The following is a 115,343-nucleotide window of genomic DNA, read 5'->3' as shown; positions in this document are numbered from 1 at the left end:
CCTGGAGACCGGGAATATTGGACGGAAAACGCATAGTCACCGTGGGTACTTTCCAGGAAATATCACCAATATCGTCAGAACCACCACTTACCGGATCTATAACCGGCAATCCAATGGTGTCTAGTTTTATGGCCAAACCCTCAACTTCTTCAGAGTTTACTTCTGATTGAACGGCTTTGGCCAAAGTCTGATCAGCCTCCGACCACTCGGGCAGCCCCACCTGCTTAATGTTTTCGTACATTGTTTCTGCAATCACTTTATTAAAGTGCCGAGGCCAGGCAGCACCCAATACCTTTGAAGTCATTTTGGTACCGGTCATCAACGCAGCCCCTTTGGCCATATCATTAGCCGTAGCATACATATCCATAATTCCCTTATAGGTAATATCTCTGAAATAAAACCAAATAGAGGCCTTAGAAGGCACTACGTTCGGCTGATCTCCCGCGTCCGTAAATATGGAATGCGACCGTCTTAACGGATGTAAGTGTTCTCGCTTATAATTCCATCCAATATTCATCAGTTCAGCAGCGTCCAGGGCACTTCGGCCTCTCCATGGTGAACCAGCGGAATGTGCCGCTTCACCTTTAAAAGAATATTCAACTGAAATAAGACCTGTGCCACGAGCGGGACCGTAGGAAACACTTAGATTATTGCTCACATGGGTAAAAATGCACATATCGATATTGTCAAAAAGACCATCACGAACATACCATGCTTTGGCAGCTACCAGCTCCTCAGCAATACCCGGCCACACGACTAAAGTGCCGCCAATATTTTCCCGCTCCATAATCTTTTTCACAGCTAAAACCGCAGTAATGTTTAATGGAATTCCGGCATTATGGCCCTCACCATGCCCAGGAGCACCATCTACCATGGGTTTGTGATAGGCCACTCCCGGATATTGTGAAGCTTTGGGAATGCAATCGACGTCACTCCCAATAGCAATCGTAGGTCCCTCTCCGTTACTCCACTCTGCAAACCAGGCAGTTGGAATTCCGGAAATAGAGTTTTCTATCGTAAAGCCATTGTTCTCTAAAATACCAGTAAGATACTTTGAACTTTCTACCTCTTGAAAACCAAGCTCTGCAAAGCTGAATATTTTGTCTACCATTACCTGGGCTTGTTTTTTGTCCGCATCGACCAAGGCAGCGACTTCTGCTTTTAATTCATTGATCTGTTCCTTGGAAAATGATTGCTGCGCTGTAGCACTAGTGCCGATAAGCAATAGAAGTGTTAGGGATAATTTGAAGATGTTCATAGGATAAGGTTTGAATTACTTTTTGAAAGAGAGTAACGAATATAAACTATATATAGAACTTTTCATTGGATGCAGTATGGCCTGCCCGAATAAGCCGCAAGGCATGGGCGGGTTTGCAGTTTGCAGTTTGCAGTTCGCAGTTCGCAGTTCGCGGTTCGCAGTTTACAAAAAAACTGCTTTTCCATATACCCAGAACTTCTATCACCTACACCTACCAGTCCCTTGGTAGCTGTGTAACTTTGTCCCTTTGTCCCCCTGTAACCATACAACACCCGCCCGACTGAACGTCTTTCGGTCAGGTTGTAACTAAACAGACTGCAAGCTTTTTGCATTGAAATCTTTTATCTTGACTCCGGGGCGGGGTTAAGAACCCCGGCCTGAATAGAAGCGCATCTTACTGCATGCTTCCTGCAGGGAACTGCTATAACCTTGAACCGGGGTGGAGCCAGAGGCTTCTGGTTAGCGGTTAGCGGTTAGCGGTTAGCGGTTAGCGGTTAGCGGTTAGCGGTTAGCAAAACAAATCTTTCCATATAAAAAAATTGCAATCCCCTATCCCCTCTTGTCCCTATGTCCCTCCCGCCCGAACGTGCCGTTTGGTACGGGCGGGTTGTACCTATGTACCTGTGTAACTTTGTCCCCCTGTAACCTTGTAACCTTGAAATCGTGTCACTCTCAAATATTCCTCAGATCTTCGCCTGGTAGGTAAACAGGTCGTGGTAGCGACCGCCGGCTGCAATCAGAGTATCATGATTGCCGGTCTCGGCGATCCGCCCGTTCTCTATGACCAGGATCTGGTCTGCCTTCTTAATAGTACTCAGCCTGTGGGCAATGATGATCGTAGTCCGGTCCTTGATCAATTCCTGTAAAGACCGCTGTATGAGACCTTCGCTCTCCGTGTCCAGGTTAGAGGTAGCTTCATCCAGGATGATGATCCGGGGGTCTGCCAGTATCGCCCGGGCGATCGAGATCCGCTGCCGCTGCCCCCCTGATAATTTTACCCCGCGTTCCCCGATCAGGGTATCCAGCCCATCGTCAAACCTATCGGTAAACTCGTTTACATAAGCCGCCTCTACGGCAGCCATCAGCTCTGATTCACTGGCATCGGGCCTTGGAAATAATATATTCTGCCTGATGGTACCTTCAAATAAAAATTCGTCTTGCAGCACTACCCCCAAATTCTTGCGATAACTGCTGAGTTGTACGGTAGTCATATCATGCCCATCGATGAATACGGTTCCTTTGGTCGGAGTTAAAAAACTGGAACAGAGTCCGGCTATGGTCGATTTCCCGGAACCCGAACCGCCTACCAAGGCAATCACTTCTCCCGGCATGACTTCAAAACTGATATCATGAAGCACCTGCTTGCCTTTTTCATAAGAAAAGCTCACCTCATCCAACCTGATCTTGCCCTGTATTCCATCGAGCACCACAGGACGGTCCATCATTTCGTCCTCGGTGGTCATATTCATCAATTCCTCAGTACGATCCAGGCCTGCAAGCGCTTCGGTCAATTGACTTCCTATATTACTCATTTGCACAATAGGAGCAATCATGAACCCAAGGAGCAACGTAAACAAGAGAAAGTCGCCTGTTGTCATGGAGGACTGGATCATATAATAACCCCCGATGCCCATAATTCCCACAGAGGCCAGCCCCAGTAAGAATGTTGACGAACTGGTCATCAGGGCAGTTGCGGTAAGGCTCTTTTTTACATTCTGAAAAAGTCTTTCTACTCCTTCTTCAAAGATCAGGTGTTCCTGTGCCTCGGCATTAAACCCCTTTATCACCCTTACCCCGGCAAGGGTTTCCGTCAGTCTGCCGGTCACTTCCGCATTGATCTTCCCACGCACACGGAATATCGGCCGAATATATTTAAACGCTTTTAAAGCCACGTACCCGAATATCGCCACGGGCAGAAAAACAAATAAGGTCATCCAGGGATTAATATTAATCAATAACAACAGGGAGATTACAGCCGTAATTGTACCACCCACCAACTGCACGAGCCCGGTCCCGATGAGATTCCTTACTCCCTCCACATCAGACATGATACGGGATACCAGGGCTCCTGATTTATTGTTGTCAAAAAAACTGATCGGCAGGGATAACACCTTTTTCTGAACCTCTGCCCTGAGCTCACTGATCAGGTATTGCGCCTGCACACTCAATAACCTGGTAAGTAGAAATGAGGTCACTGCCTGCACCAGCAAGGCAAGCCCCACCATCCATAAAAGCGTATAAAGCCCTTGCATATCCTTGTTGGGCACAATGACATCCAACAACTCTTTGGATTTCAGCGGCAGTACGAAGCCTGCCAACCTACCGATAACAATAAGTATAAGGCCTACAAACAAAAGGTTTCGCCTGGGCCAGACAATACTTCTGAAAGCCGAAGCCAGAGTAACTTTTCCTTTACTTTTATCTTTGTCAATCATAGCTGACAAAGATAGCTTTAAGAGTTAATATATACTCCTGGTAATTAGGGGAAGAGGCTTTCGTTATTGGAAGTCAATTTAGAAATATAGAAAAATGTGAAAATGCAGAGTGAGAAACTTTTCAGACAAGTCAGAATAAAGCATCAACAGTACAAATTAACAGCTTGGTGTAAACTCCAACCGGATACATTAATGCTATTACTTCACATCAAGTAGAACTCTATTGGTAATATATTCCCAGATGGTTGGGTGCGAATACATGGAATCTTCAGTAGTAGCGAGATCGGTATCGTGCGTTTCATTGCCATTGAGCATGTCTTCTATGGCTCTTTTATACAAGGGTAATCCTTTAACTAATTGCAGATAGGGATAGGTATAGTAATTATCCTTGTCAGTAATGGCTATGGTATCCTGGTACAAAATTCTCCCGGTATCAATACCTTCGTCTATCTTGTGCACTGTTACTCCACAATGCGCAAGGTCTTTTCGTACCAAAGCCCAATACGCTCCATGCCAGCCACGGTAGCCCGGAGTAATCCCGGCATGAATATTTATAAAATCAGCCTGGGTCGTCTGTAAGGTTTTGCCGGACAGAATACGCGTATTGACCACCCCGACCACCTCCGGATCAAGTTCTTTTAAGGCTGAAATACACAGGTCCGAATTAACAGAGGGAACTCTCAGTATTTTGCTTTCAGGAATAGGTGTACTGTCAAGATTACCTTCTACTACTATCTCTTCAAAACGCTTTCTGGAGGACCATCGCAAATATGGAACTATAAAAATCCTGTTTAACACCTGCCCTATGACTTTTATCCAACCTATGTTTTTGATCCTCCGTTTTAAAAAGGTCGATGTACTGATAGGTTTCTCAATGATGACCTTGTCAATATTTATTCCATGATGCATTAAATAATTATATACCATGACCGGGTAATCTCCCTCTCCAACCAGCATCACTACCTTTCTGCTAAACTTATACGACATAGCATACCATGAATTATAGCGTTATTCTTCTCGGTCCCAATTTAAAAAGCCCCTGAAAGACAAACGTGCGCTATACATTTAGCTTTTTGCCAGCTTGAAAATTGAATTAGCAGGTCGTGTTTTCCCAAGTTAACCGCCAGGCATAGAAAGCATTTGCTAATCTATCATTGGTTTAAATTATTGTTAAATAGTAGCAATGCTTATTTTTATGATAGTATTACTATTATATTTGCAGGGTTTACTATGAAAAGCCTCTCTTTACATATCGATATAGACCCGGCATTCTACTGTAAGAACCCAGACACCACTGAACTTGGTCGCAAGATCATTACACAGAGCATCGAAATGATCGACACCTTGGGTTTTGAAGCTTTCACCTTTCGTAAACTCGCTAAAACTATCGGTTCCACTGAAAGTTCTATCTATCGTTACTTTATAAATAAGCACGCATTACTCGCTTACCTCTTTAGTTGGTACTGGAGCTGGAAAGAATACCAGTTGGTCTTCGCGACCAACAACATGGATGACCCCCTTGCAAAACTTAAAGAAGCGATCCGTATCTTAACTGATGAAGTAACAGAAGACAGTGCGGTATCCTATATCAACGAGGTGACCTTAGATCGTATCATTATAGCCGAAGCTTCTAAGGTCTACCTGACTAAAGAAGTAGATACTGAGAACGAAAAAGGTTACTTCAGAGTTTATAAACGGGTTGTAGGGAGAGTGGGGTCTTTTGTACTGGAGAACAATCCGGATTACCAATTTCCACATATGCTTGTTTCAACCATAATAGAAGGTTCCCATGCCCAACGCTTTTTTTCTGATCATTTACCTAGCCTCACAGATACTGAAACCGGGAAACAGAATATTGTTCGGTTTTACACTGAAATGACCATTAAAGCCATTAACCGTTGAGATTATTTTATTCTATAACCGATTAACTGAAAGGCTGATGAAAAGTAAAATCATGACTCCCTGGATCCGGTTTGTAAGCTTGTTAAAGCTAGACAGAAAGGATCTTCGCCAATTATTCCTATATGCCATTCTCGCCGGTGTGGTCGCCTTGTCCCTCCCACTGGGAATTCAAGCCATTATAAACCTGATACAAGGAGCACAGATCTCAACTTCATGGATCGTTCTTGTTGTGCTTGTTACCATGGCGGTAGCCTTCCAGGGAATACTGCAGCTGATGCAGCTAAGGATCCTTGAGAATATACAGCAGAAGATCTTTATCCGATCCTCCTTTGAATTCGCCTATCGGTTCCCGAAGATCAGGACCATTGAACTGCGTAAATATTATCCGCCGGAATTAGCCAACAGGTTCTTTGATACGCTTACTGTTCAGAAAGGCCTATCCAAGATCCTGATTGATTTCCCGGCCGCCCTGCTGCAGATCCTATTCGGACTCTTGCTGCTCTCTTTCTACCACCCTTTCTTCATTCTCTATGGCCTGCTGCTGATCGGCCTGGTTTACCTGCTTTTTCAATTCACGGCCGCGAAAGGACTTGCGACCAGCCTTGAGGAGTCTAAGAGCAAATACAAAGTAGCACACTGGATACAGGAAGTTGCCAGGTCCCTGATGAGCTTTAAACTGTCCGGGGTTACTTCCCTGGCCATGAACAGGAATGATAAACTGACCGTTGATTACCTGGATTCCAGGGAAGGTCATTTTAGAATCCTGCTCTTGCAATTCGCACAATTTATAGGGTTCAAGGTACTGGTTACCGCAGGACTGCTTCTTATTGGCGGACTCCTGGTACTGAACCAGCAAATGAATATTGGGCAGTTTGTCGCAGCTGAGATCATTATTCTTCTCGTAATTAACTCGGTGGAAAAAGTGATCACCGGCCTGGACACCTTTTACGACGTTCTTACCTCCCTTGAAAAGATAGGAGAAGTAGTTGACAAAGAATTGGAACCCCAGGAAGGGGAAGATCCTTTTGAAAGAGAAGTCCCATTTCACCTGGAGTTAGACGAGTTACGCTACAGCAGCCCGGAAGGACAGGATATACTGAAAGGAATTTCATTCGAGATCGACGCAGCTGACCGAATACTATTGCAGGGTGCATCCGGTTCCGGTAAAACAACATTACTCAAGATTATTTCCGGGGTACTGGAATACACTGGGGGAGCATTTTACATCAACGATCGCTCCTACAAAGGCGTCTGGCCAAACATATACCGATCTAAACTGGGACAGGTTCTCCCGGACCAGAGCCCCTTTGAAGGCACCATCCTTGAGAATATCACTTTTGGAAGAGAAGATATTTCTAACGAGGAAGTACACCATGTCCTAAGGCAATTGGAATTGCTCGATTTTGTACGAGAGCAACCCAAGGGTCTGAAGACAAAACTATATCCCGAAGGTCAATATATCCCCTACTCGGTGGCTATCAGGATCGTCCTGGCCAGGGCCATCGTTCACAAACCAAAGTTCCTGGTTTTAAAGGATCCCTTAGAATTGGTTGATAGTGCTATCGCCGAAAGGATCATTGAATTCCTCGCGGCACCGGAAAGACCCTGGGCACTGATCGTGGTCAGTCGCAACCCTTTATGGGAAAAGGCCTGTAATAGAATCATCCAGCTGGATGATGGTAAAATATTGACAAAATCCGGAAATCATGCTTAATATTTCACATAACAAGCTCAACCAGAAAGTGAAACTGGATCATTTTAAGTCGCATTCCAGGGTTTTCCACGAAAGGCACTATGCGGTTCTCAATAAATTCATCGCTGCCTTTTCACTGATCGCTATCATAGTTCTCTTCCTCCCATGGACCCAGAATGTTGCCGGGAGGGGGTTTCTCACCACCCTGACTCCGGATCTCAGGCCGCAGACCATTCAATCCCCTATCCCCGGGCGAATTGAGAAATGGTATGTCAGGGAAGGAGACTTTGTCAGCAAAGGGGATACCATACTGTTCATTTCAGAGATCTATACAGAATACCAGGACCCCAAACTTGTAGAACGGACAACCCAGCAGCGTGAGGCTAAACAACGTTCGGTTGGATCTTACCAGGATAAAATCCGTGCCCTGGACCAACAAATAAGCGCCCTGCAGAAAGAGCGTGAGCTGAAACTTTCACAAGCAAGGAACTACCTCAAGCAAGCCAGGCTTAAGGTAAAAAGCGATAGTATTGACCTGGAAGCTGCCAAAACAAATATAGCCATTGCAGAACGGCAATTTGACCGGACACAGACCCTGCAACAGGAAGGTTTTAAGGCGGTAACCGATGTAGAGGAAAAGCGACTTAAACTACAAGAGACCCAGGCTAAACTGATCTCACAGGAGAATAAATACCTGGCCAGTCAGAATGAAGTGCTGAATGCTGAAATGGAGATCGCAAGGATTGATGCCGAATACACCGATAAGATCTCAAAAGCCAGGAGTGAAAAATATTCAGCAGCATCGGGGCAATTTGAGACCGAGGCAGAGGTGAGTAAGCTGGAGAACCAGGAGAGCAATTACCGGATCCGCAGTTCACAGTATTATATCACCGCACCCAATAATGGTTATATCAACAAAGCCATAAAATCCGGGCTTGGTGAGACGATCAAACCCGGGGAGAAACTCGTTCAGATTATGCCAACCGGTTATGACCTGGCGGTTGAAACCTATATAGAACCCATAGACATCCCGCTGATCCAGATTGGTGAACCGGTTCGTGTACAGTTTGATGGATGGCCTTCTATCTTTTTCAGCGGCTGGCCCAATGCATCGTATGGCACTTTCGGCGGACAGGTGGTCGCGATTGAAACCTTTATCAGTGATAATGGTAAATTCCGAGTGCTGATAGCCCCCGATCCGGATGACAGGCCATGGCCCGAAATGGTCAGGGTTGGCTCAGGAGCTTATACCATTGCCTTACTAGAGGATGTCCCGATTTGGTACGAGATCTGGAGGCAGTTAAATGGCTTTCCTCCAAATTATTATACTACCGAAGGCAGTACTGGAACCGAAACTCCGGCAAAGGGAAAATCATGAAACAGTTCTTACCATATTACATAGGCCTGATTTTATTCTGTTCGATAGTCGTCGGGGCTCAGGGCCAATCCTTAGAAAGCACCTCATCGAACGTCTTATCTTTTGAAGAATTCATTGGGCAGGTAAAAAGACATCATCCCCTCATAAAACAGGCGGACCTGCAATTAGGCTTCGGGGAGGCAGAACTATTAAAATCCCGGGGGAGCTTTGATCCCAAAATCGAGGTAGATTACGACCGCAAGGATTTTAAGGGAACAGAATACTACGATGTACTGAATGCCACCTTCAAAATTCCTACCTGGTACGGACTGGAGTTTAAAGCCAATTTTGAAGAAAATACCGGGCAATTCCTGGACCCTTCACTTACGGTTCCCGATGGAGGGCTTTACAGTGCAGGGGTAAGTCTTTCCCTCGCAAGGGGCCTGCTGATGAACGAGAGGATGGCAACCTTGAAACAAGCCAAGCTATTTCGCGAACAAAGCAAGGCAGACCGCGAGTTACTGGTCAACCAGATATTATACGAGGCCAGCCAGGCCTACCTTCGCTGGCTGGAAGCCTATAACGAGCAACAGATCTACCAAAATTTCCTCGAGAATGCTGAACTCCGTTTTCGAGGGGTGAAACGCAGTGTTGAGACCGGTGAAATGGCGGCTATTGATTCGGTAGAGGCCAAGATCATTTTACAGGACAGGCTATTAAACCTTGAAGCGGCGACCTTGAAGACTATAAAAGCATCCTTGAAACTGAGTAATTTTCTCTGGATAGACGATGTCCCCCTGGAATTAAAACAAACTGTGATCCCTATTAGCCCGGAACCGGGGATAATGGCTACTTTTTTAGGCACGGATTCCCTCTGGATTGCCGGTACACCAATAGAAGAACATCCAAAACTGCGGTCGCTAGATCTTAAACTGCAGAGCCTGCGCGTAGACAGGGCCTTAAAACGGAACCAGTTGCTCCCCCAGCTTGATGTACAGTACAATTTTATCACAGAAGACGCATCGACTGTTAACAGCCTGGACACAGACAATTATAAGGCCGGGCTTACGTTCAGTCTCCCATTATTCCTCCGAAAAGAACGGGGAGCCTTAAAACTGGCAAATTTAAAACTCAGGGAGACCAGCTTTGAACGTACCTCTGCTACGGTCAGCATTCAGAACAAGATTGAGGCTGCCAACCGGGAGATCATCTCCCTAGCAACTCAAAATGAACTTGTAGGTGCCATGGTCAACAATTACCGGGAGCTGTTGCGTGCTGAGGAGCGAAAGTTTCAACTTGGAGAGAGCTCCTTGTTCCTGGTGAACAGCCGCGAACAAAAACTGATCGATGCGCGCTTAAAAGCTAATATGCTCAATGTAAAAGCCCTCGAAGCCCAGGCAGGGTTACTCAACGCCATTGGAAGATCGCCCATAGAACCTTTAGAAGACTGAACGCAGTAAATCCGGATGTTACATGGGTTACATAAGACTAGGGAAATACGAGTATATTTGCATCTAAAATTTCACCTATGGATCTCATTCTTGAACCCTGGCCCTGGTATGTCTCCGGACCCCTCATTGCCCTGGTAATGTTTCTCCTTATTTATTTTGGCAAAACCTTTGGTATGTCTTCTAACCTCAGAACCTTTTGTTCTATTGGAGGTGCCGGTAAATATTCTGATTTTTTCCGTTTTGACTGGAAAGCGCAGCGCTGGAACCTCATGGTGGTACTTGGTGCAATAATCGGGGGCTTTATCGCGGTGACCTTTTTGTCTGATGGATCACCAATAGACCTGGACACGGAAACTGTTGCTGATTTGCAGCAATTGGGTTTTAATGGAATTGGTGACACTCTGTTACCTCCCGAGATCTACGACTGGAACGCAGCTATCAGTATTAAAGGGCTGCTGATTCTCTTGGGTGGGGGCTTCCTCGTTGGTTTTGGAGCCCGTTATGCCGGTGGATGCACTTCCGGTCATGCTATCACAGGTTTAAGTAACCTTCAGCTTCCATCATTGATCGCGGTAATCGGGTTCTTCCTGGGCGGTCTGTTAATGACACATTTATTACTCCCTATAATCTTTGGCTCATGAAATACCTGAAATTCTTTTTCGTAGGTATCTTTTTCGGCATTGTCCTGGTTAAATCTGAGGCAGTATCCTGGTACCGGATTTATGAAATGTTCAAATTCCAGTCCTTCCATATGTATGGCATCATATTTTCTGCTGTCATCCTTGGTGCTATTGGCGTTGCCCTGATCAAAAAGTATAAAATGCGCAGTATTGAAGGAAAAGATATCCAACTTCCACCAAAAGATCGGTCTGTTTCCCGTTACCTGATCGGAGGTTCTATCTTCGGACTGGGCTGGGCATTAGCCGGTGCATGTCCCGGACCTATGTATATCCTCCTGGGTACAGGTGTCTCTACCATGCTGGTCGTTATAGCGGGAGCTGTACTAGGTACTTTCGTTTACGGTGTTTTCAGGAGCAGGCTTCCACATTAAGGCTGGTAAACACGGATATAATCGATTACAAATTCCTGGGGAAAAATGCTGTCGTCTATTTCCGGTCCACCAAAATTCCCGCCGACCGCTACATTGAGCAGAAGGTAAAATGGCTGATCAAAGGGCCACACTTCTTGTGTGCGCTCTTTGGGGTTAAAGGAGTAGACGGATTTACCATCCACGAAGAACTCGATTTTTTCCGCACACCAATCTGCTGCATAAATATGAAACCCTTCCTCTATGCCTTCAATTTTCGTTTTACGGGTATTAATGGTGTTTCCATGACTGTCCTGGGTATGCAATGAAGTAAAGACGACCCCGGGTTCTTTACCGATATACTCCAGGATGTCTATTTCCCCGCTTAAGGGCCATCCTACCTCATCAATATTTGAACCGAGCATCCAGAAGGCAGGCCATACACCTTTTCCCCTTGGAATTTTTGCACGCGCTTCTACCCTGCCGTATTGGAAATCAAATTTATCCTTGGTGGTGATCCGGGCAGAAGTATATATACTGTCTTCCTTGCGAACCGTAATGTATAATTTCCCATTTCTCAACTCATGGTTGTTCCGGGTATAGATCTGCGGTTCATTATTCCCCCACCCACAGAGTTCCGGGCAGCCATCACCGAGAGCGAACGTCCACTTGGACTCATCCAGCACTTCACCTTCAAAGTTTTCCTCCCAGACCAGGGTATCATTCTCTCCACCCTTGCAGGCGACGAGAAGGAGTAATAATATCAAGTACCGCATAATTTTTAGTTGTAAGTAAACCCTGCTTCCATAGTAGCATTAGAACTACCCCCGACAAAAACTTTAAAATCTCCGGGTTCTGCCTCCCACTTCTCGTTAGCGGTGTAATAGCTGATCAGTTCTTTATCCACGGTAAAATTTACGGTCTTGGATTCCCCGGGTTCCAGCGTCACCAATTCAAATCCCTTTAGCTCGCGGACCGGCCTGGTTACGCTGCCAAAAAGATCCCTGATATACATCTGGGCTACCTCGGTACCGGCATAGGAGCCGGTATTTTTCAAGTTAAATGTCACGGTAATCGATCCATTCCCTGAGAAAGAGTCATCACTCAGTCTAAGATCACTGTATTCAAAATCCGTATAACTTAGACCATATCCGAATTCGTAGAGAGGATCATTGCTTTCATCGATATAATGTGACCAGAATACCAGGTCCGGAGCCGGGATGGTAGGCCTTCCTGTATTCTTATAATTGTAATAAATAGGAACCTGCCCTACGCTTCGAGGAAAGGTCATCGGCAGTTTACCGCTCGGGTTATGGTCCCCGTACAATACTTCTGCTATGGCATTCCCACTTTGCGTACCCAAATGCCACACCTCCAGGATAGACGGCACATTCTCTGCAGCCCAGTTAATGGTCAGTGGCCTGCCGTTCATTAAGAGCAATACGATATTCGTATTTACTTTATACACCTCTTCTAACAGTTCTTGCTGCAGCCCGGGCAGATCAAGGCTGGCCCTGCTACGACCTTCGCCGGATTGAAATCCATGTCCTCCCAGCACCATAAGCACCACATCTTTTCCTTTAGCGGCTTCTACGGCCTCTTCTATTCCTGTCCGGTCCGAAGTATTGATCTTGGTCTCCTTGATAAAGCTGGCCTCTTCGGTAATCAGGTCCACCCCTTTGGCATAGGTAATCTCGTTCCCTTTGTAAGCCTCTAGTCCTTCGAAAACTGATACCGCTGTATTAGCATCCGCAGCTAAACGCCAGCTGCCCAATGGGCTATCCTTATCCGCCGCCAATGGCCCGATCAGAGCGATTTTCATGCCCGATTTCTTCAGGGGCAGTAGCTCTGTTTCGTTTTTTAGAAGAACGATGGATTTTTTGGCCATATCAAGGACCAGGTCTTGGTTTTTCTGGCTGCCGATCACTTCTTGCTCCCTTTCCGGATCACAATAGCGATAGGGATCGTCCATGAGTCCCAGCTCATACTTTACCCGGAGAATACGCCTTACTGAGTCATCGATCAGAGCTTTATCCACTTTACCTTCCTCAACCAGGTCTTGCAGGTGTTTTACATAGAGATAAGATTCCATATCCATATCAGAACCGGCATTGGCTGCAAGCAGGGCAGCGTGTTTGCCATCTTTGGCATAACCGTGACTGATCATTTCACTCATGGAGCCCCAGTCTGAAACTACAAACCCTTCATAACCCCAATCCTCTTTCAAAACCTCGCGCTGCAGGAACCTATTCCCTGTTGCGGGAATACCATTTAATTCATTAAAGGCATTCATAAAAGTCTTTACATCCGCTTCTATAGTGGCCTTAAATGGGGGAAAAATAACATTGTGCAGGGTAGAGGTTCCGACATCCACGGTATTGTAATCCCGACCTGCTTCTGAAAAACCATAACCTGCAAAATGCTTGGCACAGGCCGCCACCGTATTTACTGCAGAGAGATCGTCTCCCTGGAAACCTTTAACCCGGGCATACCCTATTTTAGCGCCCAGGAAAGGATCTTCCCCGGCACCTTCCATCACCCTGCCCCAGCGTGCATCCCTGGAGATATCTACCATGGGTGCAAAGGTCCAGTTGATACCGCTAGCAGCTGCTTCTTCTGCCGCAACCCCAGCCGATTTCCGGATCGCATCCAGGTCCCAGCTCGCCGCTTCCGCCAATGGGATCGGGCTGATGGTTTTATACCCATGAATAACATCGAAGGCGATTATGAGTGGAATCCCCAGGCGGGTTTCTTCCACCGCGATCTTCTGAACTTTCCGTACTTCTTCCGTACCCTGCACGTTGAGCATAGAGCCTACCATCCCTGAACGCAAGTGTTCGTATTTCTTAGCCGCATCTCCTTCATCCGGGGTCGGACCAGTAACATCCCAGAACCCGTTATATTGATTCATCTGCCCTACCTTCTCTGCAAGGGTCATCAGCCCAAGTAGGGAATCAACCTTTTGTCCAATTTCATCCGATTTGGCGGATACATCCTGCGCGTAGGTGAAGTCGGCTCCCATTAAAACCACTAGGAGCCACAAGTAAACTAAATTTTTCATTTTGAGATGTTTAGACTTTAATTTTCTAAATTAATCATTCCGTCGTAAAATAATCCTTGCGGCTTGGTATTCCCGGATATTAAAAAAGGCCGGTTCGAGGGCCGACCTTTTTATGAACAAATAACCAAATCAAATATATTATTGGTATACCCTGATATAATCCACTTCCATGGTCGATGAAGTGAATGCAGGATCGATGGCTCCTCCAAAGTTACCCCCCATAGCCACGTTCATAATAAAGAAGAAATCTTTATTGAAAGGCAGGGAGCCGTTATTCTCTAGTGTACCATATACAGTTCCGTCTACACTGAATTTAATTGCAGTAGCGTCCCACTCTACCCCATATACATGGAATTCATCGGAGGCGGTAGGGATAGTGGTTGTGACCGTGCGGGCATTACCTGCAAAATTAGCAGGGTCGTGGGTAGAACCATGGATGGTATTCTGCTGATTACCCACATGTTCCATAATATCAATTTCCCCGGCGGCAGGCCAGGTATTGGTCTCGAAATCTGCGCCCAGCATCCAAAGCGCAGGCCAGGTGCCACCGCCGGATGGCAGTTTGGCACTGATCTCTATTCGCCCATACTGAAATTCCTGTTTCTGGTAAGAAAGCAGGCGTGCCGAGGTATAGTCACTTCCCATAAAGCTTTCAGCTTGCGCAGTGATCTTAAGTACCCCGTTTTCCACGATTACGTTTTCCGGGCGATCAGTGTAATACTGGGATTCCCCGTTGCCCCATCCATTATCTCCTGTTCCGATATCATAGCCCCAGTTATCCGGGTTCGGAGCACCATCTACGTCAAATTCATCAGCGAAGACGAGTGTATCAAAGGGGGGGTCTGCACCACCGTTCCCGGCATTGGGATCAAAATCTTCCGGCACAAAGGTGTGGTACCAGTACAAAGGATCGTCCCCGTTGAACGGCTGACTCGTCCCCCTTACACTCAGTTTGTTTTCCGATAGTTCAATGATCTCGTACTGCCCGGGGATCACGGCGAAGTAACTCAGGAAACTGTCTCCTATATCTAAAGTCCTCGTACCATCACCATTATCAATTATCACAAAGCTATTGGTAAAATTAGCCTGGTCCGTGATATCCCTGCATTCATCAACAAATTGTTGCGGGGTGGCATCCGGGAAGAAACGATTAACCTCTGTCCAATTAATGAAAGTCAGGTTGTCTGTGCCCGCCTCCAAACTATACGAATAGTTGTCATTCTCATCGTAACTGAAAACCAATACATCATCATATAAGCATGGGTTTAACTGGTCCGGGCTGGCACTGAAGAACTCGGGGAAATTATTGGTCAAAGGCCCTACTCCAAAATGTCCTGCCTCGCTTTTATTCCACACCCATCGCTTGGTTCCGTCACCAGCGATCATCTGCAGGGTTTCGTCATCGATAAAGAGTCGGACATCTAAATCCACGCGAATTGTAGTACTTGAAGATATACCTCCGGTTCCATAGGCTACTACCGTAATAGGCTGAACATACTGGCCGGATCTGGTATACCTGAAAGATGCACTATCCCCGGGATTCAGGATCACCGGGTCTGCCCCTGGATTAAAGAATACCTGGAAGGTGAGCACGTTTTCAGCGCTGGGGGTTACGGTGACATTCCCAGACTGGTCTTGCGCTACTGCCGCATCCACAGAGAGGTTAGCAGGAGCTTTAATCGCCTGAAGTTCCGGGATGTCTTCCTGGCAGGAGAACAGTATAAAACATATTCCCATCAACCAACTATATTTCTTGAATTTCGCTATCATAGCCTTACTTTTTATTGTTGAGTGATATCATCCATGTAGAATGTTCCTGCTGTTGTACCCGGACCGTCTACAAAAATAACCATAGTGCCATACTGCCCAGTGGGTACAAATGGTTCCCCTACACCTTGATTTCCGTCGATAAAGCTTTTTACAGCATCATTAGCGAAGTCGAAGGTGAGTACTTCCCACCCGGTTCCGCTGTGATTAGCGGTTACCTCGTTCTCACGCTCCCCGTTAATACCTCCTTCAAACTTCAGCAGTACCGGCACGGGAGTATTGGCCCAGAACAGAATGCTGATGGTTTTATTACTACCGCTGAAATCTACCGGGGTATCTAAATTAAATGCTCCACCTTCCCAGTTCACACCGGCATTGGTGATTGCACCCACTTTAGAGGCCACTGCATTTGCACCTGACAGGTCAGGGTTATCCACCACCTCGTAACTGGCGCCATTGAAGGTTCCAAAGTCGTAGTTGACCAGTTCACTGTCAAAACTGATCGGTAATCCCAATGGCTCTGATGGAATTATCTGTGTGATATCGTCCATATAGAAGGTTCCCGCAGTAGTTCCGGGTCCATCGACAAAGATGACCACAGTAGAATACTGCCCTGTAGGTACAAAGGGTTCACCAACTCCCTGCGATCCATCGATAAAACTTTTGGTCGCATCTGTAGCGAAATTGAACCTCAGCACTTCCCAACCGGTACCCCCGTGGGTAGCCACAACTTCATTCTCACGCTCACCATTAACGCCCCCCTCAAATTTGAGAAGTACGGGTACAGGTACATTAGACCAGAAGTTGATAGTGATCATTTTGTCTTCACCACTAAAATCTATCGGGTTACCCAGGTTAAATGCGCCACCTTCCCAGTTGACCCCGGAATTAGTGATCGCACCAACTTTAGAGGCTATCATATTCGTTCCGGACAGGTCCGGGTTATCTACTACTTCGTATGAAGCCCCGTTAAAAGTTCCGAAGGCATAATCCACCATGGGATCATCAAAATTAATAGGTATTTCGAGTGCTGTCATTGCCGGGGCTTCCTGTTCAATATCATCAATATAGAAAGTGCCGGCCGTTGTTCCCGGGCCATCAATAAAGATAACCATGGTTGCATACTGCCCGGTGGGTACAAATGGTTCTCCCACACCTTGCGTTCCGTCTATAAAGCTTTTTACGGCATCATTGGCGAAGTCGAAGGTCAGTACTTCCCAACCGGTACCACCGTGAGTGGCAGTTACTTCGTTCTGCCGTTCATCATTCACCCCGCCTTCAAATTTTAACAGCACCGGGACAGCTACTGTTGACCAGAACTTCATGCTGATCGTCTTATTATCCCCGCTGAAGTCTACCGGGGTACCCAAGTTAAATGCGCCACCTTCCCAGTTAACCCCGGAATTAGTGATAGCACCAACTTTAGAAGGTTCTGTATTGGCTCCGCTTAGGTCAGGGTTCTCTACGACTTCAAAGGAAGCACCATTAAAGGTTCCAAAGGCGTAGTTCACTGCCGGATCGTCAAAAGTTATTGGTAAGGAAATAGGATTAGCAGCCCCTGTGATCTCCACGTCTTCGGTCACCTCCACGGTTGTGGCACTTGCTCCACGGGCGACCACCCTGACTGGATAAGTACCTGCTTCGGCGTATACATATATGGCGGTCTCCCCGGCCATAATAGTGGTTGGCTCTTCATTTTCCACGTCCCCGTAATAAATATCAAATACTGTTGCATTGTCTGCCGTCGGCGCTACACTGATCTCGAATGGATTAGTATCTGATACCGAGATGTTGGCTGCCAGGTTAGACGGAGGGGTAAAGGTAATGTTGACAATCCTGCTCAACTCACTGGTCAACCCGCTTGGACCTACCGCGACTATTCTCAGCGTAAATTCACCTTCGCCATAGACATGGGTAACCGTTTCACCCGGGGCCGCCTCTTCCGGTGTCTCGTTTTCAACATCGCCCCAATAAATTCTGAATACTGAAGCACCGGCCGCAGTTGGAGTTACGGTCACTGCACCTGAATCGTCCTGGGCCACATCAAAACTGGCTTCAACGTTGGACGGGGCAGATATATCCTGTAAAGCATAGGATACCTCTTCTTGTGTACACGCAGTAAACAGGTTCACAACCAGGAATAATGCGATTAATTGCTTTATACTTTTCATCTGTTCAAAATTTATTATCTGTTAATACCCGGGGTTCTGTTCCCAGCGATTTCCTGCTAATTCTATTTCTATGGACGGGATCGGGAAGATCTCGTGTTTACCGGCGGTAAAACCATCTATTGCCTGTGCTGCCCTGCCTGTTCGGACCAGGTCAAAGAAACGATGACCTTCGCCTACCAGTTCTACCCTTCGCTCATTATAGATCGCGGTCGTAAGTTCACTGCCAGAGGGGGTAATACTCGCCAGCCCTGCCCTGTTCCGTACCCGGTTAAGGTATTGCTGGGCCTTGGCCTCATTGATTCCTCCTCGATTATTTGCTTCGGCCGCCATTAATAACACATCGGCGAAACGAATGGCCCTGTAGTTATTAGGGTTGGTAAGGTTGGCATCCCCTGTATTCAGGTCACCCTGCCTGGCGATATACTTGCGGTTGTAGTACCCGGTATGTTCAAAGCCTTCTACATAGGAGACTTCCGGGTTTGCTGCGGCCCAGGCCTCTATATCCAAGATAGCAACATCCCTGCGCTCATCGCCATCTTCAAAGGCATCGTACACCTCTTGTACAGGAACGTTGAAACTGAAGCCCGACTCAAATACTGGTCCGGAATAGTTCCGGATACCGTTAAAACCGACGGCAACATTACCTTCGCTACATTGTAAGCAACCAAAACCGGCTCCTTCTATGTCCGTGTATTGTACTTCGAATACCGACTCTATATTGTTTTCATTATCGTTCTCAAACATGGTCGAGTAGTCCTCTATCAGATCATAGGGACCATTATTAATCAGGTCTTCCAATACTGAAGCGGACTCATTGAACTTATCCTGGTAGAGGTATACTTTTCCTAGCAGTGCCTGGGCCGCACCCTTGGTAACACGGCCTGTTTCCTCCTGTACATAAGGCAGGTTGGCTGCCGCAAATTGCAGGTCGGCCTCGATCTGGGCATAGACCTCAGATTTTGGTGTACGCTCTATGACATCCTGGTCCCCGAATAGAATTCGCTGGTCCACGGCCAAGGGGACATCGCCGAACCATTTCACCAGTTCAAAGTAGTAATAGGCTCTCAGGAAGGTAGCCTGTGCAAGTACTTCATCTTTCCCGGGGAAATCGGTCTTGTCCTTAAATTCGAGTATATAATTGGCCCGGTTCACTCCTGCGAACATCCAGCTCCAAATGTCCCTGAGCTGGGCATTTACGGGGGTATGGGTCATGTTATCTATTTCCTGTATGCCGGGTACATCTGTAGCGGATTCTCCCCCGGCCAAAGTGTTATCCGAAGCGATCTCACCCAGCATGACGTTGATGTAAGTAGATTGCAGAAGATCATATGCGGCTATCAGTGCACTCTGGTAATCCTCCTCCGTATTAAAAAAACTTTCAGAATCCTCATCAAAAGAGGCCACGTCTACAAAATCATCACTACAGGAGAACGGCAACATCGTCAACAGACAGAAGAGCATCGTATTTCTCAAAATGGTATTGCGGATCTTCATAGTTTTAAAATTTAAGATTTACACCTAAAAGATAGGTTCTGGGTACGGGATAAAAACCCTGGTCTATCCCGGCTCCGATAGGAGCTCCGGAAGAAGCACTGGGATCATATCCTTTATATTCTGTCAAGGTAAATACATTGCTTGCAGACAGGTAAAAGCGCAATTTTCTAATGCCCATGTCTTCAACGATCTTTTGGGGCATGGTATATCCCACCTGCACATTCTGAAGACGAACAAAGGAGCCATCTTCCACATAAAAATCAGAGAACAAGGTATTGGAGGTAGCTCCTGTTGTTACCCTTGGGTATGTGTTGGTACTCCCCTCTCCCGTCCATCGGTTCAGGGTATAGACTGACCTGTTTACTCGAGGTTGATTTCTTTCGTAATTCCGAACGATATCATTCCCCACCGACGCAAAGGCATAGGCGGTAAAATCGATGGCCTTATAATTTAAAGACAAGTTGAGCCCCATTGTTGCATCCGGGATTGGATTTCCTATGTCTGTACGGTCGCCGGAATCGATTACTCCATCCCCGTTTATATCCACGAACCTCAGGTCACCAGGGGCGGCGTTAGCCTGGGTGGCGTGAGCGTCTACCTCTGCCTGGTTCTGGAAGATTCCATCCGTCTGTAATCCATAAAAATAACCCAAGGGTTTTCCATCTTCCATCCTGGCCGGTGGATCCTGACCAATTCCAAAGGAACCTCCGGGAATAAAGCCGACACCATTATTGACAGAAATCACCTCGTTCTCCAGGAAGGTCATGTTGTAGTTAATATTGTAATAGAAATCCTTAGAGGCATCACTGTTATAACCTATGGCAAATTCGAATCCTTTGTTCTCTACCGTACCGGCATTTACCGTGGGTGAGCCCGAACCCGGTGCAGCTGCTCCGAGTATCCCTGAAACAGGAGGAGACACAAGCAGATCTTCGGTACGCTTCTTAAAGTAGTCTGCGGTGATATCCACGCGATTATTAAAGAGCTTCATATCTACCCCTATATCCAGGGTCTTTTGTTCTTCCCATTGTATCTCGGGGTTAGAGATAGCTCCCACGGCCTGCCCGAATAATAATTCACCGCCAAGGACATAGGCTCCTTCACCGGATAAGACAGAACGGAAGGCATTCCCTCCAATCCTATCGTTCCCAACGATACCATAACTAGCTCTCCACTTCAGGAAGTTTATGATATCACTATCCTGCATAAAATTTTCTTCAGACATGATATAGCCCACAGATCCTGAAGGGAAATAACCGAACTTATTCCTGGGACCAAAATTGGTAGACCCATCACGCCGGATGATACCTGATAACAGGTATTTACCTTTATAGTTATACTGTAGCCGGGTGAAGTACGAGAGTAGACGCGAATCAAATTTCCCCGCCGTATTAATGAAATTATCCACTACATCAGAAGAGTTGGCGAGGAATGCATTCTGGAAATCATTATCCGGAATATCAAAGCCTGTCCTCCCGGAGAACAGCCCAGTAGTCTTGAAAACAGACATACCAAGGGTTGCTTGTATATTATGATCTTCGGCTATAGTTTTTTCGTAATTAATAAAGTTATCCCAGGTAAAATCCCTGAAAAGGTTTTTTCCTTCAACTACAAAGTTCCGGTCTATATTGAAAACTTTTCCTGAACCATAGAATACCTCCGGGGCAAAGAACCTGTTATACACCTCCGCGTAATTAAACTGGAAATTGCTTTCTACCGTAAAATCATTGAAGAAAGTATAGCTGCCACCAATTTTACCACTGATCCTATCTACGTCGTTCTCATTGTAAGTATTGCTCACCTGCGCTATTGGGTTGATCACCTCATTCCCCAAACCTTCTGCCAACGTAAAACTACCGTTCCGGTCTCGAACATTAAATGTTGGTGCATTATTAAGGGCGTTGAACAGCACTGATCCCAATGCATTTTCCGGCAAGGTCTTCCGGTTAGTCCCCGTATATAGAAGATTGGTCGTCAGCTTAAAATTCTCAAATAGCTCGGTGTTAAAATTGATCCGGGTTGTCCATCGCCTGAAATTAGCTTTGGGTCCACCTACAATTCCGTTTTGTGTAAGGAATGAACTTCCGAAGGAATAGGTCGATTTTTCGCTACCCCCGTTCACGGTAAGATTGTGATTAATAATTGGAGCCTTCTGGAAAACCTCATCCTGCCAGTCTGTACCCTCGCCTAAACGGGATACATCCGGAAAAGGGGCTGCTGAGCCCCCAGCGGTAAATGCCTCATTTAAGATCAGGGCATATTCCGTAGCATTCAACACAGGGATTTTACGCGTAGTTTCCTGGAAACCCGCATAAGCATCATAGTTGAATTGCAGATCTGAATTTCGTTTACCGGTTTTGGTCGTAATCAATACTACCCCGTTTGCCGCTCGTACACCGTATATTCCGGCAGTGGCATCCTTTAAAATATTAATGCTTTCAATGTCGCCCGGGTTGATTACACTCAGGTCTTCAATTACGTTTCCATCAACAAGGATAAGTGGCCTGTTATCACCATTGGTCGAGATTCCACGGATACGTATGTTAGAGCCTGCACCCGGCGAACCGGATTCTGAAGTGATCTGAACCCCTGCAACTTGTCCCTGTAAAGCTTGTTCTACCCGGGTCGGATTGAGTTCCTCTATAGTTTCTGATCCTACAACGGCAACTGCCCCGGTAATCTCTTTTTTGGTCTGCGTTCCGTATCCCACTACAACGACCTCGTCCAGTGCACTGACATCCTCCTGCAGAATTATGGTCATGGCACCCGGACCCTGCACGGTTACTTCCTTACCCAGGAAACCAATGGAAGATAAAACCAATACGTCCCCGGTCTTAATATTATCAATTGTGAAATTCCCATCAAAGTCGGTCGTTGTTCCGCGAGTGGTGTTCTTTATAATAACATTGACACCCGGTAAAGGTTCATTTAATGTAGCATCCCGCACTACACCACTTAGTGTGAATTCCTGACCCCAGGTCATCGAAGTGGCAAAAACCAACAGCAATACGTAAATGTGCTTCATGTGTTGTAGTATTTGAAATCTCAATGTACTGAAAAGAAATACTCAACAAATTAATCTCACCCCTACAAAAAACATACATTATCAATAAAATGACCAGAATAATGCGAACTAATCAATAAAAGCCCAAAAATATTGACATCTAAGCATTGTGCTGTAATACATATATTTGGCATAACTATGATTATTTCCTAAAATGTTGTGGTAATGTTGTGGTGCTACAACAGATTGTTGTGTTTGATCAGACAGAGAGAATGTAGTCAGAAAGGCTATTTTCTCGAGGCAGGCTCATTTTTTTACGCAAACGGTAGCGTTTTACCTCCACACTTCTAACCGATATATTGAGTAAAGGCGCTATTTCCTTAGAGCTTAAATTCAACCTGAGGTAGGCACACAGGCGCAGGTCATTCGAGGTTAATTCCGGGTGAATTTCTTTTATCCTTTTTAGAAAGTCCTTGTCCGCATTGTTAAATGCCTCTTCAAATATTTTCCAGTCATCTTCATTATTAATATTGCGGTTGATGGTTCGGATTACAGATTTGATCTTGGGGTCGTCTCCTACAGCTGTTAATTCGGACTTCAGCTTGTTGAGTAACTCGTTCTTTTTGATCAGGCTCATGGTAGAGGCTGCAAGCTCCCTGTTCTTACTTTCTATTTCCTGCTTAAGTTGCTCGTTCTTTAATTGGACGATCTTTCTTTTGGCTTTGATCTTCTTGCTCTTTTCCCTCTTTGCATTCTCTTGCAGGATCCTAGCTTGTTGTTTCTTGTAATATCCTCGGTAAATCTTATGAATGGCAAATCCGACTAAAAGCAACAGCAAGGCGTAAATAGCAATCGCTAAATTAGATAGGTAGTAGGGTCGCTTTACCGCGAAATCCAGGCTCGCTGTCTCACGAGTTACGTCGGCTCCTACCCTGGCTTTAACCTCAAAGCTATACTTTCCATAAGGGAGGTTATTAAATGTCACCTTGGAATCACGAGACCAGTTGCTCCATTCATCATAGAGTCCTGAAAGACGGTATTGGTACTGGACTTCTGTGTATTTATCATATTCGGGAACCGCAAATTCCAGATGGAGATTGTTATCCGTGTACGGGAATTCCAAGCCGGACTCCAGTGGCTGCCTCTTGTAAGAATTATCGTAATACTCATTTCCCAGGCTTGTCAGGTACACTTCATATTCTGCCGGTCTGATCTTATCCAGGTCCAGTGTAACATAACCGTTAGAAGAACCGATCAGGTAACGATCCGGCCCGATAGGTGAAATGCATTCAAAACCAAGAACCCCTAATCCTCTCCTGAAATCAGCAGGAACAGGGATACGGGTCAGCTGCGGCCGATTATCAAAATTTCCAGGGCTTATGTAACTGATGGTATTCTGGGAAAAACTCCATAGCCGATTATTCTCCTGTTCTGTGATCAGTATACCTATAGGGGGTTCATCGTCGCTATACATCATCCGGGTAAGCAAAGTGTCTGCCTGCAGCATTCCGGACTCGGCATCATATCGAAACACCCCGTTATTGGAAGCGTACAATACCTGGTCATTGAACCGCACAAGACTCGCCCCTATGCCTTTTGGTGGCTGCTGGTCTTTTTGATCCAATGCAGACAGCTCACTATTGATATTTAAAGTATAAAGCCCCTTATATTCATGGTTGACCAGGATAGTTGACGGGTCCAGAAATTCGAAAAAGCGACTGGAAATTTCAAACCCCTTCAACTTGTTGCGTAAAACCCAATTGCCTCCACGTTTTTCCAACACACTAAGGCCATTATAATTACCTTGTAATAAGCTGCCGGGATGCCCGGGAATCTCCTTTATATCCCAGGTTCCCGGCAAATCAGAAATCAGTCGGGCCCTGCCATCTTCTATAAGAAAGCTACCTGAATTATGGCCGCAGAACAACTGATCATCAAAGACACGAAGGCACCATACCTGACCTGTGGTTCCATCGACCAATTCAAATGGGAGGTCTCCCTGAATCGGTCTTCTGAACAATCCCTGGTTGGTTCCCAGGTACAACTGCCCTTTAAATACCTGGGCAGCATAAACAACTCCGAGGCGCCCTATTTTATCACTGAATTCTTTAAAAGGTGAGTCCAGATTCAGAATGCTGATCCCGTTATCCATACCCAGCCAAAGGTTGTGGTCCCGGTCTTCATAAATAGACAATACCGTATTATTAGCAAGGCCTTTTTCTTTGTCTATATTCTGTATAATGCTACCATCTGACGCGATATGATATATCCCGGATGATATGGTTCCGAGTATTACACTTCCATCCTCAAGTTGCGTCGTACTATAGATTTCGATATCCCTTAACTCGCTCAAATTCGCATTCTTCCAGCTATCCAGGCCATCCTCTCTCAAAGCATAGAAGTCGCCCCGGCTGGTAACTAGGATTAGCTTTTCTTCCAAAGTAACCAAGCCGGCTATCTCAGTTTCCAGGATTTCCGGTGCATTGCTAAGCAGTTCTGCTTTACCTTTCACAAGCCTGTATAGCCCTTCCCCGGATCGGTTGAAGTAAACGCTGTCATCAAATAGAAATAATTGAGCCCGCTTAGATTTGGAATCTACAATGGTAACCGTTTCATCACGGGTGTCCAGGATATAGATTCGTTCCAGGGATTGAAACAGCAGGTAATTCTCAATGGCAGCGATATTCCAGAATTGTTCATCTTCTACCAAGGGTTCGGATAGGCTCTTAGACAAGGATTGATATTGCAGGTTGCCGGTTTCATCAGCTTCCCAATAACCGAACTCCATATAAAATCCTGTATATATCCTTTTCCCTACAGTTTGTACTGACCGCATTATTGAGCCATTCGGGGTAGGATATAATTGCCAGGCGGAGCCATTAAACTCCAGCAGACCACTATTATTGGCGATGTATATAAATCCGTTTTCCGCCTGGGTGATGCCCCAATTCTGATTTTCAGCCCCATATATTCCAGGGGTGAAATTTTGTATAGGAGGTAATAATTGTGCCGGGAGGGCGCTGCAGGAAAAAGATAGGAGTAAAAGGACAGAGATCCTGGCTATAAGCATACAATGAAAGTATTACCCCTTAAAGGTAATAAAACTTACAGGATGGAGGATTATTGGGGAAGCAACCGGCTTTTTATACGATTTCGGCATTAAGACCTGCCTGCAGTAATTTACTGCAGCGAGGTTTCAGGTCAGTATATTCACCGGTTTTGACGGTACATTTCCCGTTATAATGAACAATTAGCGAGCATTGCTCAGCTTGTTCAGGCGTATGTTCGCATATACTGATCAGGGTATCAATCACGTAATCAAAAGTATTTACGTCGTCATTGAAGAGGATGATCTCGTTTTGTTTCAGGGTTTCTTCCTCGAGTAATAATTCTTCTAATAATTTTTCTTTTGTACTCATAGCACAGACTTTATTCACTTTCTAAATTACATATTTAGCTGAAACCCAGTTGTTTTTTAAAATATTTTTTTGATGATTTAAACCAAAGGCAGCACAGCGCGAGCTGATATCATCCAGATCTTCTTTGTAAAATCCACTTAATAACAATATGCCTTTTTCCTTAAGACAGGAGGCATAAACCGGGATATCCTGCAGTAGGATATTCTTGTTGATATTGGCAAAAATCAGGTCATATTTTTTCTCTCCCAGAAGATCGGCATCACCGTGAAGAACCCGGATACGATCCTGCCCGTTTCGTTCTGCATTCTCCATGGCATTTTCATAACTCCATGAATCTATATCTATGGCATCAACATCTGAAGCTCCTTTCATAGCAGCTATTATAGCCAAGACACCGGTACCACAACCCATGTCCAAAACAGATAAGCCTTCAAAATCCAGATCCAGGGCCCATTGCAACATCATATGTGTTGTTTCATGATGTCCTGTCCCAAAACTCATCTTAGGGGCAATTTCTATATCGTAACGGACGTCCTTTTTTTCATGGAATGGGGCTCTAACCCGGCAAAGGTCTCCCAGCTCTATAGGATGAAAATCTGCCTCCCACTTAGCATTCCAGTTTTGCTGGGCCACCCTGTTATAACTGTAATTAATACGTGCTTCAGGTGATTTCAGGATATGAACCCCCGACAGTATATCCTTACTCCAGGAATCAGCATCGATATACGCCAAAAGGCCGTCCTCGTTTTCTACAAAACTATCAAACCCTAACTCGGATAGTTCAGCCACTAAAATATCCGAGTATGGCTGAAGCGGGTTAAGGCTAAAGCTGTACTCGATAAAATATTCATCTTCCATTTACTATTCCCAGTTATAGGTTTACAATCATTCCTTCGTCACCCAAAGGGAAAAACTTATATAGCTTTAACGATCTCCATAAAATCATCGGCCACCAATGAAGCTCCGCCGATCAATCCCCCGTCAACATCAGGCTTGGAGAATATTTCCTTGGCATTTCCGGGCTTTACACTACCGCCATAAAGGATAGATATCCTTTCGGCCAGCTCACCATTGTATTTATCGGTGATCACCTTACGTATAAAAGCATGCATTTCCTGTGCTTGTTCAGGGCTTGCCGTTTCCCCGGTACCGATGGCCCAAACCGGTTCATAAGCCAGGACTATCCTGTTCCAGTCATCAGCATCTAAGTTAAAAAGCGCGTTCCTGAGCTGGCTTTCAACCACTTCAAAGTGCTTGCCGGACTTACGATCTTCCAGCTCCTCGCCAAAACAGAAGATCACCCTCATATTTTTTTCCAGGGCTGTAGCCACCTTTTTAGCTAATAATTCGTCGGTTTCTCCAAAATATGCCCTGCGCTCTGAATGTCCGAGGATCACTGTATCAATCCCGATATCCATCAGTATAGGCGCCGAGATCTCCCCGGTATAAGCACCGTTCTCTGCAAAATGCATGTTCTGGGCAATAACCTGTATGGTCGAATTTTCCAGCATGCGTACCGCTTCATGCAGGTTAACAAAAGTTGGGGCCACCATAACTTCGGCCTCCGTATCCGGAAGTTTTGCCGCCAACTCTGCCATCAGAGTTTCGGTTTCCTTCAGGTTCTTATTCATTTTCCAGTTTCCTGCTACTATCTTGTTTCTCATAGGTCTCGTCTTAAAATTATTGTACCTGGTAGACTTAGGTTATCCCGTTGAATTCCTCGGGAGTCTTCCCAGTACTGTTATTCAAAAATCAGTTCATCAATGTCGTTATGATGTTTCTTCTGAACCACTGTTCCTTTATGCAATACCAATATACCCGGGTTAGAGCGGATAATTGTTTTAAGCGTGGTTTGGTCTGTAAAATAAAAATTGAAATTCAACCCGTATTTCTTTTTAACAGCCGCTGCCGCTTCCTCGTCTGAGGCAGACATACCAATTACTTTATAACCGGCGTCAATAGCCTTTTGGGTCATATCCCGCACTTCAGCGAATGCATGCAGGTCGCTTTTACCCAGGTCATAAGCGATCACCATTACCAGGCGATCTTCCTGCAGCATTGCCGAGGCAAAATCCTGCCCGCCCTGCTCTATGGTAAAGTCATGGATAGGTGGTTCATAACCTTCCTGTATCTCGGTAGTTTCCACCCCGATGAATTCTCCGTCCACGGACGGGTATTCACCTTGGGTTACTATGGTCTTTTCCTGCCCGTCTATTTTAAAATTCCAGGCGTATTCATAAATAGGCTTGGGGGCATCTTCGGGTACGTTCATCCCGTCTTCCAGGTTAGCTCCAAGTTTGTATGGCCTGAAGTCCACCACAGGGAGATGATTTAAAACGTAATTGGCATAAATAATTGAGGCCACTAGGGCGACCAGGCACACCAGGCTCCTGAGCTTATAGCTAGCAACAGGGCTGATCAGGTCTCGCTTTATAAATAGTACCAGAATCAGTACCAAAAGGATTACATCCTTAGTAAACGATTCCCATGGGGTTAATTTAATGGCGTCACCAAAACAACCGCAATCGGTAACCTTATTAAAATAAGCTGAATAGAAAGTAAGGAACGTAAAAAAGATGATCATCAGAAGCAGGCTCCAGACCGTAAATTTCACCCGGAAGCCCACTAATAGCATAACTCCGAGTAATACTTCCAGGATGACCACAAATAATGAGATCGCCAGGGCATAAGGTGTTAAAAAATCGAGGTCTAATACGGCAGGACTAAAATATTCTTCAAGCTTAAATGAAAAACCCACCGGGTCGTTCAATTTGATGAGTCCACTGAAAATAAACAGGATTCCAACGATCCATCGGGCTGCGCCAACAAGATACTTCATATCAGACTTATGCTTTTGAGTTTAAATGGATCATGGCGAATACTGCATAATTCACCATATCCTGGTAGTTTGCTTCAATTCCTTCGCTCACTAGGGTCTTCCCCTGGTTATCTTCTATCTGCTTTACCCTGAGCAGCTTCTGGAGGATCAAATCCGTAAGGGAACTTACCCGCATCTCCCGCCAGGCCTCACCGTAGTCGTGGTTCTTGTTTTCCATCAGTTTCTTGGTCTCCTCTAACTGCTTGTTATAATGGGAAAGCGCTTCCTCTTCACTGAGATCGGGTTGTTCTGCGATCCCCAGTTCCAGCTGGATGAGGGCCATAACCGAGTAGTTGATGATCCCGATGAATTCTGAACGTTCGTCCTCATCGATCTTACGCACGGCATTTTGCTGTAAACCCCGGATACGCTGAGCCTTAATAAACACCTGGTCCGTAAGGGATGGTAACCTGAGGATTCGCCATGCACTGCCGTAATCCTTCATTTTCTTTTTAAATAACTCCCGGCAAGTATGGATCACCGCGTCGTATTGTTCCGAAGTCCGCTGCATGTAATTACTGGTAATTTGCGTAAATTTCGCTAAAATAATGAATTGTTCAAAAGTAGGACTTTTAGAGGTCCGAAGAGCAAGAGACCTGCACAAACTTCCATGAATATGACCCTGAATTGCAGAGGCGAACTCTTAGACCTCACCCAACCCAAGGTAATGGGTATACTGAATCTGACTCCAGATTCCTTTTACGACGGGGGAAAATACAACGATCCCGATGCAATTTTACAGCAGACAGAGCGAATGCTGAATGAAGGGGCGAGCATTATAGACCTGGGCGGTTACAGTTCCAGGCCCGGCGCCCGGGAAGTGTCCCTGGAGGAAGAACTGCAGCGCGTGATCCCAGTATTAACCCTGATCCTGGAACATTTCCCCAGCACCATGATCTCTATAGATACTTTCAGGTCTGTAGTCGCCCAGCGCGCCCTGGAACAGGGTGCTGCCATGATCAATGATATTTCGGCCGGCAACGGGGATCCGGAAATGATGCCAACAGTGGGGCGGTATAAGGTTCCCTACATTATGATGCACATGAGGGGTAACCCGCAGAATATGCAGCAACTTACCTCCTATGATCACATATTGACAGATATAGGATATTACTTCTCGGAAAAGATTGCTAAGGCCCGCGAGCATGGAATAAAAGACTGTATCCTGGACCCCGGCTTTGGATTTGCAAAAACCCTGGAGCAGAATTACCAATTACTGGCACAGTTAGAGGTACTTGTTGCCTATGGCTACCCCATCCTTGCAGGGATCAGCAGGAAATCCATGATCTATAAATTACTCGGTAATAATGCAGAGCAATCCCTTAACGGAACTACTGCCCTGAATATGTATTCGCTGCAGAAAGGAGCACACTTGCTCCGGGTTCACGATGTTAAAGAAGCTATGGAATGTATTATTATGCATGAAAAGCTCAAGAACAGCCTAACTACTGAGTATTAATGGCTTGACGGATCCACCGGGTAGCTAGGGCGAAAAAATTTTTAGCGGTAAATTCTCAAAACCCTACTTTTATGCGTGTAATTGCTAAATTTACCAAAAACGGCACGGATTGGATTTTCTGAACTTTCTTGATTTTAAGATCACGGACCTGATAGATATCGTCCTAGTCGCTATCCTACTTTACTACGTGTACAAGCTGGTACGCGGTACTGTTGCCATCAATATTTTTATCGGGATCGTCCTTGTCTGGGCCTTTTGGAAGACCACGGAATTACTGAATATGAAAATGATCAGCAGTATGGTCGGTGGTTTTATGCAAGTAGGTCTTATTGCGCTCATTATCGTTTTCCAGCAAGAGATCAGGAAATTCCTGCTGATGATAGGATCGACCAACTTTGCCAATAAGCGGCAATATCTGCGCCATTTTAAATTTCTCAGGGAAGATTCCGTGAACACCAAGGTAGACTTGGACGCTATCATAACTGCCTGTGAAAAGATGGGTAAAAGCAGAACAGGTGCCATCCTGGTTTTTGAAAGGAGTAATTCCCTTGATTTCGTTAAATCTTCCGGGGATAAAATGTACACCGAAATCAACCAGCCTATATTAGAGAGCATATTTTATAAGAACAGTCCGCTACATGATGGGGCAGCGATTATACAGGATAATTACATAGTGGCAACCCGGGTAATTTTACCCATTTCCAAAGAAAAGAATATTCCGCTCAGGTTCGGGCTACGCCATCGTGCAGCTGTTGGAATTACAGAGAAAACTGATGCCCTGGTATTGGTGGTCAGCGAAGAATCCGGGCAGATCTCCTATATCAAGAACGGTGAATTTGTATTGTATAAAGATCTTCCGGAACTAAAAGAAATGCTGAATAAGGATTTGCGTTAGGCGACTTCTTCTGCCAGGAACTGTGCTTCGTACAGGTTACTGTAATACCCGCCTTTTTTAAGAAGCTCCTTATGTGTCCCGGTCTCTACGATTCGGCCGGCATCCATCACCAGTATCTTATCTGCTTTCTTAACCGTTGCCAGGCGGTGAGCGATAATGATAGAAGTTCGACCCTCGGTCACTTTATCTGTAGCTTTCTGTATCAGGCGTTCCGTATAAGTGTCTACGGAGGATGTGGCCTCGTCAAGAACCAGGATACTGGGATTACTTACGTAAGCCCTCAGGAATGCGATCAATTGGCGTTGCCCACTGGAAAGCATAGTCCCCCTCTCTTTCACATTGTACTGGTAGCCCCCCGGGAGACTACTGATGAACTCGTGTACACCGATCTGCCTGGCCGCTGCTTCAATATCCTCCGGGGTGATATCCGGGTTTTTAAGGGAAATATTGTTAGCAATGGTATCCGCAAAAAGGAATACATCCTGTAATACAATCGCTATATGACTTCTCAGGGAAGCCAGTTTATATTCACGAGCATCGATATTGTCTACACAAATACTTCCGGACTGTATCTCGTAAAACCGGTTAAGCAGGTTTATAATGGTGGATTTCCCGGCACCGGTGGCCCCGACAATAGCCATGGTCTGTCCTGCTTCCACTTCAAAGCTGATCCCCTTGAGCACCGCTTCCTCCGGCAGGTATCCAAAATGAACATCCTTGAAACTGATATCACCTTTAACTGTGTCTTTTTCTAAAGTCCCGGCATCTTCGATATGACTCTTGGTATCCAGGATCTTGAAAACCCTGTTAGCCGCAACCATACCCATTTGCAGGGTGTTGAATTTATCAGCGATCTGCCGTAGCGGACGGAACAATTCACTGGAGAGCATGATGAAAGAAAAAATCATCCCGTATTCTTCCACATTTACGTTGGTGACATTGAGTAACCCCCCGTACCATACAATAAGTCCCACGGTTATCGAGGAAACAATATCAGCAATAGGGAAGAAGAAGGAGTTGTACCATACGGTTTTAAGCCATGCATCCTGGTGTTTCTCATTGATCTCCCTGAAATTCCTGCTCTCTATTTTTTCTCGCGTAAAGAGCTGAACGATCTTCATCCCGGTAATTCGCTCCTGTACAAAAGAATTAAGATTAGAAACCTGGGCTCTTACATCGATAAAGGCCTTCTTCATCGCTTTCTGAAATAACCTGGTCGCATAGATGATCAGCGGCAGCAGGCTGAATACGATGAGGGATAACTTCCAGTTGATCACTAACATAGTAATAGCCACCACTACCATTTTGAGCAGGTCAGCAACGATCACAAAAAATCCCTGGCTGAAGATTTCCCCGATACGCTGAAGGTCGGCAACGGCCCTGGTGACCAAAACCCCGATCGAAGAATTGTCAAAGTATTTCATACGGAAGCCCATCATGTGACGGAACAGCCGGATACGAACGTCGCGTATTACGGATTCACCGAGCCAGTTGGCGTAGTAATTAAAGAGTAATTGACTGATGACTTGCCCGATAAGCACCCCGCCAAGGGCTAGGACCAGGTTAAGAAGTGCCTTGGCATCTTCCTGTTTGATAGCCTCATCAACAATATCACCTACAAGGAGAGGAGTAAGTACAGCAAATCCCGATATCAGGATCGCAGCCAGGGCTACACCGTAAAAGGTAAGTCGATAGGGCTTAGTATGCTCCATCAACCTGTTGAATAACCTTAAATCAAATGCTTTCCCGCCTTCCTGGTCCATAAAAGAATATCGTCAATATGTACTTTAATCCTGGGATCCACCACGCTGTTGACCGCGATATACCATCAATGCTTCCGGGTATTCAACCCGAGTCAAATATAATCCTTTTGCAGCTACGGAGGCTCCTGCCTCTCCCCTATCCTTACTTTTTATAATAGCATTAACATCTTGAATACTGATCTTCCCGAGGCCTACTTGCAGCAGGGTGCCGACCACTGCCCGCACCATATTCCGAAGGAACCTGTCCGCCGTAATTTGAAATATAAGCTTATCCCTATCCTGCACCCAGTTTGCCTTACGCACCTCGCATATAAAAGTTTTCACATCCGAATTTGATCGTGAAAACGACTCAAAATCCGAGTGTTGCAACAGTAGTTCGGCGGCCTTGTTCATAGACGTGATATCGAGCTCCTGCTTTACCCATAAGGCATAATCTCTCAGGAAGGGATCTTTATGATAACTGATCCAATATTCGTAAGATCTTTCAACGGCAGAAAACCGGGCATGCGCCTCCTCGGGTACCGGGAATAAGTCCTTAACCCCTATATCCGCCGGAAGCAATGCATTTAACCGGTATACCAAGTGATCAATATCGTCTAACTTGTCGGTATCAAAGTGCGCAAACATTTGTCGGGCATGCACCCCGGCATCGGTACGACCGGCAGCGGTCAGGGATATTTCTTTACGCATCAAGGTGATCATCGCCCCTTGTAGCACTTCCTGTACCGTCTGAGCATTAGGCTGCATTTGCCATCCATGGTAGGCAGTACCATCATAGGAAAAGTGGATAAAATATCTCAAGGCTTATCGCTATTTTTGTGAGCCACAAAGATACCTGAATCTTTTATTTACAATACCAGCCAGGACCGCCCGTTACCAAAATTGAAATGCGGGCCGAGCAGGCACAAAGAAAGCCCACAATACATGACTAACATACTTCTTCTTTCCGATACTCACGGACATATAGATGAGACCATATTAAAATACGCCAAACAAGCTGATGAGATCTGGCATGCCGGGGACATCGGCAGCCTGGAAGTAACAGATGCTTTGAAAAAGCTTAAACCGCTGAGAGCGGTGTACGGCAATATCGACAACCACCAGATCCAACAAGAATTCCCTTTACATAATCGATTTATGTGCGAGGGAGTCGATGTCTGGCTCACTCATATTGGCGGGTACCCCGGCGCCTATAATTACCGGATCAGGGAGATGTTGCATAAAAATCCTCCCAAATTATTCATTTGTGGTCACTCCCATATTCTCAAGGTTATGAATGATAAGAAGCTGGGACTGTTGCATATGAATCCGGGTGCCTGTGGAAAACAGGGATTTCACCAGGTGCGCACCATGTTGCGCTTCAGCATATCCGGAAAAGATATTTCTAAACTGGAAGTGATAGAGCTGGGCAAAAGGGGGTAAAAGCAAAAAACCCTGACGAGCAATGCTCATCAGGGTCTTACGCACTAATACTACTAAGATGTTAGGTTTAACGTAAGCGATCTACAGATTTTACAAGATCTTCATCCTTCTTTATGGACTTGTTGGCCAAGACCAAGAAAACGATAGAAAATACAGGAATCAACATCCCAATACCCTTCTCTGAAACCGAGGTTTCTCCGGATAAGTTTAGTGATCGGTAAACGAAAAATCCCAGTAAAAAAAGATTCAATATTATATTAAAACGGTTACAAATGAACTGTTTTTTTCGATACTTGAACAGGGAAATGGCCACAATTGCCAAAAGGGCCGATCCAAAAAAGGAGGCAGAGATGAGCACGTCATCTTTGGCGAACATCGCGTTGCCATCTGCATCAGACCACAGATTAAGCCAGAAAGGAAGCACTCCTCCTAAAATGGCAACAATCAGTAAATATAAGCTCTGAATTCTTTGGATCATGGTCTAAATGGTCATTCGAAGTGCAAAAATACAGGTCTTTTTGAATTTTACAGGGCAAATATTGAAAATTATTTGTAATATTGCTTTGTTATTAGATGTAACACTTACCGACTGGGATTTCATTCCCTCGTAACACCCACAATAACACTACTTCATAGACTTTTTTACCAAAGTATAACTTATTCAATACTCGATGTTTGAGATTTCCGATTTAAAAGCAAAGAAGCTTCCCGAGCTTCAAAGCATTGCTAAAGATTTAAATGTTTCTAAATATAAAACCCTGAAAAAATTAGACCTGGTCTACCAGATTCTCGATGTTCAGGCCAGCAACCCTAAGGCTGTAAAGGAAACTGTAGCTACGACAACCGCAGCCCCAACAGAGAACAAGGACTCACAAAACAAGGACGCCCAGTCTAAGGAACCGCAAAACAAGGATTCCAGGAGCAAACCTAAAAGAGCCCGTGTCAGCAAAGACAGCCCCAAGGACAACCGTGGCAGCAACAATGCCCCGCAGCAAAAATCTGAAGCTCCCGCCTCAAAGCCTGAAAGACAGGAAAAACCTGAAGAAAAACAGCAGGACAACAGGCAGCAGGGTAACCGGGACAAAAACAACCCCCAGCAAAAGTCCAGGGATAAAAGGAGCCCTCACCCTAAGAGCAACAGGGATAAAAAAGATAACAACAATTTTGACAAGGATCTGAAAAACAAGTACAAGCAACCCGAGTACGAGTTTGACAGCATCATAGAAAGCGAAGGAGTTCTGGATATCATGCAGGACGGTTACGGCTTTTTAAGATCATCAGATTACAACTACCTCTCATCTCCTGACGATATTTATGTTTCTCAATCCCAGATACGCCTGTTTGGTTTAAAGACCGGCGACACTGTTCTAGGAAACGTAAGACCGCCAAAAGAAGGGGAAAAGTATTTCCCGCTGATCAAGGTAAATAAGATCAATGGCCTAGACCCGCAAGTGGTCAGGGACCGGGTATCCTTTGAGCATTTGACTCCCTTATTCCCCAGGGAAAAATTTAAACTAGCCGAGCGCCAGAGCAACATTTCTACCCGTATCATGGACCTGTTCTGCCCCATTGGTAAAGGACAGCGTGGTATGATCGTATCGCAACCTAAGACGGGTAAAACCATGTTGCTGAAAGATATCGCTAACGCTATTGCGGCTAATCACCCGGAAGTATACCAGATCATCCTACTTATCGATGAAAGACCTGAAGAAGTTACGGACATGCAACGTAACGTACGAGGAGAAGTAGTAGCCTCTACTTTTGATAAGGAAGCTACCGAACACGTAAGGGTCGCGAACATTGTCCTTGAAAAGGCCAAGCGACTTGTAGAGTGCGGTCATGATGTGGTTATCCTGCTCGATTCGATCACCCGGTTGGCCAGAGCATATAATACGGTTCAGCCGGCATCCGGAAAAGTATTATCCGGAGGTGTGGACGCGAATGCTCTGCACAAGCCCAAACGTTTCTTCGGTGCAGCCCGTAATATAGAAAATGGCGGATCACTATCTATCATTGCAACCGCACTGACAGAAACCGGATCTAAGATGGACGAAGTGATCTTTGAAGAATTCAAGGGAACAGGTAACATGGAATTACAGCTAGACAGGCGTATCAGTAACCGTAGGATATTCCCTGCTATAGACCTGATCTCATCTTCTACACGAAGAGACGACCTCTTGCTGGACGAGAATACCATTCAACGTATGTGGATCATGCGCAAGTACCTTGCAGACATGAACCCGGTAGAAGCCATGGAATTCATGGAACAGCGTATTAAGCAAACCAAAAACAACGAAGAATTCCTGATGACCATGAGTCAGTAAAACGGAACTAATTCGAAATATTGATCCCGGTACTTTGCAGTACCGGGATTTTTTTTATCCTTGAATATCAAATAAAAACTTATGAGAATATTAATTATTGGCGGCTACGGAACTATAGGGAAACGAGTCACTGAACATTTTTCAATGGAACACCAGGTAATTCTGGCAGGTCGAAATAATGGGGATATACAAGTAGATATCAGTGATAGTGAAAGCATAGAAAAGATGTACCGAGATGCAGGTGAATTAGACGCGGTGATCTGTATTGCGGGAGAAGCCAAGTGGGCGCCTTTCTACGATATGAGTGAGGCTGATTACCAGGTTGGGCTTCAAAGTAAATTAATGGGACAGGTAAATTTGGTGAGGTTAGGAGCTGAATACCTGCCAAAAGGCGCATCAATAACCCTGACTACAGGTATACTGGCAGATGACCCTGTGCCCATGACCACCAGCGCTGCGATGGTGAATGGCGGCATTCACAGTTTTGTAAAGGCAGTAGACCTGGAAATAAAGAAAGGAATCAGGGTTAACGTGGTATCCTCCGGCCTTGTTGAAGATGCCGTAGAAAAATATTCATCTTATTTCCCGGGCCATCACCCCATACCTATGGACAAGGTGGTGAGGGCTTACATAAGGAGTGTGGAAGGCAGGGGACGCGGAGAAATCATCCGTATCTACGAATAGCTATAAACAAAAAAATCCTGGCCTTGGGCCAGGATAATGCTTTGATGTAATTTCCTTAATTAAAGGGTAGCAACCTGCTTCATCAGCTTGCTCTTAAGGTTTGCAGCCTTATTAGCGTGGATGATATTGCGTTTGGATAATTTATCGATCATACTGACCACTGTTGGCAACAAGGTCTCAGCAGCCTTCTTGTCAGTTTCGCTACGCAATTTTTTGATCGCGTTACGGGTGGTCTTGTGCTGGTACCTGTTACGAAGGCGCACAGACTCGTTTCTTCTTATCCTCTTTAATGCAGATTTGTGATTTGCCATCTTTCTTCCTCTTATAATTTTTTCTGTCGCTGTAAGCGAACTGTAAACTTGTAGCCCGTAGGGGAATCGAACCCCTGTTACCAGGATGAAAACCTGGCGTCCTAACCCCTAGACGAACGGGCCAATAAATAACTCCAAGAACTGAGAGCCGCAGTCCTTGAAAACTGCTAGTAGCCCGTAGGGGAATCGAACCCCTGTTACCAGGATGAAAACCTGGCGTCCTAACCCCTAGACGAACGGGCCAATAAAATACCGCTTAGCGGCGCCTAATTTTTTTCGATTAGGTGGGTGCAAAAATACAATTATTTTTTACTACCGCAAGACCTATAGAATTTTTTTTAGCATCATTAATATGCCTTAGCGAAAAGTACCCTCCCCGAAGAAGGTTTTCCACTGATGATACACTCCCCTGCTTCCTCTTCTGCATCGATAGGAATACAACGGATGGTAGCCTTGGTCTCTTCCTTAATCCGGTCTTCTGTTTCGATTGTTCCGTCCCAATGAGCAGAAATAAATCCGCCTTTATTCTTCAAAACCTCCTTAAACTCCTGGTAGCTGTCTACCCTGGTGATATGATCATCCCGGTAGTCTTTCGCTTTTTCAAAGATATTACGCTGAATATCCTTAAGCAAATACTCTATCTTATCCACTACTTCTGCAGCGGCGATAGTCTCCTTACTAAGGGTATCGCGCCTGGCCACCTCGTAAGTACCATTTTGCAAGTCTCTTTGCCCTATGGCTAACCTAATTGGAATCCCCTTTAATTCGTACTCATTGAATTTAAAACCTGGTTTATGCGTGTCGCGCTTATCGAATTTTACAGAAATCCCTTTAGCTCGTAATTCTTTTACCAGCGGATCAACCGTTTCAGAAATCTCATCCAACTGATCTATCCCCTTATAGATAGGTACTATTACCACCTGTATGGGTGCTAAGGAAGGCGGAAGCACCAGGCCGTTATCATCACTGTGCGTCATGACCAGGGCACCCATTAGGCGAGTAGAAACCCCCCATGAGGTTGCCCACACATGTTCCTGTACCCCTTCTTTATTGGCAAATTTAACATCAAAGGCCTTGGCGAAATTCTGCCCCAGGAAGTGAGAAGTACCCGCTTGTAACGCTTTACCGTCTTGCATCAATGCTTCAATACAATAGGTTTCCACAGCCCCGGCGAATCGCTCGCTCTCGGTCTTAGTTCCCTGAATGACAGGAACGGCCATATATTCCTCTGCAAAGGTGGCATAGATCTTTAATATGGTCTCTGCCTCTTCTATAGCTTCTTGCTTGGTCGCATGGGCCGTATGCCCTTCTTGCCAAAGAAATTCTGACGTACGCAGGAAAAGGCGTGTCCGCATCTCCCATCGAACAACATTTGCCCACTGGTTGATCAGCAAAGGAAGATCCCTGTAAGACTGAATCCACTTTCTATAGGTATCCCATATAATGGTCTCCGAGGTAGGCCTTACAATAAGCTCCTCCTCCAGTTTGGCATCCTCATCTACGATGATCCCGCTACCATCCTCGGCATTTTTAAGGCGATAGTGGGTGACCACGGCGCACTCTTTTGCAAAGCCTTCCACATGACTGGCTTCGCGACTCAGGTATGATTTTGGAATAAATAAGGGGAAATAAGCGTTTTCATGTCCTGTTTCTTTGAACATCTTATCCAACTGTGCCTGCATCTTCTCCCAGATCGCGAATCCATAGGGTTTGATCACCATACAACCCCTAACCCCTGAATTCTCAGCCATATCGGCTTTTACAACGAGTTCATTATACCACTTGGAATAATCTTCGCTGCGTTTTGTTAGATTTTTACCCATTAGCTATACTTTGGCATAAAACTTGTGACTTCCTTAACGGAAATAGTTCGGTAAAACTAACTATTTTTAATTGTTCAACAATATTAAATTTATCACCATGATACAATCTATACCACGCTCCACCTCACAGTTACTGCTTCCGGCGGTCCTGATCGGACTGTTGCTGCAATCCTGTGGCTCTTACCAACAGGCTTCCTATTACGACTCTGACGGCATTTATGCCGACGGGGGAGAAACTGTCCGGGTAGAAAAAGGACAGCGTCAGCAAGAAGTGGTCAGGAACGACGATAATATTTATGGTGATTATTTCGGGCAGAAAGCCGAGGAATACGACGATATCCTGGAAAGCGAAGTCTTTACCGATATCGATTCCTATTATAGCGATACCGAACAAGACAGTCTTGGTGTAGATACCAGCTATTATGCTACAGACAATACCTATAATGGTTATGGTGGCTGGGGAGATAATGCAACCAATGTAAATATCAATATCTACGATGATAACTGGGGCTGGGGCGGCTTCGGATATGGATTCGGATTTGGTCTTGGCTACCCATGGGGCTACAACCGGTTCCGTTGGGGCTGGGGATGGAATAATCCATGGAATTACGGCGGCTTCTACGATCCCTTCTGGGGTGGTGGTTATTACGGCTATGGCTGGGGCTGGGGCGGCGGCTTCTATTCTCCATATGGATGGGGATGGAACCGAAGATTTTACTCGCCCTATTATTACCCTTATTATTATAACAATTATCGGAATAATTATGCCTACAATCGTACAAGACGTGGCATATACCGCGACAGCCGTTCAGCTACTGCGCTACAGGGTCGCTCTAACCTTAACACCCGCACCAACAGCAGGTACAGGACCAACAGCGGAAGATCTAACCAGGACCGATCTGCTGCCATAAACAGGAGTTCCAGGAATTACCGCAATGGTGCTACGGCAAGAAGTCAGAGCAGGTCTGCAGTAGAGCGTAACCGCGCCTACAGGTCTAGTCGCAGTACACGTACTGCTCCCAAATACAACGGGAATACCAGGAGCCAGAACTATCGCAGTACACCCCAGCGTAGTGGATCATACAGGCAGGGTACCAACCAGCGAAGCTACAGGAGTTCTCCGCAAAGGAGTTCTTCAGGCAGAAGCTCGGGCTACAAGAGCTCTACCCGTAGCAGTTCTCGCAGTTCAGGGTACCGCAGCTCTGGCCGCAGCAGCGGAAGCAGGAGCTCCGGAACTATGAGAAGTTCTTCACCCAGCAGGTCTTCCTCTGGTACAAGATCTTCCGGTAGTTCGCGAAGCGGTGGCAGGCGTAATTCATAAGCGGAGTGTTTCATCACCTTAATCAGAAAAAAATGAAAAGAGTAAGTATCTTATTCCTGGCTTTGCTTTGCTTTGCTGCAAACGGCCAGAATATAAATGACGTGCTGCGTTACAGCGGCGAAGATCTTCAGGGAACTGCGAGGTTCCAGGCCATGAGTGGCGCGTTCGGAGCATTGGGCGGAGACCTTTCTGCCCTGAATGTTAACCCTGCAGGATCTGCAGTGTTTAACTTCAGCACCTTTGGTGTTACCGGCAGTAATTATAACCGTGACAACCAGGCTTCTTATTTTAACAGCATCAACTCTAACGAATCAAATTACCTGGAGATCAACCAGGTGGGAGGTGTTTTTGTTTTTAATAACCGTTCCGGTTCATCGGACTGGAAAAAACTTGCCCTGGCGATCAATTACGACCTGGTGCAGAATTTTGACAACGAGGTCTTCGCTGCCGGGAACAGCACTCAGGGAATCGATAACTATTTCCTTGAGGCTGCAGCAGGAGTTCCGTTTGGGCAACTATTGCTCCGGGACGGTGAATTTATCGAGGATGCATACCTGGATATTGGTTCTAGCCTTGGATTTACAGAGCAGCAAGCATTCCTGGGATATTACGGGGGTATCATAGATCCTGCAGACCCGGATGACGATAACAACACCAGCTATATTTCAAATGCATCATACAGTAATGTTAACCAGGAATTCTACCAGAGTACTTCAGGGTATAATGGGAAATTCACGGTAAACATGGCTTCTCAGTACAAGGAGCAGCTTTACCTGGGTGCTTCGCTTAATTTTCATACCATATTGATGGATAAGGTCACCTTTTTCGATGAGCGGGGTTATGATGTCGATTCGGAAATACAATTCACCACTTTTGACAACCTGTTGCATACAGAAGGCTCCGGTTTTTCATTCTCTTTAGGAGCGATTGCAAAACTGACCGACCAGATCAGGGTTGGTGGTAGTTACCAGTCCCCAACCTGGTACAGGCTGACCGATGACACTTCGCAGCGTATTAATTCTGATCTTGCCGATGTGGATATAAGCTTTATCGATTTCAATATTGTTAACCTATTTGAACAATACACTATTAAAACGCCTTCTAAGCTGACCGGTAGTGTAGCTATGATCTTTGGCAAGGACGGATTGCTGAGTTTTGATTATGGCTACCAGGACATGTCCGAAGCAGAATTAAGACCTGCCGCCGATCCATTCTTTAACGCTCAGAATCAGGATATTCAAAATCGCCTAGGAGCGGTAAATACTTACCGATTGGGTGGAGAATACAGGATAGACCAGCTAAGTTTGAGAGCCGGTTATCGATTTGAAGAGAGTCCATTTGAAGATGGCAGTACCATTGGGGACCTTAGCGGTTATTCTGCCGGCCTTGGATACACCTTTGGCCCTAACCGCCTGGACCTGGCCTTCAGCCGCTCTGAAAGAGACAGCAGTCAGCAATTCTTTGACATTGGTTTAACTACCCCCGCCAATATACAGGCAGTCAACACTAATGTATCCCTAGGATATACCTTAAGTTTTTAATAGCATCCCATATCTTAATCAGAAGGAAGCCGGAACCATCCCGGCTTTTTTTTATCGCCTTAGGCTAAAATGAGACTGTAGCACTTGAGGGGTAGGAGTACCATTGAGATCTGCAGTATACTCCAGTCGGAACCAATAATCTGTAGATGGTAACCTTCTTCCATTAAAAGTACCGTCCCAGCCCAGGGTAATATCATCTAACTGCTTCAGCAGTTTACCATAGCGGTCAAAGATAAAAACGACCGGGTTCTCCAGGGTCTCAATCCCGAGGATGTTCCAGAAATCGTGGATTCCATCACCGTTCGGGGTAAAATATTTTGGGTATCCAACGACTAAAAATTGTTCCGGCCCCACTGAGCCGCAACCATCCTTATCGTCTATAAGCACGGTGTTCAGACCCGGGGGAACGTCTTGGAAAATCGGGGAATCCTGGAAATCTCCGCCGTTTACAGCATACTCGTATCTCCCGTTACCCTGCACAAATACCTGTACCGTATTATTATCGGAAAGTTCACTGAGAACTTCTACCCTGTCAAAAACCGGTGGTCCATTAAATTGGATCAGGATGTCATCCGCATAACTTTGGCCAGCGGAATTTTCCACTACAGCAAAATATCGACCGGAATCCGGGCTACTAACGGTATATTCTGTTTCTGCAGGACCACTGGCTACTACGATGGGATTCCCGTCATCATTATCGTCGTAAGACCAGGTGATGTTAGAGATATTAGGACCTGCCGGTGAATTTGCAGCGGTTAAAACTATATCGGGATCGCCTTCACATGCCGTTATATCCTGCCCAAGGTATTCATCACGAAGGCTGCAGTCTAAAGCATTATTCTGGTCCGCATCCACACTACTTCCTGTAAAAGTCAGGGAATAGGGCTCAGGATCCCCGTTAAAATTTGTGTTGAAATTGTTGATTAGGAGGTAGTAAACTTCCCCGGCAGCTACCTGTAACCAGTCGTCATAGGTATTCTGGTTCTGTGTCAGGGGCGGCTCCCCGCGCTGCCCGTTTTCAGGATTTACACCAACCCCGGTGAATCGCGTATTATTGGTTTCATAATTACAACGGATCGGCTGGGCAGTGCCCGAGCTTATTTCCGCGCAACTTACATCGGGACCATAAAGTGCAAAATCCCATTCGGCCGTTATCGTATTCCCACTGGCAGGCAGGGCTTCAATATCAAAACCGATCTGTCCGTCAGTTCCGGCCCGGAACACATACCAGGAAGTGTTGTTTTCAATGTTATCGGAGCTTACACTTCCCTTTTCCAAACATCCGGACTGGGTAATCTGGTTAGGGTCAAAATCATCTATATCCCCGCTACCATCCGCAGCAGCAAAGGTTGGGGCATCTGCGCAAACAGGAATTGCGGACCGGCAATCGGCCGAATTCTGGGCACTAAGGCCGCATATACTACATAATAGAAAGAGTAGGCTTCCAAGGTAGGTGCGCATGGAGATGGGAGCTAAAGTGTTCAAACAATTTTATAGTATAACTAGCCCCCGGGAGGATTTATTATGCGTAAGACGCTTTTTTCGAAGAAGTACCGGACTTTAATTCCGGAAACATAATCTAATCAGCGGGTAAGGGAAAAATGTGCATTCAGATATTTGGCTTCTACTCTTTGTCCCCTGGGATCGATATAGGAAAGCCTGAACCAATAGTCCGCCTCCGGGAGGTCTTGCCCCTCGTAGGTGCCATTCCACCCCAGGCTGCTCTTATCCATTACCCTTAGCACCTTACCATAGCGATCAAAGATATGCAGCAAAGGATCCTCTAAGGCATCGAGCCCGACAATTTCCCACTCGTCGTTTACTCCATCCCCATTAGGAGTAAAAAATTTCACATAGCCCACCACGGTAATGGTTTCAGTGACCTGTCCGCATCCTTTACGATCATTGATGGTCACCGTATGTATGCCGGGAGCAACATTCGTGAACCGTCCATCGGGCTGGAAAGGTCCGTCATCAATCCGGAATTCGAATTCCCCCGTGATATCCGTGATGATTTCTACAGAATTCTCCGGCCTCAGGTCATCAATGATCACCTCGGTAATCTTCGGAGCCAGGGAAACCACCACCTCGACATTCACAGTCTTAGAGCAATTAAGCCCGTCCGCGGTATTAGTTATGATCACACTATAAGTCCCTTCTTCCGTAATCCCGATTGATGGGCTGTCTGCCCCGGTGTTCCAGGCGTAGGAGTAATCAGGGTTTGGCGTTAAATCTCCTATAACTATGGCATCCCTGCTTTCACAGATATAAACGTCAGTTTCAAAGTTCACAAGAGGACTGCTTCCCACCGTCAGTTCAAATTGAGAGGTGGCATCAAAGCAACCCGAGTTTTCCATAGAGGTGGTCCGCGCAAATATGGTCTCTGTTCCGATCATCAGCGGGTATTCCCTCGGCAAGGCATTGATCCCTTCCATGGCCTCGGAAAGACTCCTGTGGTAGCTTACCCTCACCTTTTCGGGATCCTGGGGACCAAGGACCTCCTCATCTTTCTGGGAAAGATCTATATAGCCTTCATCTGAGCAATATGTTTCGTCAGAAGCAAGGTAGGAAGTTGGAGCCTCGGTAAAGGCAACCTGTACATCACTGACTATTGAGCTGCCATCATCCAGGCCGACCACAACGCGGTACATAGCCGATTGGGAAACCTCGTAGGTGGAAGCTGTTTCACCGGACAATAATTGGTAGCCGGCACCGGTGTCTCTATACCAGGAATAGTCATTGGCATCATCCGTATCGGCATCCAGGACAAAAGTTTCGTTATCGCAGGCAACTACCGGCGGGCCTAGCAGGTTATCAATTATTGAACAATCCAGGGCATCATCCGGGTTAGTTTCAAATATCCTTCCCGTAAACTGTATGGAAAAACCAGAGTTGGTATTGCTGAAATTATTGATGAGCAGGTAATAATCTTCACCGGGCTCTACTGACAACCACTTTTCGTACAGGACGGTATCCGTACTCCCGGTAGGATCTTCCCCTACTCCCATATAAGCCTCCTCGTCACTATTATCAAAAAAATTACAGCGTACAGGCTCCCCGAGATCATTACAGTCTGTTGCTTTATACAAGGCAAAATCCCAATCTTCATCGGTGTCAAATCCAATATTAAACCCGAGTTCACCCGATGCACCTGTCCGGAACCTGTACCAGGCAGAATTGGACTCAACAGCCCCACTGCTGGTTTCCTCCAGGCACCCGGTCTCTGAAGCTCCATTAAAATCGTCAACTCCAAAACCCTGGGTCCCCCCGTTCACCGGGGTATCACTACAAATAGGGATAGCACTCGCACAATCGGCAGATACCTGTGCAGACAGGCTATGGATTGCGAGTATGAGGCCCAGTAAAACAAGCGCACATTTCCCCTTCATAAATTGGCAGTAATCATGATCGGGAATAAAAGTAGGCAGGGAGCAGGCTTAACACTAATTTATGTTGTGAAGGCCGTGTTTAGGGCTATAAAGTGCCATATTATGTATATCTTTGACTTTTGAAAAAGTCATTTTGACCAATGAAAATTGAAAGCCATTTGGAAGAGCAGCTGGAAAGCATGGGAGACGATCATGAATCTTCTACCGGGGAGACCCCACTAAGGAAAGACGCCTTTGAACTCAGTGATGAAGAGAAAATCTCTAAAATTCAAGAGAACGTAAGACAGATCATGGATACCCTTGGGTTAGACCTGACGGACGACAGCCTCAGGGGAACACCTTTGAGGGTTGCTAAAATGTATGTACAGGAGGTCTTTGGAGGTCTTCATCCAAAACGCAAGCCTAAAGCATCTACCTTTGAGAATAAATACAAGTATGGCGAGATGCTTGTGGAGAAGAATATCACTGTGTATTCTACCTGTGAACACCACTTACTCCCCATCGTAGGTAAAGCGCATATAGCATATATCTCTAACGGTACCGTAGTTGGTCTTTCTAAGATGAACCGTATCGTGGATTATTATGCCAAGCGCCCCCAGGTGCAGGAACGCATGAATAAGCAGGTTGTAAAAGCGCTGCAGGAAGTCCTTGGAACAGAAGATGTAGCTTGCGTGATCGATGCCAAACACCTTTGTGTAAACTCAAGGGGGATCAGGGATGTGGAGTGCAGCACTGTTACCGCAGAATACGGTGGAAAATTCAAAGAAGATGCCACCAGAAGAGAATTCCTGGACTACATTAACCTGGATACCAACTTTTAACCGCCCACACTCCGGATGCAATTATACAAGACTCAGACCTTAAAGCTCTACAACTCCCTTAGCAGTACAAAAGAAGAATTCAGCCCGCTGAATGAAGGTCATGTGGGCATGTATGTCTGTGGCCCTACGGTTTACAGCAATGTGCATTTAGGGAATTGCAGGACATTCATGTCTTTTGACATGATCTTCCGCTACCTGAAACACCTGGGTTTTAAGGTTCGTTACGTACGTAATATCACGGATGCCGGCCATTTGGAGGATGATGCCGAGCAAGGAGAAGATAAGATCGCCAAGAAAGCACGGCTGGAACAGATAGAACCTATGGAGGTCGTACAACGCTATACCGTTGACTTCCACAATATATTACAACAATTTAATATGCTGCCCCCAAGCATAGAACCGACGGCTACCGGGCATATTATTGAACAGATAGAAATTATCAAGGATATCCTGGAAAAGGGATATGCTTACGAGCGTAACGGGTCTGTATATTTTGATGTACAGAAATTTAACCAGAAGCACGAATACGGTAAACTCAGCGGCAGGAAACTGGAGGATATGATTGCCAATACCAGGGAACTGGCCGCACAGGATGAAAAAAACAGCCCACAGGATTTTGCCCTATGGAAGAAGGCAGAACCACAGCATATTATGCGATGGCCTTCACCCTGGGGTGATGGATTTCCCGGCTGGCACCTGGAATGCACTGCAATGAGCACCAAATACCTCGGCGAAGAATTTGATATTCACGGTGGAGGTATGGATCTCAAATTCCCACACCACGAATGCGAGATCGCCCAGGCAGAAGCCAGTAACGGGGTGAGCCCTGTTCGATACTGGATGCATGCCAATATGCTGACCCTGAACGGGAAAAAAATGGCAAAATCTACCGGGAACAACGTATTACCTACAGAAATTTTTACCGGTCAGAATAAGATCTTCAGTAAACCGTTCAGTCCATCGGTGGTCCGGTTCTTTATGATGCAAGCCCACTATTCCAGTATTTTGGACCTTAGCGATTCTGCCCTGTTAGCCTCTGAGAAGGGCTATAACAGGCTGATGGAGGCTATGGAGGCCATAGAATGGCTACCGGCTTCGGATAAATCAGATTTTGACATCGCATCGTGGAAACAGCAGTGTTACGATGCCATGAACGACGACTTTAATACTCCTGTTCTTATCGCACAGCTCTTTGAGGCGGTTAAGCATATCAACCAGATCAAAGAACGAAAGGAAACGATCAGCCAGGAAGATAAAAATGAGTTGCAGCAAACCATGAAGGGGTTTGTGTTTGAAGTCCTCGGGCTGGAAGCGAAAACAGCCAACCAGGGTGAGTCGGATAAATTACCGGATGTAGTAGAACTACTCATATCTCTCAGAAACGAAGCAAGGGCGAATAAAGATTTTAAAACTTCGGACAAAATCCGGGATGAACTCGCTGCCTTGGGAATACAGTTGAAGGACGGGAAAGAAGGGACTACCTTCAGCATGAGTTAAACCCTTTACAACTTTTAACGCCCACAGAGCTAACCCCATGAAGAAGATCCTGATCGCTCCTTTTGTCTTACTGGTGAGGTTCTACCAGCGCTTTATTTCCCCGCTGACACCTGCCAGCTGCCGCTATGCCCCCACCTGTTCACAGTACACCCTGGAGGCTCTGCAGAAACACGGCCTTTTCAAAGGCGGATGGCTTTCCCTGAAACGCATATTCAGTTGTAATCCCTGGGGCGGACACGGATATGACCCTGTCCCCTAAAAGCCGGTACCTATCACTAATTTTAGTGTAATTTTAATCACTTCGGATAGCAGCAATATATCCCTTTTCGCAACGCCTTTCCCTCTGGCCAATTTTATTATCTTAGGGCCTTAAAACAACCCACATGTACGCATTAGGTTTTACCTGGAACCCGGACGACACCCTGTTTAACTTAGGTTTTCTCCAGATCAAATATTACAACTTGTTATGGATCATCGCTTTCGGATTAGGCTGGTACCTGATGAAACGGATTTTCCAGAACGAGAAGAAGACCATGGAGCAATTGGACTCCCTCTTCATCTATACCGTTGTGGCTACTATGCTTGGTGCCCGCCTGGGACACGTATTCTTTTATGACTGGGCATACTACCAGGACCACCTCCTGGAGATACTACTCCCTATACGAGAAACAGCTGACGGGTATACCTTTTCCGGTTTTGCCGGCTTAGCCAGTCATGGCGCAGCCATAGGAGTAATTATCGGGATGTGGTTATACACCAGGAAATACCCGGATATGAAGTTACTCTGGATCCTGGACCGAATCGTGATCCCTGTATCCATCGGCGCGTTCTGTGTCCGCCTCGGAAATTTCTTTAACTCGGAGATCAATGGAAAAGAAACCGATTCTTCTTTTGCCCTGGCGACCAGGTTTGTCAGGGATTCTGACGATATGCCCGCCTACAGGGTGATGGAAATAACCGGGGAAAGAACGGTAAATGCTGCCTATGCCGCACTGGAGAATAAACCACAATTTTCAGAATACCTGCAGGCCATTCCCTACAGGCATCCCGCACAGCTATACGAAGGTATCTGCTATATCTTTGTCTTCCTGGTCCTGTACTACTTTTACTGGCACACCGATAAGAAAAACAAGGCCGGCTTCCTGTTCGGGACCTTCCTGGTTATGCTCTGGACAGTGCGTTTCTTTGTGGAGTTCGTTAAAAAGAGCCAGGGTGGTTTTGAAGAATCCTTGGGACTATTATCTACCGGCCAGTGGTTGAGCATACCTTTTATTATTATCGGGCTCTATTTTATGTTTCGCAGAACCGCTTAAAAAAATAGTATTCACATGACTAAGGGATTTATAAAAATACTGATACTCTGCCTGGGATTTCTCAGCCTTGCCTGTAAGGAAGAGCCTAAAACTAAAGTGGCCACCAAGGTCATTAATTTTACAAAAGAAGGCGAATTGCAGGTCTACCGCAAGGCAACGGACAGCTTGGTCAGCAGCTTTGATATAGAGATTGCCGACAATGAATACGAAACTCAGACCGGCTTAATGTATCGGCAGTCGATGGAGAAAGACAGGGGTATGCTCTTTATCTTCCCCGATGAGCGCATCCATAGTTTTTATATGAAGAACACACAGATCCCACTGGATATCCTCTACCTGATCAGTGATATGAAAGTAGCATCGATCAAAGAAAATGCCGAACCATATAACGAAACAAGTATAAGTTCCGGCGTTCCGATACAATATGTCCTGGAGATCAATGCAGGCCTCAGCCGGGAACTGGGCATACAAGTGGGCGACAGTATCGCGTATCAGAAGACTAACCCATAAATTACAGCCTTCCAGACTCCTGCCTGAAACCTTATCTTTATTACGTCAGTATAAATGATCCAGGATATGAGCAGACTCGCACATTGGGCTGTATTTACAGATAATGATTCCCGCAGGGGAGAATTTATCACATCCCTCTTAGAAGGTAATGCCCCTAAAGACTTTGAACCATTTGGCAGAAAAGCAGGGGCGTTGTATTCCAAGAGTGCCCTGGACCGCTTCCTGGAGGAAGAAGCCAGGCATGATCAACATATACTGACAGACCCCGAACAGCAGGAATTAAAAACTATGTCCAGCGGGGAACGCAAAAAAGCCCTGCTTACCTATCTATTAAAAAAAGAGCCGGACTACCTTATCCTTGTCAATCCTTTTGACAACCTGGATGCGCCCTCGGTCAATTCCCTGGAAAAATTACTGACCGAATTATCCGATAGAATACCTATCATACAAATATTGAGCCGAAGGTCCGATATGCTGCCTTTTGCTTCCCGGCTGGCATACCTCAATGGGGGGGAACTGGTAGAGATTGATAAGAACGAGTCAGAGCCCAGTCAAGATCCGGGTAAAGCCCAGCTTGCTGATAACATTCCTCCCCCACCCGGGGAAGCAGGTTTTGACCAAGGCCTGCTGGTTCGGTTTACCCGTGTATCCGTGGCCTATGGAGATAGAACTATCCTAAAAGACATAAATTGGGAGATCAGGAAAGGTGAATACTGGCAACTCCGTGGGGAAAACGGCAGCGGAAAATCCACTTTGCTCTCCATGATCAGTGGAGACAACCCAAAGGCATATGGACAAGACCTGCACCTCTTCGGTCACCAGAAAGGAAGTGGAGAAACCGTATGGGACCTTAAACATCATATCGGTTATTTCAGCCCGGCCATGATTGATCGTTTTCGCGGCTACCACAGCCTTGAAAATATGATCATTTCGGGATTGACCGATTCTATCGGGTTATATACTCAGCCTACCGCCACACAGCAGGAACTCGCACGGGACTGGTTGCGTTTCCTGCGGCTCGATCCCTATAGTCAGCACTACTTCCACGAAATATCAGAAGGAGTACAGCGACTGGTCATGTGTGCCCGCGCAATGGTAAAGCATCCCCCCTTACTGATCCTGGATGAACCTACTGCAGGCCTGGATGATGACAGTGCTGCCCTGGTGGTCAGTTTAGTTAATGCCATGGCCCGGCAAAGCAGGACCGCCATCATCTACGTTTCGCACAGGGAAGAACACGGCCTGGAACCAGAAAAGATATTCCAGCTCAATACCAGGCCCCAAGGTTCTGTCGGGGAAGTGATCGTTCCCTGAATTTAAAGCATAAAAAAACCGCCGTTCCTAAAAGGCCCGGCGGTTCTTAATTTTATAGAATGTCCTACTTATTCTTTTTCAATCCCTTCTCTTACTGATGATTTCAGCGTGTCAAACATCACAGGAGTTGCGATGAACAAGGAAGAGTAGGTACCCACAATTACACCGACGATCATTGCGAACATAAACCCTCTGAGTGACTCACCACCAAAGATAAAAATAGAGAGTAATACCACGAGGGTAGTAAGCGAGGTGTTCAGGGTACGGCTCAATGTACTGTTCAGTGCCAGATTGGTGTTTTCACCGGCTTTCCAGCCACGCTCCGCGATGATCTCCCGAATCCTGTCAAACACTACCACTGTATCATTCAGGGAGTACCCGATCACCGTAAGTATCGCCGCAATAAATGCCTGGTCGATCTCCATGCTAAACGGCATAAATTTGCTGGTCAGCGAGAAGATACCCAATACGATCATCACATCGTGGAATACTGCCATTACAGCTCCCAGTGAGAACTGCCACTTACGGAATCGCAATAGGATATATAAGAATACCACTGCAAGGGATCCAATTACCGCGAGTAAGGCGTTCTTCTTAATGTCATCCGCGATAGTCGGGCCCACCTTTCGGTACTTCATCACCCCAATATCTTCATTAGTACCACCGGGAACAAAATCCTCGTAGGTAGCACCATCCGGAAGGTATTTCTGCAGGGAAGTGAAAAGGAGACCAAGGATCTCGTTATCTACTTCTGTACCCTGTACATCTACCTTGTACTTGGTGGTCACCATGATCTGGTTAGCGTCACCATAAGTTTTGGCACTTGCGCTTCCAAGAACTTCGGTTAATTCACCTGTAATCTCTGTCGGACTCACCGGATCTACAAAACGGATCTGGTAATTACGTCCTCCGACAAAGTCAACACCCTGATCTAACCCTTGCGTTACTAGGGAAGCAATACCAATCACTACCAGGATGGAAGAGATGATGTAAGCTATCTTTCGTTTTCCAAGGAAATTGACATTGATATTCTTAAAGAGGTTCTTAGTCATCCCGGTACTGAAATCAAGAGATCTCCCTTTCCCGGAAATATACCAGTCTACTAATAATCGAGTAATGAATATGGCCGTGAACAGGGAAGTAAGGATACCTATGATCAGGGTAGTCGCAAACCCTTTAATAGGTCCGGAACCGAATACTAAAAGAATCAGTGCGGTTAGACCAGTTGTGATGTTCGCATCCAGGATAGATGAAAGCGCATTACCAAATCCATCCGCAATAGCCTGTCCTTTACCTTTTCCTTTAGCTAATTCTTCTTTAATACGTTCAAAGATCAGTACGTTAGCATCCACAGACATACCGATAGTTAATACAATACCGGCGATACCAGGCAGCGTAAGAACCGCACCCAGGCTGGCCAATACTCCAAAAATTAGGACGATGTTAAATACCAATGCAACATCTGCAAAGCCACCTGCCTTACCATAGTAAAGGATCATCCAAATCAATACCAAGACCATTGCGATCAGGAACGACATAAAACCACTGTCTATAGCTTCCTGCCCTAACGACGGACCAACGACGAAAGAGTCGATGATATCTGCCGATGCCGGTAACTTACCAGCCCTAAGAACGTTGGCTATATCCTTGGTCTCGTTCACTGTAAATGTACCGGTGATCTCTGAGCTTCCTCCTGAGATTCCACCTACCTGGGATACCCCGGGAGCTGTGTATACTTTATTGTCCAATACAATGGCGATACCTGTATTGTTAAGGTTGGCCTCGCTGGTCAGTTTCTCCCATTCCTTGGCACCCCGGACATTCATGTCCATCCCTACGGCAGGGCGGTTAAACTGGTCAAATTGAGCACGGGCATCACTTACTACATCACCACTGATACGAGGTTCATTGTCCCTGTTAGATTTAAGCGCGTAAAGCGTGGCCACTTCGGCACCTTGTGTTGGTCTTTCCCAAAGGAATTTGGTGAACTGCACCTCGGCCGGTAAAAGTCTCCTGATTTCAGGCATCCTTAACCACTCGCCTACTTGGGCCGTATCTTTAATAGCAGCTACCCCGATAGCATATCCGGGAGCATTTAACTGTAATTTTTCAAAAAGCGGGTTATTCTGTGACCCCAGATCTAATGTATCCTGTGCCACGTCAGAAAGCAGAGAGTCGATCTCTGATTCTTCTTTTACGGTTTCGGTTTCGGTTTCACCAACGATATTTTTAAGTCGCTCGTTAGCCTCGATAAAGAACCCTATCAGAGCCTGGTTGCCGGGCTCGTAGGTTTCCCAGAACTCCAGTTGGGCCGTGCTCGAAAGCAGGTCCTGGGCACGGGCGATATCCCTGGCCCCGGGAAGTTCTACAAGGATACGTCCGGAAGTACCTTCACGCTGTATGTTTGGCTGAGTCACCCCAAAACCATCAATCCTTTCACGCAGTACTTCGAAGGCAGAAACGATAGACTCGTCTATCTTCCTTCGGATGATCGGCTTTACCTGGTCATCTGTCATCTGGAAGTTGACCTCATCACTCAAGCCTTTGTTAGCAAAAATATCCGGTGATGCCAGCTTGGTGTCCCCTTTGATCTCGTCAAAAGCATCAAAGAAAAGATTCAGGTAAGTATCATCACTGTCTTTAGAGGCGGTATCGGCCATAGCCAGTGCCTTGTTAAAAACAGGGTTCTTGGTGTTGTCTGCCAGTCCTTTCAGAATGTCTTTTACAGAGATCTGAAGGGTTACGTTGATCCCACCTTTCAGGTCCAGTCCCTTGTTCAATTCTTTTTTCTTGGCCTCTTCGTAGGTTGTGTAACCAAGTACGGTATTAGAACCGATCGAGTCCAGGTAACGGGCCTCTATGGTCTCCCGTTTAGCAACGTAATCTTCTTCGTTTGCCGGGATCACGGAGGCTGCATAATCTGCTGCCTCGTTTTCCACCTTACTAGTAATGAATGTGTAGGAAAGTTGGTAAATACTTACAATCCCGAACAAAAAAGCAAAAAGCTTAATCAGACCTTTATTCTGCATGGGTCACTCGTTTTTTTATTAGATGGTGTTGGTAAATAGCGTGCAAATATATGATTTACACCAAGAATTGACAATTTATTTATTCCGCCTGCGGCAGAAGATCATAATTTAAGCCCGGGTATGGGAAGCCGCCTTATATAATAAGGTATCATTTGCTCCCTGAACTCCTGTTAAAAAGCCGTTTTGCATAAAAAAAGCCGGGACAAATTCCCGGCTCTTTCAGTTTATAGTGTCTGCACTATCAGAGTTGTAACAGTTCATTTACCTTGCTTACTCCTTCAGCACTTTCTTTCATTTTCGCTTTTTCCGCTTCGTCTAGCTCGATATCTACGATCTTTTCAATCCCGTTCTTCCCGAGCAATACCGGAACCCCGATACAGATATCGTTAAGTCCGTACTCCCCTTCCAGTAATGCAGAACATGGGAACATTTTTTTCTGATCGCAGGCTATAGCCTGGACCAAGGCAGAAACCGCTGCACCCGGTGCATACCAGGCACTGGTTCCGAGCAGCTTGGTTAGCGTTGCACCTCCAACTTTGGTGTCTTCAGCAACCTGGTTGAGTCGGTCTTCTGAAAGGAATTCAGATACCTTAACACTGTTCCTGGTGGCATGCCTAGTCAGGGGCACCATACCTGTATCACTATGACCACCGATCACCATACCGTCCACATCAGAAATAGGAGCTTCTAAAGCTTGTGCAAGCCTGTATTTGAAACGTGCACTATCCAAGGCTCCACCCATTCCAATGATCCTGTTCTTAGGAATATCTGTAGTCTTATGTACCAGGTAAGTCATGGTATCCATTGGGTTACTCACCACAATTAGCGTAACATCCGGAGAGTGCTCCAACAGGCTGCCGGCAACAGATTTTACGATCCCGGCATTGATCCCGATAAGTTCTTCCCGGGTCATCCCAGGTTTTCTTGGGATTCCAGAAGTGATCACAGCGATGTCACTTCCGGCTGTCTTAGAATAGTCGTTGGTGATTCCGGTGATCTTTGTATCAAAGCCATTCAGGGAAGCGGTCTGCATCAGGTCCATAGCCTTTCCTTCCGCGAATCCTTCCTTGATATCCAAGAGTACGACTTCTGATGCAAAATCCTTGATTGCGATATATTCTGCGCAACTGGCCCCTACAGCCCCTGCCCCTACGATGGTAACTTTCATGTGTGGTAAATTTTTAGGTTTATATTCTTGCCTGCCAAAAATACTGATTTTTTAACTAATTCCGGGGCAGAAATACATTATGTGAAAGCAGGCAGGTTCACCAGGATCCCCGTTGAAATAATGCAGTTAATCGAGGAATTTTTGCGCAAAAGTGCAGTTCAACGAAAATTTTCGTAAAAGCTGTGTAGTACATCGAATCGCGGCAATACTAAGGAAAAAGGGATCGTTCTGATTAGACCCAAATTGTAATTAACCTACTTTAATGAAAAAGTTATTTTCCCTCGTTATGCTATTGACCCTTGTGGCCGTGAGTAACTGTACCCGCGTCCCGGATAATAATGATCCTGTTATCGGGATCTGGGTGCAAGAGCAGATCAATAACAGCAGTGATACCGAAAAGGAATCCGTAAGACAGGAATGGATTTTTAACGATGTTTACCTTGGCCGCTACCATAAGTATAACGGTAGTAACCTGGAAATTAAAACAGATTTCAGTTGGGAGTACGCGGATGGATTTTACACCATTACTTACCCCGGTACCGACCTTGAAAAACAAGTGGTAAGCATGAGAGAAACCCCGGAAGGAACCTTCCTGGAAGATGAGAAAGGCAATGTGCTTGCCTTTAGAGAATAAGTCCCCAAATTTTCCCATATATGCCTAAAACAGCTTTCCCAGGAAAGCTGTTTTTTTGTGTTTCCATCGCTTTCAAAATAGCAACAACGACGCAAAAAAATTCCCGGTAACACCTTGAGGTGTCCCGGGAATTCAGCAATGGTCGGTTAATTGGTATAGGATTAACGGAAGCCGAAATTGACCCCCAAGGAAAGGTTATTAAAGGCCCCCAGGCTGTAATCTGCATTCAGCCTGAAGAATCCAAGCTTTAACTTAGCTCCCAGGTTGGCTGTTACCCCGTTTACCTTTTTCTCTATGCTAAATGGATCTGTATAGGTTTCCTGGAAGGGACCTGATTGAACCCGGTATGTCCCCAGTACATCGGTAGTAGAGGTACCGCTCAGGTAGCCTAGTGCCCCGTAAAAATTGATAACAGGTAGCCTGGTGGAAACGATTGCCTGGAAATTCCATGAATTAATAGAGGCATCTATACGCTGGTTTTCCCCGTCTATGATGCTGGTATTGGTAAAGTCATAACTACCATCTAAATGGGTATAGCCGATAAGCCCGGAAACCGCGATCGGTAGTATTTTATCCGCGGGAAGGTGAGAGGTGAATTCGTGTTGTAAACCTATGCCGTATAAGCTGATACTGACCTCGTCTGTCTCGATCTTCGGCAGGAATCTCGCTTTGATCTCCGTCCCTTTGATCAAACCAACGCTTCCCTGCAGGTAGCCGGAAGGGATAAAATCAATACCCTCTGAACTCAGCCCGGATGGGAGCTCAAAATCTTCCCTGGCTGTTATCCCGGGGGCCACTTCTGCTTCTACAAATACCCCGATTCCTTCAATATCCCCCAATGCAGTGGATACTTCTTTAGAAATACTACGATCCTGGAATTGCAGGTTCTCGTATTCCGAGGTATCCAGGATAAATGACTTTTTATCTTCTTTATTCTTAAAACCGGTAAGGTTCCCGATCACAGAAATCTCAAAACCGCCCAGGGGTTTGGCACTGGCAGAATTAAACCAGCCCGAAGAAATACTATAGATAGACGCTTCGGATACCGGTGACAGGTAATCTGTCATAAATTTTTCGGCATCCTCAACTCCTGCGGCCAGGAGATCGTTAGCGTTAGATTGAGCACTCAGGGCGGAACTACCAATAATAGCAGCCGCCAATATCATTTTTTTCATAATTACAGTTTTGCCCAAAACTAAAAAACCCACACCAGAGGTGCAGGTTTTTGTTGTGTAACTATGGATTGTTATACGTCAATGTTCGCATAAACGGCATTCTTCTCAATAAATTCACGTCTTGGCGGTACCTCATCCCCCATTAACATGGAGAAGATTCGATCTGATTCCGTGGCATTATCAATAGTCACCTGTCTTAGAGTCCTGAACTCAGGGTTCATCGTGGTATCCCACAATTGTTCCGCGTTCATCTCTCCAAGACCTTTATATCGCTGGATGCTCACACTGCCATTAAAACTTTCGGCGATCTCGTCACGCTCTTTATTGTTCCAGGCATAACGTTTCTTAGTCCCTTTCTTAACAAGGTATAAAGGTGGGGTTGCGATATACACATGACCACCTTCAATCAATTCGCGCATGTACCTGAAAAAGAAGGTCAGGATCAAGGTCTCAATGTGGCTACCATCCACATCCGCATCACACATGATGACTACCTTGTGGTACCTGAGTTTATCCAGGTTCAGTGCTTTACTATCCTCCTCGGTTCCTATGGTTACCCCCAGGGCGGTATAAATATTCTTGATCTCTTCGTTTTCAAAAACCTTGTGTTGCATGGCTTTTTCCACATTCAGGATCTTACCCCGTAATGGAAGGATAGCCTGGAAATTACGATCCCGGCCTTGCTTGGCCGTTCCACCTGCCGAGTCTCCCTCTACCAGGAATACTTCGCATTTGGTAGGATCTTGTTCAGAGCAGTCAGACAATTTACCAGGTAAACCGCCGATACTCATCACAGTTTTTCGCTGGACCATTTCCCGCGCCTTGGTAGCCGCATGGCGTGCCTGTGCAGCGAGAATTACTTTTTGTACGATCACCTTGGCGTCATCCGGGTGCTCTTCCAGGTAATCGGTAAGCATTTCGGATACCGCCTGACTTACAGCAGCAGATACCTCCCGGTTCCCCAATTTAGTCTTTGTCTGTCCTTCAAATTGTGGTTCTGCCACTTTAACGGATACAATAGCCGTAAGACCTTCACGGAAATCATCTCCCTGTACCTCGAATTTGATCTTATCGAGCATACCTGAAGCATCAGCGTATTTCTTAAGAGTGGTGGTCAGCCCCCTTCGGAACCCGGAAAGGTGGGTACCCCCTTCGTGAGTATTAATATTATTTACATAAGAATGAAGGTTTTCCGTATAAGAGGTATTGTACACCATAGCCACCTCTACAGGGATGTCGTTCTTCTCTCCTTCCATGGAGATCACGCTCTGTATCAGCGGCTCGCGGTTCCCGTCCAGGAACTTGATAAATTCTTTCAATCCTTCTTCCGAGTAGAATTCCTCATGTATGAATTCACCATTATCATCCTTTTCACGCTTATCTGTGATCGAGATTCGGACTCCCTTATTCAGGTAAGCCAGCTCCCGCATTCTTCCGGAGAGCGTATCATAAGAATACTCAATGGACTGGGTGAAGATATCTGTGTCCGGACGAAAAGTGACCACCGTACCTCTAAGATCGGTTTCACCGATACTTTTAACGGGGTAAAGCGCTTTTCCACGTTCGTACTCCTGCTGCCAGATGACACCTTCACGGTATACTGTGGCCTGCAGATGGGTTGAAAGGGCATTAACCACGGAAACCCCAACACCGTGGAGTCCTCCGGATACCTTGTAAGAATCTTTATCAAACTTACCCCCGGCCCCGATCTTAGTCATGACCACTTGCAGAGCAGAAACCCCTTCTTTTTTGTGGTGATCCACAGGAATACCCCTACCGTTGTCTTCAACAGTGATAGAGTTGTCTTCATTGATAGTGACTTTGATATTGTCACAGTGCCCGCCCATGGCCTCATCGATGGAGTTATCGACCACTTCGTACACAAGGTGGTGCAGACCTCTGACGCCTACATCCCCGATGTACATGGATGGGCGTTTCCGCACGTGTTCAATACCTTCCAGTGCCTGTATACTGTCGGCAGAATATGTGTTCTTTTTTGCTTCTTCGCTCATGGAAAAAATGGTGTTGTTTCGTTCTATTTATTGCAATCCCACAAATATAAGGAATACCCTATGAAATATAGCCTTTTCAACGATTTTAGTGCACCAAGTTATCAACATAAAATGTGGAAAATTGAGCCTGAAAAACCGCATAAAAAAAGCATCCGGCGAAGGATGCTTTTTTCGACTAATCAAACTACCTGAAAAACTAATTCATCTTATTTGTGGTATGCATCGGCATGTACCGCTGCAACGGCCCTACCGGAGGGCTCGTTCATATTCTTAAATGCCGCATCCCACTCCAGGGCGATCCTGGTGCTACAAGCTACAGAGGGCTCCTGGGGAACACTAAAAGCAGCAGCGTCACTGGGGAAGTGCGACTCAAAAATGGATCTGTAATAGAACTCTTCCTTGGTCGTTGGGGTCTGGATAGGGAATCGGAACTTAGCATTGGCCAGCTGTTCGTCACTGACCTCGGTAGCTACGACTTCTTTAAGGGTATCGATCCAGCTATACCCTACCCCATCAGAGAATTGCTCTTTCTGCCTCCAGGCGACACTTTCAGGAAGGTAGGACTCAAACGCCTTCCGCACCACCCATTTCTCCATGCGCTCCCCGTTAATCATCTTATCCTGGGGGTTGATCCTCATGGCCACATCCATAAATTCCTTGTCCAGGAAGGGCACACGCCCCTCTATACCCCAGGCAGCAAGGGATTTATTAGCCCGCAGGCAATCGTACATATGCAGCTTGTCCAATTTACGCACTGTTTCTTCATGAAACTCTTTTGCGTTAGGTGCTTTGTGGAAATATAAGTAACCCCCGAAGAGTTCATCGGCTCCTTCCCCGGACAGCACCATCTTGATTCCCATGGATTTGATCACACGTGCCATGAGGTACATGGGCGTAGCGGCACGGATGGTGGTAATATCATAGGTTTCCAGGTTATAGATCACATCCTTGATGGCATCCAAACCTTCCTGTATGGTAAATTTGATCTCGTGGTGTACGGTACCGATATGATCGGCCACCTTCCGTGCAGCTGCCAGGTCGGGCGATCCTTCCAGTCCCACTGAAAAAGAGTGCAGCCTTGGCCACCATGCTTCCGTGGTGTCATCGCTTTCTATCCTTTTTTCAGCATATTTCTTAGCTATAGCCGAAGTAACTGAAGAGTCCAAACCACCAGACAGCAATACCCCGTAAGGCACATCGGACATCAGCTGCCGATGTACCGCAGCTTCCAGGGCATCACGGACAGCCGCAATACTTGTTTCGTTATCCTTAACCGCATCGTATTCCATCCAATCCCGCTTATACCAACGTTTCATCTCGCCATCACTGCTGTGCAGGTAATGTCCCGGGGGAAATAGCTCAATTTTAGTACAGGTACCTTCCAGTGCCTTTAGCTCCGATGCTACGTAGAATGTTCCGTTCTTATCCCAACCGATATACAGGGGAATGATTCCCATATGGTCCCGGGCCACGAAGTATTCATCCTTTTCACTGTCGTAAATAGCAAATCCAAAAATTCCGTTCATCTCGTCCAGGAAGCCGGTCCCTTTTTCCCGGTACAAGGCGAGGATGACCTCGCAATCCGAGGCTGTTTTAAAGTTATACCGTCCTTCAAACTGTTTGCGAAGCTCCCGGTGGTTATAGATTTCCCCATTGGCAGCCAGGATCAATTTTCCATCTTCACTCAATAGCGGTTGCTTCCCCGAGGCCGGATCTACTATCGCAAGTCGTTCATGAGCGAGGATTGCTTTATCATCGGCATAAATCCCGCTCCAGTCCGGACCGCGATGTCTTACTTTCTTAGACATTTCTAATAACTGCGGCCTTAAAACCTCGCTACTCTCCTTTATATCAAAGGCACATACTATTCCACACATGCTGTACTTTTTTAAACAATATATAAGCAAAGATGTACTTATCATTTATAATACCAAACATATAATTCAATATTAGTTATTAATTGAAATAATATATTATGAATTACAAACAGATCATTAGGTATGAAGACTATTATTGGGAGAAATACGTATCTTTTGTAAGCGCTAAATTTCTTGCCGAATGCAAGGTTTACGCCTACATAACGACAGAATTAATTCATATTCACTAACACTTAAACATTTACGATGAAAAAAATTGCAAGCCTTATCCTGTTAATTACGGCATTTGTGGCCAGCCCTGTTGCGGCCCAGGAATTCAGTGGGCTGGATAAGAGTCCGGCTGATATAGCCACTTACCCATCCAGCTACAAAATCTCTGATAAGAAAGTAAAGGTGGTTTACAGCAGGCCACAATTAAAAGGCAGGTCCATATCCGAGTTAGCCCCTGCAGGTTCGGTTTGGAGAACCGGAGCCAATGAATCAGCAGAGATCACTTTTTACCAGGACACCCAGGTTGGAGGTGAAATGATAAAAGCGGGTACTTACTCTTTATTCACTATTCCGGGTGAAAACGAGTGGACTGTAATCCTCAACAAGAACCTGAACCAATGGGGAGCCTATACTTACGACGAGTCCGGGGATGTCGCCAGGATTAAAGCCGGGGCAAGTGAAGGATCAGAGTCGCTCGAAGCTTTTTCCATTGCGTTTAAAGACGTAGATGAGGGCGTACATATGGTCATGGGCTGGGGCAAGAACAGGGTAGCATTACCTATGAGTTTCTGATACTACAGTAAACAAAAAAACCGGGGCTAAAAACCCCGGTTTTTTTATGATCTGAATCTTCGTTTATTTCACCCATTCCCCGTTCACGCTTACTTTAACCGCTTGCAGTTCCGGGATCTCATTAGGCGGGATTTGCATGATATCCTTATCCAATAAAACAAAGTCGGCAAATTTACCCGCCTCAATACTTCCTTTTTCTTCTTCTTCAAAATTAGAATAGGCTGCCCAGATGGTCATCCCTTTCAGCGCTTCTTCCCTACTCAGCAATTGTGATGGCGTAAACCCGCCCTCTGGATACGCTTCAGTGTCCTGCCGGGTCACGGCTGCATAAAAGGTGAGGAAAGGGTTTACCTGTTCTACCGGGAAATCGGTTCCCAGGGCAAGTAACCCGGCTCTCTTGAGTAGGTCCTTAAATGCGTAAGCCCCATTGATTCTTTCAGCCCCTAGGCGGTCTTCAGCCCAGTACATATCGCTCGTCGCATGGGTAGGTTGAACGGAAGGAATGATCTTCTGCCCGAAATAATTAAAATCCTGCGGAGCGATCACTTGGGCGTGTTCAATCTTCCAACGCGGATCTGCTTTTCCTGCAAGTACCTCGGCATATGTTTTCAGGATCACTGCATTGGCAGAATCACCTATGGCGTGTGTATTCATCTGGTATTCTGTAGCTGCGATCCTTTGGGCCAGTGCCTGTATATCGGCTACAGGGGTGACCATGGCACCAAAGTGACCATCCTTATCGGAATAAGGTGCTTTCAATGCAGCGCCACGGGAACCAAGGGCACCATCGCCGTAGACTTTAACAGAACGTACATTGAGGCGGTCTGTCTTCAGGATGCCCTGCTCCAGGTAATGGTCAAGATTTTCCTTGCTGTTGCTCACCATAGCATACACTCTTATGCGAAGATCACCCGCCTGTTGCAGGCTGTCTATCATCTCTATAACGGCTCGGTCTAAGCCCGCATCATTCACAGTAGTTAGCCCGTAGTCAAAAGAAAGTTTCTCGGCCGCTTTCAGGGCCCGCACCATGGTTTCTTTATCCGGCTTAGGCATTACAGCATCTACCAGTGCCATGGGGCCATCCACAAGGACACCGGTTGGTTTCCCTCCTTCTTTTACCACCTCTCCTCCGGGAACTTCTGTACCCGGTCCTATCCCGGCCATTTCTAAGGCAGTACTGTTCACCAGGTACGCATGCCCATCTACTCGTTCCAGGGCTACAGGCGTATCCGGGAACAAGACGTCCAGTTCCTCACTGGTCGGAAACTCTTTTACTTCCCAGTCGTTCTGATCCCATCCACGACCGCGGATAAAATCTGCAGCTCTTTCTTCCTGGAAGGCTTTGACACGATCCAGAACTTCCTGGTAACTTTTGGTCCCTGTAAGGTCGACCACTTCCTGGTTGAGACCCAGGCCATAAAAATGGCAGTGTGCATCGATCAGGCCGGGGACAATTGTCTTCCCTTCGGCATCAAATAGCTCTGCTGCCTCATATTTATCCTGTAATTCCTGGTCGCTTCCCACAGCAATAAAACGCCCGTTCTTTATCGCAAAAGCAGTTGCCTTACTAAAAGCACTGTCTACGGTATAAACATTAGCATTGATCACCAGGGTATCTGCAGTTTCTTTGGAAGGTGAACAGGCGGTGAATCCCAGCAAAAGGAGTAGCGAGAACAACGTAAATCGGATCATTTTTTTTGGATAATTTATGGAAGATGAATCCCGGGCAAAAATTAAAGCCGGAAGATAATATTTTTTAGAAATGCCAGGCAAGTGCCTACCTTCGGCCCTTCGATTTCTTCTCTTTGATCTTAACATAGATGAGCTTTTTACGCCCTTTGGAATCTTCCCGGCGTTCAATTTCAAAGTCATCTATAGAGTTGATCAGCGGAGTCAGTTTTTGGAAACCGTAATTCCGTGAATCAAAATTGGGTTGTTTTTTCTGCAGCAGGCTTCCCACATCACCAAGAAATGCCCATCCGTCATCATCGGCCACATCCTCGATGGTATCGGCAATCAGCTTAATCTGTTTTACAGTAATCTTATCGACATCACTTTTAGTGGATGTTTTGCTTGAACTGGGGGTGGAAGTATCCTGGGCTTCCTTTTTCAGGATCTCGATATAAATGAACTTATCGCAGGCAACGATAAATGGATTGGGTGTCTTCTTCTCCCCTATCCCGTAAACCTGTTTCCCGGCCTCGCGTAAGCGGGTAGCCAGCTTGGTGAAGTCACTATCACTGGAAACAATACAGAATCCCGTAACATCTCCTGTATACAGGATGTCCATAGCATCGATGATCATGGCCGAATCCGTGGCGTTCTTACCCGAAGTATAACCGTATTGCTGTATGGGCGTAATCGCATTCTCCAGTAATAACTGTTTCCATTTGCCCAGCCTGGGGTTGGTCCAGTCCCCATAAATCCTTTTGATGGTCGGATTCCCGTATTTCGCGATCTCCTCCATCATTTCTTTAACATAGGCAGAAGGGATATTATCCCCGTCGATCAAAACTGCCAGACGATTGTCCATAAACTATATATTTCCTGCAAAATACGTGGAATTCCCCAATTATCAGTGCATCAGCACGGAAAGCTTACAGGGTTTTCCGACGATATTATTCTTCTTTCGCTTTTGGTTGCGGATTGTCAGCTTTTAAGGCGCCAATGGCCAGGACGAACAGGAAGATCATCGCCGGGTAGGCCAGTAGTTTATAAGACCCAAGGGCCGAAAAATACCAACTGAATACAGGGGGTGCCAGGGCGCTCCCCAGGATCAATAGTGACATCACTTTCCCGGTGATCGCTCCCAGGTTGCTCCGACCAAAAAACCTAGGCCAGGCAATAGCATTGAGCACGGCAAAGAAGCCGCCAAGTATGCCGATGCCGCTAATGACCAATACCACCCCTATGGGCGAAGCGAGAAACAGCAGCCCCATAACGGCACAAAAACCGCCCAGTATCATCAGGAAGAGGTACCATTTTAATCGGACATAGTCACTGAGGAAATTAAAAAGTGTTGATACCGAAACTGATACTACCGAACAGGGGAGGAATATAGCGATAGCTTCTTCTTTCGGCATCCCGGCGTCTGCGAAGATCGAGATTACATGAAAAGTGAAACCGGTAATAAAAAAACTATTAAAAGCTAGCATCAAAGCATAAATCCAGAAGGCCCTGGTCCGCCTGGCTTCTTTCAGGGTAAATTGTTTCTGGGCCAAGGCACGGGCAATTTTCTCCTGCTGCTCTTCTTCGGAACTGGTGCCGTCCGGGAATAATCCATAGACTTCCGGGCTATTCTTGTAGAATATTAAAATCAGGAAGGCAATTACCAATAAGCCTGCGGCCAGGTAACGCCAGGCACCGGCCCAGCCCTCTGCCTCGATCAGGGCATTAAGCCATAAAGGAGATGCTGAAAAACCAAAGGAAAGTGCAACACTGCTGAAAGAATTCACTTTTCCCCTGTGCTTGTCAAACCAGATCATGATCACGTTACGCGAAGCCATGGTCAGCACTCCCTGCCCCGAGAACCTTAACAGGAAGAACAGACCTATCATCAGTACAAAGGGTACTATCCAGGTACCTGTATCCAGGAGCTGTTGCACAGTAGTACTCATGTGTACGGCAAATGAACAGAGCACCAATGCCAGCGCAAGGGTGAGGGCAGCACCGAAAGCCACGATCCTCGCCCCGTACCTGTCAAACCAGATCCCGGCCCTGCCGATCACCAAAGAGCTGAGGATGGTTCCCAGCATATAGGCATTACTGAACTGGTTCCTGGAAAGTCCCAGGGCATCTTTTACAGGGTCGGTAAATACCGACACCCCGATAGTTTGGCCGGGAACACTCGCCCATATTCCAATGGTCCCGACTAACAGGATCAGGTATCCATAGAAAAATGGTGTTTTCCTGGGATCTATGATGGATCTTTTAACGGTTTCGCTCATACTTGGGCATGGAGGGCAAAAGTAACAGATTTATTATACCGGAAGAACAAAGGCATCCTTAGACCAATTAAATCCGTATATTTTACTGTATTAAATCTTCAATATGAAATTTGCCTCCCCATTTCTGTTATTACTGATGTATTGCATCAGCTTTACGCTCCAATCCCAGGAGAGTCCACAATTTTACTTCCTGAAAGACTATAGCTACAGCAACCCGGACCAGGAGGGGTTGATCGACTTTTATATAGAGGAAGCACTGATCCCCGCACTTAAACGAAACGGGATATCCCCAATCGGAGTTTTTAAAAATCACCCTAAGGAACATTCATTAGACAGTCTCAGCCATTTTTACATTCACTACCCGATCCGTTCCCTGGAGCAGATAGCGATACTGGACGATGCCCTGCAGCAAGATGAACTCTACCAAAAAACAGCTGCTCCTTTTTTAGATGCACCCTATGACAAGCCGGCTTTTTATAAACTCACCACTACAGTAATGCAGGCATTTAAAGATATGCCGCGAATGAAAGAACCTTCATTATACGGACCACGGGAAGAGCGTATCTACGAGCTGCGCAGTTATGAATCACCAACTCCCGGCTTATACCGGAATAAATTGCATATGTTTAATGAAGGGGGTGAGATTAAATTATTTGATCGCATAGGGTTTAATGCGGTTTTCTATGGAGAGGTGATTTCCGGGGCCCGGATGCCCAACCTTATGTACATGACCACTTTTGAAGACCGGCAGACTCGGGACCAGCTTTGGAAAGAATTCTTTGAATCCGAAACATGGAAAAGCCTGGAGCGGGACCCCCAATACCAGCACAACGTAAATAAAGCAGACATCATTTTGCTGTACCCCACCAGCTATTCGGATTATTGAACTTCTGATGCACCGGGCTGACCTACCAGCATAAACTCGACCCGCCTATTGCGTTGCCTCCCCGCTTCCGTACTATTATCTGCAATAGGATGGGCGCCTCCTTTACCGGACCACTCGATCCTATCTTTTTCTAATCCCAAACTATGCAGGTAATCGGCCACTACCTCGCAGCGCCTGCGAGAGAGGATGAGGTTATACTCCTCTGTTCCTATATTATCGGTGTGACCTTTTATAACAATCCTGATACCCGGTTCTCCTTGCAAGAATTGATACAGATCCGTCAGTTCCGATTCTGCAGCCTTTGAAAGTGCGTACTTATCAAACCTGAAGAGCACATCACGGAAAACCCTGGCTTCGCCTACAACATACGCTTCGCTATCGTTCCTGGCTTCAGGGCGGAAATCGTTTTCTGCCAACTCCAGTTTAACCATATCCAGGTAGTAATAAGCTCCTTGTTTTGCCCGTTTTTTACGATGGTGAATACGAGTCCGTTTATTGCTTTTAAGATTCCCGATGGTCACGTATCGCTCGTTGCCACCGGCGACAAATTCACCCTGGATCAGGTGCCAATCCCTGGTATCGGAAAAGTATCCACTATGTTTAATCTCGAGGAAAGTATAACTATTATCCACATCCCTGTAAAGATGCATTTTAGAAAGCACCTTAGATGTTGGAGCAGCAACGGGATTCACAGAAAAACAAAGGTCAAAATCCTTGACCGCAAAATCTGATCTTTCCGCCAGGCTGACATAGAATGATATCCTGTAAGTAGCGCCTTGGACCAGGCCTTCTTCCAGGCTGGCCTGTAGGTATTCCCGGTAATCATTCGGCGCGTACAGGTATAGCCCGGCATACCCCTTCCCGAAGTCGGCACCTTGCTGCCCATTAAAGTTCACCGGTGTTCCCATGGCATCACTACAGCCATTAAAATAATCCGTAGATCCGTCCGTAGGGACCGACCAAGCAAGAACATCGGAATGAAAGTTGCCAAGGCGTTCAGGACAACTGTGGTATTTTTCAAAACTGGGATTTCGCACCAGGTTCTGTGCGCCCAAGCCTATGCTAAAGCACAAAAAAACAAACAGAAAGGTCTTATGTTGGTTGAGTTGCATCGCTTTAATGCGTCTTTCACAGACCAATTTAATCAATTATCTGCCAGCCAGCCTTACCTCATCGATATAGGGTTTATTTACCCGGGTCAAATTCAATCAGTTAACCACTGATTACCACCTAAATTTTTAAAGATCAAACTTATACGTTAAGCCGCCGAGTACCTGTAAACTCTGGACCCTGAAATTAGCCCAACGCTGGTACTGGTTATCTGCCAGGTTGCTTCCACGGACAAAGACCGAGAATTGCTCAGAGAAGCGATAACCTACATGGGCGTTGGCATCAAAATAGCTGTCCAGGGTTACCAAAGCCGCATTGGGCTCACTTGGAAAGGTTGTAGTCACCACCTCTGTAGCCAGGTCTTCACGCTCCCCTACATAGAATAATGTTCCACCCACATACCATTGCTCCCCGATCTGGTAATCCAGGAAGAGACTGGCTTCTGTATTCGGGAGGTTCCATGCAGGATTCCCCGTTTCCGTATTATAGTCATAGATAGCAGCATTGATTCCCAGGCTGAAATTGCGGTTGACATCCACATTGAGCTCTCCGAAGAGACCAAGGGTTTTTACGTCGTCGTAAAACAATTCGAATGAATTCCCGTAATGATATGCTTTCTCATCATCCCTGAACTCGTTAATGGCATTAAGCAGGTACAGCGGCTTACGGTTTTCTGCCGTATAGGAACCTTTAAAGTTATAACTGAGGTTAGGCAACAACTGCCCCTTTAATCCAAGGTAGGCATCGTATTGACGATCTGTGGGTACCACCTGCAAGGTTGGCGAAACATATGGGTTTTCCCTGGTATACCCGTAATACGAATTCTGTTCCAGCTCCCCTTCTACCCCTACATAAACAATAGCAGATTCCTCGAGCAGCCTGTAGGAAGCTTTGACGGAAGGATAGATGTAAAAATTGCTATCGTTATTCTCCAGGTCCTGGCCATACACAAAATTAGCGCCCAGGTTCAGGGTATAATCCTCCCCTTTCATCTCCAGGCTGGGGTTAATACCAAGCTGCAGCAAACCGTAGTCTATGCCCGTATTGTTTTCGGGATTATTGACATCGGCATTGGCAAAACTCCCCCCTACATAATCGACCTTAGCTTTAATGAAAAGAGATTCATTTTCCAATGGAATCTGAAACTGTGGCTTAAATACTGCGCGATTCTCACCGGAGTCCACGGCATCCCAAAAACGACGGTACAGGATATCTCCCCTTTTAAAGAATGAAGATTCGGTTTCCAGGTGGGCATGAGCGCCGGCGTGGTAGTAGTGCTGTTGTTCATCCATAGCCTGGACTGTTGCTTCACTCAAAATACCCCCGGGAATACCATACCAATTATACAGTCGATGACTTCCTTCTATTCCCGCACCCCAGCTCAATGAACTTGCCTTCTGGGTATAGTTCAGACCGAGGTTGCTGTTGTAAAAATCAGTATCTAGCGGGGTATCTTCAATATCTCCCCTGGATGAAAAATGGTTAAGGCTCACATCAAAGCGCTGGTCTCCCTGGTCCATCTCATGGCTGGTGTAAAAATCCACCAATGCATTATTGAAATTACCCACTGCAGCTGTGAGGTACGAATTGTAGAGCGATTCAGGGCTTTCCTTTTCTACCTGGGCGGCACGTCCTTTGGACGGACTGAAAGTTGAAGCTACCGGCACAGAAAATATGGTATACTGTATGGGTTTTTTCTGCAGGATAATAGAATCTGTCAATGCCGGCTCAGGCTTTATTTTAAAAGCGTCCGATACCGTTGGGGAATAGGGCTTTACCACGGTGACCGTTTCCGTTCCAATGGGTTGTTCCTCCTGAGCCATCAGGGTGTTCCCACACAGGAATAGCACTGACAGTATGAATAAATTTATAGGTCTCATGTTCATTTCCACTTTTAGTTACCCCCGCTCTCTATGGAGGAATTGCTTTCAGATTCTTTTTCCCTTATGCTTGCCAATTCGGTCCTGGCCTCCTGAACAATCTCAGGGAACTGCTCAAAATTCGAGATCACACTTTCAAGGATATAGGTGGCCTGGTAGGCGTCTCCCAGGGCGTAGTAGTTCCGCGACATCAACACAAGCCCTTTTCCGCTCCATCGTTTGTAGGCCGCATAGTCCTTCACTAATTTCTGTACTGCCGTATTGGACGCTTCGTATTTCCCATTCTTATTCTTAAAGTAAGCGTCGTAATATGTAGCCTCTGCCGCGAGCTCTCCACTGGCAATCTTAAGCACTTCTGCATAAGCAGATTCTGCCCTGGATTCGTTGCCGGTGGCGATGGCAGAACGAGCGATCATGACCTGGGCATCGCTGCGGATACGGTTATCTATACCCGGGGTAGACAGCACTTGTTCTGCATACGCGATTGTCTTTTGGTAATCTCCCTGCTCATAATATCCTTTCATCAGGTTAGAGCGGGCAAAGGTGCGGTTCTGGCTGATCTCTGCGGTCTCCTCCAGCCTTTGTAAATAAGGCAGGGCATTGGCATACTGGTCTTTGGCCACGTAAATGGAAGCCACCCTGGTCAGTGCCTGCTCGTTGTATTCACCCCTGCCACCGTCGGCTACCTGCTTGTAATGCGGAAGTGCCTTATCGGTGTTTCCTGCACCGTAATACAGTTGAGCCAGGTTAAAATGCGCTTCCTGGCTGTGGAGTCCGCTTGGGAACGATCTAAGGTATTCTTCGTACCCCTTTATCGCTGCTTCTTTCTTGCCTTCCAACTGCTGTTTGCTCGCCGATTCATAGGTAGCATTATCCAGCTCGGCATCGGTCACTTCTACAAAGTCGAGCCCTTCTACCCACTGGGCATATTCGTTAACACGGCCCGTATCCACGTAGATGAGTTTTGCCGTAGCTACAGCCTGTATCGCTTCCTGGGAGTTTGCGTAATCGCGTACGACCGACTTAAATTTCTCTAAAGCCTGGTCATTGCGGTTGGCATTATAATGAATCAATCCCTGACGCAATAGGGCCTGGGGAACAAGGCTGCTCATGCGGTATTCCCTGATCAGCCTGTCATAGGCCTGCAGGGCCTGTTGATCTGATCCATTGCGGACATAAGAATTCCCTAATTCGAACAACGCATCATCCTTGAGGGGCGAATCCGGGTAACGCGAAATAAAGGCATTGAGTTCCTCCATTTTCTGGTCATTCCTGTCGACAAATCCGTAGCTTAATGCTTTCTGGAAGGCCGCATAATCCTTTTCGGTGCTGTTGGTTGCCAGGACCTTGTTATATGCCTCCATGGCCGGCCAGTACTTACTGCTTACAAAATAACTGTCTCCCAAACGCACATTGGCATCATTGACCATAGGTCCGGAACCCCCGCTAGCGGCATAACGCTCAAAATAGGTGCTGGCCCGGTCGTATTCCTTCATTTTAAAATGCGTATATCCCTGGTGGTAATCCAGGTTTTTATATTCTGCGGTGGCCGAAGCTCTCGGTAATTGCCTGAAAGAATTAAAATCGGCCAGGGCCTCTTCATAGCGATTCAGAACGTATGCCGATTCTGCCTTCCAATACCTGGCACGGGCCTGGAATAAAGCATTATCCGAAAACTGTAATGATTTTGAGAAATGCTCTAAAGCTTCTGCATACTGCAGGTCCTGGAACAGTTCCAGCCCACGGTAGAAGGCTACCTTCTGATACGTTTCTTTACTCGCGTAATCCCTGTTCTTTTCCAGCAGTTCTAAAGCTCCTTTAAAATTCCGTGAAGTGATGTACGAATCGACCAGGAGCTCCTGGATTTCTCTGGAATTAGGATCATTGGGATATTTCTGCAAGAAGGTGGTCAGCACCTGTGGTACCGGTTCATAGGCATTCCCCAATTCATAACTCAGCCTGGCATAGTTGAGGTAGGCATCTTTAGCAATTTCCGCACTGAAATCCATTTGTGAAGCATTTCGGAATGCATTCAGCGCTTCTTGCTTCTTCTCCAGTTTCAGGTAGCTGTCTGCCAGGTGATAATAGGCATTTTGTGAAACGCTGTTGGTTCCCCCGATGATCTTATTGAATTGCTGGATGGCATTGGCATAATCGCCTTGTTTGTAATAGCTGTAGCCCAGCAGGTAATAATCTGTATTGCTCCACTTGCCTCGCTTACCTTTGTAGGCCTCCAGGTAAGGAATGGCATTCTGATACTGGCCTAGGTTAAAATAGCTCTCCCCTATGATCTTGTTGAGTTCGGATACTTCCTGGGGTTCAGATTTCGGGATCTGTTTTTTAGCAAGGGCAATAGCTTCTTCAAACTTGCCTTGCTTAAAATTCATGTCGGCCTGGTAGTAGGAAAGTTTTTCATCCAGTACTTCCCGGTCCTCTATCTGGTCAAAACGGGCATTGGCCTTTTCATAGTCATCCTGCTGGTAAGCGATATACCCCAGGTAATATTTTGCCTGTGACCCGTAGGTGTCAGAATTCACCACCTTGTTCAGGTATGCTTCCCCTTCGGCGGGTTTGCCCGTTGCAAAAAATGAATACCCCATATTAAAATTAAACTGTTCTTCTTCCCTGGGAGACATACTCCCCTGGTCCACCTTGGAATACCAGCGGAGAGCATAAGGATACTTACCGTTGTTAAAGTAATAATCGGCAACATCGCGGTAGGCCGCATTCTGCTTGGTAGAAGTAGGGTAATTAGATACAAAATCCTCCATCATTCGGTCTGCGCCGGTCTGGTTCAGACGTACGGCAGCGTTTGCAGCATAATAGGCACTGTTGGCCTCGGTTTCGCCATCCTTGGTTTGCTGTTGCACTTTCTCAAAAATAGTCTGTGCTGCCTGGTACTGTCCATTATTGTACAGCGCCAGGGCCTCCTGGTACTGCCGCTCATCATGAGTGTATATCTTTGATTCCTGGGCCATACCGCTCGCAGACATGGCAAGTATTCCCAGGAACAGGGCCGTTTTTGTGGTTCGCATAGTGTTCTCTAATTAGTACGAATTCCCGTAATTTTCCTTCATAACGTCAAAAATGCCATCACAGTATGTTTACCCCCTGAACATTGCAACTTATCATTTCAGGAAAATAAACCACATGCTGGCAATGAAGCCCTTATGACGGGAAAGCCTATCAAAGAAAACAATTTTGTTATTCGCTTAGCCCGATATCCTGTGGAACTTATTACATTTATATCAACAAATACTACTATGAACGAGCGCGTACTGAGTTTGGAAGATGTAGCCGTGTTTCAACAAGAAAACATGGTATTGAATGACATTACCCTGGACATCCGCAAAGGAGAATTCGTGTACCTGATCGGGAAGACGGGAAGCGGAAAAAGTAGTTTTATGAAAACCCTGTACGCCGATCTTCCCCTGAAAGAAGGCAAAGGAGAAATCGTGGGATTCAACTTGAAATCACTCCGCGAGAAAGATATCCCATACCTAAGGCGCAAACTCGGAATCGTATTCCAGGATTTTAAATTGCTCCCAGACAGGAATGTGAATAAGAACATGGAATTTGTACTGAAAGCCACCGGCTGGAAAGACCAGACTAAAATAGATAATAAGATCCTGGAAGTCCTGGAGAAAGTGGGCATGAAAACCAAGGGTTTTAAATTTCCACACGAGCTTTCGGGAGGAGAGCAACAACGGATTGCGATTGCCAGGGCGTTGTTGAACGATCCTGAACTGATATTGGCTGATGAGCCAACCGGAAACCTGGATCCGCAAACCAGTGTGGAAGTGATGAAAGTACTACAGGATATCAATAAATCCGGACGCACAATATTGATGGCTACCCATGATTATGCACTGCTATTGAAATACCCCTCGAAAACACTGAAGTGCGATGGGAACAAGGTGTTTGAAGTGGTGCAGAAAGCTGTCTGAGCAATATTGATGTGTTTTCTTACATTTACCGGGCTAACCCGGACTAAGCTCATATGATCCTAAAAAAATTGATCCATCGCCCGGATCGGAAAGTGCATCCCCTGATCGGGCTGCTGTTATTCAGTATATCGGTCATCCTCATGGTAATCACCGGTCCTTTCGGATTCCTCTTCGGCATTTTCCACAGCCTGTTCTACAAAGGGATCAAAGGATTGGGAGAATATCTCCTGCAAGTAGCCATCTCCATTGATCAGCTGGGCAATGTACTTATGCAGCACCTGCTGAATGTGCTTTGGATCAGAAGGGGAGGTTATCCTTTTGGAAACCGGGATGAAACCATATCCAGTGCCCTGGGTCGAAATAAGGAATTAAGCCGCTTAACTGTATTTGGACGCGCTATAGACCGCTTGCTCGACCTGATTGACCCCAATCACAGCCTGAATTCCATCGATTATTATATAGAGCCCAGCCCGGGAACGGTTGACCGCTTGGTCTGGATCCATATCAGGCAGGGTAAATTGCTCACCCTGAGGTTTAAGGACCACGAGGAGCTCGACTTACCGGGGGGTCGGCGAATTCCAAGCAGTTCTGATGCTGCCAACCTGAAGAACCTCCTGGAACTGGAACTTGGAGTTGAGCCCATTATGAATTCCCTGACATACTTCCATACTTTTGAAGATGCTCTATACGAGATGGGTTCCGGAACTACGTTAAGACAAACCTGTTACACTGCCGATTATAAAGGAGAAATTCAGCCACATCCCTCCGTACAATCAGTAATTTGGCTGGGAAAAGAAGAATTGGAAAAACTTTCAGTGTCGGGCCAGGTAATTGGTCATTTCCTGGTATCACAGGGACTATTGACCTAATATCCCTGCTCAGAACGTTCAAGAATTTGATTATTTTTACGTTTATTGTTCAAAAAAGAAGACAATTATGGAAGTCCTAGGGATTGATATTGGAGGTTCGGGAATTAAAGGAGCCCTGATCGATATGAAAACAGGGGAAATGCTGACCGAGCGTCACCGGATTCCAACTCCAAAATCGAGAAAACCCGAGGCCATGGCCGAAGTGGTGGCCCAAATTGTCAATCATTTTGATTATAAAGGCCCTGTAGGCTGTGGCTTTCCCACGGTGATCAAGAACGGCGTCTGTAAGTCTCACGGAAACCTTCATCCCTCCTGGGACGGTGTAAATGTAGAGGCACTTTTTGAAAGGGTTACCGGGAACGAATTTACGGTGATCAATGATGCTGATGCGGCCGGTTATGCGGTCATGAATTATGGCAGCGGGCAGGGAGAAGACGGCTTTGTTGTCATCATTACCATCGGTACCGGTTTAGGAAGCGGCGCCTTCTTTAATGGAAAACTGATACCGAATTTTGAACTGGGACAAATCCCTTACAAGAAATTTGATAAAATAGAAACCTGGGCTGCCGGATCTGCAAAAGACCGGGAAGACCTGAGCTATAAGAAATGGGGAAAACGATTTAACCGATTCCTGGAACTGGTTGAGCTCGTTGTAGCCCCGGATCTAATTTTCCTGGGCGGTGGAGCGTCTAAGGACTTTGATGAATACAAGAAACAGATTAAAATAGAAACGCCGGTGGTACCAGCCAGGTTACAAAACCATGCGGGTATCATCGGCGCTGCTACAGCGGGACTCCGGTTTAAAAAAGAATGTATCCGGACTCCTGTCTAACTCAAAGTCAGACTGCTTTATTCCTCTTCCTGTCTACTTCTTTCAGGTGAATTTTACGGAGACGTAAGTGCTTAGGCGTTACCTCTACGTATTCATCCTTCTGGATGTATTCCAGGGCTTCCTCCAATGAGAATTTCACCGCAGGAACTATTTTTGCTTTATCATCCGCACCAGAAGAACGAACGTTAGATAGCTTTTTAGTCTTGGTCACGTTGACCGTCATATCATCACCACGCGAGTTTTCACCAATTACCTGGCCTTCGTAGATCTCTTCTCCCGGATCAACAAAGAAACGTCCGCGTTCCTGTAACTTATCGATAGAGTAAGGAATTGCCTTCCCGTTCTCCATAGAGATCAATGATCCGTTCTGCCTCTGGGGAATATCGCCTTTCATCGGTTGGTACTCCAGGAACCTGTGTGCCATGATGGCTTCACCCGCAGTTGCGGTCAGCAGTTGGTTTCGCAACCCGATAATACCCCGGGAAGGAATCTGGAACTCGATGACCATACGCTCTCCACGAGCTTCCATTTTAGTCATTTCTCCTTTACGAACCGATACCATTTCTACTGCCCTACCCGATACTTCTTCCGGAAGGTCTATCGTCAGGTGCTCTATCGGCTCACAAGCCACTCCATCAATCTTCTTGATGATAACCTGTGGTTGCCCGATCTGTAATTCGTAGCCTTCTCTCCTCATGGTTTCGATCAGAACAGAAAGGTGCAATACTCCACGTCCGAACACCATGAATTTATCAGCACTGTCCGTTTCATTAACCCTTAAAGCCAGGTTCTTTTCCAGCTCTCTTTCCAGGCGTTCCTTAATGTGACGGGAAGTCACAAACTTACCATCTTTCCCAAAGAAGGGACTGTCGTTTATCGTAAAGAGCATACTCATGGTAGGCTCATCAATAGCAATAGTTTTAAGAGCTTCCGGGTTCTCCAGGTCTGCTACGGTATCCCCGATATCAAAACCTTCTAAACCGGTAATAGCACATATATCTCCCGCTTGTACTTCATCTACTTTGATACGGCCAAGGCCTTCAAATGTGAAAAGTTCTTTGATGCGCGATTTTACAATCTTGCCATCTCTCTTCACCAATGAAACCTGCTGACCTTCTTTAAGGACACCACGTTGCAAACGACCAATAGCGATACGGCCTGTAAACGAAGAGTAATCCAGGGAAGTGATCAGCAATTGGGTGTTCCCTTCGGTTGTTTTGAATTCCGGGATGTGATTTACCACCATTTCCAGGAGCGGCTCAATAGAATCAGTTTGATTCTTCCAGTCTTCGCTCATCCAGTTGTTTTTGGCAGAACCATACACAACAGGGAAATCCAGCTGCCACTCTTCGGCACCCAACTCGAACATCAGGTCGAATACTTTTTCGTGCACCTCTTCAGGTGTACAGTTCTCTTTATCCACCTTATTCACTACCACACATGGCTTAAGACCCAGGTCTATAGCCTTCTGCAGTACAAAGCGAGTCTGTGGCATAGGACCTTCAAAGGCATCCACCAACAAAAGAACACCATCAGCCATGTTCAGTACGCGTTCTACCTCACCACCAAAATCGGCGTGACCGGGGGTATCGATAATATTGATCTTAGTATCCTTGTAAACTACAGAGACGTTTTTAGAAACGATGGTAATACCCCGCTCCCGCTCCAGGTCATTATTATCAAGGATGAGCTCACCGGTCTTTTCGTTATCACGAAATAAGCGGCAATAGTGTAAGATCTTATCGACCAGGGTAGTCTTCCCGTGGTCAACGTGGGCAATAATTGCAATGTTTTTTGTTTTGGACATAGCCTTAATTTAAGCGCGCAAAGATAGTCAAAAACAATTCAGTACAAGCATCCACCCGGAAATTTGTCAAAGACTTAACTAATTGAGTGTCAACACCTATGAATGTTCATCTGCAGAAGGCCCGTAAGTAGCAGGAACGGATTCATCCAGAAGCCTGAGGTAAACGCCCAGTTGAGCCCTGTGATGGGGCAGTTGGTTCATCACGGACCGCAATACTTTGTATTTCTTATCTACCCAGATGGGTTTGCCGCCCATAATCATCCGCCATTCCTTATCGGTAAATTCGGAATCTTCTTTCTGGAGGGAGGCCCTGGCGTTCCTTTCATTCTCCCGGAGTTTGCCGACCATCTCTTCAACGGAATCGTCAAGGGGCGCCTTGTAATCATCCATTGATATCTCGTCGGTTTCCATGGTACCGGAGATCCAACTGGGTATTTCTGCCAGGTGGCTTCCCAGTTGCCGGAAGGTCATGGATTTAGTATGGGGCTTCCAGTCCAATTTATCTGCGGGAATACGTTTTAGGAATTTCTCGGTCAGGGCAACCTCTTGCTCCAGTTCAGGAATAAGAATCTCTTTGAATTTCATGGCTATGGCTTTACTTAAAATTACGAAAAATAACCCTTGAATATCAGCACTTTTATCTACTTCTCACCCTTATCATCGCGTGCCATTTGATAGTATTACCATAATATTTATAATAGGTTATACGACCATGTAATGGCCTCATTTTAATTACCAATTAAACTTATTTTGACTTATTTAAATTATATGGTATTGTCCTCATATACTTTGATAACCTCTACAACTCAAATTCCTATCTTTGCTTAAAATCACAACATGGATATTTCACTCATTCCCCAGATAAAACATACCGACAGCAATAACTTCTTTTTACTGTCCGGTCCTTGCGCGATTGAAGGCGAGGACATGGCCTTGAGGATCGCTGAAAAAGTGGTTGGTCTGACTGATCAACTCAAAATTCCTTATGTCTTTAAAGGCAGTTTCAAAAAGGCCAACCGGAGTCGGGCAGATTCTTTTACAGGGATAGGAGATGAAAAAGCGTTAAAAATCCTGAGAAAAGTATCTGAAACCTTTAAAGTACCGACCGTTACTGACATCCATGAACCGGCAGATGCGGCAATGGCGGCTGAATATGTGGATGTACTGCAGATCCCGGCCTTCCTGGTACGGCAGACCGACCTGTTGACGGCGGCGGCTGAAACGGGAAAAGCGGTGAACTTGAAGAAGGGTCAGTTCATGAGCCCCGAGAGTATGAAACACGCGGTGAACAAGATACAGGAATCAGGCAATAAGCAGGTCTGGGTAACGGATCGCGGCACTATGTTCGGCTACCAGGATATGATCGTCGATTTCAGGGGAATTCCCACCATGAAACAATATGCCCCTGTTGTACTAGATGTCACCCACAGTTTACAGCAGCCCAACCAGGCCTCCGGGGTTACGGGTGGTCGCCCGGAATTGATCAATACCATGGCCAGAGCGGGAATCGCAGCCGGTGTGGACGGTATTTTTATCGAAACCCACTTTGATCCTGCCAATGCCAAAAGTGATGGCGCAAATATGCTGGCATTAGACCGGATGGAGCAGCTTCTGACCAACCTGGTTAAACTTCGGGCTACTGTAAATTCATTGGTTTAATTATTATGGATTCACGGAATTGAAGCAGAAGGAAATTGATCCTAATACACAGTATATTAACGCGTTACACTAAATATTAATGCAATCTGCACTAGTATTAACCCTATAACCATTCACATTTTAAGAAGGCCATTAGATTTAATAAATTAAGAGGACAATCCTAAAATTTAACATATATCTAATGAAAAATCAACTAGAAAATTTTGCCGACAGGGTGGTAGATTTCTTACCCGGCCTTCTTGGCGCACTTGTCGTATTATTAATTGGCTGGCTCATTGCCAGGGGTATCAAGATGCTCGTAGTAAAGCTACTTCGACGCACTTCCTGGGATGAAAAATTACTCCGGGGCAGTAATGTAGATGATTCCAATAAATTTATCGGGAACATATTCTACTATATCATCATGATCATGGTGATCCTGATCGTCCTTGAAATTCTGGGAGTGGACGAGGTACTTACTCCACTTGAGAATATGTTAGGGGAATTCCTGATGTTTATCCCAAACCTGGTGGGTGCCGTACTGATAGGTTTTGTAGGCTACCTGCTCGCAAAATTTGTGTCGAATCTCGTTACTATTGGTGGGAATTTCTTAGACCGACTCGTTGATAAGACAGGATTTAAGGATACTGATAAACTGGTATCTATCCTTAAGAAAATCGTTTTCATTATTATATTCATCCCCTTCCTTATCCAGGCCTTTAACGCCCTGGAAATGGAGGCTATTTCCGGACCCGCTAACAGTATCCTGGCCGGATTTACCGAAATGATCGGACAAATCATCATTGCCGCGGCCATACTGCTTGTTTTCGTATGGGGAGGAAAATACCTGGCACGTTTCTTAGAAGACCTGTTCAACAGTATGGGAATGGACAGGCTGGCACAATCGCTTCGCTTACAGAATATGATAGGTGCAGGGCAATCATTCGCTAAATTAGTGGCTAACCTGATCTATTTTTTCCTGGTCTTCTTTGGTGTAATCACAGCGGTGGAAATTCTCGGATTAGACCGGTTGACAGAAACGCTGAACCAGATCCTGGAGGTCACCGGGCAAATCCTCTTCGGATTGGTCATCCTGGCCATAGGAAACTATATTTCCGTGATCATTTACGATACCCTGAGGAAAGGAAATAATAACCGTTTTATAGCAAGTCTAGTACGTTGGGCTTCGCTGGCCTTGTTCATTGCCATTGCATTAAGGACTATGGGCATTGCAAATGAAATCGTAGAATTAGCTTTCGGATTAACGCTTGGAGCCATAGCGGTGGCTATAGCCCTGAGCTATGGTCTTGGAGGACGTGAAGCGGCCGGGGAACATTACCGGGAGATTATACAGAAGTTCAAAGAGCCTAAGGAATCCGAAGAAAAGAATGAAGACCGCTTGCCCCCAACTCCACCCAGGGATCGTTTGCCGGGCGATAGTTTATAAATATTCTTATAATACCCTCATACCCTCCTTAACCGGAGGGTTTTTTTATGTAATACATTTAATGAATGTTGAAAGAGTAGCGATAATAAACTTAAATCCCGATTGGCGCTCAAGGTCATCGCTGAAGTTATATATAGGGGTCCGGATATTTATCTTAATCCTGTATCCTTGGAGTAAGGGGCTTTTTAGTGAAGAGGGTACGAGCAAAACCCAGGTTAATATCCCGGTCAAAATCCCTTTTCAGTTTAGGGCTCAAAATTTCCGGTCTTGAATGACTCATATTGACCTGTTCCAATTTCATGTCGATCTCGAAGTAGAAACCTGAAAAATCGGGCCCGTCAAATTCAGGGTGGGAAATCAGGAAACGAGTGATCTTAGGGCGCAATTGGTATTCCAGTTCTATACAGAACTTCCGCAGCTCCTCATCGATTCTTTTACCGGATATCCATTGAAATTTCATTGAGCTCTCATGTAATCAGAATAGTAAGATACTATATTTCAGGATATAATGTTGAATTATGATTCGGACACTATAATAAAAATTAGGACGGAAGCGGGATTTACGGGTTACAGGGTTACAGGGTTACAAGGTTACAGGGTTACGAGTTTATCTTCCATACTAAATGTGGGTAATTGATATAAACGTGCTTTTTTTGTGCAGTGTTGAATAATACCTTGAAGAACTTACTAATAGCTTGAATGATTCACAAGGAATTGAATATCTCGAAAAAAAGCATCGCTTTGGTGATAGACATATATCAACTTACATCACTGTTGCCTGCATCGGAAAAATTTGGTTTATCCACCCAAATGCGTAAAGCCGTAGTGTCAATACCTGCTAATATAGCAGAGGGAGCCGGCAGAAGTTCCACGAAAGAATATTTAAGATTTCTCGATATAGCCACGGGTTCATTATCTGAATTGGAAACTCAACTCATTATTTGCGATAAACTGTCGTTATTGAGTGTCAATCAAGAACTATTTCTTAAAATCAGGGCTTTAAATAAGATGTTCTACAGACTCAAAAAAGTGCTCATGACCCGAATCTGATATAAAAAGCACCGTACCCTTGTAACCCTGTAACCCTGTAACCTTGTAACCCTATAGCTACTCCAGTCCATCCACATAATCCTGCAGGTAATCATAACGCTCTGTCAACTCCCCGTTTTGGGTCATACGTGCACGTTCCAGGATTCCACGGGCATCCCCGTTGAAGAAAGAGGGAATCACGTGTTCTACGAATGCCGCTCCAAAACCTTCACTCGCGTCCCTTGGAAGTTCCGCAGGCAGGTTGTCCACGGCCATTACGGCGATAGCTCCCGGTTTACGGAAATCGATTTCTGACTCCAGTTTTGGGTCGTAACCATATATTGGTTCAGCAATGGTTGAAGGTCGGATTGTAGAAGCTACGGGTCCATCGATATCACAAGAGATATCAGCCACCACGCTGATGCGGAAGTCGCGTCTTTTTGCATCAGTTCGGGTAAAGAGGTATGGGGCTTCTTCTGCGTAGAAATGACCGGCGATAAAGAGATCTGACACCCTGGCGAAACGCATAAAATCAGATTCGAAATCCTCGGGATGATCTATAAAATCAGACATCCTGGATTCATTGCCATCCTTACGTTTATTATAATCCAGCACCTCTAACTGGCAGAAGACCGGCTCATCAAAGGTCTCGTTCAGGTATTCTTCTACATTCACTTCGCGCATTTCCATTCCCTTAAGCATTTCCATGGCGCCTCCGCCGACCCTTCCTTTCCCTGTAAGAAGTATCTTTACATTCGGGAGAGAGATATCCCTAAGAACCTCTATCAGTGCTCTCTGGTCTTTCAGAGCTTCCGCTTTCGGAATCTCATAGAGATCGTGTTTAAGGCCAAAAGCCCTGAAGCCGTTGTAGGCTCCGACGATACCCGCATAACGGCCAAAGGCAACCAGGCGGGTATTGCGCTCGTCTGTAATCACTTCGTGGTCATACATCTCGATATCCTTATTCAGGATAGCCTGCAAGAGGTCGCGGTTATAAGGTTGTTTTTTGATGGTATGGGAAAAGAAAAAGTATTTTTTATTCGGGATCAGCGCTGCGATCGGCACTTCTTTTACGCCCAGTAGCACATCGCAATCTTCCATACGATCTTCTACAGGAATCCCGGCGATACGGTATTCCTCGTCGATAAACACCCGGATGGGAGAAGGCTCAACGATGATTTCGGCCTCGGGATAGGCTTTCAGGACTTTCTGGCAGGCTTGGGGAGACAATACCACACGGCGATCCGGCGGATTTTTGCGCTCCCGGATGATTCCGATTCGCATAAATAAAATTTGGTATAAATTTTGAACGAATGTAAGTGGAATTTAGCGAATTTCCGAATTCAAGAAGGTTTTCAGAAGCGCTATGAATAATGTATCTTTGTGAGTTCCCGCAAGCGGGATAGTGACACAGGTACAAAGGGACAAAGTGACAAACAGCTGATGTTGTGATCTGAGACCTTTAAGTATAAGTTCATTGATATAATGGGGCCGACTGGTTTTGACAGCAAGACCAATGGTTATGTAAGCATGCCGAGCGCTGGGATACAGCTCGTAAATCTCATATTTCACACTTTTTAAATGGCGAAGATAATTACGCTCTTGCCGCTTAATCTGAATTATAGTAGGATTTAGCCTCGTCCCTGCAAGGCAGGGAAGCGAGATGTCCCTGGATAGCCCTTGTTGACGGCGATCCATTCAGGGGCACCATAAAAGTCAACATAGGGGGATTGTAGCTTCGGCAATTCCTCAAAACTAAAGAAGCTAAGTGCGTAGTAGGCCGGTTCTGGTCAGCTGCGCATCGAAAACCAATCAGGACCTAAGCATGTAGAAAGCATGGTTATTGCTTGTTTGGACGAGGGTTCGAATCCCTCCGGCTCCACCTACGCCCTCCGGAGCTCTGATATTGTTAGAGCGAAGGGGGGCTTTTTATTTTCAGTTCAATTCAACCTCTTTTCTCAAGGGCTTCGGTGGATACAGATCCACCCTACTCCTAGCAAAAATTCGTATAGCTATTTTAGCGAAGGGGGGCTTATTTGTTTTCAGTTCAATTCAACCTCATTTTCTCAAGGGCTTCGGTGGATGCAGATCCACTCTACTCCTAGCAAAAATTCATATGCCTATTTAAGAGAAGTGGTGCTTTTTTATTTCTAGATCAAATCAACCACTTTTCTCGAGGGCTTCGCTGGATGCAGATCCACACTACTCCTAGGAAAAATTCATATGCCTATTTAAGAGAAGTGGTGCTTTTTTATATCTAGATCAAATCAACCACTTTTCTCGAGGGCTTCGGTAGATGCAGATCCACTCTATTCCAAGCAAAATTCATATAGCTATTTAAGCGAAGTGGTCCTTTTTTATTTCCAGATCAAATCAACCACTTTTCTCGAGGGCTTCGGTAGATGCAGATCCACTCTATTCCTAGCAAAATTCATATAGCTATTTAAGCGAAGGGGTGCTATTTCCAGATCCAATTCAACCTCTTTTCTCGAGGGCTTCGGTGGATGCAGATCCACTTCCCATGAGAGCAATCATGCTTAAAATGATTGCTGCATGGAAGATGCATGGGAAGATCTTTCTTTTGATTTCCAAAAATGAGAGAACTGCCATTTTGTGTTTACATATTAAAATGTAATAATGGGAAATTCTACACCGGGTGTTCCAGAAATTTAAATGAGCGATTAAAAGCACACCAATCAGGAGAAGTACATTTTACTAAAGATAAGTTGCCGGTTAAACTCGTTCACATTTCAAAATTCAATAACTCACTTACAGCTTACAATTTTGAACGATATCTAAAAACCGGGTCTGGAGCAGCATTCAGGAACAAACATTTGATCTGAGAATTAATTTTGCAGCGCAAAGCTGGGTTTGCATTTGCAGGACTGGAGACGAAGGGATCACCGGAGGTAATCCTGGAGGTTCGAGGTTTGAGGTTCGATGTTCGAGGTTTGAGGTTCGAAGTCTAGCCGCTTGCAGTAGGTAAGGCTTCGGCCCGTCCGACCGGCACCTGCCCGACTACGTTGTTCAAGCGGGCGGGCGGGTAAATTCGAGCTGCAACAAAGCGTAGTTTCTATTTCCATTTACTTAATTGCTATTTAAGCTTTCTGCGTTATAAATTGCTGAATAACAATATTATACAATTATTTTCTCTATATTTATAGTAAACAGGATTGATTATCATCTACTATTAGCTCTGTGCTAATCATAGTCAACTCAGATATGAAATACGATATGAGGAAAATAAAATTCCCTCTTCACTTCGCAACGTAGCTTTTAAGCCCTTTACGGTTTAAATACATCTATTACAGAACATTTTATAGAGCTAATTGATTTCCTGCCTCTACAGGCTGTCAGAAATCAATTTTAATACGAATATATCGTCGGACATATTCGGTACAGGATAATTATACCAAACAATTATTTTAAATATTCAATCATGAAAGATTCAATCATAAATACAAGCCGCATTGCTTATACATGCACAGTTCTATTACTATTTTACATATTAATTGCTTCCTGTAGTTCAGATACCAATTCTGATACAACTGACCTTGGATCTACGACTCCTTCAGATATACCATTTGGCGATTATCCGGATATTCCTCGCCCATCCAGTGTTGGTGATACGCAAAGAAGTGAATCAGAAAGAGATGTAGAAATAAAAGCATTGGCAACTGATTTCCGCCCTCCTGTCACTGGTATCCTAGGCAAGTGGAATATTCGAAGAGAAGCATGGCGCATTCTTAATCAGGGATATTGTGTGACTGAAGTAGTTAACGGGGTAGTACATAGTGATGAAATTCGTCACCGTGCCGTTCAAGTAAATTGTGCTTATCCCTTCGTTTGGTTATGGGTTTATTATCCAAATCGCACTGATAGAACACGAAGATACCTTGAAGGATTAGTTAAAAATGAACTCAATGGAAATGGTAGCGCGCATAGACCGATACTGGTTTCCGAAGGGAATATTATAAATGTTCCTAAATTTAGCTTCACATTTAGTCATAACGTCCTAGGAGATCAAGTCCAAACTCTTACACGGGAAGCTTGTGAAAGAGACGGTTATGGTGGAATTAGTCCATTACCCTGCCGCTATGACGACTGGTCTTTTTGTTCTGTGGAACAGCGGAAACTTACTAATCCTGTTTTTCTTAAGAAAGAAGTTTTTTGGCAAAGAGAGGGAGCTTTTGAATATTACGTTAATGACGAAGAAAGTGAGTTCACCAGAATGTTCAGTCGAACATTTAAATCAGGATATACAAAAAAACAAGGAGAATCGTTCGCCATTACAACTAAGAAAAGTTTAGAAGTAGGGGCGGAATATGAGGGAGTTAGTATCAAAGGAGGTATAGAAGAAACTTTGACTAATACGTTCTCAACTGAGATTACCGTAAGCGAGGAAGAAACAATTACTCAGTCCTGGACTGTTTCAATTGCAGGAAAATCAGAGGTTATTTTTGAGGTATGGAATCTCATCGAACAGTATTCTTTTGTTCTGGAAGATGGTTCTCCTTATACAGATCCTAATTATACTTTTGATGAATTAGGTATTCTAGAGAGCAGAGCGACTGTAGGTACTGCCATGGTTTCAACTTCATTTTAATTGAAGGTCCTTTACTATAAGGTTTTTACATTGAAGCGGGTTAGATTTAAGACCTTCTCTCATAATTCTTAACCCAACTGCCAAGGAATGATGGATAACCCCTTACGTGTAATTTGTAGGGGGTTTTATTTATCCTTCCTAACGAAGATAGTATCAAAAAATCACATTAAATCCAGAGTTAAGATTAGACCATTTAAAATTGATAGAAGAATATAGAGTACAGCAATAATGGTTAAGACATAAACATATCTCTTGGTACTGTTAGCATGTTTTTTCAATCTCCTTCTGCAAGAATAATTGCTCTAATATTATTTTTCATTCATCTGATTCCTCCCATGTCTTATCAAAACTATTCTAATCTTATTTCCTGTAGACCGTTAGTCCATAATCAGCTTTGTTATTGAAATTTGAGGGCGACAAAGCGGGGTATTTATTTCCATTTCACTTAGAAAAAATACTTCCTTCTACTATTTTGTCTTTTCTTTCGCATCTTCATCAAAATCAGCATTTTCTAATTCGCTCAATTATCGTCCTATTCTTTAATTTTATACATTCCAACCTCAACGTTAAAAGGGTTAAAAACTTTTTACAGACCCAAGTGCAGCCATAACCTAAACCACCAATATCTTGAAACCAGTTATAACTTCCTGTATACTAGTCCTGGTTCTACTGACCTCCTGTCAGCAGGACCAAAAACAAAAAAATACTGAAAACCTCCCCAGGATCGCCATTGCCGGCCTGGGAATAGAAAGCAGTACTTTCTCCCCTGCCCTAACGCACGAGGAGGCTTTCCACGCCAAGGAAGGTGCTGCCGTTTTTGAGCGGTATCCTTTTTTGCAAGCGGATTCCTTATACAGGAGTCGCGCGGAGTGGATACCCACCTTAGTTGGAAAATCATTGCCGGGTGGTACTGTGACCCGGGAAGCCTACGAATCACTGGTATCCAGAACCCTGGAACTATTAAAAGAAAATGGTCCTTATGACGGATTATTCTTCGACATTCATGGCGCTATGAGCGTGGTGGGTTTAGATGATCCCGAGGGCGACCTGATCAAACGCATCAGGGACGTAATCGGGACCGATGTGCTTATCTCCACCTCCATGGACCTGCATGGTAACGTATCCCAAAGATTGGCCAAGCATACCGATTTAATAACCTGTTACAGGATGGCACCCCATGAAGATGCCATCGAATCCAAAAAAAGAGCGGTCACCAATCTCCTGGAACGATTGGAAAGTGGTAAAGGTAAGCCCGAGTATAAGGCCTGGATCCCGGTACCCATACTGCTACCTGGCGAAAAAACCAGCACGAGAATTGAACCCGGTAAAAGTCTTTATGCAAAAGTACCAAGGGTAGCCAATAATGAAGGTGTTATAGATGCTGCTATCTGGATCGGTTATGCATGGGCTGATGAACCCCGGAACCATGCTGTAGTTATGGTTACCGGTGATGATAAAGAGGAGGTAGCAGAGGGAGCGGAATATCTTGCCCGGAGTTTCTGGGATGCACGGGAGCAATTCGAGTTCGTAGCTCCCACAACAACATTGGAAGAAAGTTTAAAAATGGCCTTATCCAGCGATAAGCAACCTTTTATCATTAGTGACATGGGAGATAACCCGACCGCCGGTGGCGCCGGAGACGTCACCTGGACGCTGCAACAATTATTGGCCCGACCCGAATTTAAGTCGGCCGACGGTCCTTCCTTAATATATGCCTCCATCCCCGGTCCTGAATTTGTGAAAGAAGCACTTGAAATAGGTATTGGCGGTAACATTAAGGCTACAGCCGGGGCCGCGGTTGATGACCGATTTGCCGGACCCGTGGAATTGGAAGGTACAATACAGGCCATTTATGAGGGAGATCGGGATGCGGAAACAGAGGTTGTGGTAAAAGTAGGCAGTATAAACGTTATCGTTACCAAGAAGCGAAAGCCCTACCATCACCTCAGCGATTTCACCAACCTCGGCCTCGATCCCAAGCAAACCGATATCGTAGTGGTAAAAATTGGGTACCTGGTACCTGAGCTTTACGATATACGTGGCGACTGGGTGATGGCATTAACCCCGGGCGGGGTGGACCAGGACCTTAATCGATTGGGCTATAAACGCATTGACAGACCTATATTTCCTTTAGACAGTGCCATGGTACAACCGGATTTAAAAACCCGTTTTATCCCGGCTTCTGATGCCGTCAGGAAATAAAAATCATGCTACTTAGATCCTGGTAATTCCATTTCTTTAATTGCCATCTGCGCATCCGCGATAATATTTTGACGAAATGTGCCATTCAATGTATTCCCTTTCCGGTATCTTATCCCTGATGTCGCGGAACAACTACGCTACGCGCCATTCTTGACCACTTAACCCAATTGAATAAAATTTACAGAAATGAATAAAGAAGATATTTTAGGCAAAGAACTCAGTAATCTATACGCAATTGCTAAGCAGGTAAATAACTATTTCAATGACAGTGATATCAGTTTCCTTTCGGAGAAATTCCAGCAGACCCTGATGGACTACGTCCGCTTCAGCTGTACCAACGAAGAGCAGGCTTCGACCATGCTAAAGGAAATTGAAGTTAATCCCGGGAATACAACCGATAGTATCGTAAATGAGATCACCGAGAACCTGACCGAAATCGGCAGGGAAGACTATGACAGTGACGAAGCGAAGGAACTGAGCTACCTGATGTCGCTGAACCGGCTTATGGAATATCACTGTGCCAACCTGGACAACCTGCAGTACCTGGTAAGAGTGGTCTACAAGGAATCAGAGAAAGAGGAACTGGAAACCGCCTAAGAAACCTATAAAACAGCGGAATTGCTATCCCCGGGGATAAAATCCGGAAATTCCATTCATTTTTCTTGGGATAAGACCCGTGTTATAGAGCTCTATCCTATATTTTACTTCTAGAATAAATACAGACATTATGGGAAAATCACTCGCGTTGGGGCTTGCCTCGACATTTGTAAAAAAGAATAAATATAAACTCGCTTTAGTAGGTGCACAATTTGCCTACCTGGGATACCAGGTACTTAAAAAACGCCGAAAGAAGCGCACAGCCAAGAAGTGATCCATGCCGGATGCGCTTAATGGTACATAACATACATAGAAATCCCTGCTGAGTGCGGGGATTTTTTTTAGAAATAAATTCAATTATCGACACCAAGGTGGTTCCCATATAATAGGCAAAGCGTCAATGATCCCCAACTGTGCCCTAATGTGAACTGTTTTTAAAAAAGATTGAAGCGTATATCTCGAACTAACTACTAACTACCATCGTTTTTTGGGAATACGACATTAAGTACATTATCTATAGTTTTCACAAACTGCACTGATGTAAAATTTGCCGGAAGAAGTTGGATCTCATCCTACACTAGTAAATAGAACGTTTAAATAGAAACAACATCTCACTACGTCCATCGCCTATCAAACACCGTTTTAAGTTTTTATTAAGAAAAATAGTTGATTATACGATTTTTTACTATATTGAAGAACCCCCCGCAATATTAGAACTTTATTTCTGAGAAACTTGATAAAGTTTCCAGAGCACTAAATATGTTCAAAAATGAAAAAAATATGTCGCGGATCCCCTTTTTTTACTTACAACCGTCGATTTTAACTTAATTGAAAAATTTTGGATAGTCGATACTTTGGTTCACACTTGCTCTATCCCCACATCTAGAGTATAAATTCTTAAACCAATTATGATTCAGCGGTTTTATTCGCTAACTCCGGTATATTACCGGTGGGGTTTCTATTGTTTAAAGTAAGCACTAACATGTTGTAATACGTTTAAAATTACAATCATGAACAATAAATTATTCTCTTTTCTACCGCTCACCAATCATGTAGTTCCTCCAGTAGGCATCACTGGGTGGGCGTTTAATCTTTCAATCATTAATCGCTTATTCTTTTGCCTGATACTAAGTTTTTTCATTTCCAATATCACACAGGCACAACAATCATTTTATGGTTTTGATTCTGAAGATGCGTCATTAGGTTTTCAAACTGTTGAGGCCATTAATGACAGGTGCAACTATAGTGAGGTCGGTCAAAATGCAGAAGCCTATGATGTAGTAGGTAGGATTGTAGAAGAAATGGGATTGACCATGTATTTTAAAATGAGCGAATGTCCCAACATGAAAAATGCTCGTGCGCAAATAGTAAAAGATGAGAAGGGCAACAACGTCCCGTACATCATTTACGATAAGAATTTCCTGGACCAGTTGGCCCAGGAATCTTCCACGGATTGGGCAGCTATTGGCGTATTGGCACACGAGGTGGGCCATCTCCAGAGTGGGCACACGATCAATAACAGGGGAAGCAAGCCCAGGTGGGAACTTGAGGCCGATCGATTCCTAGGGTTCCAATTAGCCAAACTGGGGGCTTCCCTGGAGCAGGCACAAAGTACCGTAAGTCAGACCAGCGAGAAGGGTAGCTCCACCCATCCACCGAGAGCTGAACGACTTAATGCAGTAGAAGCGGGTTGGTTACGCTATAATAAACCTGACACCCGTCGTATAGTTCTTGATGAGGATACCCCCGATCGTGATATCACCGCGGAATTGGTGCTGGACCGTTTCTCTAAGGAAATAGGCGGTAATAAGAAATTGAACGCTGTAAAACACATAGAAAGCCGGGAAAGTATTAAGGAAAAATCAAGAAGTGACATGGGCAGGACGGGCAACCGGGAATACACATTTCAATACCTTCAAAATTTTAAAGAAGTTCACATCACCCACGAGGATGCCAGGGAAGAATACAAAGTTTACTTTAAGGATTCCATTCAAAACGATTCGCTGGTCTGGAAATTCACCGATGAGGATATAAAAAAATGGCGAAGCGGGGTACCCCCTATAGGAGCCGGAAACCTGGTGCAGAAGGAAAAATACGACTTTATCAGCAGTAAGAATTCTCCCCTGAAATTCTTCTTTGATCACCTTAAGCTCAGTTCTAACCCGGACCTGGTGCTATACCGGGGACGTTCTTACCTGGATGGACAGGAATATTTTAGCCTGGAATTGCCCACTATCAAGTTCGACCTCGGAAATCCCCCGAGAAAAGGGAAAAGAATAAGTGTAAGTGTTACCAATTACTATAATACCAGAACAGGGCTATTATCAATGATAGCACGAAGAGAAACGATCTCTACCTATCGCGGAGGCCGATTAAAAGACGAGTATTCAATTATCCAGGAGAGATCCTTAACGGAATACAAAGATTTTGAAGGCATAAAATTACCCACGGTAACGACCACGAAAATTATAGAAGAAAGAGATGGCTACCCGGTGAACGGGGGCAGGCAAAAATATCGGGAAATTACTGATCTGAATATCAGTTACCAGTGATTTTTCCCTCAGGGAACACAGGCCGTTCCCTTACCAGCAACTGAAATGAAGACTTGGCTTTCCGCCTTTGCGGTCGCCACGGTTCATCATTAGACACCCGGAGACGCCCCCCTCTCCCGTACCCATAGCTTGTGCTATGTGGAGATTTGATCGCAACCATATGCGAGGCGTTTTTCCGTTCAACCAGCTGATTCTATCTATATGAAACCGAATCCTAAACTATTACTCATCCCCCTTATAGGGTTGATGACCACTTTAATTTATGCACAATCCAGCCCCGGTTCCAATTTTGACAATTACGGGGGCATTTACACGGCTATTGCAAACCCCGCCAATATCGTGGACTCTAAACATAAGGTGGATATCGGAGTGGCTTATAACCATTTAAGTTATGCGGAATATGGAGATATCCCCCTGTATTACGTCGAAGACCCCACAGGCTTTAACGGTATTGAATACACGGAAAATTTGGATAATGATGCCGCGGTAAATACCAGTGCACTGGCAGATCGCGACGTGATCGTTTCCGGCATGTTTTCCTTAAATGCCAGGCATGCCCTGGCCATAACCGCCAGGTCACGGGCCTTTATCAATTACGACGACTTTAATGGTTACCTCTGGGAGGGCATAAATTCAGAATTTAGCCAGGATGCCATTACTATAGCGAATCCCGCGCTTAATTCATCTACGCATCACTGGAAAGAAGCCGGCCTTTCCTATGCACTGGTGCTAGCTAATGCTGAAAACCATTTCCTGAAATTCGGCGGAACCTTTAAATATCTTATGGGAGCCGGTGCTACCCAATTGGATGGTAATTTAAACGGGGACTATCAAAATGACATCGGGCAGGACGATCTTAGACTGGATGGCAGCCTGAACTATATCAATACTTTCCCGGAGGACTATTTCAGTGAAAACCAGAACAACCTCCAGGACCTGGTCTTTAACAGCAGCGTCCAGGGTACCGGGATCGGGGGAGACATCGGGATGGTTTACGAATGGCGTCCACGTTCTACGAACCGAGTAGATGAAGGGGTCAATGCCAGTGCCCTGACTAAGTATAAGTTCCGCTTGTCGGCTGCGGTACTAGACCTCGGAACCATCACCTACAAGGATTTTGTCAGCGAGGAATTCCTGATCAATGATGTAGAATTTAAAGGCAGGGAGATACGGCAGGACAACGGTTTACTGAACACCTTACGAAAAAATACCAATGATGTAACCGTGGTACCGACCACCGGAGATGCCGTGGTATCCTTGCCCACATCCTTACAACTGAATTTTGACGTCTTGCTCAAAAATGGCGCTAACCACTATTTGAACCTGAACTATATGGCCGCGATGTCCTCGTCGGGCAGCATCTATTCCAGTGATCGCTTAAACCTGGCCACGGTATCATACCGTTACGAAACAAGGAATTTCAGTGTGTATACCCCGATCAGTTACAGCACCGATTTACAGGAGATCACCGGGGGAATAGGAATGCGCTTGTATTTCCTGACCATAGGATCGGCAACGCTCTCTAACCTGTTTATGGAAGGGTACGTGGACAACCTCTTTGTGGGAATTAACTTCAGGAAACTGGAGGAGTTATTTTAAATCCAGGAGCAGAATAAATTTAAATCAATCCGAAATGAAGTCGAAGATCACATTACTCTTAACCCTATTAATCACGAATGGCCTCCTAGCACAGCAGGCTATTCTATCCCTGGAAATTACAGGTGATTATAATGTCGAATATATTGAAGGTGAAGACCGTTATAAGTATTTGGTTGAATTGGATGAAGGAAATTCACTTCCACTATTAATTCACACTGAATCCGAAAACGGTCTCCAGGGCACCACGGTAGACCTGGAATACGAAATTGCCTTCGGAACTACGGCAACACCGGACATCGATTTTATTGCCAGTCCCAGCTCTCCGGTCCCAGTAGTTATAAATGAGAGCGTTGGCGCAGATGGAGAACTGGATATCGAAGCGCTCATAGATAATATCAATGACCCTGGTGAGGTTATTATTCTTGATATTCCTAAATCCACTTCGACTAATAATTACTATATCGAGGGTCCCGGCGAAATTGACAGCAGCACATTTATTGAGATTGAAATTAAAATTAATTCCGTCGCCACGGCAGACATCGTAGCAGAAATAACCAATACCGGGAGTTTTGAACAGGGCACCAATGAAGTAATCACGGTTACATTATTCGATTCTGAAGGTAATCTCTGGGCCAATAATACGAACTCAGACATCATTTTTCCTATAAGTTTTACTCCTGATGAAAACTCTGGAAATCCTGCCGAAATCGAAGACTTTACAGCTTTGGCGAACCAAGTGATTATAGCTCCCGGGGATTCATCAGGATCTGTTGAAGTAATGTTAAATGGTGATACCGATTTAGATCATGATTTTTTCTTGGCAACATTGTCCGATCCTGGATTTACTGAACCTATAAACTTGCCTCCACCTCTACAAGTCAAAATATTAGATCAGAATGGTCAATACATCATACATATGACCGTCAAAACACCTAATGCCATAAATCCTAATTATGTGGGTGATGCTATTTACGTGGATGACGCTGCTTGCTGTCCAGAATACCAAGTAGAGGAAGGAGAAATATTCGAAATTGCATTTGAGGGAGAAAAAGGCTTACCTGAAGACACGGAGTATCCCTTTAGTGTTTTATATGAGGCCGGAGGCTCTGTTAATGGACACCCGCAAGCTGAAGAGGGATTAGATTTCCGAAATCGAGCAGGCACCAATGAGTTGACCTTTAACGTGGATGTAAATGATGATCCTGATAATGTTTTACAAATATCTATCCTAAGTCCAGCTATAGAACCTGATAAAAGTCAGGAAGGCACAGAGCAATTTGATTTGATTGTACAATCTAATGATAGCAGATTTATCATGGGTTTTACATGGACTGTAGTTATTTTAGAAACAACCGCAGTAACAGTTACCTCACCTGATAATTTGGCAGATGAAGAAAATGCAGGAACTGATAATGGTCTTTTCTTATTTGAACTTCAAAACGCCCTGGATAACGATATCACAGTGTATTTCGAGGTAGGCGGTAATGCTGAAGAGGGTGTAGATTATGAGCCGATAACTAGAAGTTTATATTTTCCAAGTGGCCAGACGCAAAATTTCATTGATCTTGTAGCCCTTCAAGATGATTTAGTGGAGGAGGATGAATTAGTAACGATTACCCTCATTGAGGGATCAGGCTATTCCATTAACGACAGTAATAAAAGTGCCTCGGTTACCATTCCCCGGAACGACCAGGATAAGGTTGCCTTTGACGTCTCTGCCGGTGTAGTAGCCAGCCCAATTTACGAGGACCCGGCAAGAGGGAATTCCGGGGTCTTTGAGATCAGCCTGGATAAGCCGAACGATACCGGGATAGACGTGCGCGTCAATTACACCTTCTCCGATCTGAATGATGCCAATGCGGCAGAACGCGGCCTGGATTTCTCTGCTCCGGAAAATGACTTCGTGGTCTTCGGGCCCGGGGAGTCCGTAAAAGAGGTGGTGATCACCGCCCTGGAAGATGGTCTCGAGGAAAATAACGAACGTGTCAACTTGGTGGTCACCGCCGGGGAGCGTTACCAGGTGATCGAGAGCACGGCTACTTTAGAGATCATCAGTACAGAATTTGACACCAGCAGCCTGGATGCCAACGCATTAAAGGTGACTTCTTCCAGCGACTCTTGTGCAGGCTCCGCCGAAGGCGATATCAATGTAAAGAATAATTCAGGTTTCCAGTTCATCGTCCAGGTGAACGGTGGATCGGTAACCGAGATCAGCAACCTCCCTGCCAATGGAGAAATTACCTTCAGGGATCTGCCTTCCGGCTATTACGACGTCTTCTTCGAATTCCAGGACCCGGAGATCGAAATCATCCCGCCTTCCTTTAGTGTGACCATAGAAGAACTGCAGGGAACCAACCTACTGGCTCAAAGTGTAGACCTTGGGGCCAAAGTAGCGCTGCTGTCCGTATCCGGGAGTGAACAATACACGGTCACGACCAAGGACGGCCGGGAATATTCCTACCAGGTGGATGGCCCGTCAAAACAGGTGCTGAAAGTTCCTTTATCCGAAGGGCTGAATGAACTGGAGATCAAAGGAGCCCAGGATTGCCAGGGCATTATAAAGACCGCGGTTTCCCTGAAAAAGATCTATGTCTATCCTAATCCTACCCAGGACGTCATCACCCTGAATGGATTTACCGACACCGCATCGGCAGCCCTCTCGCTCTTTGATACCTCCGGTAATGTGCTGCAGGAAAGTCAATTAGACATTCAAGGGGGAATGCTGAGTATAGACCTTTCGTCGGAAGCCCCCGGCGTCTACTTTGGGAGACTGTATACCGAGAAGGGAGAGGAAATGAATTTTAAATTCATCAAAAAGTAAGAATCATGAAGAAGAACAGTGCAATACTAATCATCAGTTTAATCCTCCTCAGTGCTTGTGAAGGAGAATTTGTGGAAAGTGATATGGCGATCAACCTGGTATCTCCTATTGACAACGAGACCTGTTACGACGGAATCTCGGTACCCGGAAATTTACTGGATATCCCGTTCCGATGGTCGGCGCAGGGACAGTTCCAGGATTTTGAATTACATATCGATGCCATAAATAGTAATAAGGAGGTGATCAATCCCGATAATACAGTCATCAAGACGGTCAATTCCGGGGAAACCCAAACCATGGTTCGTCTGAATTACGGGCAGTGGTATCAATGGAAGGTTAAGGGGAATGGCAGTGAATCAATCAGCAGTAAGGAGTATACTTTCTTCAGCCAGGGGATCCCTGATACTAATACTGCACCCGCACCTGCCGTTATCCAGGTGGTTAGCAACAGTGCCGGAACCCTTCAATTCACCTGGCAAAGGCCGGATGACCCGGATAACAGTGTTCTTGTCTATGATGTTTACTTCGATGACCAACCTAATCCTACCACCCAGGTGGAATCTAATATCACGGAAATTAAAACGGTAGAAATGACCGGGCTGCAGGTGAATAAGGAATATTACATCAAGGTAATCACCAAAGAGAACCCGGCGGGTAATTCCTCTACTTCAATTCTAAAAGTCACCGCTAGATAAGCAGGACGAATAATTTAATGAATTAATTGTTGGTTTTTTGTTAGTCAGGGGCATCCTGTGTCTTCCCCAGGATGCCCTTTTTTTCTCCCGGAACTTATTCCAGCCCCGGAGACTTACCGGTTATGCCACCCAATACTCATAATTTAACGAAGTCCGAGATGCTGTTTTGATTCTTCTCGTATATTCCCATCCATTGATCCCAGGTTGCTTTCTTAGCATTGACCTCGGTCACTTTGATCGCTACTTTTTCCAATACATTCATTTTTGGCAGAACCTGGTACCTGTTGTGGGTATTTTTGCCGGATTGTCCCGGGGTGAGGGCAGAAAGTAACATGGGCTGAAGTACATATTCGTGCTTTTGGTGCTGGTCGTCAAAGTAGGTGAACATCATTTCCACTACCATATTGAGGGACTTGCTGCGCGGTTTCAATTTAACCCCTGTACGATAGATATCGTAATCCCATAACCCGATGTAATGATAACCTGGTTTACCGGGAATATTCCCCGTGCGAAACCTGATCTTGGCCACTGTATCCGCTTGCTGAGTTGGGGTGAGTCCTACGGCACGGAACTCCATCAGTTTACCCGGCTCTATACCGCTGGCAGGGGCATCAGGACCTATAAAAGTATATTCCGCATCGTATTCCTTTACGTATTTCGATGGGTTATAAAAAAGACGAGGGATATATTTTACCAGGCTGGGAAGCACGTCGCCAATCATTCCCGGAATTCCGGCCATCATCAGTTCAGTTTCTGCTTCCTGGAAGCCGATAGAATGCTGAACCTGGGTATAAGTGGTTTGCTCAATGCTCTCGGTATCGGCCGCGTAGAACGTTACTTCCTGGGAAAGAAGAACGGCAGGAAACATCAATAAAAGGGTTAAAAGGAGTAATTTGAATGAAGCCATGGTTGCTGGTTTTAAAATGAAACAAAAATGGACTTCACCGAATAGAATCGGCTGCAGGGGGATACTCTTATAATATAAGAAATTATACCGGATCTATCGAATATAATTCGGTAAAGCGCGGTGTATGTTTACCGGGAGAGTCATAGTTTATTCATTAAATCTTCACCCAAGATTTTACGCATATAGAAGAGCACTTCATCTGCATCATTCTCACTGAAAACCATTGGGGGCTTTATTTTGATTACGTTATGACCGGGACCATCAATGCTCATCAAAATCCCGTGTTCTTTCATCCGGTTCACCAGGTAAGTGGCCTGTTCCGGCAATGGTCTAAGATCCGTGGTTACCAGTTCTATTCCCAGGAACAATCCCTGACCACGAACATCCCCGATAATTGGGTGATTACCGGCTAGCTTATGTAGTTCTGTTTTCAAATATTCTCCTACTTCCAGGGCATTTTTTTGCAAGCCTTCACGTTTCACTACTTTCAGCACCTCGGCCCCTATGGCACAGGAGACCGGGTTCCCGCCGAACGTATTAAAGAATTCCATCCCGTTGGCAAAGGCATCGGCTACTTCACGTGTACAGGCTACCACGGCCAGGGGGTGACCATTCCCCAGGGGTTTGCCCATGGTGACAATATCGGGGACCACATCATGGAGTTGGAAGCCCCAAAACGATTTCCCCATCCGGCCAAGGCCTACTTGCACCTCGTCAGAAATACAGAGTCCGCCTGCCTGTCTAACATGACCGTAAGCCTGCTTTAAAAATCCATCCGGCAGCTCTACCTGTCCCCCACAACTGATGATTGGTTCTACGATAAATGCCGCAGGTTTCCGGCGTTCTTTGTCAAGGGTATCAATAATTTGTTTCACCTCCTCCGCATAAGCAGTTCCGCTGTCTGCACCCCGGTATTTTCCACGGAAGGTATCGGGGATAGGAAAGATATGGGTGTGTTCCGGGGCCCCGGAGCCACCTTTTCCGTCAAACTTATACGAGCTGATCTCCACACAGGCATTGGTGTTCCCGTGGTATCCCACCTCGGAGGCAATGATATCTTTATGCCCCGTGGCAGTCTTGACCATCCGCAGTGCCAATTCGTTGGCCTCGCTGCCCGAATTCACAAAATGGAGCACGCTGAGTTCGGGAGGTAAGGTAGCCAGCAAGGCTTCGGCATATACGGTGATATTCTCATGCAAGTAGCGTGAATTGGTATTTAGTAATGCCATCTGCTCCTGCCCTGCCCGGACAACACCCGGGTGCTCGTGTCCTACATGGGCCACGTTATTCACGGTATCCAGGTATTTTCTCCCGTACTGGTCCAGCAAATAAACCCCTGCTCCACGAACCATCCGAATCGGTTTCTTGTACTGCAGGCTCATTCCTTTTCCCAGGTATTGCTGGCGTTGATGTCGAAGTTCCTGGTCCGAGATATCCTCCAGTGGTTCCAGCTCCTTTGCCTTGAACAATAAATTAGGATCCGGGCAGATGCTCTTCCAGACCGGGAGCTGCCGGTAATAGGTTACCCCGGGGAAGTCTATTTCATAGTGAAGCATAGACAGCATCAGCTGGAAATGCAAGTGGGGTGCCCAGTTGCCATTCTCCGGGTAATTGCCCAGGAGAGCGATCTCCTCCCCCGCCCGGATCACATCGCCCGGTTTGTGACGGGTAGCCCCGGCAATCGTCAGGTGGCCATGAAGGGTGTAGAAGGTGATTCCTTCTTTATGGTGCTTGAGAATCACTAGTCCGCCGTATTCCTTATCCCCTTCATCATTTACGGCTGTAACTACTTCGCCATCCCAGAGGGCATGGACAGGAGTGCCGGCCGGCAGCCAGAAGTCGATCCCCAAATGAATGGTCCTGCTCTCCCGCCCATAGTTCCCAGTTTTATCATATTCACCTGAAGTATATAGCGGCCTGGGCTCCAGGTAACCTCCTGCCGGGATGCTCCCCGGGTGTTCTTTTTGTAATTGGTCTATTTTGAACTGGAACCAGTCCAGGTTATTAAAATCCTGTTGGTGCCCAATCCAGCTACTTGAAACACTAAGATCTAATGGATACACCCCATCAGCCCTTACAGTAGGGAACAGCTTTGTGAGGTCAACTTGCTGATCCCTGGCCCAGGACTTAAATTTTTGTTCGTTAGGGTGGGCAGTGTAGCTGCATGCCTCCCTGAAATTATAGTGGGCGAAATCAGGATGTATAGCTCGCCATTTTTCTAACAGCTCCCAGGCGGGTGCTTCACTGACTTGCAGGTACTCATTATCGGGCTCTTCTTCCTTATTGATGGCGCTCTTGGTCACGGAGATCACCAGACGCATTGCGATGGCTGTGTAGAGGTGCTCTAATTCCTTTTCCTGGAGCGGGAAGGATTTATGAAAACCGCGGACCAGCGGAAGGGCAGCATCCAATGGATCGGGGTGATGCATGATAGCGTAGGCACAGGCCACTGCGAGTTCGTTGAACAGTTGGGTGTAAACCGAATCCCCAAAATCGATCACCGCCAGAACTTCCGGATTTATGAGATCGTCTGAGACCAGTATATTGTTGTCGTTGGCATCGTTATGAATCACTCCCTTCCTCAGCTGTTCAAATTCCTCGTACTCCTGTTGGAACAGCTCTTGGAAGTAGGTTATAATCTCGAGTTGCTTTCCGGAAAAAAGTGACACGTAGTCGCACGTCCAACCGGCTTGGCTTATATCCCAATGCAGGGAGCGGTGTGCCTTGGGGTGGTCAAAACCTTGCAGGGCTGCGGTAATATTGCCCAAATGATTTCCAAGGCTTTCCCTGAGCGAATCGCTATGTGGATTCACATTACTCCATAGTCTTCCCGGGAGCCAGGTTAGGAGACGCACAAAACGTTTATTACCTTGTTCATCAACAAATGTCGGCAGCATATTCCCCTGCTTATCCTCAATGACTAAAGGCGCAGCCAGTCCGGGATTTTCAGCCTGCAGTTGTAACAACAGTTGTTTCTGAAAATCCAGGTAATTCTCGTTTTCTCCCGGGCGTGCTATTTTCAGAAGGAAAGCTTCTCCTTCCGGGGTATTTATCCTGAAGTTAAAATCGATCTCCCCGGGTAGAGCGGTGGCTGTACCAGTGATATCGTATAGCCGGGATGCGATGTCTTGCGCTTGTTCTGGCGTGATTATAATCTGTTGGTATTGAGTCTTCATAGATGCTATGAGCTGATAGAGATTACGTCTTCCAAATTAAGATTATTAATCAGAAGCCGAAAGCAGAAATATGCTTCACTGCATGATTACTGCAGTGTACTGAGCTAACTTATAGACGGGGCGGGGTTTGGAGAACCCCGGTTTCTTTCCTTTGGAACGATAGTGCAAGCTTTATGCAGTGAAGGAAACTATCTTGGAACTGGGGAGGGGTTCGGAGAACCCCAAATCCACTGCTTGATTCTTGCAGGGAAACCAAGTATTTTGAATCCGGGGAGGGGTTTGGAGAACCCCAGCTCGAATCCGGATCCCACAATGCAAGCTTTATGCAGTGTGAAAGTTTATCTTGAAACCGGGGCGGGGTTTGGAGAACCCCGGGTCATACCCTCTTTATAGAAGTCAAGGCCTTACCCGTCATACGCAAGTAAAAGCAGGTCACGTGATCTGAGGCCTCCGGTACAAGCTGAAAGAAGCAGAATTGATATTATATTTCATGATCAAGCTGCGGTCATATTTTTAAATGTCACTGCAAGCTTATTGCGGTATACAGGCCTATCTTGTACCCGGGGTGGGATTATGAATCCCCATAATTATTCAAACATTCTTGCATCGGAACTACTGTCTTTACAGCTTCAGTTTTAAAGGAGTTTTAGAAAACTCTGCAGTGCCGGGTTTTCATTGCCCCGATTCCACGCAGCAAACAACTCGGTCTTCTGGGGTGCAGCGACCAGTTCAATGAATTTTACCCGGTAGTTGTGTTTCTGCCTGAGCGAATTTGGTATCACCGAGATCCCCATGCCGTTTTCCACCAGGCTGAAGATGGTCGGGGCGTGGATAGAGCGGTGCGCGATGCGCGGGCTGAAACCGTGGTCTGCACAAAGATTCTGTATTTGCTGGTAATAGCGGGGGCTGTTCTCGTTGGGGAACAGGATGAAGGCTTCCTCGGCAAACTGTTCCATTCCCTTGAAATTTGACGCATCTACGGGGTGATCTTCCGGCAATACCAGGGCGAGGTTCTCGGTGAACACGGAGCGCAGGGCTACCGCATCGGGCACCCGGTTAGACCGCATAAAGGCAATGTCCACGCTGCCGTTCTCCAGGCCCTCCAGCTGCTCCGTATTGCTGAGTTCTTCCAGGGTATAGTGGATCTCCGGATGACTCCCCGCGAAACGTTTCAGGATGGGCGGTAAAAAAGATTGCATGGCCGAGCCCACAAAAGCGATGTTCAGTTGCCCTGCTTCCCCCGCCATGGTCCGCTCCCAGGAACCTACACTGTGTTCCACCTGTTCCAGGATCTTTACCACCTCGGGCAGAAGTAATTCCCCCGCCTTGCTCAGGGCTACGCGACGGTTGGTCCGGTTAAAGAGCTGCTGGCCCATGACCCGCTCCAGCTGCATGATCTGCTGGCTCAGGGCACTCTGGCTCAGGTGCAGTTCCTCAGCTGCCCGACCGTAATGCAGGGTTCCGGCCAGGACCCGGAAGGATCGCAACTCCCGCAATTCCAATTGATTTGTTTTACTTATCATTTGATTAATAATAAGAATTGTATGCGATTAAAACTACGCTTAATTTTGAGTATCACAAAATGAGAAGAACATGTTTACCACAGATAACACCCTATTCGATACGATTTTAGAATACCTCTTCAGCCCTTACCGGGAACGGGTACCGGATGTACAGAAGATCAGCAGGGCAATGATACAGGAAGGCATCATTGCCGATGAGCAGGAGATTGTTAACGACCATATCGCCTTCCGTACACTGGGCGTTCCCAACCTGGGGATTGCCTCTTTTGAAAAGATCTTTTTGCACCATGGCTATACCCGCCGCGACTACCATCATTTCCCGGGTAAGAAACTGGATGCCTACTGGTATGCTCCCCCATCTGAGGAATACCCCCGAATCTTTATCAGCGAGTTACGGGTACAGGATCTCTCACCAACTGCACAGGAGATCATCGGGAAATACACCGGGCCTATCACAGTAGACCCGGTAGACCGGCTAGACCTGGATGACCCGGAACAGGTGGGCGAATTCTTCCATAAACCATTATGGGAATTACCGACGCTCGAGGAGTACAACACCCTGGCCGAAGAAAGCGAATATGCGGCATGGGTGATATATAACCGCTATTACCTGAACCACTATACCCTGAGCGTGCACGAGTTCGGGGAAAAGTACAATACGGTAGAAAAGTTCAATCACTTCCTGGAAGGAATAGGAATTAAACTGAACACAGCCAGTGGAAAAGTAAAAGTGAGTGAAGACGGGCTGCTGAAGCAGAGCAGCACGGTAGCGAAGATGATCCGGGCAGAATTCGCAGGGGGCGAAACTCAGCCCATACCGGGGAGTTACGTGGAATTCGCAGAGCGGTTAATCTTACCGGAATTCCGCGATCTTCCTAAAAATGAAATTAGAAGAGAACACCGCAGGGATGGCTTTGAATCCGCCAATGCCGATAAGATCTTTGAGAGTACGTACAGGGAGCAGACGGGAGGATAGTTTGAGGTTCGAGGTTCGCAGTTCGAGACCTGCCTTCGGCCCCTCCGACCGACACGGGCGGGTAGGTATATTCGCGGTTTGCACTATGCAATTCGGAATATGTTCGCTGGTAATATTCTATTTGACGGCTTCAACTACCTACAAGGTAGCGACTGTGACGTGGAAACAGATATTGCACAATCAGGGTTAATCCCAGAGATACTAATAGGACTATTGCAGAGTTAAACAGATATAATAGAAAAGATCCTTCTGGCAATTGGTAATAACCATAAGACTGCAGTCGGTTTAAAAGTCCCACAAATGGACCATGGATAAAGAAAATCCCAAAACTACAGGACGCTACCCTATCCAAGAAAGGCCAATGCCTGTCTTCAAAACGGTGTAGCCATACCATAAAAAAGAAACAGAGGCCTAATTTCTGAGGTAACATTAGGTCAATACCCTCTAATACCAGGGGATCCTTAAAAGAATTCCCAATTTGCCCAAATAATACCTGGAGCAGGGCCAATCCAATGCAGGCCGAAAGTATGTAAAATTCTTTCCCCTGCAGCGATCTGTAAATATCTTTTTTCTTAATAGAAGCGAGCATTCCCACCAAGTAGACCGGAACATAATAAATTACGGAATGCCATACATCCACTGCGGTGTTATAAGCCGGACGGTGGATAAAAAGTGCTACTATCAAAAGTACCGCGGTTATTGCCAGCTGCGAGCGTAAGGGAATTCGCAGGAATCTTATGAAAACCGGTGAAAGAGCAAACATTACCAGGATAAAAGGAATATACCAATAAGAAATGATCCGAAAGCCGGTCAGGTAATATTTCAGGAAGGGGATGGCATATTTCTGATCCCACCCCTCACCGGCCGGGGCAAAATAGCTCTGAGGATGAGTGCTGGCGAGGTTTTCATTAATTACCAGGAACAGAATGGGGAGCATGGCCATCACCAGGTATGGAAATAAGACAAACTTTACCTTTTTTTTCAAAAAGCTTTTGAGCTCGAAATTCATAAAGAAGACATGATGGAAAAGAAAACCCGATATAAAAACAAAAAGGGCAGTACCCCCCTTGGTCAGGTTATAGACCACTTGCCCGGCCAAGCTGTTGTACTCAAAGTTTGATATATGGAAACAATGGCCTGCCACAATGATAATAATGGCAATAGCCCTGAAATTGTTCAAGGAATTTAAAAACATTGGACTGGGGGAATTTTACGGGCGTGAAGATAAGGATATTTTTTGGCCCTAAGTTCGAGGCCTGCCTGCAGCCCGTCCGACCATCACGGGCTGGCTGGTAAATTTGCAGACCACCTGCTCGTCAAAAATGCCGACTCGGTAGGTAAATTAGCAGTGTTATATAAAAAATCATTTCCCACAGAGCACACTACTACGATATCAATAAGTCAATGCCTGCTTTTTCTTCCTCCTAGAAACCCCGGTAAAAATATCAATTACTACACCCGTTGTAATACCACCTAGAACTGTAGCTCCTAAATCAGCGTTATCCCACCCATTATAATTTTTTTGGTCAATAGCTTCCTTAGCCACACCAATAAGCAGACTTGCAGCTACAGAACCGGTAAAAGTCCAAAACCTATTATGGTCAGATAGTTCAGAGGCTATAAATGCTCCTCCAGCCCCAGCCACCACACCCGCTGAAAAATGTAATACCTTATCCTGTTCCAATTGTGCATATGACCTAGCAAATATTAAAAAGAAAAAGAGACTCAATACTGTTATTATTCTGCTCATAGATTATTCTTAATTTCCTTTTAAAAATACGATTGGACTATAAAATTAAATTAATTAGAGCGAAGGAGTGAATTTTTGAGAGAGATTTGCAAATAACCAGGAAAGAGTGAGTAGTTCAGACAAAATTAGACCGACACCCTCAAAGATGTGAACCCATTCCCCCAACAGATTCACGACCTTAATATTGGATATCGGTCTCAAAATTGTATTTCAAAAATTTTTTGGCACACCACTATAATTCAAGAAATCATGAGGAAAAATTTTCGCGAACATAGAATATATTCCCTTAATTGAGCACATATTTTCCTCTGAACGGTTCAATTTAACAGTTAAACGGTGATTTTGTAGTACTTTTCCGATAGCTAATTTTCATAATCGCATTTACGCCCCATTTTGATTATGAAGCTAATAGCCGTTTTTAACAATTTCACCCTTCAATACATCATCTTGATGATACAATGCTTATCATGTAGGATTATTCTTGCGAAAATTAGCGATGAATTCTCGATGAACGGCGTAATGGTTTGAGTTTGCCTCCGGGAGGGTTTAGTGTTTGGAGTTTGAGGTTTGGGGTTTGGGGTTTGGAGTTTGGGGTTTGGGGTTTGGAGTTTGGGGTTTGGGGTTCGGGGTTTGGGGTTTGGGGTTTGCAGACAGGAGTATGGAGGCCAGGGGTATAATATTGTTTGACGGCATGACCGTGTCCCGGAGTTACGATATTACCTCATCACCTGCTATCACGATTCCGCCCAATCTTCCGAAGAATAACCTTAGCCCCCCTCCACATATAAGGAGCGAGCATCATGATGATCAGGATAAGGCACAGCAATGCCAGGAAAACACCGATGTATTCTTGAAGCGTTAACATTGTTATTGGTTGGCAACCCAGGGGGGAATATCATGCTGGTCAGGTATGACAGGGTTTTTGTTTAACGTTGCCGAAAATAGAAAAAATAGCCGAAATAGCTAGATATCAATGCATAAAAACTAGCAATTCTCTAAATTCGATAGTTTTTTCGCAATGAATATGTAAGTGAGAAAACGGTTTTGTAAGAATTTAAAATTCGTTAAACGTGGAGAATGACCTATCTTTGCGAGGTTCAGCAGCCTTCATTCGTGTATACCATCATCGACATAGAGACTACCGGGAACGGGATACGGGGAAACCGTATAACCGAGATCTCCATCTTCAGGCATAACGGCCAAGAGATCACGGAAAAATTCACCTCCCTGGTAAATCCACAATGCCCTATCCCGGCTTTTATCACCGGGCTTACCGGCATCGATAACGATATGGTGCGCAACGCCCCTACCCTGCAGGAGATCGTACCCCAGATTCAGGAAATCACCAAGGACAGCATCTTCGTGGCCCATAGCGTGAATTTCGACTACTACGTGATCAAAAATGAATTCAAAGACCTGGGACTGGATTTTACAAGGAAACGGCTCTGTACGGTCCGCCTGTCACGGAAAATTTTTCCAGGTTACAGCTCTTACAGCCTAGGTAAACTCTGCGCCTCCATGGGTATCCCGCTGCAGAATCGCCACCGGGCCGAGGGCGATGCCCATGCCACCGTATTGCTCTTTGAAAAGATATTGGGACGGGAAGAATCCGGTTCCGTGATCAAGAATTTCCTCAATGCCCGTTCACAAGAGGCCACCATGCCCCCTGGCCTGTCCAAAGCAACCTACGATAAACTACCCACCCAGGCCGGGATCTATATATTTAAGGACGGCAAAGGCAAGATCCTCTATGTAGGCAAGGCTATTAACATCAAGAAAAGAGTTCTCTCTCACTTCTACGATAAATCGGACAACGAAGTGCGGCTATGCCGGGAGACGGCACATATCGACTTTGAATGCTCAGGGAACGAATTACTGGCCCTGCTGATGGAATCGGCCGCCATTAAAAAACATTACCCGCCCTTTAACCGGGCACAGAAACGCAACATTGTTCCTTACAGCATTTTCTGCTATGAAGACCGTCTTGGCATTAAACACCTGGCCTTTAACAAAACCAAACTGGTACCCGTACCCCTGGTGACCCTGTACAGTACCACGGACTGCCGGCTGTTCCTGGAACAACTCTGCAAAGACTTCCGGCTTTGCCCTAAATACTGTCATTTGCAGGAAAACGTCAGCCGGTGCTCCCACTTCCGCATCCCGGAATGTGAAGGGATCTGCCGTGATGAAGAATCCGTTGCGGACTACAATCTCAAAGTAGAGACAGCCATTACCGCTATGCAATCCGATTCGCAAGACCTACTGATCCGTGAAAAAGGCCGTAACCCGGAAGAAGATGCCTTTATACTGATACAGCAAGGGCAGTACACCGGATACGGGTTTATCCCTAAAGACAGTAGCGTACACTCCTTTGAGGACCTCCTAGCATACCACAGCCCGCAGAAGAACACTATTGAGACGGAGAGGTTGGTGAGGAGTTATTTACTTAAGCATCCGGACAAAGCGGTTGCTTTGTAGTTTGGGGTTTGGGGTTTGGGGTTTATGAATTGAATAGGCTATTTAAATTTTTGTCCTCTTATATTCGACTTTCTCAGATATTTCATGAATGCATGAAGCTTCTTAGATTCTTGAAGCGCTAATCCATTCATTTCATTAAATACATTTATCTCCACGTATCCCTTATCCAGAGCTCTATACAGCTGTGATCTGAATTCTTCACAGGAACCTTTTGCTATACTCAAGAAGTGAATTAATTCTTTCGTACCCTCTCTGCCAAATCCCTCTGCAATATTATCCATTACTGATCCTGCACTGCGTTCAATCTGATGACGCAATACCTGATCATATTTAAGTTGAGAATTTTTAATCAAATTGTCGAGGAGTACATTGAGCTTCCTGGAAATTCTCCATACTTCTAAATCCTCAAAACAGCTAACACTATTCTTCATTTTCCTTTTTTAAACAAAGAAAAAGCCAGGAACTGCAACAAAAAAACAGTGAAGAATTTTAAAGATTAGGACGTTGGATTGATATTTTACAAACCTCAAACTCCAAACTCCAAACCGCTCAAATAATTGAGCTTGGTTTATTTATTTGAGCTTCCGGTACATCTGTATAACAAACACCAGCCAGACCATGAAGACTATGGTCACAACAATGGAATATCCGAGTATAAAGTCCATTACCGATGTTTTTTAAGGTAAATCATAAACCCTAAAATGGTGGGAGCCCAGAGTCCAACAAATATGGCATCGAGCTTATTACCCCGGAAAAACATGATTTCGGAAACGACAATGATGGAGATCACCAACAGCAACATCACTAAGTTCAGTCCGCCAATACCCTTTATAAAATCGCGCATGCAATGGTTTTAGCTAGAAAATTATAAAGCAATCCCATATTAATTCATGTACCCTTTGGGAATTATGATTTATTTAACAATTGCAAATTACTTAAAAGGCAATGAATTTGAGCAGAAAGCTGTTAAAAAATTTAACGTTATAAGATAAAAAAACGCCCCTATAGGGGCGCTGTTATAACTTCATTATCAAGCCTTAAACAGAAGTACTGCATTGTGAATCCGTCACTTGCATTCCGCCTGCTTTCATGGCCCCGAAACCTCCTGCGATATCAATCAGGTTGTGGATACCACGGCTCTTCAGAATCGAAGCTGCGATAACGGAGCGATATCCACCGGCGCAGTGGACATAAAAGGTTTCTTCTGAAGGGTAATCCTTCATAAACCTGTTCAGGTCGGACAGCGGTGTATTGGTCGCACCTTCTAAATGGCTGTTCTCGTATTCGCTCTCCTTCCGGACGTCAAAAACCGGTTTAGAATCTGTTTGCAGATCCTTTTTAACGGCTTCTACAGGCATGGAACTAATGGTATCTACTTCTTTACCGGAAGCTATCCAGGCCTCGACCCCACCTTTCAGGAATCCGAGGGTATGGTCAAAACCTACGCGGCTTAATCTTGTTACGGTCTCTTCTTCTTTCCCTTCGGGAGCAACCAGCAATATCGGTTGTTTTACATCTGCGATCAGGGCTCCGACCCATGGTGCAAAATCACCGTTCAGCCCGATAAAAAGCGAACGTGGAATATGTCCTTTTACAAATTCTTCCTGGTGACGTACATCGAGTACTATAGCCCCGGTCTCGTTTACCGCTTCTTCAAAATCGTCCGGGCTAAAAGCCGTATTACCACGCTCCAGTACTTCCCCGATATCCTCGTATCCTTCTTTATTCATTTTTACGTTCAGCGGGAAGTATTTTGGCGGGGGCAGCAGTCCTTCTGTCACCTCAGCAACAAATTCCTCCTTGCTCATATCCGCACGCAGTGCGTAGTTCATTTTCTTCTGGTTCCCGAGGGTATCCACGGTCTCCTTCATCATATTCTTACCACATGCAGAACCGGCACCATGGGCAGGGTAAACGATCACCTCATCGGCAAGTGGCATAATCTTGTTGCGAAGGCTGTCGTATAGAAGTCCGGCCAGGTCTTCTTTGGTCATGGTGGCGGATTTCTGTGCAAGGTCCGGTCTTCCAACATCCCCCAGGAAAAGGGTATCCCCTGAGAAGATTGCATGATCTTTCCCCTGTTCATCTTTTAACAGGTAAGTAGTACTTTCCATGGTGTGACCGGGCGTATGCAGGGCTGTTATGGTCACCGCCCCTAATTGGAATACCTGCCCGTCCTCGGCGATAATCGCCTCGAAACTCGGGTTTGCCTGCGGGCCGTATACAATGGGTGCCCCACTCTCTTTTGCCAGGGTCACATGACCACTGACAAAATCGGCATGAAAATGTGTTTCAAAAATATACTTGATCTCAGCACCGTTCTTCCTGGCGCGCTGCAGGTAGGGCTCTACCTCTCGTAGCGGGTCGATAATTGCCGCTTCCCCTTCGCTTTCTATATAATAAGCTCCCTGGGCAAGGCATCCTGTGTAGATCTGTTCTATATGCATGATGATTGTTGTTTTCTAATGACAAAAGTACATTAATTAGGTCAGTTGCCGTGTAACCTTAGTTACCCTTTCCCTTACGCTGGTAAGCAATACGCTCCTGTAATTCGGTAGTCGTATGTTTCTTATCGTAGTAATCCACTGCCTCCTGAATTCGCAGGAAGAGATGTTCCTTCGGAAGTTTATCTATGATCCCACTGTTGAAAATAATATCACGTGTGGGTCCTATGGCACCGGACATATAGAAGGTGATATTTTTCGCGTTCATCTCGTTGATCATCTGTATGAGCATGGATGTTGCGGAGGAGTCGATATAATTAATGGCCTCGGCATTCAGGATCACACATTGCAGTTCCTTGCCTTTATTCCTGATAAACCGTCCCAACTCCTTTTTAAAGTAATTTTTATTGCCAAAGAATAATTGCCCGTCAAAACGGACGATCAGCAGGTCTGGTCGTAATTCCACATCCGCGGAAAAGCGATCTACGTTCTTATAATATTCCGAATTCTTGATGCGTCCTAGTACGGCGAAATGGGGTTTAGAGGTACGGTACAGCATCAGTATGAGTGAAAACAGAACGCCCAATACGATACCCTGCAAAATGCCCATGAACAGGGTAGCCAGGAAGGTGGCCAGCAGCAGGTAGAATTCATCGCGTTGGTGTTTCCAGAGTTCACTAGGGTAGTTAATTTCTATGAGCCCGACTACAGACACCATGATAATGGCGGCCAGTATAGCGTTGGGCAGGAAGTAAAAGATGGGTGTGAGGAATAGCAGGGTAAGGATCACCAGGACAGATCCGAACACCAGGGACAATAAAGTTTGTGCCCCTGATTTGTAATTTATCGCTGTCCTGGAAAAACTCGCGGTAACCGTATAGGACTGGAAAAAAGAACCAACGATATTTGCAGAACCTAGAGCGATCAGTTCCTTGTTGGGATTAACCGTATCCCGGTTGTTCTTTTCCTCTAGTGATTGGGCTATAGAGATAGCCTGGGTAAAACCGATGATGGCCAGGGTTATGGCAGTAGGAAATAGTTGTTGAACGTATTTCAGTCGGAATGAAGGCATGTTAAAAGAAGGTAATCCTTCAGGGATAGCTCCCACAACGGACACCCCGTAATCTATCCAATCAAAAGCAGAAGCACCGATGATCGCCAGGACCACTACGATCAGGATACCGGGAATCCTGGGGACAAATTTACGCAGCAGCGCTATGGCCACAATGGCAACCAGCCCGATGATCAAGGTAAAAATATGTGTATCCGGGACACTTTTGAGGCTTTCGATGAAGGTGTTTACAAAATCGGCACGGGAGGCTACCTCTGTTCCCAGCAGGTGTTTTAATTGGCTGAAAATTATGATGATGGCTGCGGCAGATGTAAAGCCGCTGATTACCGGTCTTGACAGGAAATTAACCAGGAAACCCATTCGTGAGATTCCCAGTATAAACTGTATGGCCCCTACCATAAAAGTAAGTAGAATGGCCAGGGCGATATAGTTCTCAATCCCATTGATAGACAAAGCTCCAAGACCCGAAGCAAGTAAAATAGAATCCATGGCCACCGGGCCTACTCCAAGCTGCCTGGAAGTACCTAAAATGGCATAGACAATAATAGGAAATACAGCCGCGTATAAACCATATACCGGGGACAGGCCCGCAATCATGGCATAAGCCATTCCTTGTGGAATCAGGACGATACCAATGGTCAGGCCCGCAAGTAGGTCTTTAGGAAGGTCTTTCTTCTTGTAGGAACCCAACCACTCCAGGATGGGAAAAACTTTTTGCATGAGCCAAAGTTAGTATTTAATCTACAACCCCTTGTAACAGTAGTTACAATCTCTAAAGGCTTAGGACGGTCATCTGGTTACGTCCAAGCCGGATCTTTCCTTCTTTTTCCATTTGCTTAAGAATCCTGGAAACAACCACCCTGGAGGTATGAAGATCATTAGCCACCTGCTGATGGGTTGTCTTCACTGTAGCATCATGGGTCACCATGGCTTTATCCTTCAGGTATTTAAGTAAGCGTTCTTCCATATTCATGAAGGCCACGGTATCTACAGCATCGAGCAATTCCATCATGCGAGAATGGTAACTATCCAGGATAAAGCGTCTCCAGCTCTGGTACTCGGCCATCCATATTTCCATCTGAGACACCGGGAGCATCAGGAGATGGGCATCCGTTTCTGCAACCGCCCTGATCTCGCTATTCTTCTGGCCCATACAGCAACTAAGCGTCATGGCACAGGTGTCCCCATGCTCTATGAAGTATAGCAGTAGTTCTTCCCCTTCTTTATCTTCACGCAGTATTTTAATGGCCCCGTTAAGCACCAGGGGAATATGTAGCAGTGGCTGACCGATATCCATCAGCACCTCTCCTTCCTTCACCTTTTTTTCCACAGCGACGGAGGCTATAGCCTGCATTAATCCAGGCTCAAATATTCCCTCGTACTTATTTTTAAATTCAGCGGGGAGCATCTGGCGAGCTTTGAAGGATTCTTGGTAATAATCTTATATAGAATTCGCGCTTTTCCTCACCCAGTTTAACCATGCCTTCTGCCAGGTTCTCCTGTGAAACAGCATAGGGATAAAACATAATGGGCTCCAGGCATACCATATTTTCAACCTCTGTCCAGCACATGAAATGACCAAAACCCTGGGTTTTTATAGTGATGTGTTCGGCATCCTGCAGGGTTACCGTTTGACAGTTGGGTATTTCCAGGGCGCGACTCCCGGCATCCAAGATGGTTTTTAAAGGGATCTCTTTGTCTCCTGCCAGAACAACCGGGCTATGGGTATATAATTTAAATGCGGGGTGATATCCCAGCATAAATGGCATATCCGCCTCCCCTTCTACGGTTAGTTTGATTTCCAGTCCCTCCCTCAAAAGCCGGAACTGCTTGGTAAACCGGAATTCATAGGGCCACCGCAGCCATTCGGCTGTAGACTTGACCGGGAATTTCGAATTGCGCACCCAGGCACCAGCGTCATACGACTTAGAAAAGATCAGCTGATGTTCGTCCTGGCTTTCCAGGGTGTAAGGAAGCTCCCTTAAAAGACCATGTTGGTCCTGGGCGGCTTCTCCCCTGGGGGTAGCCACTTTGAAGCCTGCTTCATCTGTCGGACCTATAATAGGAAACATTTCTGTATCGGATTGCCGCCAGCCGGGGCTTCCCTTTTGATGAATGTATTCGTGTCCTTCAACTTCGTATCCTACCAGCTCACCACGGTCTACTCGGACCAGCTGTGAGCCTACCTTTAGTTCGATCATTACTTTTGGTTTATCAGCCTGTAAATTAATAAAGCGGTTCTTTGCGTCAGGGCTTCCATGGTCTTCAGGTTTACGGTTTCTTCCGGGGTGTGCGCCCCGGAGCCCATGGTACCCAGCCCGTCTAGGCAGGCCACGTACTCAGCGACGAAAGATACATCCGCTGCACCTCTCCTGCCGGGGTCATAAGCCAATACTTCGCCTTGTCCCAAATCCCGACTCACCTCGTTGAGTGTTTCCAGGAGTTCATAGTTTTCTTCTGTAGGCCCCATAGCCGGGTAACTATCCGTAAAAGTGATGGTTGCTGAAGTCTGTGGCAGGTTTCGCGAAACAACTTCCCGCATCTTTTCCCTTGCTGATTCTTTCTGTTCCTCGGAAATAAATCGCAATCCGCCTTTTACCATGGCCGTCTGGGCCACTACATTACTCTTTCCAAAAGCTTCACCTTTCCCAGTTGTAGGGTCATAATCTATAAATGTGCCCCCCACCAGGATCCCCGGGTTAAAAGTCAGGAATTCCTCACCCTTAACTTCTTCGTAAAAGCCATTCAGAATTCGGCTCATTTCAAAAATAGCGCCTGCCCCGGTGCGGTCACTGAATACCCCTGAGGAATGGGCTCTTTTCCCGCTGGTCTTCACTTCCCAGCCTGAAGATCCTCGCCTGGCCACGGTGGCGTAGTTAAACCCGGTAGAGGTTTCAAACCCCAGGGCTACGTCACTTCGCTTTGCAGCCTCGATGAGATCTCTCCTGCTCAGTTCTAAGGGGTCGCCTGTATCTTCTTCATCGCCTGTAAAGGCAGCGATAATCTGGGCATCTTTGAGCAGACCGTTCTCCTGTAGTGCCTTCAACGCATAGAGAATAATCACGTTCCCGCCTTTCATATCGTTCCCCCCGGGTGCATGTGCCAGGCTGTCATTGATGCGTTTAAATTCCTGGAAGGGACTGTCTTCTTCAAAAACGGTGTCCAGGTGCCCGATCAGCAATAGTTTTTTGCCTTTAGACCCGGAAGTTTCCGCAAAGAGGTGTCCTGCTCTTTTCATTTCTTCAGGCATAGGGATCCAATTCGTCCGGAACCCGATCTCATCAAAGGCAGATTTAAAGACCATACCAACTTCTTCTACACCTTCTGTATTAAAAGTACCGCTGTTGATATTCACCACTTTCTCCAGGAAGGCAATCGCTTCGTCATTATTCTGGCTGACGGATTGAACTATTTTCTTTTCTGCCCTGGAGAGTTTTTGGGCATTCAGTGGAGCAATGGCCAATAGCAGGCACAGGAACGGAGTGGTCAATAATGTTTTATTCATTCAGCAGAAGTGTTTTATGGTTGTTAAAGAGCAATGCGTTTGTCAGCACAAGGCTGATATATGATTATATATTCGAATATAAGAAAAAGGATGGGTTATGGTTCGAGGTTTGAGGTTCGAAGTTCGAGGTTCGAGGTTTGGACCTAGCCTACTGTAGTCAGTTTATTCGAGCAGATATTTAGCTATAAATACTATGCCAAGCGCTAGAGCACAGTAACCCTGTAACCTTTTAACCTTGTCCCTATATCCCTTTGTCCCTTTGTACCTTTGTACCTATGTACCTATGTACCTATGTAACTGTGTCCCTTTGTAACCAAACCCACTGCAAGCATCCTGCAGTGTAAATCTTTATCTTAAGCTCGGGGCGGGGTCATAAACCCCCTAGGGGTCGTTTGAGGTTTGAAGTTCGAGGTTCGAGGTTCGAGGTTCGAGGTTTGGACCTAGCCTACTGTAGTCAGTTTATTCGAGCAGATATTTAGCTATAAATACTAGGCCAAGCGCTAGAGCACAGTAACCCTGTAACCTTTTAACCTTGTCCCTATGTACCTTTGTACCTATGTCCCTTTGTACCTATGTAACTGTGTCCCATTATACCCAAACCCACTGCAAGCTTCCTGCAGTGTAAATCTTTATCTTAGACTCGGGGAGGGGTCATAGGCCCCCTCGGGGTCGTTTGAGGTTTGAGGTTTGAAGTTCGAAGTTCGAGGTTTGAGGTTCGAAGATTACAGTTTGCTGTCTGTAGTTCTTTTTGTCACTTTGCCTCTCTACCCTTATATAACAAAACACCTAAGTAACGATATACCCGTTCCCCTGTGTCCCTATGTACCTATGTCCCTTTGTACCTATGTCCCTTTGTACCTGTGTCCCATTGTACCCAAACCCACTGCAAGCTTTCTGCAGTCAAAGGATGTATTTTTTATCCGGGGAGGGATTTAGCATCCCCCTCCATACTCATACCCTCATCCTTATTATTTCGTAAAAGAATTTCCGCAGCCCTGCCTTCCCGACCAGCAGATCTGTTTCTGCGATAAAGTGCACCTCAAAACTACCATAAACTGTTATTGAA

At 45.7% G+C, this 115,343-nt stretch carries 89 protein-coding genes, 2 tRNA genes and 1 other RNA gene (1 of these 92 running past the window's edge); 40 read left to right on the top strand and 52 right to left on the bottom strand.

Annotated features, from left to right (window positions below):
- The 3 genes from PP178_RS12835 to PP178_RS12825 form a co-directional block, all read right to left on the bottom strand.
- Positions 1-1,258, bottom strand: partial view of an amidohydrolase gene (locus PP178_RS12835; protein ID WP_272594757.1) — the 5' portion only. 332 nt of this gene lie to the left of the window's left edge; only the first 1,258 of its 1,590 coding nucleotides appear in the window; it begins with the start codon at positions 1,256-1,258; the stop codon falls past the left edge of the window.
- Positions 1,259-1,941: 683 nt separating this feature from the next.
- A complete protein-coding gene (locus PP178_RS12830; RefSeq protein WP_272594756.1) occupies positions 1,942-3,693 on the bottom strand; it encodes an ABC transporter ATP-binding protein in 1,752 nt (583 codons plus the stop codon).
- Positions 3,694-3,891: 198 nt separating this feature from the next.
- Entirely contained in the window at positions 3,892-4,680 is a 789-nt protein-coding gene (locus tag PP178_RS12825; protein WP_272594755.1) for a formyl transferase, read from the bottom strand.
- Between the two features lie 243 nt (positions 4,681-4,923).
- Here PP178_RS12825 and PP178_RS12820 point away from each other — a divergent pair, with 243 nt between their 5' ends.
- From PP178_RS12820 to PP178_RS12795, 6 genes are all read left to right on the top strand, one after another.
- The gene (locus tag PP178_RS12820) at positions 4,924-5,595 is read left to right on the top strand and encodes a TetR/AcrR family transcriptional regulator (RefSeq protein ID WP_272594754.1); all 672 of its coding nucleotides are present in this window, start codon (positions 4,924-4,926) and stop codon (positions 5,593-5,595) included.
- Between the two features lie 37 nt (positions 5,596-5,632).
- A complete protein-coding gene (locus tag PP178_RS12815) occupies positions 5,633-7,309 on the top strand; it encodes a peptidase domain-containing ABC transporter (protein ID WP_272594753.1) in 1,677 nt (558 codons plus the stop codon).
- Positions 7,302-8,666, top strand: coding sequence for an HlyD family secretion protein (locus PP178_RS12810; RefSeq protein ID WP_272594752.1), 1,365 nt, complete (start codon positions 7,302-7,304; stop codon positions 8,664-8,666). Before PP178_RS12815 ends, PP178_RS12810 begins: the two co-directional genes overlap by 8 nt.
- On the top strand, positions 8,663-10,096 hold the full coding sequence (locus PP178_RS12805; protein ID WP_272594751.1) for a TolC family protein: 1,434 nt from the start codon (positions 8,663-8,665) through the stop codon (positions 10,094-10,096). Before PP178_RS12810 ends, PP178_RS12805 begins: the two co-directional genes overlap by 4 nt.
- A 77-nt stretch (positions 10,097-10,173) precedes the next feature.
- Positions 10,174-10,737 carry a YeeE/YedE family protein gene (locus PP178_RS12800; RefSeq protein ID WP_272594750.1) on the top strand — a complete coding sequence of 188 codons (564 nt, stop codon included), beginning with the start codon at positions 10,174-10,176 and terminating at the stop codon, positions 10,735-10,737.
- The gene (locus tag PP178_RS12795) at positions 10,734-11,147 is read left to right on the top strand and encodes a DUF6691 family protein (protein WP_272594749.1); all 414 of its coding nucleotides are present in this window, start codon (positions 10,734-10,736) and stop codon (positions 11,145-11,147) included. Before PP178_RS12800 ends, PP178_RS12795 begins: the two co-directional genes overlap by 4 nt.
- Here the strand turns inward: PP178_RS12795 and PP178_RS12790 are convergent.
- The 12 genes from PP178_RS12790 to PP178_RS12735 all read right to left on the bottom strand — a co-directional run bounded on the left by PP178_RS12790 (position 11,144) and on the right by PP178_RS12735 (position 29,428).
- The gene (locus tag PP178_RS12790; protein ID WP_272594748.1) at positions 11,144-11,899 is read right to left on the bottom strand and encodes a glycoside hydrolase family 16 protein; all 756 of its coding nucleotides are present in this window, start codon (positions 11,897-11,899) and stop codon (positions 11,144-11,146) included. The two genes, PP178_RS12795 and PP178_RS12790, sit on opposite strands and share 4 nt — an antisense overlap.
- A gap of 5 nt (positions 11,900-11,904) precedes the next feature.
- A complete protein-coding gene (gene bglX / locus PP178_RS12785; RefSeq protein WP_272594888.1) occupies positions 11,905-14,145 on the bottom strand; it encodes a beta-glucosidase BglX in 2,241 nt (746 codons plus the stop codon).
- 177 nt (positions 14,146-14,322) lie between these two features.
- Positions 14,323-15,954, bottom strand: a complete 1,632-nt coding sequence (locus tag PP178_RS12780) for a glycoside hydrolase family 16 protein (protein ID WP_272594747.1) — start codon at positions 15,952-15,954, stop codon at positions 14,323-14,325.
- 11 nt (positions 15,955-15,965) lie between these two features.
- A complete protein-coding gene (locus PP178_RS12775; RefSeq protein WP_272594746.1) occupies positions 15,966-18,122 on the bottom strand; it encodes a hypothetical protein in 2,157 nt (718 codons plus the stop codon).
- A gap of 21 nt (positions 18,123-18,143) precedes the next feature.
- Complete coding sequence (locus PP178_RS12770; RefSeq protein WP_272594745.1) at positions 18,144-19,616, bottom strand: RagB/SusD family nutrient uptake outer membrane protein; 1,473 nt, start codon at positions 19,614-19,616, stop codon at positions 18,144-18,146.
- A 4-nt stretch (positions 19,617-19,620) separates the two neighbouring features.
- The gene (locus PP178_RS12765) at positions 19,621-22,641 is read right to left on the bottom strand and encodes a SusC/RagA family TonB-linked outer membrane protein (protein WP_272594744.1); all 3,021 of its coding nucleotides are present in this window, start codon (positions 22,639-22,641) and stop codon (positions 19,621-19,623) included.
- A 238-nt stretch (positions 22,642-22,879) separates the two neighbouring features.
- Positions 22,880-25,690: a helix-turn-helix and ligand-binding sensor domain-containing protein gene (locus tag PP178_RS12760; RefSeq protein ID WP_272594743.1), complete on the bottom strand. Its 2,811-nt coding sequence runs from the start codon at positions 25,688-25,690 to the stop codon at positions 22,880-22,882.
- Between the two features lie 73 nt (positions 25,691-25,763).
- The gene (locus PP178_RS12755; RefSeq protein ID WP_272594742.1) at positions 25,764-26,039 is read right to left on the bottom strand and encodes an ATP-dependent Clp protease adaptor ClpS; all 276 of its coding nucleotides are present in this window, start codon (positions 26,037-26,039) and stop codon (positions 25,764-25,766) included.
- A gap of 21 nt (positions 26,040-26,060) precedes the next feature.
- Positions 26,061-26,897, bottom strand: coding sequence for a 50S ribosomal protein L11 methyltransferase (gene prmA, locus PP178_RS12750; protein ID WP_272594741.1), 837 nt, complete (start codon positions 26,895-26,897; stop codon positions 26,061-26,063).
- Positions 26,898-26,953: 56 nt separating this feature from the next.
- Complete coding sequence (tpiA, locus tag PP178_RS12745) at positions 26,954-27,703, bottom strand: triose-phosphate isomerase (RefSeq protein ID WP_272594740.1); 750 nt, start codon at positions 27,701-27,703, stop codon at positions 26,954-26,956.
- Between the two features lie 77 nt (positions 27,704-27,780).
- Positions 27,781-28,878, bottom strand: a complete 1,098-nt coding sequence (locus PP178_RS12740) for a BT_3928 family protein (protein ID WP_272594739.1) — start codon at positions 28,876-28,878, stop codon at positions 27,781-27,783.
- 7 nt (positions 28,879-28,885) lie between these two features.
- Positions 28,886-29,428, bottom strand: coding sequence for a DUF1599 domain-containing protein (locus tag PP178_RS12735; protein WP_272594738.1), 543 nt, complete (start codon positions 29,426-29,428; stop codon positions 28,886-28,888).
- Positions 29,429-29,533: 105 nt separating this feature from the next.
- Here PP178_RS12735 and folP point away from each other — a divergent pair, with 105 nt between their 5' ends.
- Entirely contained in the window at positions 29,534-30,376 is an 843-nt protein-coding gene (gene folP, locus PP178_RS12730) for a dihydropteroate synthase (RefSeq protein WP_272594737.1), read from the top strand.
- Positions 30,377-30,485: 109 nt separating this feature from the next.
- Positions 30,486-31,271 carry a diadenylate cyclase CdaA gene (cdaA, locus tag PP178_RS12725; protein ID WP_272594736.1) on the top strand — a complete coding sequence of 262 codons (786 nt, stop codon included), beginning with the start codon at positions 30,486-30,488 and terminating at the stop codon, positions 31,269-31,271.
- On the opposite strand, the gene PP178_RS12720 is transcribed toward cdaA, so the two are convergent.
- Positions 31,268-33,034: an ABC transporter ATP-binding protein gene (locus PP178_RS12720; protein WP_272594735.1), complete on the bottom strand. Its 1,767-nt coding sequence runs from the start codon at positions 33,032-33,034 to the stop codon at positions 31,268-31,270. The genes cdaA and PP178_RS12720 overlap by 4 nt on opposite strands.
- Before the next feature lie 24 nt (positions 33,035-33,058).
- Positions 33,059-33,835 carry a tRNA pseudouridine(38-40) synthase TruA gene (gene truA, locus PP178_RS12715; RefSeq protein ID WP_272594734.1) on the bottom strand — a complete coding sequence of 259 codons (777 nt, stop codon included), beginning with the start codon at positions 33,833-33,835 and terminating at the stop codon, positions 33,059-33,061.
- A gap of 123 nt (positions 33,836-33,958) precedes the next feature.
- Between truA and PP178_RS12710 the strand changes: the two genes are divergently transcribed.
- A complete protein-coding gene (locus PP178_RS12710; protein WP_272594733.1) occupies positions 33,959-34,456 on the top strand; it encodes a metallophosphoesterase family protein in 498 nt (165 codons plus the stop codon).
- Positions 34,457-34,523: 67 nt separating this feature from the next.
- Here the strand turns inward: PP178_RS12710 and PP178_RS12705 are convergent, their stop codons facing one another.
- Positions 34,524-34,934: a DUF4293 domain-containing protein gene (locus tag PP178_RS12705; protein WP_272594732.1), complete on the bottom strand. Its 411-nt coding sequence runs from the start codon at positions 34,932-34,934 to the stop codon at positions 34,524-34,526.
- 193 nt (positions 34,935-35,127) lie between these two features.
- On the opposite strand from PP178_RS12705, the gene rho reads away from it, so the two are divergent.
- Positions 35,128-36,780, top strand: a complete 1,653-nt coding sequence (rho, locus tag PP178_RS12700; RefSeq protein WP_272594731.1) for a transcription termination factor Rho — start codon at positions 35,128-35,130, stop codon at positions 36,778-36,780.
- Between the two features lie 81 nt (positions 36,781-36,861).
- Positions 36,862-37,464, top strand: coding sequence for a short chain dehydrogenase (locus PP178_RS12695; RefSeq protein WP_272594730.1), 603 nt, complete (start codon positions 36,862-36,864; stop codon positions 37,462-37,464).
- 59 nt (positions 37,465-37,523) lie between these two features.
- Here the strand turns inward: PP178_RS12695 and rpsT are convergent, their stop codons facing one another.
- The 4 genes from rpsT to proS form a co-directional block, all read right to left on the bottom strand.
- Complete coding sequence (rpsT, locus tag PP178_RS12690) at positions 37,524-37,775, bottom strand: 30S ribosomal protein S20 (RefSeq protein WP_133644711.1); 252 nt, start codon at positions 37,773-37,775, stop codon at positions 37,524-37,526.
- A 51-nt stretch (positions 37,776-37,826) separates the two neighbouring features.
- Positions 37,827-37,898 (bottom strand) — tRNA-Glu (locus PP178_RS12685).
- Positions 37,899-37,946: 48 nt separating this feature from the next.
- Positions 37,947-38,018 (bottom strand) — tRNA-Glu (locus tag PP178_RS12680).
- 104 nt (positions 38,019-38,122) lie between these two features.
- Complete coding sequence (proS, locus tag PP178_RS12675; protein WP_272594729.1) at positions 38,123-39,598, bottom strand: proline--tRNA ligase; 1,476 nt, start codon at positions 39,596-39,598, stop codon at positions 38,123-38,125.
- A gap of 97 nt (positions 39,599-39,695) precedes the next feature.
- Between proS and PP178_RS12670 the strand changes: the two genes are divergently transcribed.
- Together PP178_RS12670 and PP178_RS12665 are read left to right on the top strand one after the other, a co-directional pair.
- Entirely contained in the window at positions 39,696-40,919 is a 1,224-nt protein-coding gene (locus PP178_RS12670; RefSeq protein WP_272594728.1) for a hypothetical protein, read from the top strand.
- A gap of 32 nt (positions 40,920-40,951) precedes the next feature.
- Positions 40,952-42,460, top strand: coding sequence for an OmpP1/FadL family transporter (locus PP178_RS12665; protein ID WP_272594727.1), 1,509 nt, complete (start codon positions 40,952-40,954; stop codon positions 42,458-42,460).
- Between the two features lie 51 nt (positions 42,461-42,511).
- Here PP178_RS12665 and PP178_RS12660 read toward each other — a convergent pair whose 3' ends face one another.
- Positions 42,512-43,945, bottom strand: a complete 1,434-nt coding sequence (locus tag PP178_RS12660) for a T9SS type B sorting domain-containing protein (protein WP_336298545.1) — start codon at positions 43,943-43,945, stop codon at positions 42,512-42,514.
- Positions 43,946-44,043: 98 nt separating this feature from the next.
- Entirely contained in the window at positions 44,044-45,849 is a 1,806-nt protein-coding gene (locus tag PP178_RS12655; protein WP_272594726.1) for a T9SS type B sorting domain-containing protein, read from the bottom strand.
- 140 nt (positions 45,850-45,989) lie between these two features.
- On the opposite strand from PP178_RS12655, the gene folE reads away from it, so the two are divergent.
- The 6 genes from folE (at position 45,990) to PP178_RS12625 (ending at position 51,304) form a co-directional block, all read left to right on the top strand.
- A complete protein-coding gene (folE, locus tag PP178_RS12650; RefSeq protein WP_272594725.1) occupies positions 45,990-46,670 on the top strand; it encodes a GTP cyclohydrolase I FolE in 681 nt (226 codons plus the stop codon).
- A 15-nt stretch (positions 46,671-46,685) separates the two neighbouring features.
- Positions 46,686-48,167 carry a cysteine--tRNA ligase gene (cysS, locus tag PP178_RS12645; RefSeq protein ID WP_272594724.1) on the top strand — a complete coding sequence of 494 codons (1,482 nt, stop codon included), beginning with the start codon at positions 46,686-46,688 and terminating at the stop codon, positions 48,165-48,167.
- A 37-nt stretch (positions 48,168-48,204) separates the two neighbouring features.
- A complete protein-coding gene (gene yidD / locus PP178_RS12640) occupies positions 48,205-48,426 on the top strand; it encodes a membrane protein insertion efficiency factor YidD (protein WP_133644704.1) in 222 nt (73 codons plus the stop codon).
- A gap of 124 nt (positions 48,427-48,550) precedes the next feature.
- Positions 48,551-49,480 (top strand): prolipoprotein diacylglyceryl transferase, encoded by a 930-nt coding sequence (lgt, locus tag PP178_RS12635; protein ID WP_272594723.1) that lies wholly within the window; start codon positions 48,551-48,553, stop codon positions 49,478-49,480.
- Between the two features lie 15 nt (positions 49,481-49,495).
- Positions 49,496-49,990 (top strand): DUF192 domain-containing protein, encoded by a 495-nt coding sequence (locus tag PP178_RS12630; protein WP_272594722.1) that lies wholly within the window; start codon positions 49,496-49,498, stop codon positions 49,988-49,990.
- 66 nt (positions 49,991-50,056) lie between these two features.
- Positions 50,057-51,304: an ATP-binding cassette domain-containing protein gene (locus tag PP178_RS12625; RefSeq protein ID WP_272594721.1), complete on the top strand. Its 1,248-nt coding sequence runs from the start codon at positions 50,057-50,059 to the stop codon at positions 51,302-51,304.
- A gap of 68 nt (positions 51,305-51,372) precedes the next feature.
- Here the strand turns inward: PP178_RS12625 and secDF are convergent, their stop codons facing one another.
- Positions 51,373-54,333, bottom strand: coding sequence for a protein translocase subunit SecDF (secDF, locus tag PP178_RS12620; RefSeq protein ID WP_272594720.1), 2,961 nt, complete (start codon positions 54,331-54,333; stop codon positions 51,373-51,375).
- 241 nt (positions 54,334-54,574) lie between these two features.
- Entirely contained in the window at positions 54,575-55,501 is a 927-nt protein-coding gene (mdh, locus tag PP178_RS12615) for a malate dehydrogenase (protein WP_272594719.1), read from the bottom strand.
- A 262-nt stretch (positions 55,502-55,763) separates the two neighbouring features.
- On the opposite strand from mdh, the gene PP178_RS12610 reads away from it, so the two are divergent.
- Positions 55,764-56,135, top strand: a complete 372-nt coding sequence (locus PP178_RS12610) for a hypothetical protein (RefSeq protein WP_272594718.1) — start codon at positions 55,764-55,766, stop codon at positions 56,133-56,135.
- Positions 56,136-56,296: 161 nt separating this feature from the next.
- Here the strand turns inward: PP178_RS12610 and PP178_RS12605 are convergent, their stop codons facing one another.
- The 3 genes from PP178_RS12605 to asnB all read right to left on the bottom strand — a co-directional run bounded on the left by PP178_RS12605 (position 56,297) and on the right by asnB (position 61,199).
- A complete protein-coding gene (locus PP178_RS12605) occupies positions 56,297-57,310 on the bottom strand; it encodes a DUF6588 family protein (RefSeq protein WP_272594716.1) in 1,014 nt (337 codons plus the stop codon).
- 71 nt (positions 57,311-57,381) lie between these two features.
- Positions 57,382-59,322, bottom strand: coding sequence for a DNA topoisomerase (ATP-hydrolyzing) subunit B (gene gyrB, locus PP178_RS12600; protein WP_272594715.1), 1,941 nt, complete (start codon positions 59,320-59,322; stop codon positions 57,382-57,384).
- 206 nt (positions 59,323-59,528) lie between these two features.
- Positions 59,529-61,199: an asparagine synthase B gene (gene asnB / locus PP178_RS12595; RefSeq protein WP_272594713.1), complete on the bottom strand. Its 1,671-nt coding sequence runs from the start codon at positions 61,197-61,199 to the stop codon at positions 59,529-59,531.
- 246 nt (positions 61,200-61,445) lie between these two features.
- On the opposite strand from asnB, the gene PP178_RS12590 reads away from it, so the two are divergent.
- On the top strand, positions 61,446-61,982 hold the full coding sequence (locus PP178_RS12590; RefSeq protein WP_272594712.1) for a DUF2911 domain-containing protein: 537 nt from the start codon (positions 61,446-61,448) through the stop codon (positions 61,980-61,982).
- A 63-nt stretch (positions 61,983-62,045) separates the two neighbouring features.
- On the opposite strand, the gene PP178_RS12585 is transcribed toward PP178_RS12590, so the two are convergent.
- The 3 genes from PP178_RS12585 to PP178_RS12575 all read right to left on the bottom strand — a co-directional run bounded on the left by PP178_RS12585 (position 62,046) and on the right by PP178_RS12575 (position 65,929).
- On the bottom strand, positions 62,046-63,674 hold the full coding sequence (locus PP178_RS12585) for an amidohydrolase (RefSeq protein ID WP_272594711.1): 1,629 nt from the start codon (positions 63,672-63,674) through the stop codon (positions 62,046-62,048).
- An 85-nt stretch (positions 63,675-63,759) separates the two neighbouring features.
- The gene (locus PP178_RS12580) at positions 63,760-64,515 is read right to left on the bottom strand and encodes an NYN domain-containing protein (RefSeq protein ID WP_272594710.1); all 756 of its coding nucleotides are present in this window, start codon (positions 64,513-64,515) and stop codon (positions 63,760-63,762) included.
- 85 nt (positions 64,516-64,600) lie between these two features.
- Positions 64,601-65,929 carry an MFS transporter gene (locus PP178_RS12575; protein WP_272594709.1) on the bottom strand — a complete coding sequence of 443 codons (1,329 nt, stop codon included), beginning with the start codon at positions 65,927-65,929 and terminating at the stop codon, positions 64,601-64,603.
- A gap of 103 nt (positions 65,930-66,032) precedes the next feature.
- Here PP178_RS12575 and PP178_RS12570 point away from each other — a divergent pair, with 103 nt between their 5' ends.
- Positions 66,033-66,815 (top strand): NIPSNAP family protein, encoded by a 783-nt coding sequence (locus PP178_RS12570; RefSeq protein ID WP_272594708.1) that lies wholly within the window; start codon positions 66,033-66,035, stop codon positions 66,813-66,815.
- Here the strand turns inward: PP178_RS12570 and PP178_RS12565 are convergent.
- From PP178_RS12565 to PP178_RS12555, 3 genes are all read right to left on the bottom strand, one after another.
- A complete protein-coding gene (locus PP178_RS12565) occupies positions 66,809-67,927 on the bottom strand; it encodes an OmpA family protein (RefSeq protein ID WP_272594706.1) in 1,119 nt (372 codons plus the stop codon). The genes PP178_RS12570 and PP178_RS12565 overlap by 7 nt on opposite strands.
- A 126-nt stretch (positions 67,928-68,053) precedes the next feature.
- A complete protein-coding gene (locus PP178_RS12560; protein WP_272594704.1) occupies positions 68,054-69,805 on the bottom strand; it encodes a TonB-dependent receptor in 1,752 nt (583 codons plus the stop codon).
- 14 nt (positions 69,806-69,819) lie between these two features.
- Positions 69,820-72,840, bottom strand: coding sequence for a tetratricopeptide repeat protein (locus PP178_RS12555; RefSeq protein WP_272594703.1), 3,021 nt, complete (start codon positions 72,838-72,840; stop codon positions 69,820-69,822).
- Positions 72,841-73,068: 228 nt separating this feature from the next.
- Here PP178_RS12555 and PP178_RS12550 point away from each other — a divergent pair, with 228 nt between their 5' ends.
- The 3 genes from PP178_RS12550 to ppgK all read left to right on the top strand — a co-directional run bounded on the left by PP178_RS12550 (position 73,069) and on the right by ppgK (position 75,453).
- Positions 73,069-73,752: a cell division ATP-binding protein FtsE gene (locus tag PP178_RS12550; RefSeq protein ID WP_272594702.1), complete on the top strand. Its 684-nt coding sequence runs from the start codon at positions 73,069-73,071 to the stop codon at positions 73,750-73,752.
- A gap of 53 nt (positions 73,753-73,805) precedes the next feature.
- Positions 73,806-74,621: an NUDIX hydrolase gene (locus PP178_RS12545; protein ID WP_272594701.1), complete on the top strand. Its 816-nt coding sequence runs from the start codon at positions 73,806-73,808 to the stop codon at positions 74,619-74,621.
- Positions 74,622-74,688: 67 nt separating this feature from the next.
- A complete protein-coding gene (ppgK, locus tag PP178_RS12540; RefSeq protein WP_272594700.1) occupies positions 74,689-75,453 on the top strand; it encodes a polyphosphate--glucose phosphotransferase in 765 nt (254 codons plus the stop codon).
- Positions 75,454-75,460: 7 nt separating this feature from the next.
- Here the strand turns inward: ppgK and typA are convergent, their stop codons facing one another.
- Both typA and PP178_RS12530 read right to left on the bottom strand, forming a co-directional pair.
- Positions 75,461-77,260: a translational GTPase TypA gene (gene typA, locus PP178_RS12535; protein ID WP_272594699.1), complete on the bottom strand. Its 1,800-nt coding sequence runs from the start codon at positions 77,258-77,260 to the stop codon at positions 75,461-75,463.
- 96 nt (positions 77,261-77,356) lie between these two features.
- The gene (locus PP178_RS12530) at positions 77,357-77,845 is read right to left on the bottom strand and encodes a DinB family protein (protein ID WP_272594698.1); all 489 of its coding nucleotides are present in this window, start codon (positions 77,843-77,845) and stop codon (positions 77,357-77,359) included.
- 252 nt (positions 77,846-78,097) lie between these two features.
- Between PP178_RS12530 and kdsA the strand changes: the two genes are divergently transcribed.
- Together kdsA and PP178_RS12520 are read left to right on the top strand one after the other, a co-directional pair.
- Entirely contained in the window at positions 78,098-78,919 is an 822-nt protein-coding gene (kdsA, locus tag PP178_RS12525; RefSeq protein WP_272594697.1) for a 3-deoxy-8-phosphooctulonate synthase, read from the top strand.
- 181 nt (positions 78,920-79,100) lie between these two features.
- Positions 79,101-80,345, top strand: a complete 1,245-nt coding sequence (locus PP178_RS12520; RefSeq protein WP_272594696.1) for a mechanosensitive ion channel — start codon at positions 79,101-79,103, stop codon at positions 80,343-80,345.
- A gap of 154 nt (positions 80,346-80,499) precedes the next feature.
- Here PP178_RS12520 and PP178_RS12515 read toward each other — a convergent pair whose 3' ends face one another.
- Positions 80,500-80,805 (bottom strand): hypothetical protein, encoded by a 306-nt coding sequence (locus tag PP178_RS12515; RefSeq protein ID WP_272594695.1) that lies wholly within the window; start codon positions 80,803-80,805, stop codon positions 80,500-80,502.
- Positions 80,806-81,044: 239 nt separating this feature from the next.
- Here PP178_RS12515 and PP178_RS12510 point away from each other — a divergent pair, with 239 nt between their 5' ends.
- On the top strand, positions 81,045-81,395 hold the full coding sequence (locus PP178_RS12510; protein ID WP_272594694.1) for a four helix bundle protein: 351 nt from the start codon (positions 81,045-81,047) through the stop codon (positions 81,393-81,395).
- 57 nt (positions 81,396-81,452) lie between these two features.
- On the opposite strand, the gene PP178_RS12505 is transcribed toward PP178_RS12510, so the two are convergent.
- The gene (locus PP178_RS12505) at positions 81,453-82,658 is read right to left on the bottom strand and encodes an NAD(P)-dependent oxidoreductase (RefSeq protein ID WP_272594693.1); all 1,206 of its coding nucleotides are present in this window, start codon (positions 82,656-82,658) and stop codon (positions 81,453-81,455) included.
- Between the two features lie 203 nt (positions 82,659-82,861).
- Here PP178_RS12505 and ssrA point away from each other — a divergent pair.
- From ssrA to PP178_RS12455, 10 genes are all read left to right on the top strand, one after another.
- Positions 82,862-83,259, top strand: a transfer-messenger RNA (tmRNA) gene (gene ssrA, locus PP178_RS12500).
- A gap of 709 nt (positions 83,260-83,968) precedes the next feature.
- Entirely contained in the window at positions 83,969-84,217 is a 249-nt protein-coding gene (locus PP178_RS12495) for a GIY-YIG nuclease family protein (RefSeq protein ID WP_272594692.1), read from the top strand.
- Positions 84,218-84,813: 596 nt separating this feature from the next.
- Complete coding sequence (locus PP178_RS12490; protein WP_272594691.1) at positions 84,814-85,980, top strand: hypothetical protein; 1,167 nt, start codon at positions 84,814-84,816, stop codon at positions 85,978-85,980.
- A gap of 627 nt (positions 85,981-86,607) precedes the next feature.
- Positions 86,608-88,182, top strand: a complete 1,575-nt coding sequence (locus PP178_RS12485; RefSeq protein WP_272594690.1) for a M81 family metallopeptidase — start codon at positions 86,608-86,610, stop codon at positions 88,180-88,182.
- A gap of 186 nt (positions 88,183-88,368) precedes the next feature.
- A complete protein-coding gene (locus PP178_RS12480; RefSeq protein ID WP_272594689.1) occupies positions 88,369-88,779 on the top strand; it encodes a hypothetical protein in 411 nt (136 codons plus the stop codon).
- A gap of 130 nt (positions 88,780-88,909) precedes the next feature.
- Positions 88,910-89,053 carry a hypothetical protein gene (locus PP178_RS12475; RefSeq protein ID WP_272594688.1) on the top strand — a complete coding sequence of 48 codons (144 nt, stop codon included), beginning with the start codon at positions 88,910-88,912 and terminating at the stop codon, positions 89,051-89,053.
- 736 nt (positions 89,054-89,789) lie between these two features.
- Positions 89,790-91,331 (top strand): hypothetical protein, encoded by a 1,542-nt coding sequence (locus PP178_RS12470; RefSeq protein ID WP_272594687.1) that lies wholly within the window; start codon positions 89,790-89,792, stop codon positions 91,329-91,331.
- Between the two features lie 201 nt (positions 91,332-91,532).
- On the top strand, positions 91,533-92,930 hold the full coding sequence (locus PP178_RS12465; RefSeq protein WP_272594686.1) for a DUF5723 family protein: 1,398 nt from the start codon (positions 91,533-91,535) through the stop codon (positions 92,928-92,930).
- A 34-nt stretch (positions 92,931-92,964) separates the two neighbouring features.
- Positions 92,965-95,751: a Calx-beta domain-containing protein gene (locus PP178_RS12460; RefSeq protein ID WP_272594685.1), complete on the top strand. Its 2,787-nt coding sequence runs from the start codon at positions 92,965-92,967 to the stop codon at positions 95,749-95,751.
- A gap of 5 nt (positions 95,752-95,756) precedes the next feature.
- Positions 95,757-96,446: a fibronectin type III domain-containing protein gene (locus PP178_RS12455; RefSeq protein ID WP_272594684.1), complete on the top strand. Its 690-nt coding sequence runs from the start codon at positions 95,757-95,759 to the stop codon at positions 96,444-96,446.
- A 136-nt stretch (positions 96,447-96,582) separates the two neighbouring features.
- Here the strand turns inward: PP178_RS12455 and PP178_RS12450 are convergent, their stop codons facing one another.
- From PP178_RS12450 to PP178_RS12440, 3 genes are all read right to left on the bottom strand, one after another.
- The gene (locus PP178_RS12450; RefSeq protein ID WP_272594683.1) at positions 96,583-97,353 is read right to left on the bottom strand and encodes a hypothetical protein; all 771 of its coding nucleotides are present in this window, start codon (positions 97,351-97,353) and stop codon (positions 96,583-96,585) included.
- A 140-nt stretch (positions 97,354-97,493) separates the two neighbouring features.
- A complete protein-coding gene (locus PP178_RS12445) occupies positions 97,494-100,529 on the bottom strand; it encodes an aminotransferase class III-fold pyridoxal phosphate-dependent enzyme (protein WP_272594682.1) in 3,036 nt (1,011 codons plus the stop codon).
- Positions 100,530-101,164: 635 nt separating this feature from the next.
- On the bottom strand, positions 101,165-102,052 hold the full coding sequence (locus PP178_RS12440) for a LysR substrate-binding domain-containing protein (RefSeq protein WP_272594681.1): 888 nt from the start codon (positions 102,050-102,052) through the stop codon (positions 101,165-101,167).
- A 70-nt stretch (positions 102,053-102,122) separates the two neighbouring features.
- On the opposite strand from PP178_RS12440, the gene PP178_RS12435 reads away from it, so the two are divergent.
- Positions 102,123-103,028: a DUF1338 domain-containing protein gene (locus PP178_RS12435; protein WP_272594680.1), complete on the top strand. Its 906-nt coding sequence runs from the start codon at positions 102,123-102,125 to the stop codon at positions 103,026-103,028.
- A 130-nt stretch (positions 103,029-103,158) separates the two neighbouring features.
- Here the strand turns inward: PP178_RS12435 and PP178_RS12430 are convergent, their stop codons facing one another.
- The 3 genes from PP178_RS12430 to PP178_RS12420 form a co-directional block, all read right to left on the bottom strand.
- Positions 103,159-104,223 carry an acyltransferase family protein gene (locus PP178_RS12430; protein ID WP_272594679.1) on the bottom strand — a complete coding sequence of 355 codons (1,065 nt, stop codon included), beginning with the start codon at positions 104,221-104,223 and terminating at the stop codon, positions 103,159-103,161.
- Between the two features lie 198 nt (positions 104,224-104,421).
- Positions 104,422-104,778 carry a hypothetical protein gene (locus PP178_RS12425; RefSeq protein ID WP_272594678.1) on the bottom strand — a complete coding sequence of 119 codons (357 nt, stop codon included), beginning with the start codon at positions 104,776-104,778 and terminating at the stop codon, positions 104,422-104,424.
- Between the two features lie 724 nt (positions 104,779-105,502).
- On the bottom strand, positions 105,503-105,643 hold the full coding sequence (locus PP178_RS12420; protein ID WP_272594677.1) for a hypothetical protein: 141 nt from the start codon (positions 105,641-105,643) through the stop codon (positions 105,503-105,505).
- A gap of 212 nt (positions 105,644-105,855) precedes the next feature.
- Between PP178_RS12420 and PP178_RS12415 the strand changes: the two genes are divergently transcribed.
- Entirely contained in the window at positions 105,856-107,256 is a 1,401-nt protein-coding gene (locus tag PP178_RS12415) for an exonuclease domain-containing protein (protein ID WP_272594676.1), read from the top strand.
- 38 nt (positions 107,257-107,294) lie between these two features.
- Here the strand turns inward: PP178_RS12415 and PP178_RS12410 are convergent, their stop codons facing one another.
- The 7 genes from PP178_RS12410 to PP178_RS12380 all read right to left on the bottom strand — a co-directional run bounded on the left by PP178_RS12410 (position 107,295) and on the right by PP178_RS12380 (position 114,277).
- Positions 107,295-107,687: a four helix bundle protein gene (locus PP178_RS12410; RefSeq protein WP_272594675.1), complete on the bottom strand. Its 393-nt coding sequence runs from the start codon at positions 107,685-107,687 to the stop codon at positions 107,295-107,297.
- Between the two features lie 233 nt (positions 107,688-107,920).
- The gene (locus tag PP178_RS12405; protein ID WP_272594674.1) at positions 107,921-108,100 is read right to left on the bottom strand and encodes a hypothetical protein; all 180 of its coding nucleotides are present in this window, start codon (positions 108,098-108,100) and stop codon (positions 107,921-107,923) included.
- A 193-nt stretch (positions 108,101-108,293) separates the two neighbouring features.
- Positions 108,294-109,703, bottom strand: coding sequence for an MBL fold metallo-hydrolase (locus PP178_RS12400; protein ID WP_272594673.1), 1,410 nt, complete (start codon positions 109,701-109,703; stop codon positions 108,294-108,296).
- Between the two features lie 58 nt (positions 109,704-109,761).
- Positions 109,762-111,492, bottom strand: a complete 1,731-nt coding sequence (locus tag PP178_RS12395) for a SulP family inorganic anion transporter (protein WP_272594672.1) — start codon at positions 111,490-111,492, stop codon at positions 109,762-109,764.
- 52 nt (positions 111,493-111,544) lie between these two features.
- Positions 111,545-112,180, bottom strand: a complete 636-nt coding sequence (locus PP178_RS12390) for a Crp/Fnr family transcriptional regulator (RefSeq protein ID WP_272594671.1) — start codon at positions 112,178-112,180, stop codon at positions 111,545-111,547.
- The gene (locus tag PP178_RS12385; RefSeq protein ID WP_272594670.1) at positions 112,167-112,973 is read right to left on the bottom strand and encodes an aldose epimerase family protein; all 807 of its coding nucleotides are present in this window, start codon (positions 112,971-112,973) and stop codon (positions 112,167-112,169) included. The genes PP178_RS12390 and PP178_RS12385 overlap by 14 nt, the downstream gene beginning before the upstream one ends.
- A complete protein-coding gene (locus tag PP178_RS12380; protein WP_272594669.1) occupies positions 112,973-114,277 on the bottom strand; it encodes a M20/M25/M40 family metallo-hydrolase in 1,305 nt (434 codons plus the stop codon). Before PP178_RS12380 ends, PP178_RS12385 begins: the two co-directional genes overlap by 1 nt.
- Positions 114,278-115,343 lie beyond the last annotated feature (1,066 nt).

This window comes from Zeaxanthinibacter sp. PT1, assembly GCF_028464225.1.
Lineage (GTDB): Bacteria > Bacteroidota > Bacteroidia > Flavobacteriales > Flavobacteriaceae > Zeaxanthinibacter.
The sequence above is the reverse complement of the archived record's forward strand: the minus strand, read 5'-3'. Positions and strand labels throughout refer to the sequence as shown.

Excerpts from the sequence above, each read along its gene's own strand:
- gyrB (WP_272594715.1), bottom strand. The coding sequence starts at position 59,322 with ATGAGCGAAGAAGCAAAAAAGAACACATATTCTGCCGACAGTATACAG.
- PP178_RS12480 (WP_272594689.1), top strand. The coding sequence starts at position 88,369 with ATGAATAAAGAAGATATTTTAGGCAAAGAACTCAGTAATCTATACGCA.
- PP178_RS12405 (WP_272594674.1), bottom strand. The coding sequence starts at position 108,100 with ATGCGCGATTTTATAAAGGGTATTGGCGGACTGAACTTAGTGATGTTG.
- PP178_RS12760 (WP_272594743.1), bottom strand. The coding sequence starts at position 25,690 with ATGCTTATAGCCAGGATCTCTGTCCTTTTACTCCTATCTTTTTCCTGC.
- PP178_RS12740 (WP_272594739.1), bottom strand. The coding sequence starts at position 28,878 with ATGAAGTATCTTGTTGGCGCAGCCCGATGGATCGTTGGAATCCTGTTT.
- PP178_RS12410 (WP_272594675.1), bottom strand. The coding sequence starts at position 107,687 with ATGAAGAATAGTGTTAGCTGTTTTGAGGATTTAGAAGTATGGAGAATT.
- PP178_RS12735 (WP_272594738.1), bottom strand. The coding sequence starts at position 29,428 with ATGCAGCGGACTTCGGAACAATACGACGCGGTGATCCATACTTGCCGG.
- PP178_RS12430 (WP_272594679.1), bottom strand. The coding sequence starts at position 104,223 with ATGTTTTTAAATTCCTTGAACAATTTCAGGGCTATTGCCATTATTATC.
- PP178_RS12445 (WP_272594682.1), bottom strand. The coding sequence starts at position 100,529 with ATGAAGACTCAATACCAACAGATTATAATCACGCCAGAACAAGCGCAA.
- PP178_RS12550 (WP_272594702.1), top strand. The coding sequence starts at position 73,069 with ATGAACGAGCGCGTACTGAGTTTGGAAGATGTAGCCGTGTTTCAACAA.
- PP178_RS12580 (WP_272594710.1), bottom strand. The coding sequence starts at position 64,515 with ATGGACAATCGTCTGGCAGTTTTGATCGACGGGGATAATATCCCTTCT.
- PP178_RS12775 (WP_272594746.1), bottom strand. The coding sequence starts at position 18,122 with ATGAAAAGTATAAAGCAATTAATCGCATTATTCCTGGTTGTGAACCTG.
- PP178_RS12400 (WP_272594673.1), bottom strand. The coding sequence starts at position 109,703 with ATGCATATAGAACAGATCTACACAGGATGCCTTGCCCAGGGAGCTTAT.
- PP178_RS12695 (WP_272594730.1), top strand. The coding sequence starts at position 36,862 with ATGAGAATATTAATTATTGGCGGCTACGGAACTATAGGGAAACGAGTC.
- folE (WP_272594725.1), top strand. The coding sequence starts at position 45,990 with ATGAAAATTGAAAGCCATTTGGAAGAGCAGCTGGAAAGCATGGGAGAC.
- PP178_RS12380 (WP_272594669.1), bottom strand. The coding sequence starts at position 114,277 with ATGAATAAAACATTATTGACCACTCCGTTCCTGTGCCTGCTATTGGCC.
- PP178_RS12795 (WP_272594749.1), top strand. The coding sequence starts at position 10,734 with ATGAAATACCTGAAATTCTTTTTCGTAGGTATCTTTTTCGGCATTGTC.
- PP178_RS12585 (WP_272594711.1), bottom strand. The coding sequence starts at position 63,674 with ATGATCCGATTTACGTTGTTCTCGCTACTCCTTTTGCTGGGATTCACC.
- typA (WP_272594699.1), bottom strand. The coding sequence starts at position 77,260 with ATGTCCAAAACAAAAAACATTGCAATTATTGCCCACGTTGACCACGGG.
- PP178_RS12495 (WP_272594692.1), top strand. The coding sequence starts at position 83,969 with ATGAGAGAACTGCCATTTTGTGTTTACATATTAAAATGTAATAATGGG.
- PP178_RS12395 (WP_272594672.1), bottom strand. The coding sequence starts at position 111,492 with ATGCAAAAAGTTTTTCCCATCCTGGAGTGGTTGGGTTCCTACAAGAAG.
- PP178_RS12830 (WP_272594756.1), bottom strand. The coding sequence starts at position 3,693 with ATGATTGACAAAGATAAAAGTAAAGGAAAAGTTACTCTGGCTTCGGCT.
- PP178_RS12530 (WP_272594698.1), bottom strand. The coding sequence starts at position 77,845 with ATGAAATTCAAAGAGATTCTTATTCCTGAACTGGAGCAAGAGGTTGCC.
- lgt (WP_272594723.1), top strand. The coding sequence starts at position 48,551 with ATGTACGCATTAGGTTTTACCTGGAACCCGGACGACACCCTGTTTAAC.
- proS (WP_272594729.1), bottom strand. The coding sequence starts at position 39,598 with ATGGGTAAAAATCTAACAAAACGCAGCGAAGATTATTCCAAGTGGTAT.
- PP178_RS12665 (WP_272594727.1), top strand. The coding sequence starts at position 40,952 with ATGAAAAGAGTAAGTATCTTATTCCTGGCTTTGCTTTGCTTTGCTGCA.
- PP178_RS12440 (WP_272594681.1), bottom strand. The coding sequence starts at position 102,052 with ATGATAAGTAAAACAAATCAATTGGAATTGCGGGAGTTGCGATCCTTC.
- ppgK (WP_272594700.1), top strand. The coding sequence starts at position 74,689 with ATGGAAGTCCTAGGGATTGATATTGGAGGTTCGGGAATTAAAGGAGCC.
- PP178_RS12520 (WP_272594696.1), top strand. The coding sequence starts at position 79,101 with ATGAAAAATCAACTAGAAAATTTTGCCGACAGGGTGGTAGATTTCTTA.
- PP178_RS12455 (WP_272594684.1), top strand. The coding sequence starts at position 95,757 with ATGAAGAAGAACAGTGCAATACTAATCATCAGTTTAATCCTCCTCAGT.
- PP178_RS12655 (WP_272594726.1), bottom strand. The coding sequence starts at position 45,849 with ATGAAGGGGAAATGTGCGCTTGTTTTACTGGGCCTCATACTCGCAATC.
- PP178_RS12765 (WP_272594744.1), bottom strand. The coding sequence starts at position 22,641 with ATGAAGCACATTTACGTATTGCTGTTGGTTTTTGCCACTTCGATGACC.
- asnB (WP_272594713.1), bottom strand. The coding sequence starts at position 61,199 with ATGTGTGGAATAGTATGTGCCTTTGATATAAAGGAGAGTAGCGAGGTT.
- PP178_RS12770 (WP_272594745.1), bottom strand. The coding sequence starts at position 19,616 with ATGAAGATCCGCAATACCATTTTGAGAAATACGATGCTCTTCTGTCTG.
- PP178_RS12610 (WP_272594718.1), top strand. The coding sequence starts at position 55,764 with ATGAAAAAGTTATTTTCCCTCGTTATGCTATTGACCCTTGTGGCCGTG.
- PP178_RS12450 (WP_272594683.1), bottom strand. The coding sequence starts at position 97,353 with ATGGCTTCATTCAAATTACTCCTTTTAACCCTTTTATTGATGTTTCCT.
- PP178_RS12460 (WP_272594685.1), top strand. The coding sequence starts at position 92,965 with ATGAAGTCGAAGATCACATTACTCTTAACCCTATTAATCACGAATGGC.
- PP178_RS12825 (WP_272594755.1), bottom strand. The coding sequence starts at position 4,680 with ATGTCGTATAAGTTTAGCAGAAAGGTAGTGATGCTGGTTGGAGAGGGA.
- PP178_RS12755 (WP_272594742.1), bottom strand. The coding sequence starts at position 26,039 with ATGAGTACAAAAGAAAAATTATTAGAAGAATTATTACTCGAGGAAGAA.
- PP178_RS12590 (WP_272594712.1), top strand. The coding sequence starts at position 61,446 with ATGAAAAAAATTGCAAGCCTTATCCTGTTAATTACGGCATTTGTGGCC.
- rho (WP_272594731.1), top strand. The coding sequence starts at position 35,128 with ATGTTTGAGATTTCCGATTTAAAAGCAAAGAAGCTTCCCGAGCTTCAA.
- PP178_RS12560 (WP_272594704.1), bottom strand. The coding sequence starts at position 69,805 with ATGAGACCTATAAATTTATTCATACTGTCAGTGCTATTCCTGTGTGGG.
- prmA (WP_272594741.1), bottom strand. The coding sequence starts at position 26,897 with ATGGAAGATGAATATTTTATCGAGTACAGCTTTAGCCTTAACCCGCTT.
- PP178_RS12555 (WP_272594703.1), bottom strand. The coding sequence starts at position 72,840 with ATGCGAACCACAAAAACGGCCCTGTTCCTGGGAATACTTGCCATGTCT.
- secDF (WP_272594720.1), bottom strand. The coding sequence starts at position 54,333 with ATGCAGAATAAAGGTCTGATTAAGCTTTTTGCTTTTTTGTTCGGGATT.
- bglX (WP_272594888.1), bottom strand. The coding sequence starts at position 14,145 with ATGGGAGCCGACTTCACCTACGCGCAGGATGTATCCGCCAAATCGGAT.
- PP178_RS12465 (WP_272594686.1), top strand. The coding sequence starts at position 91,533 with ATGAAACCGAATCCTAAACTATTACTCATCCCCCTTATAGGGTTGATG.
- PP178_RS12820 (WP_272594754.1), top strand. The coding sequence starts at position 4,924 with ATGAAAAGCCTCTCTTTACATATCGATATAGACCCGGCATTCTACTGT.
- PP178_RS12490 (WP_272594691.1), top strand. The coding sequence starts at position 84,814 with ATGAAAGATTCAATCATAAATACAAGCCGCATTGCTTATACATGCACA.
- rpsT (WP_133644711.1), bottom strand. The coding sequence starts at position 37,775 with ATGGCAAATCACAAATCTGCATTAAAGAGGATAAGAAGAAACGAGTCT.
- PP178_RS12800 (WP_272594750.1), top strand. The coding sequence starts at position 10,174 with ATGGATCTCATTCTTGAACCCTGGCCCTGGTATGTCTCCGGACCCCTC.
- folP (WP_272594737.1), top strand. The coding sequence starts at position 29,534 with ATGACCCTGAATTGCAGAGGCGAACTCTTAGACCTCACCCAACCCAAG.
- PP178_RS12425 (WP_272594678.1), bottom strand. The coding sequence starts at position 104,778 with ATGAGCAGAATAATAACAGTATTGAGTCTCTTTTTCTTTTTAATATTT.
- PP178_RS12475 (WP_272594688.1), top strand. The coding sequence starts at position 88,910 with ATGGGAAAATCACTCGCGTTGGGGCTTGCCTCGACATTTGTAAAAAAG.
- PP178_RS12790 (WP_272594748.1), bottom strand. The coding sequence starts at position 11,899 with ATGCGGTACTTGATATTATTACTCCTTCTCGTCGCCTGCAAGGGTGGA.
- PP178_RS12505 (WP_272594693.1), bottom strand. The coding sequence starts at position 82,658 with ATGCGAATCGGAATCATCCGGGAGCGCAAAAATCCGCCGGATCGCCGT.
- PP178_RS12630 (WP_272594722.1), top strand. The coding sequence starts at position 49,496 with ATGACTAAGGGATTTATAAAAATACTGATACTCTGCCTGGGATTTCTC.
- PP178_RS12420 (WP_272594677.1), bottom strand. The coding sequence starts at position 105,643 with ATGTTAACGCTTCAAGAATACATCGGTGTTTTCCTGGCATTGCTGTGC.
- kdsA (WP_272594697.1), top strand. The coding sequence starts at position 78,098 with ATGGATATTTCACTCATTCCCCAGATAAAACATACCGACAGCAATAAC.
- PP178_RS12710 (WP_272594733.1), top strand. The coding sequence starts at position 33,959 with ATGACTAACATACTTCTTCTTTCCGATACTCACGGACATATAGATGAG.
- PP178_RS12415 (WP_272594676.1), top strand. The coding sequence starts at position 105,856 with ATGACCTATCTTTGCGAGGTTCAGCAGCCTTCATTCGTGTATACCATC.
- yidD (WP_133644704.1), top strand. The coding sequence starts at position 48,205 with ATGAAGAAGATCCTGATCGCTCCTTTTGTCTTACTGGTGAGGTTCTAC.
- PP178_RS12390 (WP_272594671.1), bottom strand. The coding sequence starts at position 112,180 with ATGCTCCCCGCTGAATTTAAAAATAAGTACGAGGGAATATTTGAGCCT.
- PP178_RS12815 (WP_272594753.1), top strand. The coding sequence starts at position 5,633 with ATGAAAAGTAAAATCATGACTCCCTGGATCCGGTTTGTAAGCTTGTTA.
- mdh (WP_272594719.1), bottom strand. The coding sequence starts at position 55,501 with ATGAAAGTTACCATCGTAGGGGCAGGGGCTGTAGGGGCCAGTTGCGCA.
- PP178_RS12805 (WP_272594751.1), top strand. The coding sequence starts at position 8,663 with ATGAAACAGTTCTTACCATATTACATAGGCCTGATTTTATTCTGTTCG.
- tpiA (WP_272594740.1), bottom strand. The coding sequence starts at position 27,703 with ATGAGAAACAAGATAGTAGCAGGAAACTGGAAAATGAATAAGAACCTG.
- PP178_RS12545 (WP_272594701.1), top strand. The coding sequence starts at position 73,806 with ATGATCCTAAAAAAATTGATCCATCGCCCGGATCGGAAAGTGCATCCC.
- PP178_RS12625 (WP_272594721.1), top strand. The coding sequence starts at position 50,057 with ATGAGCAGACTCGCACATTGGGCTGTATTTACAGATAATGATTCCCGC.
- PP178_RS12670 (WP_272594728.1), top strand. The coding sequence starts at position 39,696 with ATGATACAATCTATACCACGCTCCACCTCACAGTTACTGCTTCCGGCG.
- PP178_RS12810 (WP_272594752.1), top strand. The coding sequence starts at position 7,302 with ATGCTTAATATTTCACATAACAAGCTCAACCAGAAAGTGAAACTGGAT.
- PP178_RS12780 (WP_272594747.1), bottom strand. The coding sequence starts at position 15,954 with ATGATAGCGAAATTCAAGAAATATAGTTGGTTGATGGGAATATGTTTT.
- PP178_RS12470 (WP_272594687.1), top strand. The coding sequence starts at position 89,790 with ATGAACAATAAATTATTCTCTTTTCTACCGCTCACCAATCATGTAGTT.
- PP178_RS12565 (WP_272594706.1), bottom strand. The coding sequence starts at position 67,927 with ATGCAACTCAACCAACATAAGACCTTTCTGTTTGTTTTTTTGTGCTTT.
- PP178_RS12570 (WP_272594708.1), top strand. The coding sequence starts at position 66,033 with ATGAAATTTGCCTCCCCATTTCTGTTATTACTGATGTATTGCATCAGC.
- cysS (WP_272594724.1), top strand. The coding sequence starts at position 46,686 with ATGCAATTATACAAGACTCAGACCTTAAAGCTCTACAACTCCCTTAGC.
- PP178_RS12435 (WP_272594680.1), top strand. The coding sequence starts at position 102,123 with ATGTTTACCACAGATAACACCCTATTCGATACGATTTTAGAATACCTC.
- PP178_RS12705 (WP_272594732.1), bottom strand. The coding sequence starts at position 34,934 with ATGATCCAAAGAATTCAGAGCTTATATTTACTGATTGTTGCCATTTTA.
- PP178_RS12385 (WP_272594670.1), bottom strand. The coding sequence starts at position 112,973 with ATGATCGAACTAAAGGTAGGCTCACAGCTGGTCCGAGTAGACCGTGGT.
- PP178_RS12605 (WP_272594716.1), bottom strand. The coding sequence starts at position 57,310 with ATGAAAAAAATGATATTGGCGGCTGCTATTATTGGTAGTTCCGCCCTG.
- PP178_RS12575 (WP_272594709.1), bottom strand. The coding sequence starts at position 65,929 with ATGAGCGAAACCGTTAAAAGATCCATCATAGATCCCAGGAAAACACCA.
- PP178_RS12510 (WP_272594694.1), top strand. The coding sequence starts at position 81,045 with ATGATTCACAAGGAATTGAATATCTCGAAAAAAAGCATCGCTTTGGTG.
- PP178_RS12720 (WP_272594735.1), bottom strand. The coding sequence starts at position 33,034 with ATGGACCAGGAAGGCGGGAAAGCATTTGATTTAAGGTTATTCAACAGG.
- PP178_RS12515 (WP_272594695.1), bottom strand. The coding sequence starts at position 80,805 with ATGAAATTTCAATGGATATCCGGTAAAAGAATCGATGAGGAGCTGCGG.